78 protein-coding genes and 5 pseudogenes (1 of these 83 running past the window's edge) are annotated in these 115,343 nt (G+C 45.6%); 63 read left to right on the top strand and 20 right to left on the bottom strand.

Annotation, left to right across the window (positions count from 1 at the left end):
• Both HQN90_RS12345 and HQN90_RS12340 read right to left on the bottom strand, forming a co-directional pair.
• Positions 1–1,431 carry the 5' portion of a response regulator transcription factor gene (locus HQN90_RS12345; protein ID WP_173218600.1) on the bottom strand. Its footprint begins 165 nt before the window's first position, so the window shows 1,431 of its 1,596 coding nt (coding positions 1–1,431); it begins with the start codon at positions 1,429–1,431; the stop codon falls past the left edge of the window.
• Positions 1,409–3,148: a sensor histidine kinase gene (locus HQN90_RS12340; RefSeq protein ID WP_173218599.1), complete on the bottom strand. Its 1,740-nt coding sequence runs from the start codon at positions 3,146–3,148 to the stop codon at positions 1,409–1,411. The genes HQN90_RS12345 and HQN90_RS12340 overlap by 23 nt, the downstream gene beginning before the upstream one ends.
• 156 nt (positions 3,149–3,304) lie before the next feature.
• Between HQN90_RS12340 and HQN90_RS12335 the strand changes: the two genes are divergently transcribed.
• The 6 genes from HQN90_RS12335 to HQN90_RS12310 all read left to right on the top strand — a co-directional run bounded on the left by HQN90_RS12335 (position 3,305) and on the right by HQN90_RS12310 (position 9,741).
• Complete coding sequence (locus HQN90_RS12335) at positions 3,305–4,903, top strand: extracellular solute-binding protein (protein WP_173218597.1); 1,599 nt, start codon at positions 3,305–3,307, stop codon at positions 4,901–4,903.
• Positions 4,904–5,511: 608 nt separating this feature from the next.
• Complete coding sequence (gene araD, locus HQN90_RS12330) at positions 5,512–6,222, top strand: L-ribulose-5-phosphate 4-epimerase (protein ID WP_246362244.1); 711 nt, start codon at positions 5,512–5,514, stop codon at positions 6,220–6,222.
• 31 nt (positions 6,223–6,253) lie between these two features.
• On the top strand, positions 6,254–7,744 hold the full coding sequence (gene araA / locus HQN90_RS12325) for an L-arabinose isomerase (protein WP_173218593.1): 1,491 nt from the start codon (positions 6,254–6,256) through the stop codon (positions 7,742–7,744).
• 15 nt (positions 7,745–7,759) lie between these two features.
• Positions 7,760–9,355, top strand: a complete 1,596-nt coding sequence (locus HQN90_RS12320) for a xylulokinase (RefSeq protein WP_173218592.1) — start codon at positions 7,760–7,762, stop codon at positions 9,353–9,355.
• A gap of 2 nt (positions 9,356–9,357) precedes the next feature.
• Complete coding sequence (locus HQN90_RS38685; protein WP_246362305.1) at positions 9,358–9,528, top strand: hypothetical protein; 171 nt, start codon at positions 9,358–9,360, stop codon at positions 9,526–9,528.
• Between the two features lie 63 nt (positions 9,529–9,591).
• Positions 9,592–9,741, top strand: a complete 150-nt coding sequence (locus HQN90_RS12310) for a hypothetical protein (RefSeq protein ID WP_173218590.1) — start codon at positions 9,592–9,594, stop codon at positions 9,739–9,741.
• 126 nt (positions 9,742–9,867) lie between these two features.
• Here HQN90_RS12310 and HQN90_RS38680 read toward each other — a convergent pair whose 3' ends face one another.
• Together HQN90_RS38680 and HQN90_RS12300 are read right to left on the bottom strand one after the other, a co-directional pair.
• Positions 9,868–10,191, bottom strand: coding sequence for a hypothetical protein (locus HQN90_RS38680; RefSeq protein WP_246362243.1), 324 nt, complete (start codon positions 10,189–10,191; stop codon positions 9,868–9,870).
• A complete protein-coding gene (locus HQN90_RS12300) occupies positions 10,188–10,679 on the bottom strand; it encodes a CBO0543 family protein (protein ID WP_246362242.1) in 492 nt (163 codons plus the stop codon). The genes HQN90_RS38680 and HQN90_RS12300 overlap by 4 nt, the downstream gene beginning before the upstream one ends.
• A gap of 231 nt (positions 10,680–10,910) precedes the next feature.
• On the opposite strand from HQN90_RS12300, the gene HQN90_RS12295 reads away from it, so the two are divergent.
• From HQN90_RS12295 to HQN90_RS12285, 3 genes are all read left to right on the top strand, one after another.
• Positions 10,911–11,999: an L-dopachrome tautomerase-related protein gene (locus HQN90_RS12295; RefSeq protein ID WP_216855298.1), complete on the top strand. Its 1,089-nt coding sequence runs from the start codon at positions 10,911–10,913 to the stop codon at positions 11,997–11,999.
• 380 nt (positions 12,000–12,379) lie between these two features.
• Positions 12,380–12,826 carry a GNAT family N-acetyltransferase gene (locus HQN90_RS12290; RefSeq protein WP_173218586.1) on the top strand — a complete coding sequence of 149 codons (447 nt, stop codon included), beginning with the start codon at positions 12,380–12,382 and terminating at the stop codon, positions 12,824–12,826.
• 338 nt (positions 12,827–13,164) lie between these two features.
• Positions 13,165–13,539: a winged helix-turn-helix transcriptional regulator gene (locus tag HQN90_RS12285; RefSeq protein ID WP_173218584.1), complete on the top strand. Its 375-nt coding sequence runs from the start codon at positions 13,165–13,167 to the stop codon at positions 13,537–13,539.
• A gap of 111 nt (positions 13,540–13,650) precedes the next feature.
• Here the strand turns inward: HQN90_RS12285 and HQN90_RS38675 are convergent.
• Positions 13,651–13,811: pseudogene (locus HQN90_RS38675) on the bottom strand (NAD(P)H-dependent oxidoreductase); the annotation flags it as partial.
• A gap of 18 nt (positions 13,812–13,829) precedes the next feature.
• A complete protein-coding gene (locus tag HQN90_RS12280) occupies positions 13,830–14,372 on the bottom strand; it encodes an NAD(P)H-dependent oxidoreductase (protein ID WP_173218582.1) in 543 nt (180 codons plus the stop codon).
• A 607-nt stretch (positions 14,373–14,979) separates the two neighbouring features.
• On the opposite strand from HQN90_RS12280, the gene HQN90_RS12275 reads away from it, so the two are divergent.
• From HQN90_RS12275 to HQN90_RS12240, 8 genes and pseudogenes are all read left to right on the top strand, one after another.
• Positions 14,980–15,609 carry an undecaprenyl-diphosphatase gene (locus HQN90_RS12275; RefSeq protein ID WP_275942570.1) on the top strand — a complete coding sequence of 210 codons (630 nt, stop codon included), beginning with the start codon at positions 14,980–14,982 and terminating at the stop codon, positions 15,607–15,609.
• Between the two features lie 359 nt (positions 15,610–15,968).
• Positions 15,969–16,547: pseudogene (locus tag HQN90_RS12270) on the top strand (sigma-70 family RNA polymerase sigma factor); the annotation flags it as partial.
• A gap of 7 nt (positions 16,548–16,554) precedes the next feature.
• Positions 16,555–17,121 carry a helix-turn-helix domain-containing protein gene (locus HQN90_RS12265; protein ID WP_173218578.1) on the top strand — a complete coding sequence of 189 codons (567 nt, stop codon included), beginning with the start codon at positions 16,555–16,557 and terminating at the stop codon, positions 17,119–17,121.
• 223 nt (positions 17,122–17,344) lie between these two features.
• The gene (locus HQN90_RS12260) at positions 17,345–18,547 is read left to right on the top strand and encodes a CynX/NimT family MFS transporter (protein WP_173218576.1); all 1,203 of its coding nucleotides are present in this window, start codon (positions 17,345–17,347) and stop codon (positions 18,545–18,547) included.
• Between the two features lie 186 nt (positions 18,548–18,733).
• Entirely contained in the window at positions 18,734–19,366 is a 633-nt protein-coding gene (locus HQN90_RS12255; protein WP_173218574.1) for a GntR family transcriptional regulator, read from the top strand.
• 216 nt (positions 19,367–19,582) lie between these two features.
• Positions 19,583–20,713, top strand: coding sequence for a betaine/proline/choline family ABC transporter ATP-binding protein (locus HQN90_RS12250; RefSeq protein ID WP_173218572.1), 1,131 nt, complete (start codon positions 19,583–19,585; stop codon positions 20,711–20,713).
• Positions 20,710–21,363: an ABC transporter permease gene (locus HQN90_RS12245; protein WP_173218570.1), complete on the top strand. Its 654-nt coding sequence runs from the start codon at positions 20,710–20,712 to the stop codon at positions 21,361–21,363. The genes HQN90_RS12250 and HQN90_RS12245 overlap by 4 nt, the downstream gene beginning before the upstream one ends.
• A 25-nt stretch (positions 21,364–21,388) precedes the next feature.
• Positions 21,389–22,279, top strand: coding sequence for a glycine betaine ABC transporter substrate-binding protein (locus HQN90_RS12240; RefSeq protein WP_173218568.1), 891 nt, complete (start codon positions 21,389–21,391; stop codon positions 22,277–22,279).
• Between the two features lie 112 nt (positions 22,280–22,391).
• Here HQN90_RS12240 and HQN90_RS12235 read toward each other — a convergent pair whose 3' ends face one another.
• Genes HQN90_RS12235 through HQN90_RS12225 form a run of 3 tightly spaced genes read right to left on the bottom strand, consistent with a single transcriptional unit; the run spans position 22,392 to position 25,339 of the window.
• Complete coding sequence (locus HQN90_RS12235; protein WP_173218567.1) at positions 22,392–23,714, bottom strand: sensor histidine kinase; 1,323 nt, start codon at positions 23,712–23,714, stop codon at positions 22,392–22,394.
• Positions 23,689–24,390, bottom strand: coding sequence for a response regulator transcription factor (locus tag HQN90_RS12230; protein WP_173218565.1), 702 nt, complete (start codon positions 24,388–24,390; stop codon positions 23,689–23,691). The genes HQN90_RS12235 and HQN90_RS12230 overlap by 26 nt, the downstream gene beginning before the upstream one ends.
• Positions 24,383–25,339, bottom strand: a complete 957-nt coding sequence (locus tag HQN90_RS12225; protein ID WP_173218563.1) for a phosphatidylinositol-specific phospholipase C/glycerophosphodiester phosphodiesterase family protein — start codon at positions 25,337–25,339, stop codon at positions 24,383–24,385. The genes HQN90_RS12230 and HQN90_RS12225 overlap by 8 nt, the downstream gene beginning before the upstream one ends.
• A gap of 425 nt (positions 25,340–25,764) precedes the next feature.
• On the opposite strand from HQN90_RS12225, the gene HQN90_RS12220 reads away from it, so the two are divergent.
• Both HQN90_RS12220 and HQN90_RS39930 read left to right on the top strand, forming a co-directional pair.
• Entirely contained in the window at positions 25,765–26,334 is a 570-nt protein-coding gene (locus HQN90_RS12220; protein WP_173218562.1) for a class I SAM-dependent methyltransferase, read from the top strand.
• Complete coding sequence (locus HQN90_RS39930) at positions 26,270–26,524, top strand: DedA family protein (RefSeq protein ID WP_420851046.1); 255 nt, start codon at positions 26,270–26,272, stop codon at positions 26,522–26,524. The genes HQN90_RS12220 and HQN90_RS39930 overlap by 65 nt, the downstream gene beginning before the upstream one ends.
• A 126-nt stretch (positions 26,525–26,650) precedes the next feature.
• Here HQN90_RS39930 and HQN90_RS12210 read toward each other — a convergent pair whose 3' ends face one another.
• Complete coding sequence (locus HQN90_RS12210) at positions 26,651–27,445, bottom strand: CPBP family intramembrane glutamic endopeptidase (RefSeq protein ID WP_173218561.1); 795 nt, start codon at positions 27,443–27,445, stop codon at positions 26,651–26,653.
• A gap of 657 nt (positions 27,446–28,102) precedes the next feature.
• On the opposite strand from HQN90_RS12210, the pseudogene HQN90_RS12205 reads away from it, so the two are divergent.
• Positions 28,103–28,356, top strand: a pseudogene (locus HQN90_RS12205) (DDE-type integrase/transposase/recombinase); the annotation flags it as partial.
• A 30-nt stretch (positions 28,357–28,386) separates the two neighbouring features.
• Here the strand turns inward: HQN90_RS12205 and pdxR are convergent.
• A complete protein-coding gene (gene pdxR / locus HQN90_RS12200; RefSeq protein WP_173218560.1) occupies positions 28,387–29,823 on the bottom strand; it encodes a MocR-like pyridoxine biosynthesis transcription factor PdxR in 1,437 nt (478 codons plus the stop codon).
• Between the two features lie 953 nt (positions 29,824–30,776).
• Here pdxR and HQN90_RS38265 point away from each other — a divergent pair.
• From HQN90_RS38265 to HQN90_RS38670, 6 genes and pseudogenes are all read left to right on the top strand, one after another.
• Entirely contained in the window at positions 30,777–37,163 is a 6,387-nt protein-coding gene (locus tag HQN90_RS38265; protein ID WP_216855297.1) for an S-layer homology domain-containing protein, read from the top strand.
• Positions 37,164–37,212: 49 nt separating this feature from the next.
• Positions 37,213–37,488 (top strand): inositol monophosphatase family protein, encoded by a 276-nt coding sequence (locus HQN90_RS12165; protein WP_338042306.1) that lies wholly within the window; start codon positions 37,213–37,215, stop codon positions 37,486–37,488.
• Positions 37,489–37,520: 32 nt separating this feature from the next.
• On the top strand, positions 37,521–39,296 hold the full coding sequence (locus tag HQN90_RS12160) for a protein kinase domain-containing protein (RefSeq protein WP_173218559.1): 1,776 nt from the start codon (positions 37,521–37,523) through the stop codon (positions 39,294–39,296).
• A 187-nt stretch (positions 39,297–39,483) separates the two neighbouring features.
• Entirely contained in the window at positions 39,484–43,719 is a 4,236-nt protein-coding gene (locus tag HQN90_RS12155; RefSeq protein ID WP_173218558.1) for an S-layer homology domain-containing protein, read from the top strand.
• Between the two features lie 17 nt (positions 43,720–43,736).
• A pseudogene (locus HQN90_RS12150) lies at positions 43,737–43,877 on the top strand (RNA polymerase subunit sigma-70); the annotation flags it as partial.
• Between the two features lie 84 nt (positions 43,878–43,961).
• A pseudogene (locus tag HQN90_RS38670) lies at positions 43,962–44,057 on the top strand (macrolide ABC transporter ATP-binding protein); the annotation flags it as partial.
• A gap of 279 nt (positions 44,058–44,336) precedes the next feature.
• On the opposite strand, the gene HQN90_RS12145 reads toward HQN90_RS38670, so the two are convergent.
• Entirely contained in the window at positions 44,337–45,434 is a 1,098-nt protein-coding gene (locus HQN90_RS12145) for an SGNH/GDSL hydrolase family protein (protein ID WP_173218557.1), read from the bottom strand.
• Between the two features lie 123 nt (positions 45,435–45,557).
• A complete protein-coding gene (locus HQN90_RS12140) occupies positions 45,558–46,346 on the bottom strand; it encodes an AraC family transcriptional regulator (protein ID WP_173218556.1) in 789 nt (262 codons plus the stop codon).
• A gap of 188 nt (positions 46,347–46,534) precedes the next feature.
• Here HQN90_RS12140 and HQN90_RS39575 point away from each other — a divergent pair, with 188 nt between their 5' ends.
• The 9 genes from HQN90_RS39575 (at position 46,535) to HQN90_RS12095 (ending at position 62,594) form a co-directional block, all read left to right on the top strand.
• Positions 46,535–48,355 carry a histidine kinase gene (locus HQN90_RS39575; RefSeq protein ID WP_173218554.1) on the top strand — a complete coding sequence of 607 codons (1,821 nt, stop codon included), beginning with the start codon at positions 46,535–46,537 and terminating at the stop codon, positions 48,353–48,355.
• Positions 48,348–50,015: a response regulator transcription factor gene (locus HQN90_RS12130; protein WP_173218552.1), complete on the top strand. Its 1,668-nt coding sequence runs from the start codon at positions 48,348–48,350 to the stop codon at positions 50,013–50,015. The genes HQN90_RS39575 and HQN90_RS12130 overlap by 8 nt, the downstream gene beginning before the upstream one ends.
• Positions 50,016–50,194: 179 nt before the next feature.
• Positions 50,195–51,892, top strand: a complete 1,698-nt coding sequence (locus HQN90_RS12125; protein WP_173218550.1) for a type 2 periplasmic-binding domain-containing protein — start codon at positions 50,195–50,197, stop codon at positions 51,890–51,892.
• 71 nt (positions 51,893–51,963) lie between these two features.
• Positions 51,964–52,863 (top strand): ABC transporter permease, encoded by a 900-nt coding sequence (locus HQN90_RS12120; RefSeq protein WP_173218548.1) that lies wholly within the window; start codon positions 51,964–51,966, stop codon positions 52,861–52,863.
• A gap of 14 nt (positions 52,864–52,877) precedes the next feature.
• Positions 52,878–53,762: a carbohydrate ABC transporter permease gene (locus tag HQN90_RS12115; protein WP_173218546.1), complete on the top strand. Its 885-nt coding sequence runs from the start codon at positions 52,878–52,880 to the stop codon at positions 53,760–53,762.
• A 38-nt stretch (positions 53,763–53,800) separates the two neighbouring features.
• Positions 53,801–58,012: an OmpL47-type beta-barrel domain-containing protein gene (locus HQN90_RS12110; protein WP_173218544.1), complete on the top strand. Its 4,212-nt coding sequence runs from the start codon at positions 53,801–53,803 to the stop codon at positions 58,010–58,012.
• 162 nt (positions 58,013–58,174) lie between these two features.
• On the top strand, positions 58,175–59,617 hold the full coding sequence (locus tag HQN90_RS12105) for an L-fucose/L-arabinose isomerase family protein (RefSeq protein WP_173218542.1): 1,443 nt from the start codon (positions 58,175–58,177) through the stop codon (positions 59,615–59,617).
• A 16-nt stretch (positions 59,618–59,633) separates the two neighbouring features.
• On the top strand, positions 59,634–62,117 hold the full coding sequence (locus tag HQN90_RS12100) for a hypothetical protein (RefSeq protein ID WP_173218540.1): 2,484 nt from the start codon (positions 59,634–59,636) through the stop codon (positions 62,115–62,117).
• A gap of 123 nt (positions 62,118–62,240) precedes the next feature.
• Entirely contained in the window at positions 62,241–62,594 is a 354-nt protein-coding gene (locus HQN90_RS12095) for a hypothetical protein (RefSeq protein ID WP_173218538.1), read from the top strand.
• A 116-nt stretch (positions 62,595–62,710) separates the two neighbouring features.
• Here the strand turns inward: HQN90_RS12095 and HQN90_RS12090 are convergent, their stop codons facing one another.
• From HQN90_RS12090 to HQN90_RS12075, 4 genes are all read right to left on the bottom strand, one after another.
• Positions 62,711–63,175 carry a hypothetical protein gene (locus HQN90_RS12090; RefSeq protein WP_173218536.1) on the bottom strand — a complete coding sequence of 155 codons (465 nt, stop codon included), beginning with the start codon at positions 63,173–63,175 and terminating at the stop codon, positions 62,711–62,713.
• Between the two features lie 95 nt (positions 63,176–63,270).
• Positions 63,271–65,058 carry an ABC transporter substrate-binding protein gene (locus tag HQN90_RS12085; RefSeq protein ID WP_173218856.1) on the bottom strand — a complete coding sequence of 596 codons (1,788 nt, stop codon included), beginning with the start codon at positions 65,056–65,058 and terminating at the stop codon, positions 63,271–63,273.
• 169 nt (positions 65,059–65,227) lie between these two features.
• On the bottom strand, positions 65,228–66,739 hold the full coding sequence (locus tag HQN90_RS12080; protein ID WP_173218534.1) for an ABC transporter permease subunit: 1,512 nt from the start codon (positions 66,737–66,739) through the stop codon (positions 65,228–65,230).
• Positions 66,740–66,751: 12 nt separating this feature from the next.
• The gene (locus HQN90_RS12075) at positions 66,752–68,173 is read right to left on the bottom strand and encodes an ABC transporter permease (protein ID WP_173218854.1); all 1,422 of its coding nucleotides are present in this window, start codon (positions 68,171–68,173) and stop codon (positions 66,752–66,754) included.
• Between the two features lie 220 nt (positions 68,174–68,393).
• On the opposite strand from HQN90_RS12075, the gene HQN90_RS12070 reads away from it, so the two are divergent.
• On the top strand, positions 68,394–70,130 hold the full coding sequence (locus HQN90_RS12070; RefSeq protein ID WP_173218533.1) for a dipeptide ABC transporter ATP-binding protein: 1,737 nt from the start codon (positions 68,394–68,396) through the stop codon (positions 70,128–70,130).
• Positions 70,131–70,340: 210 nt separating this feature from the next.
• On the top strand, positions 70,341–71,291 hold the full coding sequence (locus HQN90_RS12065) for a serine/threonine protein kinase (protein WP_173218532.1): 951 nt from the start codon (positions 70,341–70,343) through the stop codon (positions 71,289–71,291).
• Here the strand turns inward: HQN90_RS12065 and HQN90_RS12060 are convergent.
• Positions 71,286–73,319 (bottom strand): VWA domain-containing protein, encoded by a 2,034-nt coding sequence (locus tag HQN90_RS12060; RefSeq protein WP_246362240.1) that lies wholly within the window; start codon positions 73,317–73,319, stop codon positions 71,286–71,288. The two genes, HQN90_RS12065 and HQN90_RS12060, sit on opposite strands and share 6 nt — an antisense overlap.
• Positions 73,320–73,705: 386 nt before the next feature.
• Here HQN90_RS12060 and HQN90_RS12055 point away from each other — a divergent pair, with 386 nt between their 5' ends.
• The 19 genes from HQN90_RS12055 (at position 73,706) to HQN90_RS11960 (ending at position 94,209) form a co-directional block, all read left to right on the top strand.
• Entirely contained in the window at positions 73,706–75,874 is a 2,169-nt protein-coding gene (locus tag HQN90_RS12055) for a transcriptional regulator (RefSeq protein ID WP_173218531.1), read from the top strand.
• 96 nt (positions 75,875–75,970) lie between these two features.
• Positions 75,971–76,396, top strand: a complete 426-nt coding sequence (locus tag HQN90_RS12050) for a membrane-associated protease 1 (RefSeq protein WP_173218530.1) — start codon at positions 75,971–75,973, stop codon at positions 76,394–76,396.
• A 99-nt stretch (positions 76,397–76,495) separates the two neighbouring features.
• Complete coding sequence (locus HQN90_RS12045; protein WP_173218529.1) at positions 76,496–76,837, top strand: J domain-containing protein; 342 nt, start codon at positions 76,496–76,498, stop codon at positions 76,835–76,837.
• Between the two features lie 34 nt (positions 76,838–76,871).
• Positions 76,872–77,462, top strand: a complete 591-nt coding sequence (locus HQN90_RS12040) for an FHA domain-containing protein (RefSeq protein WP_216855296.1) — start codon at positions 76,872–76,874, stop codon at positions 77,460–77,462.
• 41 nt (positions 77,463–77,503) lie between these two features.
• Entirely contained in the window at positions 77,504–78,034 is a 531-nt protein-coding gene (locus HQN90_RS12035) for an FHA domain-containing protein (protein ID WP_173218528.1), read from the top strand.
• The gene (locus tag HQN90_RS12030; RefSeq protein WP_173218527.1) at positions 78,031–78,885 is read left to right on the top strand and encodes a PP2C family protein-serine/threonine phosphatase; all 855 of its coding nucleotides are present in this window, start codon (positions 78,031–78,033) and stop codon (positions 78,883–78,885) included. Before HQN90_RS12035 ends, HQN90_RS12030 begins: the two co-directional genes overlap by 4 nt.
• 16 nt (positions 78,886–78,901) lie before the next feature.
• Positions 78,902–80,569, top strand: a complete 1,668-nt coding sequence (locus tag HQN90_RS12025) for a PP2C family protein-serine/threonine phosphatase (RefSeq protein ID WP_173218526.1) — start codon at positions 78,902–78,904, stop codon at positions 80,567–80,569.
• A 5-nt stretch (positions 80,570–80,574) separates the two neighbouring features.
• Positions 80,575–81,852, top strand: coding sequence for a normocyte-binding protein (locus tag HQN90_RS12020; protein ID WP_173218525.1), 1,278 nt, complete (start codon positions 80,575–80,577; stop codon positions 81,850–81,852).
• Positions 81,843–82,538 (top strand): iron-dependent peroxidase, encoded by a 696-nt coding sequence (locus HQN90_RS12015; protein ID WP_173218524.1) that lies wholly within the window; start codon positions 81,843–81,845, stop codon positions 82,536–82,538. Before HQN90_RS12020 ends, HQN90_RS12015 begins: the two co-directional genes overlap by 10 nt.
• Before the next feature lie 28 nt (positions 82,539–82,566).
• Entirely contained in the window at positions 82,567–85,221 is a 2,655-nt protein-coding gene (locus tag HQN90_RS12010; RefSeq protein ID WP_173218523.1) for an acetate and sugar kinases/Hsc70/actin family protein, read from the top strand.
• 42 nt (positions 85,222–85,263) lie between these two features.
• Positions 85,264–86,040, top strand: coding sequence for a DNA and RNA helicase (locus HQN90_RS12005; protein WP_173218522.1), 777 nt, complete (start codon positions 85,264–85,266; stop codon positions 86,038–86,040).
• A gap of 39 nt (positions 86,041–86,079) precedes the next feature.
• The gene (locus HQN90_RS12000; RefSeq protein ID WP_173218521.1) at positions 86,080–86,679 is read left to right on the top strand and encodes a hypothetical protein; all 600 of its coding nucleotides are present in this window, start codon (positions 86,080–86,082) and stop codon (positions 86,677–86,679) included.
• Positions 86,676–88,082: a type VI secretion system Vgr family protein gene (locus HQN90_RS11995; RefSeq protein ID WP_173218520.1), complete on the top strand. Its 1,407-nt coding sequence runs from the start codon at positions 86,676–86,678 to the stop codon at positions 88,080–88,082. Before HQN90_RS12000 ends, HQN90_RS11995 begins: the two co-directional genes overlap by 4 nt.
• A gap of 17 nt (positions 88,083–88,099) precedes the next feature.
• On the top strand, positions 88,100–88,723 hold the full coding sequence (locus HQN90_RS11990; RefSeq protein ID WP_173218518.1) for a hypothetical protein: 624 nt from the start codon (positions 88,100–88,102) through the stop codon (positions 88,721–88,723).
• Positions 88,720–89,247 carry a hypothetical protein gene (locus tag HQN90_RS11985; protein WP_173218516.1) on the top strand — a complete coding sequence of 176 codons (528 nt, stop codon included), beginning with the start codon at positions 88,720–88,722 and terminating at the stop codon, positions 89,245–89,247. Before HQN90_RS11990 ends, HQN90_RS11985 begins: the two co-directional genes overlap by 4 nt.
• Before the next feature lie 25 nt (positions 89,248–89,272).
• A complete protein-coding gene (locus HQN90_RS11980; RefSeq protein WP_173218514.1) occupies positions 89,273–89,710 on the top strand; it encodes a DUF4280 domain-containing protein in 438 nt (145 codons plus the stop codon).
• 18 nt (positions 89,711–89,728) lie between these two features.
• Positions 89,729–92,749 (top strand): contractile injection system protein, VgrG/Pvc8 family, encoded by a 3,021-nt coding sequence (locus tag HQN90_RS11975; protein ID WP_246362239.1) that lies wholly within the window; start codon positions 89,729–89,731, stop codon positions 92,747–92,749.
• Positions 92,750–92,765: 16 nt separating this feature from the next.
• Positions 92,766–93,761: a hypothetical protein gene (locus HQN90_RS11965; RefSeq protein ID WP_173218512.1), complete on the top strand. Its 996-nt coding sequence runs from the start codon at positions 92,766–92,768 to the stop codon at positions 93,759–93,761.
• Complete coding sequence (locus tag HQN90_RS11960; RefSeq protein WP_173218510.1) at positions 93,754–94,209, top strand: DUF6630 family protein; 456 nt, start codon at positions 93,754–93,756, stop codon at positions 94,207–94,209. The genes HQN90_RS11965 and HQN90_RS11960 overlap by 8 nt, the downstream gene beginning before the upstream one ends.
• Before the next feature lie 760 nt (positions 94,210–94,969).
• Here HQN90_RS11960 and HQN90_RS11950 read toward each other — a convergent pair.
• On the bottom strand, positions 94,970–96,472 hold the full coding sequence (locus tag HQN90_RS11950) for an alpha/beta hydrolase family protein (protein WP_173218508.1): 1,503 nt from the start codon (positions 96,470–96,472) through the stop codon (positions 94,970–94,972).
• Between the two features lie 439 nt (positions 96,473–96,911).
• Between HQN90_RS11950 and HQN90_RS11945 the strand changes: the two genes are divergently transcribed.
• The 6 genes from HQN90_RS11945 to HQN90_RS11920 all read left to right on the top strand — a co-directional run bounded on the left by HQN90_RS11945 (position 96,912) and on the right by HQN90_RS11920 (position 112,124).
• Positions 96,912–97,997: a putative 2-aminoethylphosphonate ABC transporter substrate-binding protein gene (locus HQN90_RS11945; protein WP_173218506.1), complete on the top strand. Its 1,086-nt coding sequence runs from the start codon at positions 96,912–96,914 to the stop codon at positions 97,995–97,997.
• A gap of 31 nt (positions 97,998–98,028) precedes the next feature.
• Positions 98,029–99,075 (top strand): ATP-binding cassette domain-containing protein, encoded by a 1,047-nt coding sequence (locus tag HQN90_RS11940; RefSeq protein WP_173218846.1) that lies wholly within the window; start codon positions 98,029–98,031, stop codon positions 99,073–99,075.
• A 14-nt stretch (positions 99,076–99,089) separates the two neighbouring features.
• Entirely contained in the window at positions 99,090–100,796 is a 1,707-nt protein-coding gene (locus HQN90_RS11935) for a putative 2-aminoethylphosphonate ABC transporter permease subunit (protein ID WP_173218504.1), read from the top strand.
• Positions 100,797–100,830: 34 nt separating this feature from the next.
• Positions 100,831–105,957, top strand: a complete 5,127-nt coding sequence (locus HQN90_RS11930) for a LamG-like jellyroll fold domain-containing protein (protein ID WP_173218502.1) — start codon at positions 100,831–100,833, stop codon at positions 105,955–105,957.
• A 52-nt stretch (positions 105,958–106,009) separates the two neighbouring features.
• Positions 106,010–111,247 carry a DUF2341 domain-containing protein gene (locus HQN90_RS11925; RefSeq protein WP_246362275.1) on the top strand — a complete coding sequence of 1,746 codons (5,238 nt, stop codon included), beginning with the start codon at positions 106,010–106,012 and terminating at the stop codon, positions 111,245–111,247.
• Positions 111,248–111,326: 79 nt separating this feature from the next.
• The gene (locus HQN90_RS11920) at positions 111,327–112,124 is read left to right on the top strand and encodes a DeoR/GlpR family DNA-binding transcription regulator (RefSeq protein WP_338042316.1); all 798 of its coding nucleotides are present in this window, start codon (positions 111,327–111,329) and stop codon (positions 112,122–112,124) included.
• Positions 112,125–112,255: 131 nt separating this feature from the next.
• Here HQN90_RS11920 and HQN90_RS11915 read toward each other — a convergent pair whose 3' ends face one another.
• On the bottom strand, positions 112,256–113,233 hold the full coding sequence (locus HQN90_RS11915; RefSeq protein ID WP_173218496.1) for a DMT family transporter: 978 nt from the start codon (positions 113,231–113,233) through the stop codon (positions 112,256–112,258).
• Between the two features lie 115 nt (positions 113,234–113,348).
• Here HQN90_RS11915 and HQN90_RS11910 point away from each other — a divergent pair, with 115 nt between their 5' ends.
• Complete coding sequence (locus HQN90_RS11910) at positions 113,349–114,749, top strand: aminotransferase-like domain-containing protein (RefSeq protein WP_173218494.1); 1,401 nt, start codon at positions 113,349–113,351, stop codon at positions 114,747–114,749.
• Positions 114,750–115,343: the final 594 nt, after the last annotated feature.

Genomic DNA, 115,343 nt, shown 5'->3' with positions numbered 1-115,343 from the left:
AAAATAATCGCTTATGCTTTTTCCGGTTTCTGATTTGTAAATTTTAGAGAGATATACGGGATGTAGCTGTACATGATCTGCAATGGATTGAAGGGAGACATAACCGATATTACTATCCACAAAGTCATGCACATCGTTAATAAGAATTGAACGCTGGTCTTGATGCCCCAAGTGAAAATATGCCCTTAATTGCACTATGAGTTCCATTGCCCAGTCCTTCAGCATCTCGGGAGAGTGGAACTTTCTGCTTTGATTCATCGAGGGGGCAAGGATATCTCTGAGCAACTTATTGTTTTTATGGGCAAAATAATAAAATGCTGTCTTCAGATAATTTCTGGTCACCTCAATATGCTCCTGAGAGTGTTCTCCACTGCCTTTTAATTCATGAAAAACGGCATGAAGTTTTTCTTCAATGGCATCCCAGCGGTTCGCTTCGAACAAATGAAGAAAGGTCGGAGGTTCATAAAGCGATTGCATGATTTGGATGTCCTGATTCCCGATCTGTTGATCTGCGGTCAAGAAGAGACCAGTTTCTTGTCCAATTCTCTGCCTGATCAAGGCAACCGCAGATTGATATAGCTCACGCACTTTGTATGGGAATATTCCCCATGACGTAGTTGCGACTGAAACATCTCCTTTGAGGTACATGCTAACGTTTTTTTGCAGTTCATAGGCAGTTTGAGTTAAAGAATAAGAGCGGACGTCCGGTGATTTTGGCTTGAGAAGAAAGACTAAATATTCATGTACATCTTTGCATGACCAAATATCGAACTGTTCATGAAACAACTCATTTGCAATATTGACAATAGCGTATTCGAACAGATGTATACTGTTCATGTCTTGCCTCTGAAAGTAATCTTCAAGCCGCACGATCATAATCGCTACATGCTCGTCAATCATCGGGGAGAGTTGGTATTTATGCATATGTACTGAAAGTTGCTCTTTAGTGAATCGTCGTCCTTGAAGAGTTTCATTAAGAAGCCGGTCTCGCAGCAATGGCAAATGCTCACGAAACGTCTGCATCGTATTCTGGAAGGAAGATAATGTCTCCCATTCACGCTGAATCTCAAGATGCAGTTGCTGAAGCACTTCGATCAATTGCTCATCCCCGATTGGCTTTAGCAAATAAGCGCTTGCTTGGTTCTCGATAGCTTTCTTGGCATATTCAAATTCTGCATAACCGGTAAGCAGCACACATTTGATATGCTTCCACCCGCTTCGAATTTCCTCGATCAGCTGCAGGCCGGACATTTCAGGCATGCTGATATCCGTTATGACGATATCAATAGGATTGCGCATAAGGATTTCTAACGCTTCTTGTCCTGAGTAGGCTTTATGGACTTGTTCAAACTGTAAATCCACCCAAGGGATTGTGATAGACAAGTCATCTACAACATAAGGTTCGTCGTCAACGAGTAGTATTTGTAACATGATTCATTCCTTTCTTTTGGATGCGAAGTGTAACTTTGACCCCTCCAAGCTCAGAAGGTTCAATGAGTAAACCGGACAAGCCGCCATAATGGTGTTTCAAACGCTGCTGAACATTCCAAAGCCCGCATCCGCCATCCTCGCGGATTGGCCCGTCTAATACGGCGTAGAGCTCATCCATTTGGCGGGGATCCATTCCTGCCCCATTGTCTTCGACAGAAATGATCATCATGTCAACTTTAGTTTCTCCATAGATCATGATCCGGCCGCCACCCAATTTCTTTTCGATTCCATGGATAATGCTGTTCTCAACGATGGGCTGAATTAACAATTTAGGAATGGGTTCTGTAAGTAAAGCGTCCGTGATGTTTATGGAATAATCGATACGTTGTTTACGCAGATTTTGAATCGATAAATAGTTTTCCACTAACTTTATTTCTTGTCCGATCGTTGTTAATGAATGGTCCATTCGTGTTATGTAGCGATAATACTCGCCAAGGTTAAGTGCCATTGCTTCAACAGAGGCTGTATCGCCTACTCTTGCCTTGCTTTTCATAAAATTAAGGCAATTATAAAGAAAATGCGGATTAATCTGCGCTTGCAATTGCTTCAGATAAGCATCCTTGGCGCGTAGTTGTTCGAGATAGACACATTCGATCAATTCCTGAACCTTCTGAGCCATTTCGTTAAACCCTTGATTTAAAATGGAGAATTCGTTATTTGCTTTCGTCCGAATTCGTGTGGACCAGTAACCTTCTTTCATCTTGTTTACCGCTCTGAGTAAAATACCGATTGGGCGCTGTACTTGACGGAACATGATTAGAGAAAACAAAGTACTGAGAGCAAGCAATACAAAAGAAGCGGTGATAAATGAAACCCTGCTGGTTCTAATTGGATGCAAAATTTGTTCAAGCGGTGAATAATGAATCATGTACCATCCTAACGATGTCGAACGAATCATACTGACCAAGTATTGCTTGCCTTGAAGATAGACTGTGGTTGAAAACTGCTGTTCAGCTTGAATGTTCTGTAAGTTGTTCATAATCCCGATTGCTAGATTTGTATCCAAATTCTGATTTTTTATAAGACCGAGTTTTGGATGATAAAGGAATGTATCACCGTAATACTGATATTCCCCGATCATTTTTTGCAAATTGGATACTGGAAAACGGACTTCAATGATCATATTCGACAATTCTGGCGTCTCTGCAAAGTCGACAGGATCGGCGAGCAGCAAGCGAAAACCGTTATCGGAACTGTTCATTTTCATCGATGGATCATAATTCCAGCCTTTTGCCAGAGGTTTTTTCAGCAGGGACTCTTCGAAAACAACCGAAGCATCTGAAGACAGTGCCTCCCGTTTTTGTATATTATAAATGTTAATCTGATTTTCCCATGTACTTGAACTGGTTTGCAGAGCCAACTTTTCCAGAACAGTCAGTGTGGTTTTGTTGGGATCAATAAGATGTTGGAGATCTTGGATATGCTCATATTCTCGGATCGTCGGGTCACGTTGTAAGGTATAAGCTAAACCGGCTAACTGATTCACGTTATTGTCCATTTGTTTTGTGAAAAAATCTAAATGATTCAAATCGGAGGTTTTAATTTGTTCTGTGATGACTCCGACATCTTTTCTGTAGGATAATCCATATAGCAACAAGGTGATAGATATGATCGTGAACAGTAATACGGTTATTTTGAGGAATAGATTAGCACGCAATCGCAATGGACCATCCTTTACTGTAAACCTATTTTGTTAATGAAATTATACCATATCAATTATACCATACAGACGATTGTTCTGTTATGATAGGACGACCTTAAAATTTATAATAAGATGAATATACTATGAGACTGTTTGGAAGGGGGTCTTCAGGTGGGAAAGATATGGTCACGTTTACTGATCGTATTAGTGATGATCATTTGTTCTGGGTGCAATGAAACAAACAATGGAAAAATCACCAACAACACTACGGCCCAAATGCAAGATTCGATACATTATGACGCGAAACTAGGAAAGTATGTCCCCCCAGTTACCATGTACACAGTTGGCTCCATAAACCCTGATATGAAATTTAAAAATGGTGAAAATTTGGAGAATAATATACATACCAAATGGGCTGAGGAACGATTGGGCATCCAAATCCGGTATCTTTGGACGATTCACGATTCCAATGGCGCCTATGCCAACAAGCTTCGTATTGAACTTGCTAAGGGGAATATGCCTGACATTGTTACCACCAGGGAACGAGATGTAATGCAAGAATTAATAGACTCGGGGCAATTCAGGGAAGTCGGTGATTTATTTGAAAAATATGCTTCTCCTGTCTGGAAAAGTGCCATGAAGGAAGACCCGGCCGTATGGGATTCTTTTGTGCGTGACGGCCAAAAATATGCAATTCCGATTCTTGACTATCAATATTCTACCGATCCTGTTCTTTGGATTCGTCAGGATTGGTTAGATAAGTTAAAGCTTCCTGTCCCAAGAACGATAGAAGATCTTGAAGCGGTGATGGAAGCATTCACGAATAAGGATCCCGACGGTAATGGCAAGAATGATACATTCGGACTAACGATCGGATTAAGAAACGGCCCCAGCACATGGATGGCTGATTCCAGTTGGATTTTTGGCGCATTTGGGACAATACCTAAACAGTGGAATCTAGCTGAAGACGGCAAATTAAAGTACGGATCGGTTCAGCCCGGTGCAAAGGATGCGCTACAGGTGCTGAAAAAGTGGATACAGAAAGGTTATGTTTCAAAAGAAAGTGAATGGTACAATGAGACAAAAGCAGCTGATTTGTTCATTGCTGGAAAGGCAGGCATTATTGCGGGACCATATTGGATGTCTGGATGGCCGTTATCTGATCTGCTGAAAAAAGACCCTAAAGTTGTAATTAAAGCGATCCCCATACCCAATGGTCCGAGCGGCTTCGTCGGGAGAAGAGGTACGTTGCCCGTTAACGGCGCCATTCTTATCAATAAAAAAATGAAGCATCCCGAAATCTTCTTTAAGTACCAAAACTACTTGTTTGATTATTATGCCACTTCAACAGGAGAATTTGCACAGGGGCTTGCTAGGGACTACGATTGGACGGTAGTCAATGGAGTTCCTTCTTCTGATGCTGCTTTAATTCCGGGGGGAGCCGTTCGAGTGTCATCCTATACGTTGACTTTTGACGGAGCGCGAATTCCATCGAACGTAGTCGATGCAATTCCTAAGGATATTACGCCCGAGTTGTTCTCTCTAGAAGGAGTTTCCATGAAAGAAGCATTTACAGGGCCGCCTACTACAACCATGAAATCAAAATGGGAACTTCTTCAGAAACTTGAACAGCAGACTTTTCAAGAGTTCGTGTTCAATAGTGCCCCTGAAAGCGACTTCGATTCATTTGTAAACAAATGGTTTGCATATGGGGGAGATAAGATTACTCAAGAAGTTAATGATTGGTATCGGGATCAAAGGTCGAAATAAAATGAGTAAAAATAATGCGAATAAAGAGTCCGTTTCATTTTCATAACGGTCTCTTTATTTTTTTTAGTAGATATGGAAGACAAGAACTTGGACGACATTGGCCGCTGGACTGTGCGCCTGGCAATCCGACAGACACGATGAGGTAGCAATGACGACATCTATTATGCGGATGGCTAGCAGGTAGCAGAGCCGGATAGAAAAGCGAGAGAGAATGACTTGAAGCGTTGGTTTCCAGAGATGAAGCTGTGCGACGAAGCCGCTTCTAAATTGAATCCGTTATTGTATAGCCGGAGGTAAAAAGAACGCTCTCCCACTTTGTCATGTGAGGAGAGCGTTCTTTTGCATATGCGGGTGCAGTCCCTTAATGTCGCAATGAACCACTTGGAAGCGGATGCGCTTAGCTGCGTGATTTGTTTGCCGTCCATTTCGTAGGCGGGGCTTTCAGCTCCACAGCAATACAAATGTACGTACAAATATAAAGTAATATCAGGTAAAATAAAAATAATTGTCAAACATGTACGTACAAGTTATAATCAAATTATGTTTAGTATTCCGAAGATTCTGAGAAAGATGACGAAATGTATGTCAGACAAAAGGAGCGTGCAATATTGCTAGAATCTTTAAAGGAAGCCGTTCTTGAGGCTAATCTTGCTTTACCCAAATACGGACTCGTTACTTTTACTTGGGGAAATGTTAGCGGTATTGATCGTCCTTCTGGACTTGTCGTCATTAAGCCAAGTGGCGTACCTTACGAAAAGCTAAAACGGGATGACATGGTAGTAGTTGATTTAGAGGGCAATATTGTTGAAGGTAAATTGAGACCTTCTTCTGATACGCCAACACACTTAGTGCTGTATCAATCATTTGAAACAATAGGTGGAATTGTTCATACGCATTCTCCATGGGCGACTAGCTGGGCGCAGGCTGGGCGCGCAATTCCGGCGCTAGGTACGACACATGCTGATTATTTTTATGGATCAATTCCGTGCACTCGAGATATGAGCGAGCAAGAAATTAAAAGAGCTTATGAACTGGAAACCGGGAATGTGATTGTAGAAACGTTTCGAGACTATGATCCTACAATGGTGCCAGGCGTGCTGGTCAAAAATCATGCTCCTTTCAATTGGGGCAAGGATCCACACGATGCTGTTCATAATGCGGTTGTACTAGAGGAAGTGGCGAAGATTGCTTTAAATACCCAACAGTTAAATCCAAATAGCACTTCCATGGATCAAACCTTACTTGATCGACATTTTCTTCGTAAGCATGGCAAAAATGCTTATTACGGCCAAACAAGCAATAACAATAATTCAGTGTAAGATTAAATCATTTTCTTCTGGAGGGGTTTCAATGTTCGATTTGAAAAAACATGAATTCTGGTTTGTCACTGGTAGTCAACATCTGTATGGTCCTGAAACGATTGAAGAAGTCGCTATTCACTCAAAAGAAATTGTCGCGGGGCTGAATGCAAGCGGGAATCTGCCTTGTTCTATCGTTTTTAAGTCTGTTTTAACAACACCTGATGAGATTCGTCGACTAAGTATTGAGGCGAACACTGATGATACATGTGCCGGCCTTATTACTTGGATGCATACATTCTCCCCAGCTAAAATGTGGATTGCAGGTTTAAGTGAGCTCCGTAAGCCTTTACTGCACCTGCATACCCAATACAATCGTGATATCCCTTGGGAAAAGATTGATATGGACTTCATGAATACGAATCAGGCTGCGCATGGAGACCGCGAGTATGGATTTATTGGTGCTCGAATGGGAATTTCACGTAAAATCGTTGCTGGATACTGGGCTCACAGTGATGTTCAAGAACGTGTAGGAAGTTGGATGCGTACAGCAGTTGCTATTCAAGAAGGTAAACGACTGAAAGTCGCACGTTTCGGTGATAACATGCGTCAGGTCGCGGTAACAGAAGGCGACAAAGTCGAAGCGCAAATTAAATTCGGTTGGTCAGTCAACGGTTATGGTGTTGGTGATCTCGTTCAACGTGTTCATGCCGTTACGGAAGCTGAAGTGAATGCCTTGATGGACGAATATGAGGCTCAATATGTGTTTACACCAGAAGGTCGAAAAGACGGCGCGGTGCGTCAAGCAATTCGCTATCAAGCACGTGTTGAGTTGGCGTTAAAAGCGTTCCTGACAGAAGGTGGCTTCGGTGCATTCACAACAACATTCGAGGATTTGCATGGATTAGATCAACTCCCTGGACTTGCTGTTCAACGACTTATGGCAGCGGGCTATGGTTTCGGAGGAGAGGGTGACTGGAAGACGGCCGCTCTTACAAGAATTATGAAACTGATTGCCGGTGGGGAAGGCACGTCCTTTATGGAGGATTATACTTACCACTTTGAGCCAGGTCGAGAGTTAGTGTTGGGTGCACATATGTTGGAGATTTGTCCCACAATTGCGGCCAATAAGCCAGAAATTATCGTTCAACCACTAGGCATTGGCGGAAAAGCAGATCCTGCGCGGCTTGTATTTGATGGTCAAGCAGGACCTGCATTGAACGCAACAGTCATCGACATGGGCAATCGATTCCGCCTACTCGTAAACACTGTTGATGCGGTAAAAGCTCCACAAGCAATGCCCAAGTTACCAGTAGCACGTGTACTTTGGGAGCCACATCCTTCGTTGCCAAAGTCCGCGGAAGCATGGATTCTGGCCGGTGGCGCACACCATACCGTTTTTTCATATAAAGTTACTCCTGAACAACTTCTTGATTGGGCAAGCATGACTGGTATCGAATGTGTACTTATCGATCGTGATACGAATTTGCTTCAACTCCAGCGTGAGCTGCAGTGGAATGATATGCTCTGGAAGTTGAAATGAGCGGAGGTATAGTCAATGGGTTATGACATCAGACATGCAATTCTAAACGGAAAGACATCACTGGGGATTGAGTTTGGTTCGACGAGAATTAAGGCTGTTCTAATCGGAGAAGACTACTCTCCAATCGCATCCGGCAGTTTTGAATGGGAAAATAGCTATGTTGACCACATTTGGACTTACAGTTTAAAGGATATTTGGAGTGGCTTACAAGACTGTTATCAGAAGATGGCTTCAGAAGTGAAGTCTCGCTACGGAGTTCCTTTACAAACCATTGGAGCAATTGGCTTTAGCGGCATGATGCATGGATATATGGTGTTTAATGAGGTTGGTGATCAATTAGTTCCGTTCCGCACTTGGCGAAACAATATAACGGAGCAAGCGTCGAGCATTCTAACAGATTTATTCAACTATCATATTCCGCAACGCTGGAGTATTGCTCATCTCTATCAAGCCATTCTTAATCAGGAAGAGCACATTAACCAAATTAATTTCCAAACCACATTGGCTGGGTACATTCATTGGAAGCTCACTGGGCAAAAAGTACTAGGCATAGGCGAAGCTTCTGGTGTATTTCCAATTGACTTAATTACAAAAAAATTTAGTGCCAATATGATTGAAAAATTCAATCAGTTAATTAAGGATAGAGAACTATCGTGGAAACTTGAGAACATTTTGCCCGAAGTGTTAGTGGCAGGAGAAAATGGAGGTGTTCTCTCAGAGGAAGGAGCAAGACTTCTAGATATCAGCGGAGAGTTAAAGGCAGGGATTCCGATCTGTCCACCTGAGGGAGATGCAGGGACGGGGATGGTTGCAACAAATAGTATTGCTGAGCGAACAGGAAATGTATCTGCCGGCACTTCAGTTTTTGCCATGGTTGTATTGGAAAAGGAACTCTCTAAAGTGTACGCAGAGATCGATCTTGTTACCACACCAACTGGCAGTCTGGTTGCTATGGCACATTCTAATAACTGTACATCTGATCTCAATGCATGGGTAGGCTTATTTGATGAATTTGCAAAAGCATTAGGACAAAATATAGATAAAAATCAATTATACAACACGCTATATAATTTAGCGCTGCAAGGCGATCCAGACGGTGGTGGCTTGTTAGCTTACGGCTATCTTTCTGGCGAGCATATCACGCATTTTGAAGAAGGACGTCCATTATTTGTGCGTTCATCGAATAGTAACTTCAACTTAGCGAACTTTATGCGAACCCATCTGTTTACCTCACTGGGAGCACTTAAAATTGGAATGGACATCCTATTACAACAAGAAAATGCGAAGTTGGAGAAAATACTGGGTCATGGCGGTTTCTTCAAGACGGAAGGAGTCGGGCAGAAAATAATGGCAGCTGCCTTAAATGTTCCGGTCTCCGTAATGGAATCAGCAGGTGAAGGAGGGGCTTGGGGCATTGCGCTGCTTGCTTCTTACATGATTGAAAAAGAGGAGAACGAGACTTTAGAAGATTATTTGACTACAAAGATATTTGCAGAGAAAGTCGGTAAGACCATATTACCTGAGCAAAAGGATGTTAATGGTTTTGATGTATTTATGCAAAGGTACAAACAAGGGTTGGCAATAGAAAGGTCCGCTGTGGAGTATTTATAAGTATGATTCTAGGGTTATTGATTTCGTATTACTCACGAGGCTCGCTAATTGCGGGCTTTTTTACGTTGCTTCGTGTACACAACCTCAAAAAATTTGATAACACAGGGGAAGATTTGGAGGATTTGATCTCTATTGGAACGATTTATCATGAGTTTTATAAGGCGAAGCGGTAAGGTCGACGAGTTGATGAATAGCAAACTTCATTTATTTGGGATCAGATAATGGGGGCGGAGATAATGACAGCCTTAATCCAAAATGAGCATGTTAGTAAATTTTATCACATGGGCGGAGAAACGATTCGGACGCTGGATGATATATCGCTAGATATTGTGCATGGGAATTTGTCGCTATTATGGGACCATCAGGCTCCAGAAAATCCACGCTGATGAACTTCATCGGCTGCTTGGACGTTTAGGATGGATGGAAGCAAATTTACGCATTGAAAGACACACAACTGGCTGAGATTCGGAATACGAGATATGGATTTATTTTTCATAAATTCAATTTATTTCCTAGATTAAACATTTATAACAATGTGGAGTTACCACTGATATATCGCGGATTATCGAGAAAACAGCGTGAGCCGCTGGTTTTACAAGCGCTGGAATCTGTCGATCTGTTGGATCGAAGAAAGCACGAACGTCGGCAAGCTCCCTTACGGGATAGGCGAGTAGTTTGAGTTCGACCACGGCATGACCGAAAATACACGTAATATACTGTTTGAACAAAAAAGCGACCATCGCCAATCGACGTTTCTGCCGCGGAATGAGGAGAATCAATAACAATGAAAGGATCCACACTGAAACGATAATGCCGTATTGCAGCAGCAAACTCATCGCTCGTTCGCTTCCTTCCTGAAAACTTTTCGATCTCTAAAGAACCAACTCGCTAGGCCACGGACGGACAGAAATATAATTGAGTACACAATCGCCATCAGACTCCAGTGAAAATGAACATAATCCACCAATTTGGTTTTTGCGGCTAGCATCCCGTCGATTAAGGTGAGCAGTGAAATCCAGACAGCAAAGTAAAAACACTTTGTCAACTTATTCACACGAGGTCTATAGATGTAATACAGACCGCTCGCAACAGGCGTCCACACCACTTTGAACGTGATATTCAAATCCGAAGCTTTGGGGAATTCACGTAACGGGTAGGCCACCAAATCAAATTGAACGAGCAGCACTTCTACTATCCATCCAACAGCCTGACACACAAGAAAGCACAACACAAATTCATGAGCTTTTGCTCTTGGAACAAGAAAATAGATGGTGGCTATAGACACAAACCAGACTAGCAGCAATAAATTTCGTTCCATGTCCATGGCCATAGCTTGTACAAGGAAGGAGGCTCCTATGTATAGTGTACTTCTTTTTATTCATACTCTGTGGGTGGTGATAGTTAGGCAAAAACACAATACCGTTTACTCGTTGTCCGTCATAGACACGAACTTGCGGGGTTCCCTAAAAAATATTTTATTATCCAGGCACTTGAACCACATTCAGTCATATATAGGTGATAGCAGTTCGAACCTGTTGAGGAGGTTTTTATACAAATGATGTTACCGAGTGAAAAGTATTTCGGTAAGTTTGAAGCGGTTTTTTTATTTTACGGGGCCATGCCTACAGGCGTTACTGTTTCTGAAACTGGACGCATTTTTATTTGCTTTCCAAGATGGGGAGACGATGTTAAATTTACGGTGGCTGAAATCGTTCGCGGTACATTACAGCCTTATCCTAGTTTAGACGTTAATATGGTAAGCCAATCGAATATCACAGCGTCCTTCATTAGTGTCCAAAGTGTCGTTGCTGATGGAAAGGGAACGCTTTGGGTACTGGATACGGGGGCTCCTAATTTCTCAGAACCCATCAAAGGGGGGGCGAAGTTAGTCGCAGTAGATTTAAATACAAATACCATAAGAAGCGTATTTACATTTACAGAGGATGTTGTCCTGCCAACCACTTATCTGAATGATGTCCGATTTGATTTTCGTGTTGGTAAAGCAGGTTATGCTTATATAACGGATTCGTCTTTCCGAGGACCGGGTGCCATTATTGTCGTTGATTTAGAAACGGGTTATGCCTGGAGACGGTTAAACGGGGCAAATTCAACTTCGCCCGATCTCTTTCTTTTACCGAAAGTCGAAGGTGAAATCCTGATGAATCGAAACAAAGATGGATCTACTTCACCCTTTAGATTGGCTTCTGATGGTATAGCGATTTCCCCGGACGGCAAGATTTTGTATTTTTGTCCTCTCTCCAGTCGACATCTGTACTCGATTTCAACGGAAGTCCTAAGAGACCGAACGATACCGGATATGAATTTACAGGATCACGTGAAGTATTGGGGAGAAAAAGGTGCTTCAGATGGAATGATTACCGGTGCAAAAGGAACCCTTTATGCTGGAGATTACGAAAACAACAGTATTCGAAAGATATTGCCGAATGGCATCATGGAAACGATCGCACATGATCCGAGATTTTTATGGCCGGATACTTTTTCGATTGGTCCAGATCAATACTTATATTTCATCGTGAACCAATTACATCGGCAGGCAAGATTTCATTTTGGAAATGACCTGCGGCAGAAGCCTTATAGTTTACTCCGTATGAAAATAGACGAACCACCTGCTCCTACCTTTTAATAAATATTTCACTTTACAAAATTGACTCTAATTGCATAGAAAGAAATATTTTATTTTATGCCACCAGTGCTAATAATTGGGCTATTTATAATGCTTTCTTCAGCAATTGAAACATTGGATGCAGCGCTTGTATGCCCCGGTGAACGAAGGTTGTTACAGTTTGATCATTCCTGCTGTGTATGAAGAGGGCGCCACTTCCGATTCAAACTGCATTTTAGATCTTTGATATAGAAGAATTGAATATTTGTATGGTATTAGGCTTGCAAGATGGTCAACACGAACTTGCAAGCTTTTCTATGTTTACGTTAGTCGGTGACTTCCACTTAGAAATATGCTACACTCCGTACAGCAATATATACATTTTTTTAGGCGGTGAGTAGATGTACTATCGTAAAGCAAATATGAATGATATTAATCAATTGGTTCATCTAAGAAAAAAGCAATTAGTTGATGAAGGGATCGAACCGAATCAAGATATTGATAGCGAACTCAATTCTTTTTTTCACAATAAGATGAGTGATGGTTCGTTAATCGAGTGGATCGTTGAAGACAATGAAGAAACGATTGCTACGGGTGCAATTATCTTCTATGATTTCCCGCCTTCATTCACAAATAAGAGTGGTAAAATGGGCTATATCACAAATATGTATACGAAAGAAAATTACCGTGGACAAAGGATCGCTACGACTTTGTTAACTAAATTAGTTGATGAAGCTAGAATCGCAGGTGTATCAAAAATTTGGCTCGGGGCTTCAACATTAGGTAGACCAGTATATAAAAAGTTTGGTTTTATTGAAGCAGATTATTGGATGGAGTTAAATCTTTAGGCAATTACAAATACTCTAATGCCGCGAAAATCGTGGCTTGCTATTGGGTAGTTTAGTGCAGTAATGCTTTCGTGCAGTTCCAAAAAATTTCCCGCAAAATTGCCTCCATAATGAGTTTATTCACTACGACCCGTAGTGAATTGTCAAGGGTTGGGGTTGGGTGATGGCGGATCATGACTTTTTTGAGCTCACCGTTCCAAAATGGTATAGTGAGTTTATTACGAGCGGAGCAAGATAACTCGATAGGGGCCTATCCACTACAGAGACGGCGTGGCCTGAGCACGGGAGCGTCGCCGTCAACTTTTCCGTCGGATATTTCAAAAGGAGGCAACGGATTCATGAGCGATTGGATTTATGAACTGACCGGCATTCATCAGAAGGATACGAGCTTCGGCTACACCTTGTCTGTAATAAGCGGCAAATTCAAGATGAGCATACTGTACTGGCTCTCCGAAAAAAAAGTGATGCGGTTTAATGAGCTGCAGCGGGGTATGGGCACCATATCTTTTAAAACGTTAAGCTTGATGTTAAAAGAGCTGGAGGCGGACGGACTTATCAGCCGGGAGGAGTTTCCGCAGATTCCTCCAAAAGTTGAGTATACCCTGACTGAACGGGGCCGTTCGATTATTCCCGTGCTGGATATGATGTGCAAATGGGGAGAGGAAAACATCGTATCCGATATTAAGTTGGAGACAGAGCCGCTTCAAATTTAACATGGAAAAAAGCAGCATCTCCGTTAATGGAAATGCTGCTTTTTTTTGTTGCATTAAAGCTTAGTAGTTTTAAATGGAGACAAAATTCGCTCAAGATCGCTGCCGACTTTCCAGTTTTTGTTCCTTTTCCACGTCGATTTTTTCATCGGGATAGGCTTTGTAAAGCTCGTGCACCGTATATTTTTTCAGGTATTTGCGGAGCTCCTCTACCAGCGTTTATTAACGATGGTTGTGTCCATGTGTGGATGCGTGACAACGACAAGTGTTTTCATTGATATATCTTTCTTTACTTATAGCTTGTCCAGAAATTCAACATAATCTTCAGCATTGCGGTCTAATTTGCTTAACAATTCACTGCTTCCTGCTATATAGTGCTCAGCTCCATAGAAGGCAAAAAATGAGCGGTAATCAGCGTTGCAAAATTGAAAAGTCGTTTCAAAGGGAAGCAGGTACCGATCAAGTCTGTTGCCTAAGCTTCCTTCCTCACTAAAATCATGCTCTGTTCCGCCGGCAGTTACGGCCAGGGCAGTTTTTTTGTTTTTTAACGCTTGAGCCTTCGACCCGTACGCCCATCCGTGGGTGAACACTTCGTCGGTCCATTTTTTAAGCAACGGCGGGGAACTCCACCAGTAGATGGGAAACTGCAAGACCAGATTGCCATGGGCTTCAATGAGCTGTTGTTCCTTTTCCACGTCGATCTTTCCATCCGGATAGGCTTTGTAAAGCTCGTGGACCGTATATTTTTCCGGGTATTTGCGGAGCTCTTCTACCCAGCGTTTATTAACGATGGAAGTTTCCATGTTTGGATGAGTGACAACAACAAGTGTTTTCATATGGTTTGCCCTCCTTGAGCGGTATCTGTTTCTGAAACCTAGTTTAACCCGCATCAAGGAATTGCGTAAGTACGCACATTTAGTTCATGTAATTACCTAAAGGTGAGTAATCCCTGAACTGGACTTAAACGAATCAGCAATTCCAAAAAGGATTTAGCCGCCAATGAAGGTGTAGAAGACTTGCGAATCGCGACTATGTTTCTTACTTTACATGTTGTTTCCTTTTTATGTACCGATAGGTAAGGAATTGGTGCTGGATCCGGCTCTTTCAACTATAAGTTGACGACTGTTCAATGAAAAAAGAGACAGATCCATCCCCGCGGTTTATTTCGGAAACGAAAAAAAAGCTCTGAAATTCAGAGGGCGCTGAAAAAGTTAATCGATGGAGCAAGCTCTCATTTTTGAGGAGACATTACACAGAATAAAGAACTGCAGCTCTTCCAGATAATCAGTGAAGTTGTAGGGAATATAATATCCCTTATCATCCATATCAGCAGTGGTTAAATGACACCGATGTTACAAAAATGTAACATCAATCTAAATAATGTTATTTGATTCGATGGTAGAGCATCTAATTTTCTTTTACTATGTTTTAAAAAGAGATTGGATGGTGCTGAGTTTGGATATTTTAGAAATTAATTTATCATTGTTTAGGTTGGTTAATGACTTAGGAAAAGAATATCCCTTTTTGAATCCCACCTTTATTTTTATTGCTGAATATATGGTTTTTTTACTTGCACTAAGTGTTCTTATTATTTGGTTTACAAGAGATGTGGACAATAGAATTATGATTCTTTGTGCATCAATCGCTTTCATTTGTGCCTTTACGGTAGGAAAGGTTTCAGGGGTATTTCACTCGAATTATCAACCTTTTGTTGAATTAAATGACGTTAATAAACTGATACATAAAGAAAAAGACAATTCTTTTCCAAGTGACCATACAATTTTATTCTTCTCATATTGTTTTTCATTCTGGCTCTTTAAGAGAGGTTGGTCAATTTTATGGGTATTGTTAGCTGTTCTAGTGGGAGTCTCCCGTATATGGGTTGGGGTTCATTATCCTTTAGATATTTTAATAGGAATATTAATTAGCCTAACTGCTGCAACTTCTATATATTTAATATTCCCTAAACTTAATGTTACTCAGGCCACCATAAAAATTTATGAAAAATATGAAAACAAGCTTCTTCTTCTTCTGTTCAAAAGAACAATGAGAAACAAGTCAAAAAACTTTTAGATTTATTCAAAAATCAAGTGTTTCGTTTAGTAGTCGGGGTAGGAGGTTCGGGCTCGCGCCACATATACCTTTTTGGCGATGTCTGCCCCAACGACCAGTGATTTTTCGGTAATTCGTGGGACTATGCGAATAATGCTAACAATGAGATTGTGCAGCTGAGTAATGATTTAGTGAAATTTTTAAGTCAAAATGATATCAATCGTAAATACATATTCAATAATTTTTTATTAAAATATTGTGGCAATTTTAATTTTTTCTCATTAAATTCTTCAAGGGCAGACTAAACTAACTAGGGCCGATAGTTGAATACCACAGGGGCTGCTATGAAGCAGCTCTTTGTCTTTTCATAATTAAATTGGGTCGAAAAATTCGACAACACCGGTGAAGATTTGGAGGATTTGATTTCGATTGGGACGATCGGATTGATCAAAGTCATCGAGTCGCTCTCCCCTAATAAAGGCACGAAGCTCGCGACTTTCGCCGCTCGTTGCATCGAGAATGAAATTCTAATGCATCTGCGTTCGCTGAAGAAAACAAGAAAAGATGTGTCTCTGCATGATCCCATCGGAACAGACAAAGAGGGGAATGAAATTACGCTCATCGACATCCTCGGCAGCGAGGCTGACGATGTGATAGACGCTGTACAGCTCAAAATAGAGAAATCAAAGATATATAAGAATTTGGAGATATTGGATGAGCGGGAGAAGGAAGTTATGGTTCGGCGGTTTGGGCTTGAGTTAGGCGGTGAAAAGCGGGCGCAGCGGGAGATTGCGGGATCCAAGATCATTCTGGCAGATGAGCCGATAGGAGCGCTGGATTCGAGAACGGGCGTTGAGATTTTTGAGATATTGAAGCGATTGAATAAGCGGGGTAGGACTATTGTGGAAAAAAGTCCAAATAAACAATATACTAGCTATAACTGTTTTTTGCTGAGGTGAATATCAAATGAGTGAAATCGATGAATCAAAACAAATTGTATTACAAGTCGGCGGTGCCTTAAAAAAGTACAGAAAAGAAAAAAACATGAGCTTAGACGACTTAGCGGAATTAACGGGTGTAAGCAAACTTACGCTGGGGAATATCGAACGTGGTGAGACAAATCCAACTTTGGCGATTATATGGAAAATTTCAAAAGGCTTATCTTTACCGCTATTGGCTTTGTTCAAATCAGAAGACCCTGTTAGTTTGTATCGAGCAGGCGAAGGACTGCGGTTTTCTAATGATCAAAAAAATTGGATCATTGAACCAGTCTTTAAAAACGCAAGCAGCGATATTGAAATGTGTCGGGCTTATTTACAGCCAAATAGCTCGTATCACCCTGAAGGACATCATGTGAATACAACTGAAATTGCGACAGTAATGACTGGTTCCATTGAAATTCAAGTCAATGAAGAGATTTACACATTGAATCAATATGATACGATCAGTTTTCGTGCAGATTGTCCTCACTCTTATACCAATCATACGAATAGCGAAACAGTGCTCCATATATCCTTAAAGTATGGTTTCTAAAAAGTCGAAAAAATTCCACTTCTTACATACAACTCCGAATTCCATGACGGGAATTCAGAGTTGTATTTTTGTTTTTAGATGAATTTTGGTATTACATGAAATACTTATTGATAAAAATAGTATATTATAATATACTTTTATTGTTCGCGCGAATGTTATACTATAGTTTTTCAATCAGCAAGAAATAAATAATACGTATGAATTCAGGAAGGAGAAATGAAGAATGCCGAACAAACCAAATAAAAAAGCCATACCATCCTCTATCGGGCTGATCATTCTCGGCATTATTGTTATTGCAGCTAATTTACGTGCTCCCTTAACCTCAGTTGGTCCTTTAACGAGTCTCATAAGGGATGACGTTCGTATTTCAAATACATTAGCAGGCCTGATAACAACGGTACCTTTGCTGGCCTTTGCTTTATTATCGCCACTAGTACCAAAATTAGGACGAAGGTATGGGGTTGAACGTATCATTTTGATTGCCCTAATTTTTCTAACTGTTGGCATTGTAATACGTTCTTTATCAGGCGCAGCTAATCTGTATATTGGGACAGCAATTCTTGGATTCGCAATTGCCGTATGTAATGTATTATTGCCAAGTTTAATCAAAAGGGATTTCCCCAAAAAAATTGGCTCCATGACAGGTGTTTACTCCATTTCAATGAGTTTATTTGGAGCAATCGCATCGGGAATCAGTGTACCGCTAGCCGTGAACGCAGGTCTAAAATGGCAGGGAGCATTGGGAATATGGGGGATTCTAAGCTTTGTATCGATTCTCTGTTGGTTACCCCAATTAAGAAATCGAACGAAGCAAACAACCACGACGAGTCAACAAATGGCCAGCAACGATGTGAATGTTTGGCGATCTCCTCTTGCCTGGCAAGTAACCTTGTTTATGGGTATACAGTCCCTGGTTTTCTATGTGTTGATCGCATGGTTGCCTGAAATACTAAAGCAGCAAGGAATTGACTCAAACCAATCAGGGTGGTACCTCTCGATCATGCAGTTGGCTCTGCTTCCATTTACCTTTATTGTCCCCGTTATTGCCGGGCGCATGTCTAGCCAACGTTTGTTAGTGGTCATCACCATCATATTGCTTATGACGGGAACGCTCGGACTTCTATACGGAAGCTCCAATATTATTCTGTTGTGGATTATAATACTCGGAATTGGTGGAGGCTGCGCCTTTAGTTTGTCCATGATGTTTTTCGGTTTACGTACTGAAAATGCGCATCAAGCAGCGGAATTGTCTGGTATGGCGCAATCGATCGGATATCTTCTTGCCGCAATCGGTCCTGCCCTTATAGGATTTCTGCATGATGCGACAAATAGTTGGAACCTGCCACTTTTCATTCTGCTTGGCGCTTCGGTCTTACTCTTTTTAGTCGGTATGGGAGCAGCAAGAAACCGTTTTGTAGGCAGTTGAGCCGTTCATAATGAACGGCTTTTTTATGTGCGGCGTGCATGGCAATTCAAGGTGGAATCTGAAGGAAGGTGGAGACAAAGCTCCGACCCAAGGAATTTGCATACTTGTGTGATAAATTTGATATAATGTAAGTGTTTGCAAGTGGGGTGTAGTTGCTATATTTCAAAGAGAGCAGGAGAAGAAAACATGCAAGAAGTTTCTGGCTATAAGTCTATAGCGCTAGATATTGCTCAAAGGATTGTAAGTGGTGAGTTCTCCATACAAAGAAAAATTTCAGGACGCTCGCTATTGGCTAGCCAATATCATGTTTCACCTGAAACAATTCGAAAAGCTATTGGTCTATTAAAGGATGAAAACATTGTTTCAGTCTCACAGGGCAAAGAAATCATTGTTTTATCTGATCAAAGGGCATATGACTATATAACAAAAAATAACTACATGAAGTCGGTTTATTCGCTCAAACAAGAGTTAGAATTATTATTAGTTGAAAAGAAGAAAATGGATCATAAATTTGACACGATTCTTACTGAAATTATTAATTATTCAGACCGTCTTCAAAATCTGAAGATCTACAATCCAGTAGAAATAAACGTGAATGAATCATCCCATGTAGTGGGGAAAACCATTTCCGATCTTCAATTTTGGCAAAATACCGGTGCGACGATTGTTGCACTACGTCGAGGCGTAGAGGTAGCTATCTCTCCCGGACCTCATGTTATTCTAAGAGAACATGACATTCTTGTTGTAGTTGGTGATAGTTATACGTACCAGCGAACAAATCTTTTTATTAATAACAATGGTGTAGAAAACAAAGAATAGTAAAATAAGCCCTTATTAGGATCATTTCAGTCTGTTGATATTTTTCAACAGGCTTTTTTGTGCTGCATTATTTTAAGTAAGCACTTTGTTTAAATATGGATTGACCACTGAATGATACAATAGGTAACATACAACTTTAAAAATTGTATAGGGTTGTCAGTTGCGAGCGTCTTTGTTATAGTAGTGAACTATAAAACAATTCAGTAGGAGGTTAATATGATTAAATTTGAACATGTCGGTAAAACGTATCCGAACGGATATCAAGCGGTTAAATCCATGGATTTTGAAATAGCGAAGGGAGAATTCATTGTTCTCATTGGTCCAAGCGGCTGTGGTAAAACGACAACGATGAAAATGATTAATCGATTAATGCCGCATACTGAAGGCACGATTACGATTAACGGGCAAGACATCACGAAAGCGAATCCTGTAGAGCTTCGCCGAAATATCGGTTATGTGATTCAGCAAGCAGGACTTTTTCCGCATTATACGATCGAAGAGAATATTGCTCTGATCCCGCATTTGAAAGGCTGGAAGGCAGCGAAGAAAAAGGAGCGCGTGCATGAGTTGCTGCATATGATCGGTCTAGATCCGGCTCTTTTTGCAGGACGATTCCCCCGGGAGCTATCTGGCGGACAACAACAAAGGGTTGGTGTTGCCCGGGCTTTGGCTGCCGATCCGGAAATCGTGCTCATGGATGAACCGTTTGGAGCATTGGATCCGTTGACCAGAGAGCAGCTTCAGGATGAATTGATTAGACTTCAAAAAACGGTAAACAAAACCATCGTATTTGTTACCCATGATATGGATGAAGCTTTGAAGTTAGGAGATCGAATTGCTGTACTGAAAGACGGTTCCTTATTGCAACTGGACACAGCGGATAAGCTGCTCAAAGAGCCTGCACATGGTTTTGTAGAAACATTCATTGGAAAGAATCGTATTTATCAAAATCCTGATTTTATTTCCGTTAAAGATATTATGAGAGAGAACCCAGCGACTGCGCTTCCATCGCTTTCACCAGCTAGAGCACTAACCTTTATGCGGCAGCGCCGGACGGATACTTTGATTATAGGCGACGATAAAGGTATGTTGATCGGCATTGTCTCGGCTTACGATTTGCAAATGAAAATGGAAGACATTCGATCCATTCAGGAAATAAGTCAGCCAGCTGTCCCCTATTTAGAGGAAACAGCAACAGCCAAAGATGCACTAATCGCCATCACAGATGCTAAATTCGGTGTCATTCCGGTCGTGGGACAAAGTAATAAAATTATTGGTGTCGTAACAAGGTCAAGTTTACTAACCGCATTCGCTGATCATTGGGCAGGAAGAAAGGAGAGTTTATGAAACAAACGTTGTGGGAACAATTGATCACTCAATTTACTATGCGGTGGGAAGACTTGGGCGTCGCCGCGTTTCAGCATATGGAGCTGGTGCTCATTTCGATGTTACTTGCTATAGTCGTAGGTGTCCCATTGGGAATTACCGTAACGCGCTTCCCCTTCTTGAAGAGTTGGGTTTTGGGAGGGACGGGGATCCTACAAACAATTCCCGGTTTGGCCCTGCTAGGTTTTATGATTCCCTTGTTTGGGATTGGGATTAAAACGGCGATAGCCGCGTTGTTTTTATATTCTTTGTTACCGATTGTCAGGAATACGTATACGGGCATTCAGGATGTGGATAAAGTTCTGATCGAAGCCGCCAAAGGAATGGGCATGAAGAATGTGCAGATATTGTGTAAAATCGAGCTTCCTTTGGCGCTAAGTGTCATCATGGCTGGCATTCGGACGGCGACGGTAATCAATGTGGGTACAGCAACCTTGGCAGCTTTTATTGGTGCAGGAGGACTGGGGGATTTCATTTTTATCGGTATTCAAAGAAATATTGATGCTTTAATTCTTATTGGTGCTCTTCCTGCAGCTCTTCTGGCCATCGTGCTCGATTATTTGTTGGGAGGGTTGGAGAAGTTGACGACACCGAGAGGTTTAAAAATATAATTTCAAATCAATGGAGGGGAAAAAAATGAAAATCAAAAACTTGTTAATTGTAAGTATCGTAGGTATTTTAGTTATTGTAATGAACGGATGTAGTTCAAAGAGCAAGCAAGAAACGATAACGATAGGTTCGAAAAACTTTACTGAAAATATTATTTTGGCTCATATGATGGCAGATGTAATTGAGGATCAAACCGATCTTAAAGTTGAACGGAAATTTAATCTAGGTGGCTCTAACGTGGCATGGAAGGCTCTCCTGAACAACGATATCCAGATGTATCCGGAATATACAGGGACAATCGTTTCGAATTACTATCAGGAAATGACAGGAACCGCGGAAGAAACCCTTCAAAAAGCAAAGGATCTGTTGAAAAACGATAAACTCGTTTTCGACAATCCATTTGGCTTCAATAATACGTATACCTTAGCGGTGAAAAAAGAAACGGTAGATAAGTACCAGCTAAAATCGTTTACTGATCTTGCTAAAGTATCGAATCAACTTATACTTGGCAGCGAATTCGAATTCAAGGATCGTCCAGATGGATATCCAGGATTAGAAAAGTTATACAAAATGGCTTTTAAAAATGTAAAGGGCATGGATCATGGCATTATGTACCGGTCTTTGAATGACAATAGTGTTGATGTGATTGATGCTTTCTCAACGGACGGTCAGATCAAGCTGAACAATTTAATCATATTGGAAGATGACCAATCTTTTTTTCCACCCTATAATGCAGGGCCGCTGGTTCGTCAGGACATCCTGACCAAATACCCCCAACTTGCCGAAGCGTTGAACAAACTCCGAGATAAAATTGATGAGAGAAATATGCAAGAACTAAACGCAAAAGTAGATTCGGAAGGTTTAAAAGAGCAAAAAGTAGCGCATGATTTTTTAAGAGATAAAGGGATAATAAAATAGGAGGCCATGCATATTCAATAGGCCCCATTGGAAGTTTAGTTCATGAAGAAAAGTTTATGAAAAAAGTTAACCCCCATACATCCTGAAAAAAAGCATGAGGGTTAACCTAGTTTTATGACTTATAAAATAAACGCTGCTTGGGTAAATGCAAAATAACGTTAAATTGGTCGCCGTGAATCTCTACTCGGATCTCCCCGCCGTGCAGCTCAATGATGCTTTTCACAATTGCCAGTCCTAGTCCGGAACCCTCTGTCTGACGGGATTCATCTGCTCTTTTGAAGCGTTCGAACAGCTCTTCCGCAGCAAAATCAATCTCATAAGCAGAGGTGTTTTGAATTTTGAATAATACCAGATCATCAGATTCGTCCAAATAAATATAGATTCTAGTTCCTGGAAGCGAATATTTCTGCGCGTTGCCAATTAAATTTTCGAATACACGCCAAATTTTATTGCCGTCCAAATGCGCATGGATCGGGAATTTCGCGATTCTCTCCCGAATCACGTGCGACGATTGTCCCATATTGGTGTTGGACTCGGCAATTGCCTGTGTCAACAAGGTTGCGACATCGACGTACTCAATATCCAGCTCTACTGTGCCGCTGGCCATCTTTGAAATTTCGAACAGGTCTTCAATCAACAGCTTCAGCCGGAGTGCCTTGCGGTCCAGGGTTTCAATATAGGCTCGGGCTGTCTCCGTAGAAAGATTTTCTTTTTTTAATAAATCGACATAGTTGATAATGGAAGTAAGTGGGGTCTTCAAATCATGCGATACGTTGGTAATCAGCTCTGTTTTTAACCGATCGCTCTTCATTTGATTCTCCAGCGCGCTTTGATACCCAGCTTTCATATTGTTAATATAGCCAGCAAGTTGGGATAGAGCGTCCTTGCCGGTATCCTGAATCGCATTCTGAATATTCCCTTCGGAAATTTCTTTGCTTCCGTTGAGGATGGCGCTGAAGCGTCTGAGTTTGGCAAGTATATAGGGAACCAAGAACAGCACATACAGCAATTCATAAAGTATGAACCAGCCCAGTTCGTACCTATAGGTGGCTGCTTGCCAAGCAAAAATGCCGGCTATCGCAGTTAGCAGGAGTATGATGATGAGGACAACCGTTATTCTCCAGTTTTGCAGACCGGTTCTAATACCGGTACTCCAAAAACGAAAGTAATCCATCAGCACACTGCCGTGCCATAAGGAACGCTCATTAAGGGGCCGATGAAAATAAAGAAACAGTCTGCCTGCCAGCAAGCCAAGGATAATAGCGGCAAGCAGTTTCTGGATGAAGCTTGAAGTTGAATAATCCAGATTGATACCAGGCACGTATGAATACTTGTCTATCAGTACAACGCTCCATAAGATAACGGCGACAATCAAGACAAGAGGGTCGATTAGGACAATCCGATCTGCTTTACCTTTTCTCAATTTTATATCCAATTCCCCATACCACCTTTAAATATTTTGGGTCTTTGGGATTGATTTCAATTTTTTCACGAATATTTCTCACATGTACGGCAACTGTATTATCGGAAGCGGCGAAGATCGGTTCATTCCACACGAGCTCATAAATCTCTTCAATTGAGAAAACTCTGCCCTTGTTCTCCAGCAGTAGCTCCAAAATTTTGTATTCCTTCGGGGTCAGTCTGACGTCCTCTCCATCTACCTCAACAGTCTTCATACTTTTGTTGAGCATGAGTCCTCTTACTTGAATGATCTCTTCCCCGTTTGAATGGAAGGAACCTAAATTCGTAAACCGGCGCAACTGAGATCGGACTCTAGCGACCAACTCCAGAGGATTGAACGGCTTCGTTATATAATCATCGGCTCCAACGTTGAGACCCAGAATCTTGTCGCCATCTTCCGATTTGGCGGAAAGCATAATGATTGGTATATTTTTGCTTTCACGAATTTTGAATGTCGTCTTGATTCCATCAAGTTGCGGCATCATGATGTCCATGAGAATGAGATGTATTGTTTCCTTTTCAAGGATTTCCAGTGCCTCGAGGCCGTTAGAGGCTGTAAATACATCCACATCATCGCTTTTTAAGTAAATAACGAGTGCTTCTCGAATTTCCGGTTCATCGTCTACAACAAGAATATTATTTTTAGCCATTATTTCTCACTTTCATCACGATATTACTTATACTTGCCAATCCGGAACTGATGTATCCCGGAAAGTCAAAATGGCCGGGGGGAGCGCTTGCAAGCATCAACTCCTCCGGTGATTCTTCCTGATCCGTGTAAAATCCATACACCCCGAAGCTACGCAGCAACTGCATAACTGGTTTGCTGTTGACGGTGTGAACATAGCTTTTTACCCCGAGCTTATTTAGTGCTGGAACTAGATTGGGGTTGACAAACACGCGATATTCAGGCATAGCGACGGCTGTCAAATGTTTGTCTCTTACAAATTCTACAATTCTTTCGGCGGAGGCACCAGTTTTGTAAAGTGAATATATCTTGTTAGGAAAGGGGTAGATTCCCATTACCGTGTCATACATATCCGGGCTGAAAATTTCTGGTATAATCCGATTGAGCAGTGCAGGATCAGTACGGCGCGCCTCATTGACTAGATGCGTAAACTGCTGCTGAATCTGCTCTTTGCTGCCTGCCTTCGTATCCACGATTAAGTCAAAATCACGATATTGCTGCATCAGCTGAAGTATATCGGGCAATATAAGAGGGTGGAATCTGCCCATTATAAGGGAGTTTGCAAACTGAAGCTTTGTTACGTTTCGTCCGCGATAAGCGGCCAAATCCGGCTGCAGCCTTTGCGACCAATCATGTCTGGCTACCAGCTCCCCGTCCATCGTTTGCACAAGATCAACCTCGAACAAACGGTAGCCTCTATTGTAATTGGTTATAAATGCCTCATAAGAATTTGTGTAGCTAGCGCCTTTGACCCCACCAAGTGCATGTGCAATAAGTCTATTTTCCTCCCAGCTGCTGGTGCCAACTGTAGAGGCCGGCTGATTCTGGCCCGACCAAACAAGCCCCCAGCTGCGCCAGATCATCCCAGCCATAATGACGATAAATAAGCTTAACATAATCGTTTTCTTCATTCGTTTTCCTCCTTCGTTTTCCTGATGTAAGTCATATTACAGGACCCAAATGAAGAAGGGCTGGTAAAAAAACGAATGAATTTATGAAGTTTGTATACATTGCTGAAAGAGAATATCAAACCTGAAAATTCTCATAAGCGACGTCCCGACGCGTGCAAGGCTCAGCCAGTAATGACCGATAGATATAAGAAAATGGGCCCTAGAATCCATTTTCTCTTTTTCATTAAGCGTCCTATTGAATAGGACGTTTTTGTTTTGAGTTTTTTCTTTAGAAATTCCTTAGTTTTATCCCTGTAGGTTCTTTAAAATTGTAACTTAATATAATCTTATCGACATTAACAGAGGATTTTAAAAAATGATCAGTGACACAATCATACCTCTTGTCAATCACAATTGAAAAAATAAGGAGAAGGGTGGGGAGTTTCATGGCTTCTGATCAATATTTAATGTTTTTACAAAAATTCATTCAAAACCCTAAGCAAATCGGCAGTGTAGTGCCAAGTTCTCGATTTTTGGCTAATAAAATGGTTCAGTCTGCTCCGTGGAGCGAAGTTGGTTCTGTTGCTGAACTTGGATCCGGCACTGGTGCAGTCACTCGGTTTATCAAATCGAGTGTATCGGACTCAACTAAAGTATTTTTATTCGAAAATGACGAAAGCATGAAGGCTAATTTACAGAAGCAGTACCCTAATTATGTATGTCACACAAACGCATGTTACTTAACAAATGTAATAAATCTCCACGGCATCCATCAGTTAGACTGCATTATTAGCGGACTACCATTTTTCAATTTTCCAAGAGAACTTCGAGAAACGTTAATTGATCAAATTGTTAAAGCCTTAAAACCGGGAGGCTACTTTGTTGCCTTTCAGTATTCTCTTCAGATGAAAAAGCATTTAGTACATGCATTCGATATCGAAAGGATAAATTATGTTCTGCTTAATTTCCCGCCAGCATTTGTGTATGTATGCCGTAAAAAGGGGGGGATTGCTTGAATTACGACACACTCCTACAATCTATTTCACAATTTGGATATGCCGCGTTGTAACAGCAGAAAATATGTTAAACAAATACGGAAATTTTGCTTTAAGCTTTAGTTACTTCATTCCGGTTGTCAGACATATTATTCCCTATTTAGTTGGGATGAATAAAATGCCGTATCGTACATTTGTGCTTTATTCTTGAGCAGAACATAAAACCCGCAAAAAGCCTTGATTTTTCAAGGCTTTTTGCGGGTTTTATGTTCACTTTTTGGCTTATCTTATGCTATCTTCCGCATAGCATGTGCGACTCGAAATCGAGTATGCATGTTCAAGAAATTACCGCTAAGCTATCGCGTCGCTTTTCACGGCGGAGGATGATCGGAACCGTGATCGCTGCAGCGATCACCAACAACGGAGCTAGTAAACCAGCGATGGGTAACGCCGATGCGCCATTCGCTGAGAAGACGCTAAAGTCCCAGAGCCCGTGCAGGAACATGGAGGCCACGAGCGATCCGGTAGATCGCCGGGCGAGATAGAAGATTGAACCGAGGCCGAAAGCGATCATTACCTGGAACAGGGCACCAGCCCCGATGCCCCAGAACATGTTCGGCAGATGGAAGACTGCGAACATCGCTGTTGAGAGCAGCCAGACCCCGGTTTCGCCGAATCGGCTGCGCAGAGCAACAATCAACTGACCTCGGTTGATCATCTCCTCATTGAAGCCGACCATGATACTGCCGAAGATGAGATACAGCCACATGAGGGGCGTGACACGGGTGAAATCGCCGGTCAGCAAGTTCACGATCGCGATGACTATCATGATGATCGGGAGAGTCATTGTCCATCGAGAAAGACGCCGCCTTTCAACCAGGCTGGGGCGCCACCATCCGTAGATCGTGACCATTATGATGGTCAGCAAGGCACCGCCGGACAGCGGTGCGATGTACCAGATAAGAAGAGTCCGCTCACTCTCACCCACTCGCGTGTAGTCGATGCCGTTGAGCACGAAGATCGCGTAGAAGACTGCGCTGTAGAGGAAATATGCGAGAACACCCCATCCTACGCGGGGACGAACCGGAAGGGCAGGATCCAAAGATTCTTGCCGCCTATTGATTGACATCATAAACACTCCCACTATAAATTAATATTTTCTTTCATTTGCTCTTGTTTTCTTAAGCTTTCAACACCTTGCATATCCACACCATTCCTTGGGCGGTTTACCCTTCCATGTCACGCGGGGCCTTAGCCCTTACATTCCTTCGTTCTACCTCTCAAGGGGGGACGTCGCTTCTTGTTCCTTTACTCGGTCATTGCCCTATCGGTGATGTTTCTGCGACCTTCACGAGCGCTGTTGTTACGATCATGCGTTCTCCTCCTTTTATCAACCACTAAGCGCAACAACAGTCTCATTGAACTGGCAAACGCGCAAAGAAAGTAACACTTCATGAGCAGAGAATGATACAGGAATCCAACGGAAGCTGCGGTGACAAAGGACATATTTGAATCGCTTCCTCATTTACAAGTATAGTAGCCCAATTTAAACAGAAGCTAAACAAATGGATGAAAATCAGCTGAATTTTTGCTGCTGCCGTTTAGGTTCTGTTTAAGCAACTATGCTACGATGACCAGGGTGAAGATTTAGAAAAGAAACCGGCGGCATGAATGGGATACTAATTAAAATATACTTACTATAAAAAGGAGGGTGTTCCATTAGTCATAGAAATGACTGGGGACACCCTCTTTGAAAACGGAACTAGATTTGTTTAAATGGAAGCAGTATGAGTTTGGACCGGAGTTAGACAAGCGAATTCGTTCCTAATTTAAAGCCAACAAATGATTCCTATAGGACGGATGAGACCTATACAATGGAAATATCTTTATAGAGCAGTGGATTCAACGGGTAATACGATTGATTTCATGTTGTTTGAAAACCGAGATACTCCCGCAGCCAAACGATTTTTCGAGAAAGCATTGACTTCACCGCATAATCAATCGCCGCGCGTGATCACCGTTGATAAAAACACAGCTTACCCTACCAGCGGCTTTCGCGTTTTGCAAAAGTCTTTATTCAATCAACTCACGTATTGCCCTAGCAAATCTGGCTATCCCCAGTTCAATATCCTCAGGCTTGGTTCTGGCGAATGTAAGCCGCACGTAACCCGAATCAGAACCATACACACTCCCTGGTACAAATATAATTCCTTTCTTAATTGATTCTTCCAACAATTTAGCGTCCGGAATATTCGGGATCAATTTGCACCAAAAATGCAATCCCCCTTCTGGTGCGACGTATTCAATCAGACCTGAAAGCTCTTTCTCCAAGGATTCGATGAGTAAATCCCGTTTAAATTGAAGTTGGATACGCAATCGCTCCAAATGGGGATCTAAATAAGATGACTGTAAAAATTGTCCCGCTACCAGCTGAGGAATGATGCTTAATCCAAAATCCATCTGTTGTCTAGCATCGGCTAGTCGTTCCACAATGGAACGAGGCGCTACCATCCATCCTATCCGTAAGCCGGAGGCTGCGATCTTGGAGAATGAGCCAATATATAGAATTGAACCCATAGTATCCATTGATTTGAGTGGTAAAGGAGGAACGCCATCATAAGAAGTTAAGCTATATGGATCATCTTCCACAACAGGAAGTCCTAATTCACTAATGATATCAAGAAGACGTTTGCGTCTTTCATTACTTAGCACTGTTCCCGTCGGGTTCTGGTAGTTCGGATTCAAGAAGACCATCTTAATTCGATGTTTTTTGTATAAAGTGCGAATATCTTCTGGCTGTATGCCATGATTGTCAACCGGCAGGCGGAACAAACGAAGACCGGCTGATTGAAACATAGGCAGCGAATAGCAGTAGGAAGGATCTTCAATAGCAACGGCATCACCAGGTGACAGCAGACATTGCGTGATTAAATATAACGATTGCTGGGATCCCGATGTGATAAGAATGGAGGATTCCGTTGTCCGAATGCTTCGATAATTGTTCAGAAATTCTACTAAAGCCTCTCTTAATAGAGTCGAACCTTGAGGGTTATCGTAACCCATATACGACGTATATGCGTTTCTACTCATTAATGTAGCGATTTCATCTGTGGGTGCTAAATCAGCCGATAGTTCAGGGCTCGCAAAATCAATCAGCGATGGATTTTGAGCTAACGCTTCGCGGATCCTTCGCAAAAAGGGCAGGTTCGGAAGAAAGTTTCCTCCCTCGGCAAAGCGACTCCAGTTTGGAGTATGCTTCGGAGTGGCCCCCCATTTGGATGTACTTACCCGAGTCCCGCTACCAGCACGGCTTTCGATAATCCCAAGGGATCGGAGTTCGGCGAATGCAGAAATGACGGTGCTGCGGTTCACATCAAATTGTTCAGCAAGTTTCCGCTCAGAGGGCAGCAAACTACCCGGAGGAAACTCCCCATATGAAATTCTTTGCTCGAGATGATCGGCAATTTGTTCGTAAATAGCTTTTTTATTATTGCGTTCAGGTTTCCACATCTTAAAATCCCCTCGAGTAATCAATCAAACCAAACAAATTTTAATTTTATAATACCACTTATCTACGAGAAATAATCGATGTTTTCGTCATTATCATTTAGCATTCTGTGAACATGAATGGATTGCTGAACTAATCTCATGGTTCACCTCGGCTTATTGTTAGTGGATGGCATAAAAAACTGATTGATTGGTTGGTTACATTCGTCCGCTGCAATTCTATGATATTAATTAGTATTACGGTTGATGTCATATACTGTGGAAAGGAGATGGACCAGTTGGCAGCTTTGATATCTTTTATTTTGCTTTGCTGTGCACTTGTAGCAAGTCCTTTGATTATCGCTATAGGGGGAGCTGTTCTCATCCGTAAAGATGAGCTTGATATGAGCAAATAGTAAAGATTAATAATTCCTCTTAAAAGGATTAACCACCATGAAATATAGAGTCTAGAAATGAAGGAGAGAATGAAAATGAATAATTCACATAGAGACAATTACGAACAAAAATTGGATGGACTTCTCCCATTAACAATTATTTTCTTTCTTTTAGTTTTTTCAGGTGTTTTTTATTTTCTAATTAACGAAATTTTATTGAAGTAAAGCTATTTCTTAGTACAACATAACAGTTTAGTAAAGAAAAAGCAGTGCTTATCATTTTTACTTAATGATTAGCATCTGCTTTTTTATTTTATATCGTTTCTGGGGAAGATCTGGAGGATTGATTCGAAGACAGGTGTGGAGATTTTGAACATTTTAAAGAGATTAAATGCGCAAGGTCGAAGGGTTCAAGTCCCGTATGGCGAAGGCAGTAGTAACCATTAGCATGGCGTAATTAATCCATGATTTCAGACCAAGATTGGATTAACAATATCTTTACAACGGCTTTATATACTATTTGATACAATGACTTTGTTGCAACGGGCACAAATTTAAATATCAATAGGAGTTGTCGAAACATTGTTGATTAAAAAAATTAGCAAGCTATTTACTATTGTTTCACTAGTTATTGTATTACTCAGTCAGAGTATTCCTCTCCCCACTGCTTTTGCAGACGCGGGCGACAAGGTTTTTGACATTGTTCAGATTCCAGATTTTCATGGAACGTTGGTTAACGGAGAGAACCGGCCTGTTGCAGCGGTATTGGCTCGTAATATTGAAGAAATAAGAAGTCAGAACCCGGATCGCACGCTAGTTCTTGGAGGCGGAGATAATTATCAGGATAAGAATCTCTACGATTTGATACATGGATTGACTGTTATGAAGGTTTTCAATGCCATGGGCATGGAAGCATCGACGGTGGGCAATCATGAGTTTGACTGGGGGCTTGATGCGGTCACCAAAGATGTTAGCAGTAGCAACAATTTCCCTTTACTTGCTGCTAACCTATTCTATAAAAATAACAATCAACGTGTGCTTGATGCTTATAAAATATTCGAAAAAGACGGTGTCAAAATAGCTGTCATTGGGGCTGTAACACGAGATACACAATACGCCCTGCCTGGGACCGTGGATGCTTACAATTTTGAGGATATTGCAGTTGTGGTAAACAAAGCGGCAGTTGCAGCGAGAGCTCAGGGCGCTCAAATTGTTGTGGCAAATATTCACGAAGAGAATGATGATGACACAAAAGGCCCGATATTTGACATTACAAAGCAGCTGGAAGGTGTAGATGCTGTATTAGGGGCTCATGGTCACAGAGATCTAAAAACGGTAGTTAACGGTATTCCATTGATTATCGGCAGAGCACGTGGCGAGGATTTCGTACATATGAAGATTTCTTTGTCATCAGATAATAAGCTTTCTTTTGATTATAATCAAATTCCAATAGATACGGACAGTGTGGTTTTCCCATTTGGTTTTAGGGCGGATCATCCCGTTGTGAACCAGGCCGTACAGGATATAGTTGCGGACTCAATCGTGCAATATCCGGTATTGAAAGATAAAAGCTTGCTTAATCTTGGGAATATTGAGACGAACGAAGTAACAGGAAATCTGGTACTTCCAGTTACAGGAGCAAATGGGACTACGATCAGCTGGGAATCTAGCAATCCAGCAGTTATTGTAACGAACGGTACCGTACATCGTCCTGCGGCCGGCTTAGGGAATGCCGTAGTTACGTTGACAGCCACCATTACAAAGGATGGTATAAAGGATACTAAACAATTTGCGGTTACTGTATTAGACTATTCTACTCCGAGGAAAGTGAATGTGGCTAAGAAAGCAATCGTGACCGCATCTTCTGAATACAACTCGGATTATCCAGTTAAAAACGTGAAAGATGGCAAGCCCATTGTTATGGATCAATATGAATGGGCATCCAAAGGCGAAACGAAACCATGGATAAAATTAGAATGGCCGGAAGCGGTTAAGATCACTAAAATTAATATGTATGATAGACCCAACATAGATGATAATGCGAATGGCGGTTTAATTACGTTCAGCGACGGCAGTACGATGGAAGTGTCTAATATCGATCCAGGAGGCAAGCCAACGGCGGTTACCTTTCCCGCGAAAACGATAACCTCCCTGAAGTTTGAAATTAGTGGTGGTGCAGGTAGTAACGTGGGGCTCGCCGAATTGGAGGTTTTCGGCAACGAGGCAGCTGTTAGCGGCAAACCGCAAACGGATGATGCAAGATGGGTGAGTGGAGAATTTCATGCGCACACCTACTTATCGGATGATGCACAGGAAAGTGTCGCAAGTGTATTGGAAAATGCTTTTGATATCTACGATCTAGATTGGCTAGCAACTGCCGATCACATGAGATCATCTCATCGAGATGATGAGGGGAGAGAATTAAATAAAACGATCCCGCGTTCACAGTCCATCACGGATTATGCAATTCCAAAGATGGATCAATCCAAAGAGTTGTACAAGGATAAGATCATGTTCCCAGGATTTGAATGGGACATTCCCAACCACGAGCACGGATCTGTGGGGATTGTAACAGAAGACAAAGATGCTGCAGCCAAATTTGAACAAATGTTTGGTGATCAGGTCGTTGAAAAGTATAAAGATTTGGCCAAAACAAACCAAACGCATGAGGATGCAATAAACGGGATCAAATGGCTTAAAAATAACTATCCTGACACCAGTTATTTTCTCGTTAATCATCCTTCAAGAAAGCTGAAATATACCATAAAGGATTTCCGTGATTTTAACAATGCGGCTCCAGAAGTTAGTTTTGGTTTTGAAGGCATGTTGGGGAACCAGATGGAGGGCACCCGAGGTGGTTATGATCATAATGGAGATGTTCAAGGTAGATCCTATGGCGGCGTAGACTACAAGCTAGCGAAGGTTGGCGGATTTTGGGATGCTATGTTAGGAGAAGGCAGGAAATTCTGGGTTTTTGGGAATTCTGATTTCCATTTTCCTAATGGTAGTGGATACTGGCCTGGCGAATACGCTAAGAACCACACATGGGTACAAGGTCGCGATATGAAGGACATCGTGAATGGCATGCGTTCAGGAAAATCATTTTCTGTGTTTGGAGACTTGATGAACGAGCTCGACTTTACTATTACAAACGGTGCTAGTAAGGAAGAAATGGGTGGAGAACTTCTTGTGAAAAACGGGGATAGCCCTAAGCTCACCATTCGTTTCAAAAGTCCTGACAAGAACAACAATGGAGATCCTGTAAAGGTTGATCATATTGACCTTATAGCGGGCGGTGTCACCGGCAAGCTTGTACCGGGGACAGCGGACTACGAAAATAAAGATACGAATGATACAACAAAAGTGATTCATACTTTCACGAGCAAAGACTGGAAGGTCGAAGACGGATGGAACGTAATGACCTATGATCTTGGTCAGGTAAATACAAACCAATATTTCAGGTTGCGGGCGACGAATCTTGCTCCGAACGTGGAGAATGAAACAGATAAAGACGGAAATCCGCTATTTGATATTGCTCTTGCAGAAGATACTCCAGCTGCAAAAAGTGCACGGAATTATAAAGATTTATGGATGTATTCGAATCCGATCTTTGTAAGTGTTGCGAAGGATATACCTAGATGGATGGTAGGAGAGTTCCACAACCATTCGTCACTATCGGATGATGCAGATAATTCGCTCACAGATTTAATACATAATGCGTTCGATAAGTATAACCTTGATTGGGTTGCAACTGCTGATCATATGAGACTATCTCATCGAGATGATGAGGGGAAAGAAATAGGAAAACAAATTCCGCGTTCCCAGTCAATCAACGATTACGCTATACCTAAATTAAATAAATTAAGCACACAGTATAAAGATAAAATCATGTTTCCGGGATTCGAGTGGGATGTCCCATCACACGAGCATGCATCGGTGGGAATTATTACAGACGATAAAGAAGCCGTAAGCAAATTCGAACACATGTTTACCCTGCAAGACATTGAGAAGTGGACGAATGCAGGTCTGCCTAAGGTAAATAAAACACATGAGGATGCAGTAAAAGGGATCGAATGGCTTAAGGAAAATTATGCGGATACAAGTTATTTTCTGATCAATCACCCCTCAAGGAAGCTGAAGTATTCCATATCAGATTTCCGCGATTTTAACAATGCGGCGCCGAATATAAGCTTTGGATTTGAAGGCATGCTGGGTAACCAGATGGAGGGCGGCAGAGGTGGTTATAGTTCTACAGCGGATCCTCAAGCTAGATCCTATGGTGGTGTAGATTATAAACTTGCGCAGGTTGGCGGATTTTGGGATGCTTTGTTAGGAGAGGGTAGGAAATTTTGGGTTTTCGGAAACTCTGATTATCATGCTCCTGATTACTGGCCAGGCGAATACTTAAAGAACTATACATGGGTAAAGGGTACCGATATGAAAGCCGTCTTGGATGGCATGCGGTCAGGTAAATCGTTTTCCGTATTTGGAGATCTAATGAACGAGCTCGACTTTCATATAACAAATGGGAATAACACGAAAGAAATGGGTGAAGAGCTTCAGGTTAAACAAGGGGACAATGCTAAAATCACAATTCGCTTCAAAAGCCCTGAAAAGAATAATAATGGAGATGTTGTAAAGGTCCATCATATTGATCTTATCGCCGGAGAAGTGACCGGTAAGGTTGAATCTGGAACAGCAGATTATAATAAAGACACCAATGATACAACAAAAGTAATCCACACCTTCAATAGTAATGACTGGAAAGTCGAAGATGGATGGAACGTCATGACCTATGATCTTGGTAAGGTAAGTAAAAACCAATATTTCAGGCTGCGGGCGACTAATCTTGCTCCGAGCGTGGAGAATGAAACAGATGAATACGGAAATCCACTCTTTGACGTTGCTCTTGCAGATAATTCATATGAATCTAAGAGTGCGCGGAATTATAAAGATTTATGGATGTATTCGAATCCGATATTTGTAAATGTAGCGAAGGATGTTAATGTCACGGGCGTTACGCTCGATCAGAATAAAGTAACAATGAGTGTCTCAGGTTCCGTGTACGCTCTGGTTGCAACCGTTAATCCGGACAATGCTACGAATAAGGCAGTAATATGGAATTCGAGTAATCCAGCAGTAGCGACAGTGGACAGCCATGGTGTAGTGACACCTGTAGGAGCAGGAACGGCCATGATTACCGTGATTACAGCGGAAGGTGGCTTTAAGGCAACATGCGAAGTGACTGTGAATACATTGAATGTTGCAGTAACCGGCGTTAAGCTGAATGTCAATCAACTGACGATGAGTGTCTCGGGTTCCGTGTATGGTCTAGTAGCAACTGTTAATCCTACTGATGCAACGAACAAAACGGTAACATGGCGTTCGAGCGATACAGCAGTTGCAAAAGTGGACAGCAATGGCGTTGTGACACCAGTAGGTGCAGGAACGGCCACGATTACCGTGATTACAGCGGAAGGTGGTTTTACGGCAATAAGCGAAGTGAATGTGCTTGCAACGAATATTGCTGTAACCGGCGTTAAGCTAAATGATAATCAACTGACGATGAGTGTCTCGGGTTCCGTGTATGGTCTAGTAGCAACCGTTAACCCTACGAATGCGACAAACCAAACGGTAAAATGGAGTTCGAGTAATACAGCAGTTGCAAAAGTGGACAGCAATGGCGTTGTGACACCAGTAGGAGCAGGAACGGCCACGATTACCGTGAAAACAACAGATGGCGGCTTTACGGCAATTTGTACAGTAACAGTGAATAGTAGTAGTAACCCTGATGATAGCCCAAGCACGGTTCCAAATGACAACACACCTAAAAAAGAAGTCAACCCAATAAGCGAAAAACCTGGAGTGCTAGTTGTAAAAGCGAGCGATATTTCGGGACATATCGGGAATGGGGTCGCTACAGTCACCGTTAGCGGTGATGTCAAGGAAATTGAGCTTCCTTCTAACACAGCGGAACTGCTTGCACAAAATCAGCTTAAGCTTGAGATGGGCAAAGTTACATTAGATATACCGTCTGATTTAATTCAGCAGTTGACAAGTAAGGTATCTGCTGATGAATTGAAGGAAAGTAAAATTGTACTGAAGAAAGAGGCGTTATCCAAATTAGAAGAGCGCGAAATTATCGCAAAAGGTTTGGCACCCAATCAAGATCAGATTAGAGTATCGGGTGAAATCTACGAACTTAGTTTGCATATTGTTACAAAGGAAGGGAAAATTTTTAAATTGTCGAAGTTTGACAAAGCCATTACGATTCATTTGAAATCCGATCCTTCTATGAACCAGTCATTATCCGCAATCTACTATATTGCCGATGACGGAAAGCTTGAATTTATCGGTGGAAAAAATAGTAATGGGGAAATGGTTGCAGAGGTATATCACTTCAGTAAATATGCAATCCTCGAACTCAAAAGAACGTTTACTGACGTTCTATCAACTCATTGGGCTGCGGACACGATTCAAATATTAACGTCCCAGCACATTGTTGAGGGGATTAGCGAAATGAATTTCGAGCCTGAACGGTCCGTTACTCGTGCTGAATTCGTAGCGATGCTTGTCAGATCCCTTAACCTCAAAACGAAGGGTGAACAAAAGTTTTCAGATGTTGCTTCTAATGCATGGTATGCAGATTCGGTTGCTTTGGCTGTAAAATCGGGAATTGTCTCAGGAAAGAGCGACACGATTTTCGAACCGAACGCCCGCATCACACGTCAAGAGATGGTAGCAATGATGATGCGCGCTTATACAAGCATCAATGGAACGAAACCAGTAGGAAATACTAGCTCTTCATTTAATGACGAATCTACAGTAGCTCCTTGGGCACTGGAATTTGTCAGAGCGGCGGCGAAACTTGGTTTAATCCAAGGACGCGCATCGGGTCAATTTATTCCTGACGGAATGACGACTCGAGCAGAAGCAGCCCAAGTCATTCGCAATTTGTTGCAAAAATAAAAGTATATCGCCGCTCATGTGAATTAGATCGTTCACACGAGCGGCTTTTGTGTGTTTACTTATTCTGGGAAATGGCTTTCTCGAGCAATGCCGAACCATTCGATCTCTTGGTTCTGCTGCTAGACATTTAGCTTACGTTGCATCGGGAAGATTGCACGCATTTTGGGAAAATGGCTTGAACGCTTGGGATATTGCAGCTGGGGTGCTTCTCATTCAAGAAGCAGGGGGCAAGATGACTGACACGAAAGGGAACGCCTATAGTTTGCTTACAACAGACGTTGTTGGAAGCAATGGCCCCGCGCACCTCTCTCATTTCCTGCTATAATAAAGATATCAACGGAACAAGGAGCAAGTGTAATGATTACTGTGACTGGATATCATTTTGTCCACCTGGTATATGAAGATGATAATATCTGGATTTGCCACGCTTATTCCGAGCATGTATCACGTATCATACTGTGGAAAATGGTCAAGGACGGCCCAAGAACCATGATCGAGAACTCGAAGCTTATTCATGAATACGAGACGCTGGCATTACTAGAGATGGAGGGGATCCTCAAACCTCACACACTGCTTCGGCAGGGAGGGTCGATGGTGTTGATTTTCGATATCATCAACGGTATTGTTCTACGTCAATATATGTACGCCGGTAGAACGGAAACGCTGCATTTTCTGAAGATTGCGATCAAAATCTGTGATATCCTCGTTGAACTGCATCGTCATGAACTGCTGCATTTAAATATTAGGCCTGATACCATTATCTTAGTTGAGGACAAAATGCAGGTCTGCTTGACCGGTTTCAGCGACTCCGTACCGTTCAGACAATCGCTGAATGCAACACAGTTGGAAGGAAGCCCTCCTTACATGGCCCCAGAGCGAACAGCAGGTTCGCGTCGATTACTCGATGGACGTACCGATCTATACTCGCTGGGCGTGACGTTCTACGAGATGCTGGCTGGAGAGTTACCCTTCCAGGAGAAGGAGCCTCTTGAATGGGCTCACGCACACATTGCCAAGCAGCCTCCGTCGTTAGTGGATAAGGCTGGAGTGACTAAGATGCTCGCTGCCATTGTATCGAAGCTGCTGGCTAAGATGCCGGAGTCTCGTTATAACAATGTGAAAGGGCTGCGTGCTGATCTGCTGATATGTCTTGAACAGTGGGAGGAGCACGGAGAGCTCAGGGACTTCGAACTGGGCTTGGAGGATGAATTGCCTTGGAACGAAGGGGTGGCGATTGAGCGTAGAAGCATCGATCTTCAGGTTGTGAAGAATCCCTCAGTTCCACAGCAAATGTTGGATCAGGTGGCAGCCTCTAGCTCCATGCCGATCCGTCAAAACGGAACAACTCCTTTCTCGGACAGCGGTTACGCCCATATGCTTGACCTGACTGCGGTATTCAAGGCGTCACATATATTTGCTTCTGAGACTGATGGACACGAGCGGGTGCGAAAGCTGTTGCTGATTATGCTGGAGCAAGCCGGCGCTTCGCGAGGATGCTGGGTCACAATTAAGGATCGGAACTTTACCGTGGCACATACAGCGGAGTCAGCGACGGGCCAAGGCTGGACCTTTGAGAACAAGACTATTTCGCTGGACCATTACTGTGGTGCCAGTTCGGAAATTATTCAATCTGCCGCTGCCAGAAAACAGTTGGTCTGCTTGAATGATGCCACTCAAGATGGGCCTTATGTGGATACGGATTATGTGAAAAAATGGCGACCGAAGGCAGTTTTGTGTTTGCCGATATTGATCGAGCAACAACTGTCCGGCTTGTTATATGTAGAGAATCATTTATCTTCGGGCGCTTTCTCCCTTGAACGGCTCGGTGTACTTCGAATGTTGGCGATGCAGGTGTTCTATGCGAAACGATTAATTGCTGAGTCGGATCCTCACCCAGTTTTATTTGGACTTAGACTGGATACACCCGCTTCTGCTTCGGGAATCCTCTCGATACGTGAAATCGAAGTGCTGCAATGTATGGCTTCGGGTCTGTCTAATAGGGAGATCGCTGAACGGTTGAACATAGCAAGAGAAACGGTGAAGGTTCATGCTCGTAATATTTACGACAAGTTAGCGGTGAGTGGGCGGATGAAGGCGGTGGATGCGGGGCGTAGTTTAGGCCTGATTCGTTAACCTAAGTAACATCGAAAATACCCCGTTTGGGGTATGGTGAACTTCTTATTATGGCTGTACATTGTGTATAGGTGAAGAGGTTCTTTATTCGATAACAGCTAGGAGTACGAGAAAGGTTGAGGATGATTTGAGCAAAAAAATAAGCTGTGCAATGATCTTCTGTCTTTTATTTCAGATGGTTTTTTTGTTGTTAGCTCCTATCCAGCAAGCAAAGGCGGACGTTTCTCTTCCCTTTACAGAGGGAAATGGAACGGCAGTAAATCCGTATATTATTAAAACTGCGGAAGAATTAAATCAAATGCGTAACATGCTGGACAAGCAATATAAATTGGGTGCTGACATTGATTTAGCGGGCTTCGACTCGGGCGATGGAAACGGTTGGATGCCGATTGGGGACAATAGCAATCCTTTTACAGGAACCTTCGACGGCAATGGACATGTCATTCGGAACCTGACGATCAATCGGTCTGATCTGGATTTCGTGGGGCTATTTGGTTATGTGTTTTGGCAAGGAACATTAACGAATATAGGATTGCTGTATGTCAATGTTACTGGTCACGATTATGTAGGGGGGCTGGTGGGAAAAACCCAAGATGCCATTAATAATTCCTATGTAACTGGTAACGTATCTGGCGGGACATATGTAGGCGGTCTGGCTGGAGAGAGTGACACCATCAACTATTGTTATTCGACCGCCAACGTATCGGGTAATACGTCCGCAGGCGGTCTGGCTGGCTCATTAACCGGTATGTTAATCAGCTATTCCTATGCGACAGGGGATGTATCAGGTGTTAATTTTGCAGGCGGTTTAGCTGGAGAACACAGCTCGGGGGTACTCTGGTTTAATATCAGAAACGCCTATGCCACAGGCAAAGTAACTGGGCAATATGCAGGGGGTATCCTTGGCTATCAAGATGACCCTATAAATTCCAATAGTGTTTCATATTGGAATAAAGATAATGTTTCAAACGCTATAGGAAGTAATAGACACTCAAACCTACCTACTATAAAGGGAATGACCGCAGCACAATTGAAATCTTCCAGTACGTATAGTCAATGGAATTTTATGAATACGTGGGGGATTCGGGAAGGCCAGAGCTACCCGTATTTACTTATTTTCTCTCCTGCTTTATCGGTGAATCCCTTGCCTTCGAATTTCTATAATCTCACTCCCGGGCAGGATCGACTTACTTTTACCGGGATGTTGCAGGATGGAAGCATTGGGGAGTCGATTACGCTGAGTTATAGAATCCAGGACCAAAATAACCTGACTGTTGCAAGTGTTTCGGATATGGTATACGCGACAGGAAGCGATCAAGCGATTAACCGAAGTTTCCCGATTACCGGTTTCTCGGAAGGAACTTATACACTCAGTGTTTCCGCTGAAGATAGTCATAATCCACTAGTAACAAAATCCATTACTTTCATTGTGGACACCACTGCTCCCGAGATCAGCTTTTCAATCAACGGTAACGATTCTTATGGGAGTACCGTTTCCACTGCCGTGTATGCTACCGATGCCCTTAGCGGGGGCGCTTCACTCCAATATGCCTGGACCCAAGATATTGCGGTCCCGACTTCCGGGTGGACGAGCTTCGCCAATGGTGAAACACTAGCGAAAACAAACGTGTGCGGCGATTGGTACCTGCATATACGCGCTAAGGATGCGGCGGGGAATCAGGCGGATATCGTCTCGAACGCGTTTCAACGGGCCTGTATAGTGAACTATGACGGCAACGGCAGCACGGGGGGAACCGTCCCTGTGGATGCCAACGCGTACGAGCAAAACGCCACGGTGACGGTCTACGGTAATACGGGAAGCTTAGTCAAGAGCGGCTACAGCTTCGCGGGCTGGAATACGAGGGTGGACGGCAGCGGAGTGAGCTATACCGTTGGCAGCACCTTCATCATGGGCGCGGCGAATATGACGCTGTACGCACAGTGGACGAGGGCAACGGTGGTACCGTCGATCACGACGCAGCCAAGCAATCAGACGGTGATGGCGGGACAAACTGCAACCTTCACTGTTGCAGCCAGCGGCGATACACCGCTCAGCTACCAGTGGAAGAAAGACGGTGCAGCGCTGACTGACGGCGGGAACATCAGTGGCTCGAGGTCGGCAACGTTGAGCATCGCCGGTGCGCAGACCGGCGATGCGGGCAGCTATACCGTCTTAGTCACCAATACAGCTGGTAACGTGACGAGCAGCGCGGTAACCCTCACGGTTGATACGGCAGTACCTTCAACACCATCCGCGCCTACAGGAATTACAGCGATGGCAGGGGACGGACAAGTGACGTTAATGTGGACGGGTGTACAAGGAGCCGTCACCTACAGCGTTTATCAGGGAACGGCTTCCGGATCCTATGGATTAACCTCCATAGCGACGGTAAGTGGGGCGACCTACAGCTACACGGCAACGAGGTTGACTAACGGAATGACCTATTACTTCGCAGTAAAAGCGAGCAATGCAGGAGGAAACAGCCGTTACTCCAACGAAGTCAGCACAACACCGAAAGCCGCAATACCGGGCGCATCTAATAATGCAAATTTGAGCAGTTTGGCAATATCAGGCGTAGCGTTGAGCCCGTCGTTTGATCCCATTACAATTTTCTACACAGCGAGCGTGGTGAACGGCGTAACATCGGTGACAGTGACGCCAACGGTATCAGACGGCAACGCGACCATGAAGGTGAACGGAACGGTAGTGTCGAGCGGACAAACGTCGGGGGCGATTAGCCTGAACGTAGGCAGCAATCCGATCACCGTGGCAGTGACGGCTCAAGACGGAAAAACCACGCAGACGTACACCGTGATCGTGACTAGAGCCAAAGTGATAACAGCCAGTTCCAATGCACTGATTCAGGTAACGATTGAACCAGTGTCCATTATCGTCCCTTCGGGCGTAACGAATGCCAAGATTGTGGTCACACCGGTAACGGCAGGATCGAACAAAGAAGCGACGCTTCCGTTAGTGGACGTGCAAGCAGCTACTTCGCTGGGCAATGTGAGTGTAGTGATTGCGACCGGAACGAAAATTACGGCTCCCGGCTCCTGGGATGGTACGATCAAGCTACCGCAAGCGTTAAATAACAACAGCGTAACGGACAGCAGGGGCAACGTGAGCGCCATCGTAGAAGTTGGATCGACGGACGTATCGTTAACGTTCGATCAGGCGGTGTGTTTGCGCTTCCCGAATCAAGGAGGCAAAAGGGTCGCCGCCGTACGAAATGGCGTATTTACCGAGATCACGAGCACGGTAACCGCGGATACCCAGACAGCGGCAAATAATGAAATTGCCGCAGGCGGAGACGCCAAAATTACGGTTGGCAATGATCTCGTGGTGTGGACGAAACATTTTACCCAATTTGTCATCTATTCGCCGGATATCCCTGCGAGTACGGACAACGACGTAACCAGTGACAGCGCGGGAGGCGGCGGTGCCGCGACCAACTCTGCAACGATTGTGGCCGCCACCGGAGGAACGGTCACGCTGAGCGGAGCAACAATTGAGGTTCCAGCTGGAGCGATGGCTAGCAACATTCAGGTTACGGTGGATAAAGTGAGCGACACCTCAAATCTGCCCGTAGATAGCGCCTTGCAATTGGTGAGCGAGGTGTACGAGATCAAGAAAGACAAGGATGGGGGCTTTAACAAGGGCTTTAACAAGCCTGTCGTTATTAAGCTGCCTTTCGACAAGACCAAGGTAGACTTTTCCAAGTCGACGGCAGGCGTGTATTGGCTGAACGAACAAACCCGTAAGTGGATGCCATTGGATGATTTGAAAGTCGATGAAGCGGGCGGGACGGCATCTGGATCGGTGAATTTTTTTGCGAAATTTGCCGTTCTGGCGTCGGACAAGGCGAAGGCTGCACAGCCTCAGCTGCAAACGAACGAAGTGAATTTTGCCGATATCAAAGGGCATTGGTCTGAAGAGAACATTCTGGAATTGGTGAAGCTCGGCGCGATTAATGGTTATGCGGACAACACGTTTATGCCGAATGCGAACATAACAAGAGCCGAATTCGTAACTGTCATCGTGAAAGCTTTCCTTCTTGGAGCGCAAGACGGCAAAACTTTCGCGGATTCGGAAACCCATTGGGCCAGGAGAGCGATTGCGACTACTGCGGCAGCAGGTATTGTTGCTGGGTATAGTGACAACCGTTTCGGGCCGGACGACCTCATTACCCGCGAGCAAATGGCAGCGATCGTCGTTCGCGCCGCCAAGCTTAGTCTGACGGACAAGGATGTCAGCTTCGCGGATAGCTCCGATATATCCGTCTGGGCACGAACGGCTCTTGCAACGGCGACAGCCAAAGGCTTGATCAACGGTTATGCAGACGATACGGTACTGCCGCAAGCGAATGCTACCCGCGCCGAGGCGATTACAGTCATTCTCAGAGCTCTGCAAGTGAAACCGTAAGACTCTGGAATTATCATCGGCCTGTCCTTTCCTTGCATGACCCAATTGGAACGGAAAAAGAGGAGAACGACATTACGCTCATCGGCATCCTAGGCAGCGAAGCGGACGATGTGGTGGATGTGGTACAGGTGAAGATCGAGAAAATGAAGCTTTATCGTGAGTTTTATAAGTCGAAGCTGTAAAGATCAGTCAGTCGGAGGAGGCGCATACTTCATTGATTTGGTATCACGGGCTGCAATTGCTTGGCCGATGAGCCAACTGGGGCATTGGATTCCAAAACTGGTGTGGAGATCATGTATATCTTTAGGCGGTTGAATGAGCAGGGCCGGACGATTATTGCGACATTAAGATTAATATGATTTTCAGCTAAGTTTTTTCAGGCATTCACCTTCTTGGGTGAGTGCCTTTTTGTTCTGGTGGCAGTGTCCATTGGCAGCGATGCCGCGGCGCCTATTGTAAACTCAGAGTACTTTATTCGGAATGCTCAATCCTTCTCCATGGGCAATTTTTTTGCTGCAATCCTAATTTATAAGCACTCGGGTTAACTCCGGGATTTGTGGCCTATCATTTTGGCACAACTTCTTCAAACGCCAACTGGGCAGGTATATGGTTACATCCTATATTTGCAAAAGCTGCATAAAAACGGGCCTAAGTCTTTCGGCCATATGTTTATAGCCCAAATCCGAAGGATGGATCCCGTCGGCCGTGCATTCTTGATAGTCCGGACCTAACAGCTCCGAACCGTCACAGAAGTAAATATAGGCATCTCCCTCTTGATTCAGGCGCTCTACGATGCCACGTTGAAGTGCTTTTCGTGCTTCCCGGCGCTGACGCAGCTCTTCGTCGAAGGCTTCCTTGGCAAAACGGATTTGGGAGATCACGAGAATGGGGGTGTTCGGATGAACATCGCGATAGATTCGAATGAAGGTCGGCAAGGATTGTGCCAGATGGTCTGTGCTAGGCGTATTTCCTTCATAGTCGAGTACGAGCAAGGCCGGATCGTTGATTTGACTGATAAGATGAGCCAACTCGGGCTCCCCCTGTGCGTTTCCTGAGAAACCGAGACTTACAAACTCATGTGAAAACATTCGGCTTAATTGATTCGGATACGCCATGCCTGGACGGGATGCACAAGCGCCGTGGGTGATGGAAGTACCGTAAAGAAGTACCTTCTTATCGGAGGAGAATCCTTGAAATTCAGCCACCGAGGCATGAGGCTCAGTTCCGACCCATAGCTCCTTGACTCCTTGATAGAGGGGGAGGTTCAGCGTAATTTCCCGCATCTCATTGGAAAAGGATTCGAAGAGAACGCTCTCATATTCCGCTTGCGCAAGCTCGAAGCGTGTGGTGTTCACATACAGCTGCTCACCGGGCGAGCCGATATAACAATCTACGCCGCATTGCGCCGTAGCGGGCATCTGATACATCGTAGCTTTGTCCGCCAGTACGATTCTAACTGCAAGTTTCGGGGAGTCCGTTTGAAAGCGAACTTGAACGCCGGTTGTGAAATTGGCAAGACGATCCACTTCGGATCGTATAGGGTGGCTAGGATGCAGCGGTAATCTTCGATAAAGTCCATCCTGTTCAAGCCATGGCAGCCCGGTTATGCGGAAAGGGGCGGCAAGCGGCGAATGCCATTCCCACCGGTCAGAGCGGGGGGCATCGGGCTGCAGGTTCGCGTCAAGCTTTTGATTAGAATTAGCGGTTGTTTCCATCTGGTGATTCCTCCAGTTAATGGGAAGGTTGTCGATCTGAATACTTCTCATTGTAGGAAAAAAACGCAGTGGAAACAATGAACACTGGGATGTTTTTTAGAGTAATTCTACAATTTTTGAAAATTACTGCCACACCTTCAAACGCTCTTTTACGTAGGCGGAGGGCATCGTACCCGTGACTTTTTTGAATACTTTATTAAAGTAGGACTGCTCACAAAAACCGAGGAAATCGGAGATTTCTCCGATGCTCATCTGAGAGCCGGTCAAGAGATCGCATGCGGCTGCGATTCGAATTTGTTGGATATATTCCGTGATCGTTTGACCAGTTGTTTCGCGGAAGACGGTGCTGATATAGTTCGGCGTTCGACCAATGTAATTGGCCATTTCTTTCATGTCGATCTGTTCGCGGTAATGATGCAAAATGTAGTCCTTCAGCTGCATGGTAATCCCATGAGCCTTCGGGTGCGTTATCGCTCCTGTATGGGCTTCTTCGTTTATAATCGCAATGATTTCCAGAAGTACGCTGTGGCAAAGGGTTTGCGTGTATGTCGATTTTTGAAGCCAGTACTGGGTAAGCGAAGAGAAACGCTGCTTGATGTAATCGAAGTTGTGCGGTCTTGTGAGCCTACAAGCGGGCTCGGCAAGCAGCGGCAAGCCGTCCCCGGTTCCCGCATAGCGGAAATGCGCGACATACATGTCGTGGACTCGCTTGGAATGGTTGAGTGCGCTTCGAATGTGTCCTTCCGGTACGAACAGAAGATCACCTTTTTTCAAGGTAAACGATTGGTCGCCAACGGAATACGTAATCTCACCGCCAGTCATCAAAATTAATATATGATTATTGGCAGCCGCGCGAGGGACGTGCCAATCCGGTTCACAATGCTCGAAGTAAATAGCGATCGGATGAATCATCGTGCAATCCTCCTTACATTCATTGGAAGTCTAGCTGATTATAACAAAATCGTAGCCTGCCTCCAATAATCATTGTCATTTTCCTAGCCAGATCCAAGTGGATATCATTATGCTGAAAGGAATCCAATAGTATTCGGTAGTCCTAGTCTCCTATATAATAAAAAGAAAAGAAAGATGCAGGTGAATCTGTGCGAAACGGATGGGGGAATAGAAGGTTTTCGATTCTGAGTAAATTAATTGTGACGTTCTTGATCGTCATCTCGCCTATGTATGTCGTAGGTACGCGGATTAACGATTGGGGATCCACACTCGTACGCCAAGAAATTTTCAAATCGCTCCAGTTCCAGCTTCTCTTCTATCGAACATCGCTAGAAAATGAAGTCGATCGATTGCTGCGCCTGCAGCGCGAGTATGTGAACGACGAAGATCTAGAGTCGCTCAGTATTACGAGCGAAAGTTTAACGGACTACCAAAAACTGACCGCGATCAAACGGTTTCAGGCCAGGTTAAATATGATGAAACAGTCGAGCCTTTACGTGGCTAGGGCAAGCGCCTATATACCGCCAATCGGCAGGACCATTTCGACGGACGAACTGTCCGGCAATTTGCTTGCGGATAAGTTGTCGCAGTTGAAGAAAGACGCTGCGGCTCCGCACCGTGGACTCTTTTATCATGAGGGGGAAAAGGTGCTGCTGCGGGAGTATTACCCTACAACGCAAGTAGCAGAGGGACGCGACCCGATGTTCGTATTGGAGCTGGAGCTGTCTATTCCGAAGATCAAACAATATTTGTCCCAAATGTCAGATAGTAAACTTGGAGGAGCTGCGGTTATCCACCCGGATTGGGCGATCGTGAGTACGAGCAACGAAGAAGCGTATGCCTCCATCAGCAGTCCGCTGCGCGAGCAAGCCTTACAATTGGAGAAAGCCGGGACGACAGATGCTCCAGCTGAAATGAGGACTGTTTCCATCGAGAAGCAGCGATTCTTAACGGTTTCGGCTTATTCACCTGCGCTCGGAGTAACGCTGCTTGCTTTTGTTCCTGAAAACGCTGTTATGGGAGCGCTTGACAGATATCGGTTATACATGTGGCTGATTACGCTCGTCGGAATCGTGGTTGTTGTGCTCTTTTCACTCTATATGTATCGGTTGATCCACAGACCGCTCCAAAAGCTTATTCGCGCTTTCCGAAAGGTGGAATCCGGTGATCTGCAGGTCGCACTGGCTTATAAAAGCAGCGATGAATTCCATGATTTATATGAACAATTCAACTATATGGTGACCCATCTCAATAAGCTTGTATTTGAAGTCTATGAACAAAAAATCCGCGTACAGCAATCGGAGCTAAAGCAGCTCCAATCGCAGATTAATCCGCATTTTTTATATAACAGTTTCTACTTGCTTTACCGGATGACGAAGGCGCACGACTTTGATAATTCAACCCGGTTCTCCAAATATTTGGGCGATTATTTCCAATATGTCACGCGAAACGGAGTGGAAGAGGTACCGCTGGAGCTGGAACTGCAGCATGTTCGTGCGCTTTGCGAAATTCAAACGATTCGGTTCTCCGGGCATATTACATTCTCGATCGATCAAGTGGAGGAAGCGTTTAAGACCTTCATGGTTCCTCGCCTCATTCTACAGCCAATTGTCGAGAATGCCTACCAACATGGCTTTGAATTCGAACATGAGAATCGGCATGTGAAAATTCGGTTCACGACCGTCACTCATGATAGCGGCAGCGTACTATTATTCGTTAGCGTCGAGGATAACGGAAAAGGGATGACGGCAGATGAGCTCGAACATTGGCAAGGTTGGCTGAATGGCAAAGACCAACCAACTGAAATCACAGGTGTGCTGAATGTTCACCGAAGGCTCCGGCTAAAATACGGTGACCTAGCGGGTGTTCGCATTGCATCGAGACCAAGTGGAGGGCTTAGTGTGTCGATTGTGCTTCCGCTTCCCGCATCAACTCAAGAAGAAAGGGAGGGAGGGTTAACCAATGATTAGGCTAATGATTGTAGATGATGAACCTTTTGCCGTCAAATATTTGGCGGATGCCCTGATGGAGCTGGATTGGCTGGAAGCCGAGATGATAAAGGCATATTCCGGGAGGGAAGCTCTTCATAAGTTTGAGGAGGGAAAAATCGACTTACTGCTGACAGATATTCGAATGCCCGGCATGAGTGGGATGGAGCTGGCGGACCTTGCACGTGGAAGATGGCCTCGCTGTCGCGTCATCTTCTTAACCGGATATGACGATTTCGGTTATGCCCAGTCGGCTATCCGCAAGGGAGGCATCGACTATGTCCTCAAGACGGAGGGGGACGAAGCGATCATAAGTGCGATTCGTAAGGCACTTGACGATATCGCAAGGGAGATTGACAGTGAAGACATCTTAAAGAGATCTCGCGAACAACTGCATATAGCTGTACCGTCCCTACAGCGTGATTATTTGCTGCAGCTCGCACAAGGGGAAGTGGATTCGCTCGATGCAAGGATACGGAGGTTCGCGGAGCTTGAGATTGGGCTGGACGCAAGGCGACCGGTGCAGATCGCCTTGGGGCGTATCGACGAGTGGGGCTCCTTCGTCCTGCCGGGCGATAAAGCGCTGCTATACTATTCCATTCAAAATATAGCGGAAGAATATTTGAAGGAGACGTTGAACTTTGCGGCTTTCCCCTATGACCGTGGCAGGTTCGTATGGCTCGTTCAGTGCCGTGAAGCTGAAGAACGGACGCTTGCTGATGATCAGGCATACAAACTGCTTGCGGGTAACGCCGAGCTTATTCAAAATGCCACAAAAAGCTTACTTAAGGTCCCCATTTCACTCATACTTGCTTCTACACCATACATGTGGGAAGACTTGTCCCCCCGCGTTGATATGCTCAAAATTCAGCTGGCTGGCGGAGCTTATCATGATTCGGAAGTTTTGATGAGGGAACTTTCCGATGCCGCAGGGGAAGAGCAAAGGTCAAGCCGAGACTTCTTCGCAGAGAATGATATGCGGGCGTATCTTCGTAATCTGGACTTGCTCGAAACCTATCTCGACAATGGCGAGAGGGAAGCTTGTCGCAACTTGTTTGCCGAACTCGCGGTAAAAGCGTCTGTTCTGCCGGATGGTCAAGAAGGCGAATTGCTTAAACTGGAGCTAATCGCCACGATGTCGGCGTTTTTTATTACTTACATAAATAAGCGGCGTTTAGCTTCGCTAATTGGCGCGGCGTTTAGTCTAGAAGCGTTGATCCAGCTGCCTGTGCAAGCCGATCTAAGTTTGACGGTACGCCATCTTGCTGCTATAGCTGACTCACTGGCGGAATATAACGGACGGAAGCAGGCTGAGCGGACGACTGACTTAATTGGACGTATAAGGCAATATGTCAACGAATTCCTGAATGAGGAACTGTCATTGACGAAGATTTCCGAGCTAGTCCATCTGAGTTCTCCTTATTTGTCGCGCATGTATAAGCAGACAACGGGGCAAGGATTACTTGAATATGTGACCGAAGTTAGGATGAACAGAAGCAAACAGCTGCTTAGAACAAGCGATCATAAAATTCAAGATATTGCTGCACTTGTCGGACTAGATTCGGCGGCTTATTTTACAAGACTCTTCAAGAAGGAGACGGGGGTAACTCCACAGGAATACCGCGAATCCGCAGCTAAATAGTCGGTTACTGGCGACCATATTCTTGGCCGCCTTTTTTCATGATATCTCTGAGAAGCTTCAAGAAACTAGTTAAAAAAAGTCAATTGCCGCAAAATTGTCCCGTTTCGAACAAAGCTCATTTGATTTTATAATAAAGTTGTACCGAATAGAAACGATTTTCCAAATAGGGGGAAACGGCAATGAACATCGGAAATAAAAAGGTTGGAGCTGCTTCACTGGGGGCGTTCCTCGCCTTATCGCTCGTCGCAAGCGCCTGCAGCAAATCAGAAGATCAGCCTGCTGTACCCGGCAGTGCATCGACAAGTCCGTCGTCTTCGCAGGCGACAAGCGCCCAGCCGCTAAGCAAATACAGTCCGCCAATCGAGGTATCCACAGTTCGCTCTGTCGACGCAACGTTTAAATACGCTCAAGGTGATTCGATTGACAGCAACATTTGGACGAAGATTTTTGAAAACGAATACGGAATAAAAGTGAAAAACGTATGGTCAGTCGATGCTTCGCAATATCATCAGAAGCTGAACGTCTCGGTTGCATCTGGGGATATCCCTGACTTCCTGGAAGTAAATAAAGAAGAGATGAAGCGGCTCGCTGATGCTGACATGCTGGAGGATCTCACGAAAGTATGGGAACAAGCGGCATCGCCGTATTTAAAGAACGTGTTAAATCAGGATGCCGGCGTAGGGTTCAAAGCTGCAACGATCGGCGGTAAACTTCTCGGCATTCCCAAAACATATGCCAACGGTGGTATCAGTACAGCGCCGATGCTCTATGTACGAACCGATTGGTTGCAAAAGCTGAACTTGCCAGAGCCGAAAACAATGGATGATCTGTTCAAAACAGCAACGGCATTTGCTAAACAGGATCCAGATGGCAACGGCAAGGCAGACACAATTGGTCTTGCGCTGAACAAGGACTTCATGGATGGAGGTCACGGCTCACTAAATGGATTCTTTAACGGATATCATGCCTACGTAGATATTTTCGTCAAGGACTCGGCAGGTAAGCTCGTCTACAGCAGCGTTCAGAAAGAGATGAAGGAGCCGCTTAAAAAGCTGCAGGAGCTTTATAAGGACGGCGTGCTTGACAAGGAGTTCGGGGTAAAACCAACGACGAAAATTCAAGAGGATGTGGCAGCCGGACGTGTAGGGCTTGCATTTGGAACGGTCGCTGACGGAGGATTTATTCAAAAAGAAAACCATACGAAGGATCCGAAGGCGCAGTGGAAAGTGTATCCACTCTTCTCCATTGATGCGAAGCCCGCCAATCCTCAGCTTTGGGATACGGCCAACACGTTCTATGTGGTGAAGAAAGGCTCGAAGCATCCGGAGGCCGTCATTCAGTTGGCTAATATTTATACAAATCGCTTTTACGAAACGTCCTATGCCCCTAATCCGAATCCGTTCATTTCAGACAGCAAAACGGGGATATTCCCAGGGAAGTACGCACCAGTCGTGATCGATCCGCTTAATACGAATCTCGATGCGTTCCGCAAAGTACAGGAAGCCCTCAAGAAAGGCGACGGAAGCAAGCTCGATTTTCCAGCGAACATTCACTACGATCGCATGTCAAAGTTTAAAGCTGGCGACGATACCATGTGGTTTTCCAATATGGTCATGGGTGCCGATGGTACCTACAGCGTGATTGATAAGTACGACCAGGCTAAAATTGGTCAATATAATCTGTTCATTGGTTCCGCTACCCCTGCGATGTCGGAGAAGCTGCCTACACTGAAGAAAAAGGTATACGAGACGTATACGAAAATCATTATGGGCGACGCGCCCATCGATGATTTTGACAAATTCGCAGACGAGTTTAAGAAGCTGGGCGGCGAAACGATCGAGAAAGAAGTGAACGATTGGTACAACAAGAACAAATAGGAAACAACAGGGGGCGGAGCTCAAGCTCTGTCCCTTTACGTTTCTATGACGAAATACGGAGGGATGACAGAATGAAGAGCAGAACGTGGAGAATCCAGATCCCCCTGCATGCCATGTTGATTCCAGGTTTGGCAGCGATCTTAATATTTAGTTATTATCCGATGGCAGGAGCGGCCATTGCGTTTCAAAAGTTTATTCCGACGAAAGGTTTATTTCATTCGAAATGGATCGGATTGGACAATTTCCGCTATGTCATGGAGCTTCCGGATTTTTATCAGGTGCTTTGGAATACAGTCTATATCGCCATCATGAAGATTCTCGCTGGACTCATCATACCGATCGTCGTAGCGCTCCTACTGAATGAAATTCGCAAAGAAGCGATGAAACGCTTCATGCAAACGCTCATTTATTTGCCGCATTTCTTATCATGGGTCATCCTGAGCGGCATTCTACTTGATGTGCTCTCACCGAAAACGGGGATCGTGAACGCGGGGCTTCAGGGTCTCGGAATTGACCCCATTTTTTTCCTTGGCGACAACCGTTGGTTTCCGTTCACGCTGGTCATCTCCAATGAGTGGAAAGAATTTGGTTTCTCCACGATTGTCTATTTAGCTGCTATCCTCGGGATTAATCCTGCTTTGTACGAAGCGGCAAGGGTAGATGGGGCAGGCCGCTGGAAGCAAACGCTTCACATTACACTGCCCGGCATGGCGCCGATCATCGTGTTGTTAGCTACGCTCAGCATTGGCAACGTACTTAATGCCGGCTTCGAACAAGTATTTAATCTATACAGCCCTATCGTTTACCAGAGTGGGGATATCATCGACACCTTTGTATATCGAATCGGGATGATTGATGCGCAGTACGGCGTCGCAACGGCTGTGGGGCTCTTCAAGTCACTCGTCTCGTTAATCCTCATCTCTAGTTCGTATTTCTTAGCCTACCGATTTGCAAACTACCGTATCTTTTAAAAGGAGGACTCGTGATGCTCGATTCTACATCCTGGCCGCGAAAAGTGTTCGTTATCTCGAACTACACGGTTCTTTTGGGCTTATCCATCTTATGTATCTTGCCGCTGATCCATCTGCTTTCGTTGTCGCTCAGTTCGAACAACGCTGTGGCAGCAGGCGATGTGAGATTTTGGCCGGTTGATTTCACCTGGAAATCGTACGATTTTATTTTGAGTAAACCGGAATTTCTGAAATCATTAATCGTCACCCTCCAGAGGGTTGCACTCGGCGTGACGCTGAATATGGTATTGACGATCATGGTCGCCTATCCGCTCTCCAAAGAAGGGGCTGCGCTGAAAGGACGAACGGTTTACGTCTGGCTATTCGTTTTTACCATGCTGTTCAGCGGTGGCATTATTCCGCTCTATATGACGATACGCTCGCTTGGGCTGATTGACTCTGTCTGGGCACTCGTACTACATAACGCTGTTCCGGTATTCAACGTTGTGATTCTGCTCAATTTCTTCCGCAGTTTGCCCAAGGAATTGGAGGAAGCCGCTTTGATGGACGGCGCCGGACATTGGCGCATTCTGTGGCGTATTTATGTGCCGCTGTCGACGCCTTCTTTGGCGACGCTTACGCTGTTTGCCATTGTCTCGCATTGGAATGCTTGGTTTGACGGCATCCTTTTCATGAATTCGCCGACCAATTATCCTCTTCAAAGCTATTTATACACGGTGGTAGTCGGCCTCGATACCTTGGTTAAGAGTAATATCGATCTGGAGGTGATCGCGCTCGTTTCTGACCGAACGGCCCGCGCAGCGCAAATCTTTCTTGGGGCGCTGCCAATCTTGATCGTCTATCCATTTCTTCAGCGGTATTTCACGAAAGGGATTGTGTTGGGTAGTGTGAAGGAGTAGCTATTTTGTAATGCAGTTTATATAGGAGGGATTAATGAATGAAGAAAACGGTGATCTGGCTGATGATTTACACCTTGATGATTACGTTTATTCCCACCGTGTCAAGGCATGCGCAAGCAGCTACCATGATCAACATACTCAATCCTGGATTTGAAGAAACCACGACAAGTCAATCCAAGCTAATGCCAGTGAATTGGACGTCAGCCCTATGGTCGAGAACGGTTGCTGTCGACAGTAGTGTCACGACGGATGTCTACAGCAGCGGGACCAAATCTCTTTATATCCGTGCAGCGGATTCTGGTGCTGCCGGTTGGGTCTCTAAATCCATTGCAATTGACAGCAGCATGCCTACCATCAAGAGTACAGTAAAGGTAAGAAAGACGAGTGATTATACCGGAAATAGCCCTTGGGTATTCATCAGTTATGGAAATAATGGGGCTTTTCTTGGTAGTACAAGTGCGCCGGCTGTCAGCGTAAGCAGCAGTGCATGGACTGAAATAACCTTGACGATTAATAGCAACCAGTTTCCGGTGGGAACGAATATGATCTGGTTGAATCTTGCTACGTTAGCAGGTGGTTCACCTTACCAAGGAAAAATCTATTATGATGATGTAACGATGGAAGTGCTACCAGATACGCAAGCACCTACTACGCCAATAAATCTCCATGCTGCAGGTCAAACCCCTGAAAGCGTTGATTTGGCTTGGAATGCTTCTACCGACAATATTGGTGTGGCCGGTTACCATATTTACAAAGGAACGACGTTAGTGGGCACTGTGACAGGGCTTACCTTTACCGCGAGTGGACTGAATGCCAAAAGCAGTGATATTTTTACTGTGAAAGCATTTGATGCCTCAGGGAACGAATCTACCGCGAGCAATGCCTTCGTCACCAATGATACGGAAGCGCCTACAATACCAGCTAATCTAACCGGCTCAGCCATTAAGATGAAAAGTGTCACGCTATCATGGGGGGCATCGACAGACAATGGCGGTGTGACAGGCTATGATATTTTCCAAGATGGGATGCAAGTCGCGACGGTTACCGGGGTCACGTACACGGTGAACGGTCTTGAGTCCTACAGCGGATATAGCTTTACAGTCAAAGCTAGAGATGGATCGGGGAATCTATCGGCTCCAAGTAATGAAGTTAGCGTGCTAACTTCTAGGTATTACGATTTAGCGAATCCCGGATTTGAAGAAACGAAGCTGAGCAATTCGAAGCTGGTGCCCCTCGACTGGAGTTCCTCTTTGTGGAGTGGAGCTCAGAACGTGGATATGGGGATAACGACTGCAACCAAGTTCAGCGGTACAAACGCGCTTTATATTAACGCTACAGGTACGGGGGGAGCGGGTTGGTCTTCCAAAATGATCCCGATTGACAGCGGGATGCAAACGATTAAAACGTCGGTAAAGGCGAAAAAATCGGTCGATTACGCTGGCAATGGGCCGTGGGTATTCATTAGTTATTTTAAAGATGGGGCATTCCTGGGAACGGCTGCGGCTAACCCTCCTAATTTGAGCAGCAATGATTGGACTGACATTGCGTTTACGATTAATAATAGTCAGTTTCCGGCAGGCACGAATCAAATTCAGTTGAATTTGGCTACCGTTAAACTAAACGGTGTCAGTAATCAAGGAACGATTTACTATGACGACGCCGCAATGGAAGCTGTTGAATCCTTTCCGCTTCAGGCGAATACGTTCGCTAACTGGTGGAAGATTGGCCAGAACGTTGTGTTTAAGGGAGTTGAAGGACAACTGCCATCTGCCGTACAAACAGTAATCGGTACGGTATACGATACGGATAATCAGGCTGTTACGCAAATAACGGTGGATCGTCAAACGTTACTTACGGCTGGCTGGGCTTGGACACCGGATCGCGAAGGCTATTATGAAGTCGCTTTCGACTACACCAAAAAAGGGGTTCCCGGCTCATTACCGCTTCAGCAATCTTATCGTATCTTATCTAACCCCAAAAGAACGCCGGCCGAATTTGTTCGCGATCGATACGCGGTAGCAGTCGTTGAAAGCCAGTCCAAAAGCAAAGCGGATCGAAATCCATTGTTTGGCTTTAGTTATGGTCTCGATGGAGAAAAATCCATGCAACTCGCGGATATGGTAGGTTTTGATTTTGCGAGAATTCACACTGTTCCATGGGGGACGCAATTTGGTGATGCCAATTTAGCGCTGGAGCCGAGTCGCGGTACATTCAACTGGACGGCATTTGATGAGCATATTAATAAATTGCAAAGCTATGGATTGGAAATGATAGGCAACATTGTATTCACGCCGCAATGGGCTTCTCCCCATCCGGAAGATACAACGATCTATATTGCTGTTCCAGGGTATGCCTCTTACGCTCCCGTGGATATGAACGATTTTGTTGTTTTTCTGCAGGCACTCGTGACACGCTATGGCGATCGGATTAAGAAATGGGAAATATGGAATGAACCCCATCTCAAAGGGGGAAGCATTTTCTGGAATGATACGCCGGAGAAATTCGTGGAGCTGTTAAAGACGGGTTATGAGACGATAAAAAGTATCCAGCCCGACTCGGAAATTTGGATTGGCGGGATGGGCGGCTTCCGCTACTTGCCATTTTACAACGAACTGCTGCGTCTCGGTGGAGACCGATATTTCGATAAGCTATCGCTGCATGGCAAGTTTCCAGATCCAAGAGATTATGCAAAGTATGATCAAATGTATGGCGTACCGTCGAAACCATGGGTAACTTCGGAAAGCCATGCAGGGCTCTTAAATGCTTCCGACTTAAAGGTTCTTCCTTCTGATCCTGAGATTTCAAGAACGATGCTGTTTGATTACATGTTCCAAATGAAGCATGGCGTTCAGCAGATTGCCTACTTCGATATGCTGAATTTAACAGAACGTGAGGCCATTCCTTTCGCTCATGCAGAGGGCTGGTTCACGCAGGCGGCCGGATTGTTCAGAAAAACACCGCAAATCGAGCCAAGGCTCGAATCCGTCGTCATGCATCGATTTATAGAGACGTTAGGGAAAAGTGTTGTGTACAAAGGCGAATACTCGTTCAGCGGAAATCAGAAAGCCGTGTATTTTGAAAGTGACGGGGCGCCTCTTCTCATTGTATGGTCTGAGGATGCGAACGCTGCTCCGATTGCTTCTGCTCTTTCAGGAGCTTTCACGAATGGAACCGTTGTACGCGATTGGACGGGGGGAACAGAGTCTTCCTTGTCCAACATGCAGTTAAAACCTCAGAAAATGTACTTTATCAGCCATGTAAACGCGACCTATCTTGCTGGTTTGACACCTACCATGGATGTGCTGTTGTCGGATTACGAGAAAGCCAGGCAAAATGTGACAGCCGCTGATTCAGGAAAAGTAGGAATGTTGTTCAACCGTACGACCGGTGCATTGAGCAGGGATATTCATTGGATCGATCAAGATTGGAATATCGTTAGTATTAATTCTTCGCAACCTTCCGGGTTTGCTGCTCGAGCTGCGGTTGGCGCTGCGGATGATGGACTCGATCTGGTCATTGACGTGTCAGATCCTACGTTTGTGCAAAATGAGTCGGTTGGGAACTATTGGATGGGTGACAGTGTCCAATTTGCCTTGGATACGTCAGGTATAGGTTTAGCTGGAGCTCAAGTGGAGTTTCAGGCAGCACTCACCGCAGGCGGTCCTAAGTTGTATAAGGGGTCTTCTCAGTATATTGGCGGGGATTTGCCGTCCAACTGGACACCGGCAGGTCAACTCGTACAGAACGGCAGCTTACTTGTCGATAGCACACAAAGCGGGAAGAAGATCTATAAGATTCATGTCGCATGGTCTGAACTATATCCCTATATGGCGGATGTGACAAAACCAATGTATATCTCGCTCCTCGTGAATGATAATGATGGCGCTGGACGACTCGGCTGGCTGGAGTGGGCAAGCGGGATTGGCAATGCGAAGGATACAAGTCTCTTCGGCAAAATTGAATGGGATCAGCAAGCACCGGAGACAACGGCATCCTTATCGCCGGATCAGCCGGACGGATCGAATGGGTCGTATGTCAGTCCAGTTACCGTCACCCTGACTGCTACGGATGTCAAGACGGGTGTAGCTGCGACAGCGTATAGTCTGGATAACGGGGCGACCTGGCAGCCTTATATGGCACCGATCACGTTTACATATCCTGGCCAGTATGTGGTTAGCTACCGGTCAAAGGATGGGGTCGGAAATGTAGAAGTAACCAAGATGCTCAGTTTTCAAATTGACGCGGGGTAAAAGGGGAACACAAAACAACCAGCCTAAGAGTTAGGCTGGTTGTTTTATTGTATGTAGAGATTCGTAGAATTTTACTAATTATTATTGTACCGCTCATTGTTTGAAAACCTCATATTTATTAATCTAATAATGTAATCTTTATCAATCGGAGGGGAACTTAAAATGAGTGTATCATTCAAACGTGCGTCAGCGCGAGTAGGCGTAATAACGGTAGGGCATGAGCCCTATTGGGAGCAATTTCCCGGGCTTCGGGAAGAACTGATCGGGTACGGTAAGGAATTCGAAGTGATGTTGGCGGCGAATGAGGTCGAGGTCGTTTCTGCTGGCTTTGTAGACAATGTCGACAAATCATTCTCAGCGGCTTCATATCTGAAACGTCAAGATATCGATTTTCTGTTCTGTTTTTTGAGCACATATGTAACCTCATCATCGGCAGCTACCGCGATTCTGAACGTTGGCGTGCCAACTGTTCTAGTTGCGCTTCAGCCAAGAAAACGGCTTGACTACCGCAACACGACAACGTACATGCAGCTTGCCAATGATAATATCTGTTCGCTTCCGGAAATCGGTGGGGTGTTGATCCGTGCGGGAAAACCTGCCGCTGGCATGATCGTTGGTACGCTGCATGACGATCCGCGGGCTGCGAACGAGCTGAGGTCATGGTGTCAGGTCGCGAATGCGCGTCGTGCTTTCAAGCATGCACGAATTGGCTACTTGGGTCACACTTACGAAGGAATGTACGACATGAATTCAGACCCGACGGCATTCACAGCCGCATTCGGCTCCCATGTGCAGATGCTGGAAATGTGCGATTTGGCTAAACTGGTGAACGGTGTAAGCGCTGCTGAAACAGCGGACAAAATCGACGAGATCAAGAGTGTATTTACGATCGCAGATCCGTTTATTGATCCTGTGACGAGACCCATAAAGCCAGAAGACTTGGATTGGTCGGCAAAGGTTGCTGTAGGGCTCGACAAACTCGTGGCGGAGAATGGTTTAACTGGACTTGCTTATTATTACCGAGGTGTGGATGGTAATGAATACGAGCGGATCGGTTCAAATTTGGTGCTTGGCAATTCACTACTTACAGGCAAAGGGATACCGCTTGCGGGCGAAGCGGATCTCAAGACATGCGCAGCGATGCTGATTATGGACAGGCTCGACGCAGGAGGCTCGTTCGCGGAGCTTCATCCATGCGACTTCGTAGACGACATCGTGCTGGTCGGCCATGATGGGCCGCATAACATTAAAATCAGCGATGGCCGACCAATTATTCGTGGGCTGGATTTGTTCCACGGCAAGCGCGGCTCCGGCATCGGTGTTGAGTTCAGCATCAAGTCAGGTCCGGTCACCTTGCTAGGGGTTTCACAAACGGCAGACGGCAAATTCAAGATGATCGCTACAGAAGGCGAGTCGATCAAGGGTGAAATTCCCCAAACCGGCAACACGAACACGCGCTGCAGCTTCGGCTGCTCGGTTGCCGAGTTCGTTGAAAAATGGTGCTCGGCAGGACCGACCCACCATTTCGCCCTGGGCGTTGGGCATGTCGCCCCGAAAATCCGCAACGTTGCCAAAGTGCTGGGCATCGAACTGCAAATCGTTTAAGGGAGAGTGAACTCGCGTGAATAAGGTGACGCAAAAGGCAAGTATCAGTAGCAAGCAGTTGAAACGGGCTACGCTGGAAATGAGTCTTAAGCCGTTCAAGAGTCTCGAACAGTCTGCGATTGAGGAAGTCTGCATGGAGGCACTGCGGCAATGGCAGCCGCTCATCGGCATGGCGGAATCGGCTTCGCTTCTGTTGTGGGTTTCGGACGGCAGTGAGATTTTGACCTGGAACGGTCAGCATGAAGACGAATTCGAGTGGGCTCGGTATATCGGTTTTGCAAACGAAGAGATGTTCAGTCATGTTCAGGACAAGAGCGATCCTCATATTGCCCGACTGTATACAGACAATCCAGTTCGATTCACATACGGTGATTTGCGCCGAGTTGTCGATTCCTTCAAACGGATTGTGGCAGACCAGTTCGGCGTTCACCTTGAGGTAGGCATTCCTTTCGATGCGGGCCCGGAGTTTGCTTACTCTGATTTCAAGTATAAGGATCATCCGGAAATCAATCGCGCGGAGCTTGGCGGTACATACGTATCTCTGAAGGCCGATTATACCGTCGTCTGCTCCTGGTCCAAGTTGAATGCGGATAGTTCGGCTTATGCGGCTTATCCCGGCGGTATTCCAGAAGGCACTCCGTTCGGGGAGTTCCTTGGGCGCCAATGCGCAAGTTTTCTTCCCGCGATCGGCTTCGATTATATCTGGTTCTCGAATGGCTTCGCCTTGTCCTATTTCCCATGGACTTACTTAGGTGCTAATTATAATGGGACAGATCTGCCATTAGCCGACTATAGCGAGCTTTCCTCCAAAATGATGTCGTTCTGGGACCTGTTCAAGCGGGAATGTCCGGGTGTAAGGACAGAGGTGCGAGGAACCAATTACGGAACCGGTATGGACCTTGCCAAAGATTACATTCCATTGCTTGAGCTATATGAGAAGAAGTACCTCGACTTCCCGCCGCCGAACTCCCCTTGGGGAGCGCTTAACTACGATTTTGGGCTGGAGCTGACAGGATACATGTCCAGAATTGCCGAGTTGCCAGGGGAAACGTATCCTTATCGTTTTTATGTGAATGATCCCTGGTTTTGGCAAAATCCGTGGTGGGACTACTATGATCGTGAGCCGCACGACATTTACGGTCCGCTGTCGGTGGCGCGCATTAATGTGAGCGGAGCGCCCCAGATGCCTGGTATCGTAGAAATTCTGACGATTGATACGGAGAAGGGTGAGTTGTGGGGAGACGGACCTGCAGAGGTGATTCCCCATATCCAAAAAGCGTTCCGCGAAGCACCCGATGAACCGGGGCTCGTCACTTGGCTGTATCCGTTCCGTGAGCTTCATGAGACGGTGCAAGGAGACAACGAAGCTTCAGGCCGCGTGTTTTTCCATGATTGGTTCGTGCGCTGCGCAATCAATCACGGCTTCCCCGTCAACACGGTAATCGGCACAGACACGTTCCGCGCGATGTCAGCTGATGCTCGGCGTAAGCTCAACGATACGATACTGTTCGTATCGTCAATGTGGCTGGACGACGCACGGATTACCGAGCTGGCAGACATCGTCCAAGGTGGCGGCAAGGTGCTGCTGTACGGCGATGTGCGGCAGCCTGGGTTGCTGGAGCTGTTGAATTTGCAAGCTGCCGAAGGAGGCGGACTAGAGGGGGATTTGGCCCTCGAGCTTTCATTCGAGGAAGATCAGGTTTACGGAGATAGAGGTGAGCGCAAGCTGCGGCATCGCGCCGACATCGGTGACGGCACGCTGGGTGTTACGCTGCGCCATAAAGAAGATGCCGGAACACGGGTCGGTGCAGTTGCTGCACAGGATGGTGAAGAACGGATCTTCGCGCTTTCTCGTTCGCTGCCTGAATGGAAAGGCGGGCGCATTGGCTGGGTACGCGGTTCGCTGCCTTTCATTAAGGCAGGCGTCACCCATCTGCCAGTTCGGGAGGATATTGAATGGATGGATACGTCCATTTTACTGCGGTATATGCTGCAGGACTTCGGCCTTTCGCTGCAGCAAGTGAAGCAAGATCCGGAATCGCAATCTGCCCTTCTATTCGTTTCACGGCATCAGAACGGTTTCATCATGACCGGCTGCAAGCAGGATTCGTCGGTGCAGCTTAAGTTGCGGTTCCCTGATGGCGTACCGCTGTTCCCAGGCCAAACGGTTATTCTTGGCGACGGTGAAGCGGGACTGTATTCGCTAGACCGAACATTTCGAGAGGAGTGCCGCGTTTTCGTGAACCAGCGGGAACGCAGCCGGGTATCGTGCCGGGAGAACCAGCCAACTCCTTCGAAGATGAAGCGAATGGTCCGCACGTTCAGTATCAGTAATTTGCTGGACGCAGAAGTGACCATTTATCCGCCTTTAGAGATGCTAGAATCGGGAGCCGTTGAAATCAAGCGAGGAGATAGTAGCATTTTGAATTGGAGCGGTTTGCAGGAAGACAATCGGCTGCGACTTGTCGGCATCACGGGAACGATTCATGTTTCGTGGTAAGAAAGTTTGGGGATTTGGAGATAAAGAAGAGGGCTTCGTCCAATCAGATAAACCCTTGCATGAATAAGATATTACAGTGACATGACATTTTCGTAATATCTTATTTATGAAAGGGGAATATGTATGATTCGTAAATATACGACGGGACCTCTGAATAACCTAACGGAGAAAGACAAGACTGTATCCAAAGATATTGTTGTGAACTCGCTAAACCAGCATCAACATAAGAATGTCAAAGTAAGAATCAAAGTGTATGCATTAAACGGAAAGAAGAAATTGATTCATCATGTTGCGTTTATAGTGAAACCAAATGCATCCACATACAATAGCTTTTTTGTGGGAAATGCGAAGCAGTATGAAGTCCAATTTATGACCAATCAATTGAAGGTGCAATTTGCATCGTTTGGGATTAGTCCGAAAGATCGTTATGTTGCCGCACATCGGGTAATTAACAGTGAATTAACAAGAATCGTATGAGTATGACTTCTCGTAATTTCTCATTTGGACTCATGCTGCACTGCGTACCAATTCCAAGCTATTTTTGATTTCATACATGCATATCCGCGTCGAGATTTCCATCAAGTTGAGCTCCATTATTTTTTATGTACGGAATATAGAGTCTCAATGACGTATGTCGATCTCGTTTCAGGAGAAGCTGCATGCTCCCCACTCACGACCCATCCATAGGAGAGCACCGCAGTCAGACTGTTATACTCCTCCGCATTTAGATAGGCAATGACTGACTCGTTACCTGGCTCTAGATGCAGCTTGGCTTCCTGTCCGAAGGCGAGAAGAAGCCAACTGGCGATGCCGCGAAGCGTATTGTATTTGATCTGGTAGCCGTGACGTGCCGCATGTTCGAACATCATCGGATCGTTTGCCGAGAGCTCGGTTAAACGAGCATAGTCGAATTGAAACTTGCTGTTATCTACGGGAAGATTGCCAGCTTGAACTCGCTGAAGCAGCTCTTCTGTAGACCAACCTTGGGTTTTTAGAGATTCAAGGATGAGCGCATCCCATTGGGAGAGTTTTACGAAGGTTGATTCGGAAGTAGGCATTGTTCAAGGCTCCTATCTGTGCATATGTAGTTGTATGAAAGAAACTGCCCAATCATCTACTCGATGATAAGGCAGTCTTTAGCATGTTCAGTAAATTACTTAGTGGCTTTATATTTGTTCAAGAAATCTTTCGCTTTTGCAGGATCTGCTTTGACTTCCAATCCCGTTTTGACAAGCGGGCTTAGCGTCGATACGGCCTTAAACTTATTGTTTTTGTAATAAGCGAGGAACTCGTCTTGATTGATGGAGTACAGAACGGCTCTTCTCAAATCAGCACTCTTGGCAACTTCGCGGTTTTTGGTGTTAAAGAGCAGGTAGGACACAGCATTGCTAGGGATCGTTTGCAGCGAAAGCTTGTTATCGGCCTTGATAACATCGAATTTAATTTCAGACACGCCGTAGAGCAGGTGTATCTCACCACTTCTGAGCGCGGATAGGGAACTTTCTGCGTCTTTGATGAAACGGACTTTGATCGTGTCCACTTTCGGCTCGTATTTGGTACCCTTCATATACCCTGGGTTTTTGTTGAAGACGGCCTCGTAATCATTCTTGTAAGACAGGATATAAGGACCACTTGTATACAGGGAGTTATTGTATTTGGCACCTTCGGTAACCGTTGATTGGTCTCCGTAAGCGATGTCTTTATTAACGTCGTATTTGGCAACATCGTACGTATTGATCGTCTCGACTTGTTTCTTGGAGACGATGCCTGCCGATTGATGAGCAAGATAGTTCAATACTTGCGGGAACGGCTGCGTGGTCGTCAGCTTGACTACCTGATACTTGCCTTCCTTATTACTTGCTTTGTTCTTGTCGGATACTAAAGACGAGATTTTGGAGTCGAGCCCCTTTTCCAAAGCCGCTTTGATCGTTTCGGAGCTGCCTGATAGCTTAGCGGATTCGAGTACTGCCGGGTCCGTCACGAGCTCAAGCTTCTGAATATGCTCATGCAGCGTGAACGTGCGATGATTCGGAACCGAATTTTTGTCCTTGGCACGATTCAGTGAGAAAATGACATCTTCTGCGCCTACGCGTTCGCCAGAATCGACCGCGAGCTTATCTTTGATCTGCGCGAATCGGATGTCGTCACGCAAGATAAAGTAGTAGTCTGAATTTCCTTCGGCAATCGCGAAGTTATGCGAAAGGGAGCCGTCAGGAGTCAGCTTATCGTCGTCCGTGAGATTGAGCAGACGAACGTACATGTTCGTGTTAATAATATTGATGGAGCCGTCATTGCCCTTAATCGGGTCGAGTGACGTCAGAGAAGGAAGCGATGATTGCAGAATGATCGGGTCCTTGGCACGTTTAGAGGCATCCTTAAAGTCGAGTTCTTCCCAAGGAAGGGAGCGTGACTTCGAGAGACGTACAGACTCTTTCTTCAGAATGTCTTGATTAAACGCTTGTGCTTTGAGCGAGTTGTAGAGCGGTGCGATATAGGCCTTGTCTAGAACAAGCTGCTGCTCGAATTTTTTGTACGTCTCTGTGTATTGCTCTGGTGTCTGGGCCGAGGCTTGTTCGATCAGTTTGTCGATATCAGGATCTGTCATAATGCTGTAGTCGCCGCCTGTCTTAAAGAGGGAACGTACAGCATAGTCCGGGTTGCCGGTAACAGTGGTCCAACTGGACAAAGCAACGTCGAAGTTGCCTGCGTCCTGCTGGGATTTGAACGTGCCGTAATCCGGCTGGATATTCAGCTTAACGTTGAAGCCGTTTTTAGACAACTGGTCTCGAACGATGTTGAGGTCTGTCTCATTGGCGCTCGTGCCCAGCAGTTCGATATCGACGGGGGTATTGTTGACGGCCGCTGTCCCAGGTGTTGCTGCTCCAGGTGTCGGCGAAGCTGCAGCCTGATCCTTGGTAGTGAAATTGCATCCGCTCAGCATCAGAGAGATGCCGAGGACGACGGGAATGACGATCTTGCTTTTAGTATTCAAAATATTTGACCTCCTATAATGCTAAATATATGAACGCACATTCATCCCAGATCCTGCATGTTTCGTAACGAAGAGGTTATGGAGGAAGAATGAAAATTCCAAAATGATTGAAGAATGGTTAGTCAAGCTTGGGATCAAGCGCGTCGCGCAATCCGTCGCCAAGGAAATTGAAGGATAGCACCAGCGCGATGATGGCCAAGCCCGGATAGATTGCTGTATAAGCATTTGTTTCGAGGTAGGTGCTCCCTACCTTCAGAATATTGCCCCACTCAGGGATATGCGGTTCAACGCCGAGTCCCAGAAAGCTCAAACTACTCGTCGAGATGATGGCTCCACCGACAGTTAGCGTGGATTTGACAATCATCGGAGCTAAGGAGTTCGGAACAATATGCCTGAGCAGTATTTTTAGATCTCCTGCCCCGAATGCGCGCGCTGCCTGCACGTATTCAAGCGACGAGACGAGTAGTACGTTAGCTCGCATTGTTCGAGCGTACGTAGGGATGGCCCCAATGCTCAGCGCTAAAATAAGATTAACTGTATTGGCACCGAATGCAGCAATGATGGCAATGGCCAGCAGGATGCCCGGAATCGCGTACAGAATATCGAGAGCTCGCATAATTAGATTATCTGTATGGCGTCCGTAGTAGCCAGATATTGCTCCCAGTGAGCCCCCGATGATTACAGGGATTAACGTTGACAGGATGCCGACGAACAACGAAATGCGAGCCCCGAATACGATCCGAGAGAATAGGCAGCGCCCGAAGTTGTCTGTGCCAAGTGGATAAGTCAGGCTGGGTGGTTGCAGAATGGTCCCGTAATTATTGTCGATCGCCATTCCATAGTCGAACGTCAAGTAGCTGCACAAGGAGATCGTTACTAAAAAGCCAATGAACCACAAGCCCAGCATCGAGGTGGAGCTGCGGGACAGCCGGTCGATGACCTGATTCAGTTTTGCCCCAGAGGAATCGTTTCTATTCCGGAGTCTCGCTATCAACAGGATGCCGAGTGCTAGCGCAAAAAGATTGCCCGTTACCGTTGTCGCAATCAGCAGGATTGCGGCTATCCACATCCATTTGGGCAGAAGTGTGTCATCTGAATACCTAGCGATGAGAAGCAAAGCAAGTAATTGAACGGCACCTCCAACTAACAGGAGTAACATGCCAGGCACGAATAAGTTGGATACATAAGGCTTAAAGACATTCAATGCCGAAATGGCGAATACGAATACGGTCGTCAAAAGGGTGTAGACCGAGAGTGTGTAAGCTGCACTCTTCTTGCGTTTGATAAGTTGAAAAGCAGCCGTTACGACAAAGATATTAGCGGTCAGCAAGCTGATCAATAGCACATAGCCCAGTCGGCGAGTGGTGCGGCGCAGCTCGCCATGAAGCAGTAGGTCTCGGCGAATTAATGCCATTGTTCCCAGTTGAAGTAGGGCGAAGGCCAAATAGGAAGCAAAGGCAGTGAAGATATACGGCTTCACTCCGGATGATCCGGCTCCCTGAAAGCTGTTAATGAGCAGCACGAAAGCTAAGACCAGCGAGGCGATTCCGGCAAAGCTGGCCTGCCCGTATTCGGTACAGGTGCGTAGTCTGAAATTGATTTCTTGTTTTGTTAAAATTGGTTTAGTCACGTTGGCCACCTGCTAGTATTGTTTCATTCTGGAACGGATTCTTGGATCGAAAAAAGCGTACAAAATGTCGATGATGACATTCACGATAGAGATCGTAATGGCCGTATAGATGACACCCCCCATAATGCTAGGAATATCAGGGATGAACTGCTTATCCACGATATAGTTTCCAATCCCGCTAATATTAAAAACTTTCTCTGTTACAGCCGCTCCTCCGAGCATGGCTCCGAATTGAAGTCCAATGATGGTGATAATTGGGATCAGGGCGTTGCCTACGGCATGCTTCCACAGCACTTGCCCTCGGGACAGTCCTTTTGCCCGGGCTGTCGTAATATAATCCTCATGAATGACCTCCAGTGTAGAAGAACGCGTCATCCGAGCGACAGCTGCCGTAAGACCTGTCCCTAATACGACAATAGGCATGATCATCGTCAACGCGTTATGCGGATTATACGTAGCAGGCAGCCACTGCAGCTTGATTGAGAAATTCAAGATGAGGATCAGTCCTTGCCAGAAATTCGGGATCGACAATCCGATCAGAGCGAGCAGCATAAAGGTATAGTCAAAGAAAGAATTAGGCCGAGTGGCAGACACCAGCCCAATTGGCAGGGCGATCAATACGGCTATGACCGTGGAGACAGCGGTAAGTGTCAACGTCACGGGGAACTTCGAAGCAATGGATGTGGCTACGTCTTCGCTGCCAGCGAAGGATTTGCCCAGATCAAATGTCAGAATACCTTGGAACGTATGCCAGAGCTGAGCCAAGTAAGGCTGATCCAAACCGTAAAGTTTGTTAAACGCAGCAATCTGCTCAGCGGTAGCCGTTTCCCCGATGATGTTGGCCGCAGGATTCATGGGCGACAAATATAAAATGGTGAAGACGAGAAAGGCAACTCCAAAGATAACAAAGACGGTCATCACGAGCCGTTCAATTATATATTTTAGATAGGCGTTGCCATAAATGAGCATCAGCGCGTACATAAGAAAACCGGGGACAAAAGATGCAGCCAGAAACGCTGGGTGTCGGATTAACCCGGTGAACGTATCCGCATAGGTGACCTGGGACTGTCCGATTCCACTCTGTTGAGCCTTAAGTTGACTCAGCAACGCCTCCTTGAATTTAGCCCCTGCAATCCGATTAGCTTCACGATTCAGCTTCTCCGAAATGAGGGGTTGACCAAAAAATCGGTGCTTCCGTTCCAGTTGTTCCTTCGTCTCTGCCAGCAAATTGTTTCTGTAGCCAGAGGACGTCCATTCCGCTTCTAACTCATCTAACCTAGTTGTATGCAAACTCTGATTCTTCCGACGCAGAAAGACGAAATAAACGACTAGATGTATGGGCGCTCCGGCCAACAGTAACAAAAAGCGGTAAGTAGGATGCAATAGCATTTTGGAAAAGATGTTCCCGAGTCGGTCGACTAGAGGATAATCCATTTTGAGAGTGTGCCCGGTCAAGTTTGTGTGCTCCTTTTGTCGGTCAGTTTTAACTTGCATTATTCCGATCGATATAGTAGATTTTAAAAGGAGCAGCGAAAAATGTCAATAATAATCGAAATAATATTTCTTAATGTCGGGTTTTTATGAATTTTTATTTTATGTGTAATACAAATGATAGAGGTCTTTTTTTCATTCATCCAAACATAAAGGTGATTATATGAAGTCAATCTTAGAAGTAAATCAGTTGTCTGTTTCGTTCTACGCTAGAGAGAAGGAAGTTGAGGCGGTTCGCAATGTAAGCTTTTCCGTTCGCGAAGGCGAGACGCTGGGAATCGTAGGGGAATCCGGCAGTGGAAAAAGCGTGACGGCTCGTACGATCATGCGGTTATTGCCATCTCCGCCTTCGATGGTAAAAGGCGGGCAGGTGCTCTTCAACGGACAAAATCTAGCCGATAAGTCGGACATGGAGATGGAGGAGATTCGCGGACGCGATATCGGCATGATCTTCCAAGATCCGATGTCTTCCTTAAACCCGACGATGCGCATAGGACGGCAGATTGAGGAAAGTCTGATCAAGCATAGGGGGCTTAATAAGGAGCAAGCTCGACTTGAAGCAGTAGAGATGTTGAAATTGGTGGGAATCACAAACCCCGAAGACCGTTATTACCAGTATCCCCATGAATTTTCCGGCGGCATGCGCCAACGGGTAATGATAGCGATCGCGCTTGCGTGTCGGCCGGCGCTGCTTATCGCCGATGAGCCAACCACTTCGCTCGACGTAACGATTCAGTCACAAATCTTGCACCAAATGAAGGATATTCAGCAAAAGCTGGGGACGTCTATCATCCTGATTACCCATGATCTGGGTGTCGTAGCAGGGATGTGCGACCGTGTTGTCGTCATGAAGGATGGCGAGGTGGTCGAAACGGGTACAACGGAGGAGATTTTCACTGCACCGAAGCATCCCTATACGGTACGTTTGTTGAATGCACTGCCTCGACTTGATGAGAAGAAGAAGCCCAAGCTTGTCTCTGCTGTCAGCCATTCAGCCGACGATCGCCCCTTGCTGGAAGTTAGGTCGCTAAGACAGCATTTCAATCTGGGAAAAGGCCAAATTATCAAGGCGGTTAACGATATCAGCTTCGATATCTATGCGGGTGAAACACTTGGTGTTGTCGGTGAATCAGGCTGCGGCAAATCCACCACAGGTCGGACTATATTGCGTTTGCATGAGGCGACGGGGGGAGAGGTGCTGTACAAGGGCATTCCGCTTAATCGTTTATCGCGCAGTGAGATGAAGACGATGCGCCGTTACATGCAGATGATTTTCCAGGACCCTTACGCTTCTCTGAATCCACGTATGCGTATTGCCGACATCATTGGAGAGGCTCTGGACCTCCATCGAATGACGAGAGGCAAGCTGGATCGGCAGAAAAGGATTGAGGAGCTGCTTGAGATGGTCGGTCTCAGCGCATCGCACGCTATGCGTTACCCGCATGAGTTCTCAGGCGGGCAGCGGCAGAGGATCGGAATCGCCCGGACATTGGCAGTCGAGCCGGAGTTTATCGTCTGCGATGAGCCGCTTTCGGCCCTGGATGTCTCCATCCAAGCACAGATCGTCAAGTTGCTTGAGGAGCTTCAGCAAAGGCTGGGGCTTACGTATTTATTTATCGCTCACGACCTATCGATGGTTAAGCATATTAGTGATCGTGTGGCGGTTATGTACAAGGGCAGGATCGTGGAGCTGGCAGAGAGCGAGGAACTGTACGCGAATCCCCTGCATGCATATACCAAATCACTACTTGCAGCGATTCCTGTACCCGATCCGGCTGTGCAGTCTCGCAAGACGTTCGTGCCGCTCATCGACCCGACCCTACAAGATCCCTACGGGTTGGAACAGTCACGGTTCGTTGAAGTGCAGCCTGGACATTGGCTGGCGATAGCTGAATCATAAATGCATGAAGAGAAAGCGCGCAATTATATGACTTCGTACGTTCTGTTCATACTCGGCGTAATCATTATGCTGCCTGTCAAGCCTTCCGAATATTCGGGAGGCTTTATTTCTGGTTGCTATCATATGCTTCATGACAGTATTCGTCTTTTACAAAGTATGTGGTAACGCGTTATATTGGTAGTAATAACCATATGGATGGGAGTCATCTTCATGAATCAAAATAACGAGTATGGCAGCTATTTAGAGCTTGATAGTATGCTAAACGATACATATAAATTAACCGGCTACTTAGCGTCAAGCGAGCTGTCCATCGTTTATCTCGGTTATAGCGTTGAAAGCGGAGAGAGCGTTGTCATCAAGGAGTATTACCCCAAAGCCCTTGTTATGAGGGATATGGACAACAAAACCGTTATTTCGCGCAAGCCATCGGCGCAAGCTCATATTGATAGGCTGCGAGAAGCTTTCCTCCGGGAGGCTGCGATTCTGAAAGGGCTTCAGCATAAGAATATCGTAGGATTTATGAACGATTTTGAGCAAAATGAAACCAGCTACCTGGTCACGGCATATTGCAGGGGGCAAACGTTAGAGAGCTATATCCACAAAAATCATCCGATGGCAAGGGCTGACTGGGTAAGAAAGACGCTAATCCCTTTACTCGAAGGGATTCAATACATGCATGACCAGGGAATTATCCATCGTGATCTCAAACCGGGGAATGTGATGGTAGGTGAGGACGGCAGTCCGCAAGTCATTGATTTCGGTTCCGCGATTCACCTGAATACGGCTTCCAGCTATCCGATTATGACATCAGCGGGGTTTTCACCGCTGGAATTGTATTCAGATAAATCGAAGCAAGGAACATACTCGGACATGTTTAGCTTGGCGGCAATCATTTATTATGTTCTGACAGGTCAAGTGCCTATGGATATTTCTCAAAGGTTGATTCAAGATAACCTCCCATCGGTTAGGAAACTTAATAACAAAGTAGGTGTCGTATTGTCGTGCATCATCATGTGGGGAATGGCTGTGAAATTCGCCAAAAGATGCCCTTCCCTTCGGGTTATGAAGGCTACGCTGCATATGGAGTACTACCGTTTGAAAGGCCTGGACTTATCGATTGGCAAGCTCAAAAAAACAGAAAAACCCACACCCCGTCTATGATGACAGGGTGCTGGGTTTTATTTCTTTATAGCGCAGTTCAATTTCTGTGATGTGGTCCTCAAAGGTAATGTAGATTTTATCGTTGTAATGAATCATTTCTTTTTTGTTCTTTGGAATGGGGGTTTTTCCTTTTTCAATGGAGCATCTGGTATTGTGTTTGATCACCAGAGTTCCCTGTTTTCCTGCTTGGAACGTTATACGTTCTGTTTCCGGCAGCGGTTCATTAATGGCTAGACTGGCAAATAAATCGCTTAGCCGGATTGTCTGTTGCTTGCCAAAGGAAGGGAGCGGCCAATATTTAACGGGGATATCGTTCCCGCTAGCTGTATTCAAGAAGTAGCCTTCAAGCCGTCCGACAAATTTGGGCTTAGGGCGAAGCACGAGCCAGATAACCAGCGCCACAAGGAATAGGCCTAGCACAAAGCTTCCGATCATGATGTACCGAGTCCAAATGGAGCGAACGGTAAGGTTGAGGTTTGAAGTTATGGAGCCTCCCTCAGAATCCTTCACGGTGAATTTGATTACGGACTCTCCGGTGCGATGCGGAGAGATGAGCATAACCCCGTTGTTCTCGAGGGAATAGTCCGCCAATTTGTCATTGCTGATAGTATCCATTGTATAGCTAAGCTTGTCATGGTTCACATCGCGAAAATGCGTCGAAAGATCGATGGAAGCTGTCCCATCCTCCTTGCTTAACAAGATGTTCCCATCGCTGATGGCCTCCGGCGAGGCATTGGTTATCTCTAGCTCCTGACCGGTTGCTTCCCGATAGAAGTCGGGGCCTTGGAGCAAGAGGCTGGTCTGATATTTGCCGGAATGCGCAAAGGTTGTTTCGACCGACAAGCGATTGCCGGCAAGGGTCATCGGCAGCTTCTGCTCTTGCTTCGTGCTTACATCTGTGATGGTCAGCTCAGCTTTTAAGGTTTGGTAAATATCAGGATTCGTCAGCTTTTTTCCGTCGGTTTCGTTAAGGAGAAAGGCAGATATGGTGGCCGGAACGCCTTTAACGACCTGAGGCAGTTCAAAACCCGCGCGTATATTATAGTTGTGCAAGGCATTAATTTTCACGAGATCGCCGGGACTTCCCTTGAACTTCAGGAGATAGCTTCCTTTTTGCGGTTGCGGCATCTTCATCAATGAGTACTTTTGGGATTTATAAAATTGCACATGATTGGCGTTGCTGTACAGATGTGTCTCTGTGATTGGATGAGGAGACAATAAAATAATGTTGGCTTCATCGATGTTCTCATTAGGTATCGTAACAGTTACTTCTTGCAAGTCTCCAGTTGCCGTAATCGTGGCTACAGGCACGAGGACGGAACGGATTTGTTTAGCAAATATGCGATTGAAAATGTCGGGTAAATCCGCAGCACTTTCCGTGATGAATGAAACGCCTCCGGTTTGAGCGGCAATTTTTTCGAGCTGGGCGGCGTTGACGGAGCCATCATGATTCAATCCGACCGTAAAGATCGGGTAACCCTCTTTTTGGGCCTCGCTAATCATACGTTCGACATCCTTGTTAGAATCCTCGACTTCTCTGCCTGTAGAAATAGGTCCAAAATCGGTTCCTCCATCAGACAAAAGAATCATCATCGGGCGGGAGGTGCTATTTTTCCCGCTATGAAGGAGATCAGCTCCCTTACTTAACCCCAAACCAAGATCCGTATACCCGGAAAATTTCAAATTCTCAATTTTTGCCTTCAGCTTGTTCTTTTGTTCTTCTGTAGCTAGCGAAGTTAATTCTTGGGATTCAACAATTTTATGGTTATAGGCAACAAAGCCAATTCGGGTATGAGCCGCTTGGCTCATATCCATAAACATTTTAATGACCTCTGCAGCTACTCGATTCGGGTCGGTAGCGTTCATTGAAAAGCTGTTATCTATTACAAAAACGGCATCGATGCCTGACTCTGCTTGCTCTTTGGCGGGAGTGATCTCTGCCAGTAAGTAAAAGAAGATGCCGAAGAAGACAGCAAAAGATGCGAAAATAGGTGCTATCTGTATAAAATGGTTTTTGTTGCGTTTCAAAGTAAATAATCTCCTTTTATTCTCAAATTTTGTTAAAGTGTGTGAAAACACACAGAAATAATTATAGAAATAATTTATTATGATCAAACATACAAAATAATACAATTTAATACAAATGTTTCTTTTTTTGAGGAAAGGAAGGGAGGATTGGCCTCGTATTCAGGTTGCTTCATACCATGTTTTTACAAAATATAACATAAAAATGCAAAGTAAAAATAGGTATAAAGTACCTTTTTAGTTATAATATTTTATATTTGCCAAAACAGACCAATATAAACTATGATTTATCAATCGTTTACTTTACATCTACACACATTTTGGAAGGGAGTAGGCTGTAGGACTCATAAGATAATCTAGTCTAGTCTTACTAGCTGATAGGTGAAACTATGGACATTATAAATCAGACTAATCGAACGATTCTCTTTGAGGAAATGAATCCAGAAAAGCTGGATATTATGACAATCGTAGGGGATGTCAGAGGCATTGACAGCCTAAGCGATGACAAGATCAAGGAAATCAATCAGCATTTGCTTGTAAAAAGTTTTGATGAGTTTTTAGATAAATTTTCCCCAAGCGTATACTCGTTTTTTAATGCGGCCAATCAAAAGGTCATGTATACACTTAAAAAGCCAGAGGGAATATCTGATGATAGCGTATCGGAAATTAAGATTGACCAGAGTAACGACTTTTTGAAGATGCTGTTTACACTGATTGACACGAAGCGCAGCCAGGGCATTACGAATGTGGATTTTAAATTTGAAAATTTGCTTGATATGATCTCACCGAAGAAAGTCATGGATGATATTCGTCAAGTGCGTAAAGAGATACATTATCTGTATGCTCAACACGACAAATTGGATGATGGCGACCCGAAGAAGCTGGATCTCGGCGATAAGCTGAACTTCATGTTCGAGGACGCTAGTAAAAACTACAACAATGTGATGGCGATGCTTCCGTTGGCCATTGAGGATATCAAAACTAGACTTCTCCTGGGGAGTTCGCAAGAAGAAAGTCACTCCGAGGCCATTCAAATCGGTCAACTGACCATTGGTGAGACAGGTGAGTTGAAAATTATCGAAGCTCCCAAAAGCGACAGCACACAGCTTTTAGTCATGGATGATAGTATCGGAAACGGGTTGATCAGTGTATTTGAGGACGATTATGATTCTGTATCCGATACGCCTTCATCCTACGTAAAAGATCTAGTCGTTCGGACGTTCTGCCCACTGCCTGCGCTGCAAAGCAACATTAATACTGAAGTAGAGGTTCAAAACTATAACACTTATCTTGAATTTTACAAAAACGCCAAGGATGAATTTGTTAAAACAGTTAAGCCCTTGGTGGAAAAAATATTAGGCGTGAAGATGTATTTTGACCAATATGCCACGAAAAACAAAGGTATGCAGCCGTCGCTTATCGTTACGAATGCCAAGCTGGATATGATGGTAAAAAGCAGCAATATTCCAAGATTGGAAACATTCTTGAATACGGTTAATGCCAAAAATGATTTCTCGGATACGATTTGGTTCGGGATCGTGCCTTCCGTACAGCTGGAATCTTCCGGTTCGTCTACGGTTAGCCGTGAACGCTTCAGAGGAAATGAGAAGGTAGCCAAGCAGGACGGCAACACGATGGAATCGCTTTCCATGCTGCTGCAAGTCGTTAAGGATTATAAACTGCAAATTTTCTTTAGTTTTGAAACCGGAGAGGAAACTACTTTTAACAGCATGGCGACCTCAGGTATCGATAAATATATGGACAAATGCGGTGTATTGGTTAGAAAAGAGTACAGCGAATATGCAGTGCCTTGCATTCCTAATTTTACGGTCATTCCGAAGGATAAATCCGGTGTGGTTATTGATACCAAAATGCTTCAAACCGAAGACGGAGTTACGCTTTCCAAAGAGAAGGAAGATATTCTCAAGCTGTGGATTGAGGGTGTTTACATTGGCGCTGCTTATGTGGCTGCCGGCATCGTTGCTGCCTACCAATGCGGCGAATATTTAAAGGAATCGTTCAAGAGTGTAAGTAGAGAGTTTCCGGGCGTTCGCTTCGATATCGAAGCCGGCGATAACGGGCTTCGCGCGGTTACAACGATGGCGAAGGAAATCTCCGGATTCACGAACAATATTAAAGATGCGATTAATCGTAAAAACTTCGGTTTTGTGTTCTCTTCGGAGAATGCACAACTGCAGGGTAAAGATATTAAGCGAATTACGGTGTACAAAGCAAGAAGCTTGGCTTCGGCAGACGAAGGTTTTGATCCCTTGTATAAAACACTGGTCAGCACCTACATCGAACGTATTTTGCGCTTCCAAACGGGAGATTTCAAGCATGATAACATTGTGAAGTTTTTCAGTAACAATCCGAATAGCCAGAAGAGCAAGTGGCTAAGCACACGTGGATTTACGAACTCCATCATTCAAGATGGGGATGATATGAGCTTCATGATTGATGATAAGAGCAATTTGTGTCAAATCGACTTGGTGTTCAATGGCAACGTGAAAAATCTAGAAGTCATGATCACCAAAGGAACAACGCCTGTCAAAGCATAATATTCCATAGTTACACCCATTCAGGTGTCAATGGTGGGCTTCTTAGCCTCATCCTTTCACATAAAATTTATTTAATTTACTTAGGAGGATTTAACAATGGGATTCAGACTTAAAGTAGAAGGCGCAGAAACAATTGAACTGGGCATGGACAACATTCAAACCGTGGTTTATGAAACAGATACGCCCGACGATTCCAACGCAAGATCGACTGACGTAGGAGCTTTTATGAAACTTACTGGGAAGATCATCACAGCTACAGATGGCGAGAGTGCCGACGATACGATGAAGCTGGCTTTATGGTCCTTGGTACCGGCTGAAAAAGCGGATTGCTACAGAAAAGTAACATTGGAAGTTATCGCTGCTGATCAAGTGATTAGAAAAATCCATTTCCCTAACGCATTTGTTGTTGATTATGGCGAGCGTTTCGGAGATACAGAAGGTGTTGGTTCTTTCACGCTTTTCATTAAGCAAAAGAAAGACAAAACCGAATTCACAACAATCGAAGGCGGTTACGCCGTTTAGGATGTGCCTTGCAGCCTAGAATGAAAAAGGGAAAAGTAGGTTAAGGGGCATTAGCCCCTTACCTATTTTTTGTAATTATGCTTAGTAAGGGAGGTTGGCATGAAAACGTATTATGAATTGTTGGAGATTGAGCCTCAGGCGACTGTGGATGAAATTAAAATGGCCTACAAACGATTGGCTAAGCGGCATCACCCCGATGCGAATGCAGGCAGCAAGCAATCAGAGATGATGTTCAAGCTGGTGAATGAAGCTTACCAGACGCTCTCCAATGCTGCGGCGAGAGCTTCTTATGATACGGGGATGAAGGCTAAACGGGAAGAGCAAGTTCGATCCCAACCAGCTTCTGTTTCTCCGATGGGCGGCGTAATGTCGAGGCAGCCACAAACGAACAGGGATGCGGCGAAGGTTTTTGAAGCTTATTTTGGCATAAAGAGAAAGTGAGGGGACGTAATTTGAGGAAATGGGGGAATTGGATATGCAGGACGCAGCCGAATCCTTGATTGCGAAAGACAAGAAGAATGCTTGGATAAGAGGCATTGACGTTGCGATTGTTATTCTGACAGTTTCAGTCCTGATGTACACGTTTATATGGAATCCCTTTTACCTGTTGAAATGTATTGTAGGGATAACGGCATTGTTCTGCTTCTATATGTACGCCTTGAAAAAGAGCGAGACGCCTCCGAATGGTCCGCAAGCGCAGGTTCTGAGTGTGCAAGCAGCGTCTTCCAGCATTTCAAAGCTGGCTATGCTCAGTGAGGATGGGGAGAAAATGAAGGAATGGTACATTCAGGGGGAAACCGCCTTGTTAATTGGGAAAAGCTCGACGGACAACGAGGTGGAAGTGGATTTGGCAGATGCGGAGTATGCGTCATTGATCAGTAAGCAGCATGCGGTGCTGAATTATGCCTCGGGTATTTGGTACTTGGAGGATCTCGATTCCCGCAACGGCGTTGGGATTAAGAGGAAAGGTGCAAGCACTAAGCAGGTGTTGGAGAACGAAGCACCCTACAAGATTGATAGCGGAGACATGATTTATATAGCGAATACGAGATTACTCGTACAGTAATCAAGTGAATTGGCGAAGACAAATACGGGGGAATGACGACAATGAGTTTGACACGGTGTGCCAACGGACACATGTTCAGTATGAGAAAGCATGGCAGCGTATGTCCCTACTGCAGCTTGGTGGTGGAGCAGGCGTCTCAATCAGACAACTCCAAAGCAGCAAGAGCTCCTGAGAATGATAAAACGATGCCGTATTTAGGAGAATCTCAAGGGATCGAGGCGGTTACCGGTTGGTTGGTTTGCATCGAAGGCGCGCAGCTCGGGCAAGATTACCGCATTATGGCGGAAAAAAACTTTATCGGCCGTTCCGAGGACATGCATATACGAATCATTGGGGATAATACCATTTCCCGCCGTAATCATGCTGTGATTGTTTATGATCCGAAGAAAAGAAACTTCTATCTGCTCCCTGGCGATGCTTCCGGACTCGCCTATCACAACAATGAAGCGGTATATACGCCTGTAGAGATGACAGCCTATGACGTGATCCAGCTGGGCAAGAGCAAGTTTTTATTTATTCCGCTGTGTGGCGTTCACTTTGAGTGGGATAACGAAGCGAGTGAAAAAGCATGAGTATATTTACGCAGCAAGGGTTGACGCCTTACAAAATTGTATTGGGTTTAACATTTGTTATCTTCGTTTTATTGATTATACGGGCTTGCCTGAAGGGCACACAGTCAAGGATGAAACCTAGTGTGGAAATTGGCAATGGGCAAACGATTGGTCAACGTGTGGAACAAGATGATTATTTTGCGACCATCATGAATTCGCATGGCACAATTTCTGTACTTGCCGATGGCATCAGCGGATTATCCGGTGGTCGAGTCGCGAGCACGCAAGCCGTAACCACGTTTGTCAAAGAGTTTTTGAAGCTGGAGAATTTGACAGATATCTCAGGCTATTTTACCAAAGCGGCAAGTGTTAGTAATACGGAAATTATACGAAGCCTCAAAGGCGTTCAAGGCGGTACGACATTGGTTGCTGTCATTATTAGCGAAGGGCTGCTGTACTGGGGTGCTGTGGGGGATAGCCTAATCAAGATTTTCCGCAACGGAGAGTTTATCGACGTTAACCATAAGCACATCCTGGAAGCCGTGCTAGAGGAGCGCTACGTGTCGAGAGAAATTACGAAGGATGAGGCTTTGGACAGTCCGATGAAGAACCAGCTCGTTAATTATTTGGGCTATGAAGCTTTCAAAAATATAGAAATTTGCGAGAAACCCATTCACTTACAGAAGCTGGATCGCGTGCTGCTGTGCAGTGATGGTGTAACGAATACGCTCACAGAAGTGGAGTTGGAGCAGCTGCTGTCACTCCCACTTAACGCTTACGATGCTGCCCAGGCCATCATAGAAGCTATTGAACAAAAAGAAATCAAGCATCAAGACAATGCGACTATTATTATCCTGGAAAAAGGCTGGTAAAAGCAGGGAGGCAGCGATGAGAAAGGATAACAGCAAATTTAAGACCAGCTTTATATCGGAAGAGGGGACGTTCGTTCGGAACAAGGAGTATTTTGCTTTCACGGAGCATGACGATTTGGCTTGTTGGGTTATCGCTCAAGGGCTGGACTCCGATACGGAGATGGAAAGCGCAGAAATGGCTGTCAAAGCAGTTATTGGAAAATTTATGCACAAGCCAAGACTCTCTGCAAGGGCGATGAAAAGCTATTTGCGGGAGGCCCACGATTTGTTGCAAGTGGAAAGCAGGAGAGTTCGGCGCAAGGCAAGCCTGACCATGATCGTGACGAATTATACAACGATGATTGGGGCAGTTGCTGGAAATACGCGACTGTATCATTTTCGAAATGGAAGAATATTGGAAAAAAGCAAGGATCAGAGCTTAACGCAAACGATGATTAATGCAGAGAAACTTCCGCAGGATGCGCTGGACCGGCACGAGGAAAGAACGAATTTACTATGGTACTTGGGCAAACGTGGGGAGTTTAATCCCAGTTTATCCCGTAAGGTGAAGTTATCCGATGGAGATGTGCTTCTGCTGTGTACCCGAGGAATATGGGAGCGTGTGAACGGAGCAGAGATGCTGGATGCGCTGGAAGAAGCCAAAGAGCCGTCCGATCTCGTCGATACGATTGAGGATGTTTTGCTGAGCAAGCAGACGAAGGTGATTCCGAATTATACGGTCGCGGCAATTTATGCGGATAAAGTCTATCAAGAGCCTCCGAAGAACAGATGGAAGCTTGTAAAAACGATTGCAATGGTGCTCATTCCCTTGATATTGCTTGGGGGAGGAGCCCTCTATTATAAAGCGCGCGCGGTTAAGGCTAAGGCTGAGGCGGTGGCTGCTATTTTTGCACATGAGAAGGACGGGGACGTCGCTGTGCAGGATGGCAACTATCCGAATGCGCTCAAGGAGTACAGTGAAGCGCGGAATGCTTCCATTAAAGTGAATGATAAGCTGCACATGCAATTGCTGACGAAAAAGCAAAGAACGGCGCAGCTTGTCGTGGACGGGGATGCCGCTTTCAAAGAGGGCGATTATACGAAGGCTCTTGCCAGTTATGAGAAGGCGAAGAAGGAAGCGCGTTCACAGGAAGATTACAATATGAAGGATTTGGAAGCGCAAATTAGCAAAACGACATCATTTCTGGAAGTTGCGAATTTAATCAAGCAAGGTGACCAGAAGTTTCAGGGTCAAGATTACGAAGGAGCGAAAGACTTGTATGTGAAGGCGAAAAAGAAAGCCGCAGAGGCCGCTTTTAGCAATGGGGAAAAAGAACTTGCAGGGAAGATCGATAACGTAGATGCCAAGATGGCTGGCGTGCAAAAGGAAAAGAGGCAGCTGGACGCTGACAAGTTGGAGAAGAAAGGTGATCAGAGCTATGCCGCTCAAGACTTTCAGCAATCTGTTGATGCCTATGCCATGGCCCAAGAGGTGTACCAGGAAATCGGCATGTTGGAAAAAGTGCTCGGCGTCGAACGGAAAATAACGAAATCTCAAGAGAAATTAAACCCGCCGACACCTGCGCTCCCTGCTTCGAGTGCCGCCGCCGAGGGGACCGCAGCAGCGCCCAAATTACCGAATGCAGCGGCGAGTCAAGAAGCTTCGCCTGACAAGGGCGACAACCAGGAGGCAGGAAGGAAGTAGTTCTCATGAAAGACATTATTCTGGATCGATTAAGCCGAATGGATGATCTGGAGCAGCGCAAGCTGCTAAAGAACATCATGACGGGCGTATTTTTAAACTTGGTGGACTATCAGGAAGAATTAAACCGCAAGCTGGAAGAGCGGGTATTCAAGGAAGTGGAAGCGAGCGAAGAAGGACAGGACATATATGTCACCATCTGCCCAAGGGAAGAGATTGACCCTATCCATGAGTTTCTGTATCCGATGGTAGAGGGAGATCAAGAGAAGCCTGTCTTTGATATGAAGCATGTGCTCGCTCAGAAGCGCTCGGAAGGAGAAGCGCTGCTGATGACGGCGTTTTTTCAATGCGAATACCGCAAAATTCAGGAGCTGCTGCGAGGAAGCAGAGTGTTTCACGGAGAGCTTGTTACTTCTCGTGGAAAGCATGCGATACAAGTTCGCTTACAGCAGAATTTGACCTATATGGGTGAACTGGAAAAGCTTTATCATGTATTCCAAAAAAATAATATACCGTGGAAAACGATGAATCACCCCTATGCCAATAAGTTTTTCGATCTGGTGTGGACAGGGGATACAGGGATGATTAGCGCAGATGAAGAGCTTCTCGAAATCCGTGTTCATTTGGAGGAGTTTGACGCTTTTAAAAAATTGGATATGGTGCCTCTATGGAACATAGAAAGGCTGGCGCTCAAAAATGTCGGCTTTCCCATTCCTGCGACAGATCGGGTGAATTTTGAACATGTGTTGTCTTTACGGAAAACGGGAGCGGAGCACGGCTATCTCGTTGACGGGGATGCGGAGCTGATCCGATATATTAAGCGCATGCCAGAGGAACTGACTGTGGTCTCTCCGCAGGAGAAGTCTGGGATATGGCAGGTGTTCAAAATTACAAGGCCGATCGCAACTAAGATCGGCAGACTGCCTTATGGACTCGTTTCCAATAAGCGAAAAGATAGCTTTACGGGCGGATTTGCCCGCAAACAAGCACTGACCGTGCGGGCTACAGGGGAGATTAACCGAATCGTTAATTCCTTTGAGGCTAGTGAGCTGCTGGATTTGGAGCAGGTAGACATTCTAGACAGAGCGGATGGAAAACAAGCGACTTATGAAATGAATTCATTCATCAGCGATCACGTTCGTGTAGAGAGCGATAAGAAGATCATGCGGTTACGTTTTCGCAATCGCGGGAGTGAGACCTTTATCATCGATGATTTGATGAGTTTTCTTGTGTCTGAGGTTCAAATCTATTTCCCCGAATATAAATGCGAAGGAGAATGGGCGTGAATTATATTTGGGATCTGGTTATTAAGGCTCGAAAAAATAACCTGGCCAAGAGCGATCTGTATTTTTCCCCGGCACAGGTCTACTCGCCCTACATGGAACTCAGCCATGAAACTCTGAACGCGACAACGGTAGAGGCTGAGGTGGAAGTGAATCCGTACTACCGTTTCTATGATATTTTTCGAGATTTATTTGACATTAACAATAAGGAAGAAACGGAGCTTCGGCATACGTTATTCGATATTTTCATTCATTTCTTGACGGATATGGATTTACAGATGGGCATGAATAAGCGTGAGTTTTATATTAAATTTGTGCTGCGGGATTTGGAGTCAGGGATATTCGGAAGCAGCGTCTGGGAGAAGATGAAGCTGCTGAGCCAAGAAGAGCAGGAGGTCGTGGCGGGCAATATCCTCAGTCTGTATGAGACAGGTGAAGCCGTCTATCTGCTCAAAGATACGATGCGGAAGCTGTTCAAGCATTCCACGATTTACGCCAATTGTGAAGAAAGGGACGAACTCTTGTTCTATGTTGGTCAGGAGAAGACGGCCACGTCACTCGCTAAGCTGGAGTTGATTAAAACGATTTTCCTGCCCGTTCGTTTCCATACACTAACCTATTGGGAGCATCATTTTGGCATTATCGATGTCGAAGAAACGATGCGGGTTGATCGCATAGCGATACATTGAACGGGGAGTCAGAGAGGATGAAAGGGACATGAAGGGGTATACCTATAAGCTGAATTCGTCGCGTCCCATGGAACGGGAAGTGCGCAACCAGACCACCTACAAACGAGAAGAGTTATCGGAGATGACGACTTTGCAATTGCGAAGTATTTGTCATAAGGAGAAGCTGGTGGAAGGGCTATCGGGCTCGCTGGACAGAGAAGCGCTCATACGAACGGTACTGAAATATCGCAACGCGGAGCAAAGCTTGCTGATCCAAAGCTTCAAAAGCGGCGGACATGAGCGGGTGGAAGCTGTGTTAAAGCGCTACCTGAATACGCCGCTGAGGGACGATGGCAGCCTCAAGGTGCCTGCGAAGCTAACGCTTTATGCGGGCCTTCAGGTAGACAGCAGGGACAGGTACCGGATTGAAGTTCCCAGCACATTCACCGAGTCGAATGTCCTGATCGTGAATGATCATCAAGAGTTGTGCGGAATTGTCTATCTCAATAAGGATGGAGCGGAGCCTGGTGTTTACTTTCTGGGGGCGTCCCAAGAGATTCCTTTCCGTAAAACGGCGAATCAAAATTATAGCTTCCTCTTTTTTCGCAAGCAGGATTCGGAATATATTTACAAGTCGTATCAGCAGGACAAGCCGCTCCCTCCGGTTAATCTTCACTACTGCCGCATGCCAATAGCCGATCTGGAGATTAGGGACTTAGAAGAAACGGAGGTTGTGCTGGCCATCGATTTTGGTACTTCGAATACGACAGCCGGTGCTTTTCTAGATCGTTCGTATATTTCTGCACCCTCTGCTCAAGATCAGTTAAACGGCACAACCCAGTTGGGCCGCATTAATTATGTGTCCTTTCCCCGCGCGACTCGTCAGGCAGAGGAATGGATTGAGGCGCTGCCGACGGTGATCAGCGTGGCGGATTGTTCGAATGCATCCAGGATTCGCTACCATTTCGGCTATGAAGCGTTGAACGCGATGAAGAAAAATGGCTACACAGGCCATGCCACTGTGTTTCACAGCATTAAGCGCTGGGTCAACAACTATAAGCAGACCGAAGAGCTGATGGACCCGCAAGGCAATGTGGCAACTGTCCCAAGGAGCGATATTCTGCGGGCTTATCTGACCCATGTGGTGGAGATGGCGGAGCATCAGTTCAAATGTCGTTTCAAAAATTTACATATCTCCAGTCCGGTGAAGCTGAAAATGCAGTTCAGTGACATGTTTGCCGACATTTTGCCGGAATATGGATTGGAGACGGAGCATGGATTAGATGAAGGCATGGCTGTGCTTTACAACACGATCGCTGATCAGATAGAAAAACGCAGCTTTATGGATGGAGAGCTGTATCAGGCGCTTGTCATCGATTGCGGCGGGGGCACAACGGACCTATCCTCTTGCAGATTTCGGATCGAAGACGGACACCTTTCGTATAAGCTCACGATTCACACCGCCTATGAGAACGGCGATACCAACTATGGCGGCAATAATATTACTTACCGCATTATGCAATTCATGAAAATTGTGTTCGCTGATTATTACAGTACTCGCAGGCGCATGACGGATATTGATCAATTAATTGATATTCCAGGAACGGATTTGTATCGGCATGTGGATGAATACGGCGTAAGCTCGGTGTACGAGGGTTTCGAAGCCGCTTATCGAGAGGCCGAAAAGCTGATCCCGACTCGGTTCAAAGCGTATGAAAATCGGACCCGAGAAGAGTATTTGCGCGTGCGCAGCAATTTCTATTTCCTCTGGGAAATCGCGGACAATATGAAAAAGGAATTTTTTCGTAAAACGGGCATTGTCCGTAATCGGTTTGATTCAGCCAGCGGAGGTCTGCACGAAAATGATCTGAAAATTACGGCTGTAGATCGCTGGTGCTTGTCGCTTACGGATCATGAGGTCATGAAGGATGTTTATGATTTTCCGAATGTGGTGTTCAACATCAAAGAAATCAATCAACTGATTAAAGCGGATATTTATGACATTGTGCGTAAATTTTTGGAAGATTATTACCAGGAAGGGAAGCTCCAGGATTATGACATTATTAAGCTGACGGGGCAATCCTGTACAATCGATGTTTTTCGGGAGGCTTTAAAGGAGTTCGTAGCCGGACGCAGCATTGAATTTCGCCAAAAGACGGAGCATGCGGGACAAGTCCCTGACTTAAAGCTTGCTTGCCTGCGAGGCGCCATCCGTTATTTGAACGACCGCAAGGCAGGCGTCATTGAAACGAGTATGACGAATGAGGCGCCGATGGTGCCGTACTCGGTTGTTGCTTTTACGCACAACCGACACGAAAAGCTGTTGATCCGTATGCAGGAGAGGCTGAGTGACGTACAAGGCTCTGTATCCCGTCCGCTCAGCGCCGTCGAGGTGGAACTTTATTTGAAGGGAAGCGACGGAGAAATTAGGCACACCTATGTATACACCAGCGATGCCAGCAGTTACGAGCCGATCCGCTATGAGGAGATTAAGAAAGCGTATGGTACGAAAATTCCGCAAGATGACACGGACGCAATTATCAACGACGAAGTGAAGCTATTCGTGTTCGCCGAGTCGAACGCCTGGGGCTTCCATGTGCTGCCGATTGCGAGGCGGGAAGAGCAGCTCTATTGGGGGGCGAAGCAATTTTTTGCCTTTGAGGGTGATTTGTCGGAGCTGGATTTCTTCGATGGTTGGAAATAGAGCTGGCAATGGGGCCGGTGTGCAGAGAGGAGGAGGAGCGGATTGTTCACGAACGTTTATCCGAATTTTACGAAAGGCCGTATTCTCAAGGGGGATATGCTGGAAAGCTTGCGGGATGTTCCGAGGCGCTTCACCGAGCTGTCTACCGAGGCTTACTCGGAGGGGATCGTAGCTGGTGCGCAGGTGCGGATTACAGCGGAGCAGCTTGTTGTGTCCCGCGGTCTTGTCAAGTTCGGGTGCAGAATTTATGCGTTGGAGCAGGACTACTCGCTCCCGTATCAGGCGAACGGTAGGGAGACCGTGCTGAAACTCCGCTTCGGGGAAGCGGTGGAACAGTCTGATTTCACCCTGTACAAGGCAGATATTGTGCTTGATCACGAAGTCTCCCTTCGAGGCAACGAGCTGGAGCTCGGAAGATTCAAGCTGAAGGAAGGGGCCAAACTGCGCTCGGACTACCAGAGCTTTGCGGATTTCGCCACGGAGTATAACACGTGGAATATGCTTCACATTCCCTATTCAGCGGTTGGTCAAAGCAGTTTGAGCCCTCAGCTGACGCGATATTACGGCGCTGAATTGTTAAGCGCTGGCAGTGCGAATGCGTATGACATTGCATTTGCGATGCAGTGTCTGAATCAGGATACCGTGAATCGGGAATTGATTCTTCGTTATATCGGGAGTCGGTTGGGGATGGAATATAAGGCGTATGACAACGTGCAGATTCACAAATATTTAATCCGTATTCTGGAGGAGGCGCAGTTGGGCACGCGGACGAGGCCTGATCTGAGATCGGGAGGACCACGTCGGATGCTTGTGGATTGAGGCATTAACATTCATGTTCTTAAGGGAGGCTTGAAAACGATGGAGTATGCGGATGAGAGGATACTTGCTTTTATAAATGAAGTGGAGAAAAGCCAACAGCATAGTGACATATGTACAGGGCCTGTGCGTGTGGGCAAGCGCTATTATGAGTTTACGCAGCAGGCTTTTTTTGATGAAAAGTTAAAGGTGCTTATGCCTAGCGACTTCGTAGATATGCCGGAGGAGCAAAGCAAGCTGAAATACCCGTATGAACAGCGTCCACAAATTATTAAGAGCGATGAAACAGGCGGGATCAATTTTACGCTAAGTCAAATCGATCAGGAGCTGGATGATGAATCGGTCCAGGAACTGACGGAGGGTATGAAGGCTTTGATTAAAAGAATGAACCCCACGCATGTTTTTTATACGGAAGGGCTGGAAGAAGCGAGCGGCAAGCCGATTGGCTATTTTGATTTCAAAGGGGCTGCGCTGGACGGATTTATTTATTACATTATGTTCTTTTTTGAATTTGAGGGGAAGACGGTGATGGGTACTTTTTGCTGTCCGTATGGGGATTATGAGGATTGGCAAGAAGCCGCCCGTCAAGTCATTCGCACGATAAGGATCATACATGAGGAGGAAGGTGAGGTACCCGCATGAGCGAAAAGAGGCATACCTACACGGACATGGTCGTCTTCCCGTATGAGTTTGAAAGTCTGCTGGATTTCAAGCTTGTTCAGCAAGCAGGAGAACATTCGCACCTGACGCTCAGTGGAATCGTTCCCGAAGAGAAGCTGGATCAGTATGTGGAGCGAGCCGACGATGAAGAACGGATTCAGGTGTCGGTGCAGGATAAGGATCGTACGATTATTCTCTTTCAAGGGATGGTTACCCGTCTGACGGTGCAAGCCGTTAATGGGGTAAGAAAGCTCATGGTGGAGGCGTATAGCGAAACGATGCGGATGGACATGAAGAAGAAAACGCGCTCGTTTCAAAACACGCGGCTGTCGTATTCCGCCTTGTTTAACCAGCTCATCGCCGATTATCCGCAGGCTGATGTAACGGATGGAGCTTCAAACGGCAAAAGGACAGGCGGTTTGCTGGTACAGTACAAGGAAACAGACTGGCAATTTGCCCGAAGAGTGGCCTCACAGTTTCACGCCCCCTTGGTGCCGATTTGTACGCAAAGCGGCGTGAAAGTATCGGTAGGCTTGCCGGATCAAGGGGAACCCCAGAAGCTAGACGCCTATAACTATGCCATAAAGAAAGATCTGAAGGGCTATAAGCAGAAGTCCGAAAATGGCATGAGCGGCTTGAATGAACAGAATAGCATCAGCTATGAAGTAAGCAGCAGCAAAATTCTGACCTTGTGCAGCCCTGTACAGTTCCAGCGGCGGACGTTGTACGTATATCGAGCCGAGACAAGAATAGACAAAGGTGTCTTGATTCATGATTACGTGTTGAAGGATCAAGAGGGGCTTGGTGTTCCGACGGAATATGCCTATGCGCTGGCTGGAGTCTCGCTTTTTGGCAAAATTGCCGGCGTATCCAAGGATCAGGTAAAAGTGAATCTGCATATTGATGGGGGACATTCTGGAGGATTGTGGTTCGCTTATTCCACCGTATATTCCTCACCGGATGGGAGCGGTTGGTATTGTATGCCCGAAGAGGGCGATGAGGTGCGCCTTTATTTTCCGGATGAGCAGGAGAAGCATGCCTTTGCAGCCAGTTCCGTGAATACGGCGTCGTCTGATCCCCAGAAGCGAAGTGATCCATCGGTGAAGAGTATCAGTACCAAATATGGTAAACAAATTGTATTCAAGCCAGGCTCGGTTGAGATTATTGGCAGCGGCAAGCTGCTTATGAAGCTAACCGACGATGGAGGGATTGAAATCAATAGCGACAAGAAAATTATGCTGTCTGCCGAAGACGATATTGAAATTACCGGCGGGGCGAAGGTTGTTATTCAAGGCGAGCAAGGCGTGGATTTGAAGCAAGCGGACGCAAGTCTGGAAATAACGGATCAGGTGACGATCAGCGGAGGCAAGGTCAATATCGTTTAAGCAGAGGGGGAGACAGCTTGAATAAGCAAGAAGCGCTGGATGATTTCCTGGAGAGCTTTGTCTTCGATCAATGGCTGAAGGACCTGCTGCCGATTGACCAAGCGCTGGAGGCGCAGCGTTCGAGCATCGAACAAAGCTTTAGCGATGCTTTTGAATCCGTATGGACACAGGTGTCGGAGCTTCAGGAGCAAGGTTTAAAGGGGGATATTCGGTATGTGTATATCTCTCTGATGCGGACTAGCATTATGGAGAATAGGCCTGATTATCGCATTGATGCGTATGATCACAACTGGTTTATGGATGCCGCAGCGTGTGTGGGGGGATGGCGAGCTGACTTTATCTTTGATCCGTTGTTTCAAAGGATGGAGGAGCTGGAGAAGCAAAAGTCCGCGTATGCGCGCAAAGTCACCTCGATGGATATAGCGAGAATTAAGCAGATCGAAGCCGTGAAGTATCACCTGCTGGCTATCGAATTTATGAAAACAAGAATTTCAGCACTGCTTACCAGTAACGGATATCTACGTATGGGAAAAACGCCTGATATCCACTGGATGGTAGGGGAATTCCGCGATCAGAGCGAGCTGCTTGTGTCCGGGAACACACCGGTAGATGACGGAAACGATGGAGCGAAAGCGCAATGAAGGACTACTTTGTGTTAAAGCAGGATGAACGGCTCACTGACGCACCTGAGCTGCTGGATGCAAGGAAACAGGTGAATTCGAGAGATATTCACCTCACCAGTGCTCATAAACTGGCGGATACGATGTTCTTCAAAGTGAAGGCGGAGAAGGAAAGCAACTTTCCTGATGTGATGGATCGTCAGTTGTATCTCATCTCGGAACGATTAAAACGTTTGGTCGAACTGTATGCGCCGGACACGATATTCAAGTTGACCCCATTAATCGATATGGCTCATCGCCGCCAGCATAATTATTATTTGCCAATCTTTGAGGAGGTGAGCGCGCTGAGTCCGAATAGTGAGCTAGCGGGAGACGGGCGTGTGATCCGGAAGTTGGTTCTGCAAGGAGATCAGCTCACGGGCAAGAGGATCTTCAAGATCAAAGAAAGCGAAAAACCGCTGATCGTGGTGAGACTGGACGTTGCTGAAAGTATACTGCGCAGGGATTTCGAGGGTGTTCAACTGGTACGCGTACAGGTAGAATAGCAGGTTGCATAAGGAGGGAGCTTCGATGTCTGAGAACGAGTTCTACATTGTGAGAGGGGCTCAAATGGTTTGCAGCTGCGGGTCCCATAAGCGACGGATTAATTTGCCGCAGAGTCATGGGTCGTATGTAAATGATAAGCCGATGATGAATGAAGGGGATTACCTGTTTCATGTGAACGTGCCGCATTTTGGCATTTGTACAAGTCCGTTGAATCCAAGCGGCGAAACGATTTACTTGATTGCTGAGAATGGCCAGACCATTTCCGGCAAACCCTGTTGTCCGCTCCAGATGGGCAAATGGATGCAGGCCAAGGAGAACGCCATCGTGGATGGCAAGCCAGCCTTAACGACCGTATCGCGGTTGGTCTGCGGCTATCAGAATAACAAAGGGGAACAGGGGAGCGGGGAGCAGCAAGACAAGGAGGGCATTACCTTTATTACGAATGGACAGCAAGATACGTAAGGAAGCGGAGGTGGAAGAATGGGCGAGGTAGCGGTAGAGAAGCATTTGCGTGTGCAAACGATCTATCCGATTCATCAACTTGAGGATGTACAGATCACTTGGCAACCGAATGAGCATGGACGGCTTCTGGTGCGTGGCATCGTAGATGAGGCTGTCAACGTCAGTGCAGCACTGCAAGCCTTGGCTAGCGATGAGATCCGTGTCTATGAAAGCGACGGCCAGCAGGAAACGACGCTGTTCCGAGGGTGGATAAGCGCAGCGCATACGACGCATACCCAAGGGGTTTATCATATCGAGCTTGAGGGCCTATCGGGTAGTGCGATGCTGGATGGAAAAAGACATCGTCGTACGTTTCAGAATACGTCGATGTCGTACGCCGAGGTGATGGACGAGCTTGTGAACGCGTACCCGGGGCATGATGTCCTTTATCGCGTAGGGGAAGGCGTCCCGATTGGCGAACCTGTCATCCAGTATGACGAGACCGACTGGGAACTGCTGAAGCGCTTGGCGAGTCATTTCCAGAGCGTAGTCGTCTGTGATATATTGGAAGCAAGACCGAAGCTTTTCGTAGGTATACCGCCAGGAAAAAGTCTGAGTTTGTCGGCAGATACTTCCTATCTTGCGGGCAAGGACTTGCTGGCTTTTCAGCGTGCAGGTGGTTATGAGGCCGGTTTGCATGATACGGATTTCTTTTATTATGACATAGAGAGTACCGCGCGCATGTCGCTTGGAGATGAAGTGGCCTTTCGAGGCAAATCGCTCATCGTCAGCGAAGTGAAGGGCCGGATGAAGCAGGGAGATTTCGTCTACACGTATCGTCTGTCAAGGGCGGAGGGGATACGCCGAGAGCGTGTGAACAATGCCAAGCTGACAGGTATTTCGCTGTCCGGAGAAGTGCTGGAGGTCAAGGGCGAGCAGGTGAAGCTGCACCTGAGCGTGGACAGCAAGCAGGCGAAGGAAGGCGCGCACTGGTATCCTTTCTCGCCAGCGACAGGAAGTGCCATGTACTGCATGCCCAAGGTGGGCACGCAAGCGAGCTTGTATGTGCCCGATGCATCAGGAGCAGGCGCCTTGGTTGTCGGGTCTGTGCGAAGCAATGGGGCGAGCTGCGCCAAGATGGGCGATCCGAGCCAGCGGTATTTTGGAACGGAGCATGGAAGTGAACTCGCCCTGCTGCCTAGTGCGATTCATCTGACAGGCGGGAGCAAGGAGCCGCTCAAACTGAGCTTCGATGACGAGACGGGCATTACGATGACGAGCCATAAGAAGCTGACGCTGAACGCGAAGATGGACATTTCCCTCTACACGCCGAAGCGTGTGGTGATTCGTGCCCAAAGTCAACTGATGGCGAAGAAATTAGCGGCACAAAGCGGTTTTACCATTGAAGGTGATTACCACTTTCTGGGAACAAACGTGAAGGCGGCAGGCACAGACCGGACCTCCTTTGCGCCCTACGACGATGAGCCGAAGCAAGGTGTCAAGCCTGAAACGCCGTCTGAAACTGAAACGACGAAGAAAAAGAAGAAGTTTAGCTGGGGCAAACTGGCAGCCAATGTGCTCGGCGCATTGGCGGTCGTTGCAGTTGTAGCTGTTGTAGCGGCAGTGACCGTGGCGACTTTAGGAGCAGGCGCGGTTGTGATTGGCGCGGTCGTCGCGGGAGCAGTGGCAGCCGGTGGTATAGCGGTAGGAGCGAAGGCGGTATCGGATATCCGGCGAGGAGAGGTAAGCGACTTCGGGGATTATGCCGCGGACGCCTTCCGAGAATCGATGATCGGGGCGGCCTCTGGGGCGATATTCGGGCCATTTGGCAGTGGTGCAAGTCTGTTAGGGAGAATGGCTGTAAACGGTATATCCGGAGCGGCAGAAAGTATTGTAAGCCAGCTTACGGATAACGAAGAAGGCTTTAGCTGGAAGCAAGTAGCCTTCAGCGCGGGAATTAGCGCTGCCACGGTCGGATTGCTGGATGCGAAGATCGCAGGGAAAACGGTAGGCGCATACATCGGGCAGGGAGCTAATAAGGTAGCGCCATGGTTGGTTAACGGGATGGGCGCCGTAGCAGAGAAGTTTGGTAAGTTTGTAGGGAAAATTAGTGAATGGGGTAACATAGGTAAAAGTTACTTGAAAGAAAAAGGAACATTGGTAATTAAGGGCTTAAAGCAGGAATTGAAAGAAATAGGGGATTCAGTTCAGGCTTTGAAGAAAACAATTGGGGAATTAGAAATTCCTAGTTCACAATCTAAAGAAGCGCTTGTTTACGGCTATATGTCGCCGAATAAGACGGTTGCTGAGGCATGGCAGGATACGAAAGATGCTGTGTCGAAGTTCTTGAAGAAGCCGGATAAGCCACCAGAAAAACCGCCTGAAATTGAAAAACCAGATCCTGGGGGGACGGGTAAAGGTGGCTCTGGCAATAACAATCCAGACGATATTACAAAAGAAATTAAAAAGTTAGATGATGAAATAGAAAGATTGAAAAAAGAAGGAAACGACAAAGAATTCAAAATATTAACACGAGAAAGAAATAAATTAGCCAACAAATTGGATACGAAAGATGGTATTAGTGCTCAGTATGACTTGGGGGCTGCAAAGGAGTATGAAAGAAAAATCGATAATTCTAAATATTTCTCTCATGATAAAGGTAACTTTGGGGAAGAAGTAACGAAAATCGTCGCAAGAGACAGTAATTTAGGTCAAGATGTATCCGATCTGTTCCAAGTGGGGAGAAATGGTATAGATGCAGCATTCCTATCGAAAGGGCCTCCGCCAAAGTTAACGATTATTGAATCAAAGGCATCAGATTCCGCAAGGTTTAGTTACTCGGATAAACAGAAAAAGGGTGGAGATAAGTACTTCCAAGACATGATTAACAGTGATGATCCTAGGTACGCCGGTTTTAGGGATAATTTAGAAGAGCTGATGGAAGAGAATCCTGGTCTAAAATTAGATTTTATTAGAGTTGAAACAGATATTAAGATCACTGATACCGGATTCGGCGTTGATGAGTTAAAGGTAAAGGACTGGAATAAGGAAATAGATTAATACTTAGGAGGATGCAATGATAAACCCAAAAAAATTAGAAATGGCCTATAAAAGATATAGCAACAATTTTGTGGATGGGATCAAATTTGAAGATGTTAAAGATAAATATAATGTCAGCAGAAGCAAAATTGAGAAAATCGCTGAGCAAAATGACACAGAGAAAGATCACATACTATTAATAAATCTAAACAAAATTTTCTCATATTACTTGTCACTATGGAAAAATGATGTATTAATTAGCGGTGGGAACAATGCAGAAGGATTAAAGAACATGCAGAAGATCGTATTTTACCAGTGCATGTGTCAGGATCTCTATACAATCAGGTATCCTGAGATGATCTTGGGATATTCATTTAGAGAAGTCGTCATCACATTAGTTCATTTTGCGATGTATGGATGGGATAGGGAAGAAAATATATTATTTGATTTTATTATTCAGCACTTCGGCGGTCACTTAATGGATGCTAATGAAGAGAACAGACATATTTGGTTTTTACTAGAGCTGTACTTGCAGTATAGAAATAAAACCATCATGGGAACGAATAAAAAATTGCATTTAGCCGTGAAGAATAAGTTTAAGGAAGCTGAACTACGATGCGGCTCAATCCCTGAAGACCTGAACATTTACGATGAAGTGATAGAACGTTGGTCAACTGGTGATTTAGAAGAAATCGAACATCTAATTTCGAAAATGTCTCAGTATCATTCTGCATTAGCTTCTGAAATCGGACAACCTGGTGAATTTGGTGATTTCAGATACGGATTTTATCCTTTTGAAATCTTATTTTTGATCCATGTACGGAGAAAACTAGGATTGCCAGTACCAACTCACCTTAACGATTTGCTGATGAATACCCCAGAAGCGAAAATGGTGTTTGGAGACCCTGAGCCATTCCCTGAACGGGACCCCGCGCTTCAGATGATCGATCAATTTTATCGTAAGAACTATCCCGATTATATTCCTAACCAGCATGGGGAGTTGTTTCAATATAGGGGGGACAAGTATGCATGATCAAGAAATAGCACAGCTCATATTCCCTGATAACAAGGATCTGGAACAGTTTTTGAAGGATGAAGCAAGTTATGACATACATGAAGACCTATTAAAATTTGGACTGAGGACGAAACAGTTGTTATACATTGACTATAAAGGTGAGCAGTATCAAGAGATCGTCAATTTTATTCTGGACTATGAATTTGCCCATCACATTGAATTAGCAGCAAAAGAAGAACTTGAGCAATTAGAAGCGTATGACTATGAATTTTTACCTGATAAGATCAGAGAGGCAAACAAAATACTGTCACTAAAGGGGTATGGACTATTTTCATATCCAAATTCGGGCGACTTTTACGCACTATTCATTGCAAAATTAGAGAATATAACAAAATTACTGCAAGAAGAATTGCTGCTCGATGATAGAATCCCTTTCCAAGAAAGGTGTATCAAGTATTACGGCTAGCGTATATACCGATTTAATAGCTCAAATCAGCCTTGACTCAGTTAAGACAGTCTATCGTAAAGTGAAATACCCGGAAAAATCGTCATACCTTACTCAAAAAAACGTGTAAAAAGACGGTTATTATATGTTTTTATTGGTAGTGTGCCTACGAGTAATAGGTGGTACTTTTGATTGGACTAGAGGGGCTACCACACTTAATTCGAGTAATACGCTACAAGAATTTCTTCATTTCCTTTGTACGCACATCAATGCTTTAATTTTATAACCTAAGTAACGCTTCTCCGTTACATTGAACAGGTCGATTATGGTCAGATACCACCATGATTAACCTGTTTTTTGTTATGTTCGCCAAGGAAGGGATTGCAGATGAAAACGAAGTACAACGACTTCTGGTTGACCCAAAATGAGCAAAGCCACTAATGCGTACTTGGACGAAGTTGCCAAGGAGAGCAACTTTACAGGGCATCACAAGGGATATACCATCCTGCCGCATAAATCCATCGGTGTTACGGCTTAAGTCCGTATGAGAAGCTAATTTTCGTCGATATTGTCGCTTATATGAGCGACCAGAGCCAGCAGAGAAAAAGCTGATTCTGGTCAGCCAGAGCCAAAACACTACCTACCACCTGCCGAACTATCTTCACGTTCATCATGAGAGACGCTTTCCATATGAGAAGTTTGCTGAGAAAGAAATCTTGGACAGCTATACTCAGTTCTGCATGAAGGGGAGCATATCAAAATCGGCAGCCTGTTCCGTAATTTATAATAGCGAGGTTACGAACTTCACCTCCGGAAAGCGGCTATCCGGTCCTTTCATTAAGATTCCGCCTTGATTTTTCAGATACATATCGAAGAAATCCTGCATATAAGCATTGATAACGGAGTTCGCTCTTTCGGGCGCAATCTTTCCTGTAATGCCCAGCATTTTGAAAATCGGAGAAATGAACTGTACGTCGGCAAAATTCAAATGCTCGGTATTTTCGATATAGAGGACTTGTCCCCCTTCGTCGACCGTTTCGCGCATTCGTTCAAGCTCCAACTTTTTATCTTCCGTTACTTGATCCTCCCACTCTCTTGTTGAGCGCATACGGTTAAGCTCTGCATCCGTGTAGACCCGGTTATCCATCACCATTTTTAATTTGTCTAAATTGCTTTCCGAGTTGATGAACAAAAACGGCTTTCGCAGACCCTCTCTGTCACGCAGTCGATAAAGCCCTCCATCTAAGTCTATTCCAACCGCGATTCGCGGATCGTAAGAAGCGTCATAGGCCGTCGCTCCGCCGATGGAATGGCCGAACACCCCGATATGACCGAGATCCATCCTCCCTTTTAGATGACTTGGAATCTGCCCCGATTGGATGAACTCGAATTGGTCCAGTGCAAACGCCACATCGTCGGTTAAAACTTTTCCCAACTTGTCGCGATTTCCGCTTTCTGTCCGGTAATCATGGTCAGGCGAGAATAAGTCGTCCGTTGTGCTGGTCGTGATTCGACCGTCGGGAAACTCGGTTGCGAATGTATTGTAGGTGTGGTCGATCACTGCCACGATATATCCGTGACTCGCGAGATTTTCAGCTTGCGACGTGTGGAGAAACCTGGAAGAGCCGTTGCCGGGATTCGCAAGGATCAGCGGGTATAACATCTGTGCCGAAGAGACCTCGGCCCCGGAATAAGCATGACTGGATACGTACTTCAGGTGCCCAAAAGTAAACCCGGGAAGGCCATAGCTCGCGGCCATATAACGTAAAATCTGGGTATCGGGAATAAAGGGAGCGTACTTGCCGGCGCCAGCTTGAGCCGGATACCAGACCTGAACCATCAATTCTCTCTTCCCATCTCTGGCTTTGTCGAAAATCTCTTCCCTGTTTGTATCCACGAAATGAAAAGTTTGCGTTCCTACCTTAAATTCGCCTGTCGGTTCAGGTAGTTTACATACAGGAAAAACATACATGAGACCCGCTGTTACGACCAGCATTATCGCTATAGCGGTATAAGCTGAACCCAGCATGAATCGTGGGATTTTTTTTGGGCCGGCTTTTTTAAAATAGCTATAACCTGAAAGGGCTAAAAAAATGATTGTTATGCAATATGGGAAAAATAGCTGGACTCTGTATCCTTCCACCGTCCAATGAATGACCAGTAAAAGTGTGGCGATCCCGCTTGCAGCGAATACTGGAATTCTACGCCGTCCTTTTTTTAATAGGACTGTTAATGCAAACAAGCCGATGTTTGACAAAAAAAGCAACAGTTCAAATAGCCTCATCTCGATTCTCCTTTTAAAAATTTTCTATTTTCGTTCCAATCTTATCCTGCCAGGCTGGCCTAAGCTATCGATTTACCTTACATCTACCTTACAATTTTACAATTCGATCTTGCGGTTTGGAGGATTCAGAAACACAGTAAGTTTCAATCGATCTTCGGCGTGTGAGGGTGGAAAGGTGCTTTGCGGTAGGCCACCTTTGAAATCGTGTTTATACCACATAAGTATGGGTTTACCCACAAAAGAACCCACACACTGTGGAACTTTTTTCAAAGTGTTCTGTGTTCTAGAGGGTTAAATCCAACAATTAACAACATTTAAAAAGAAGAAACAACAAAATTAATCAATTGTTTACACAGAAATGACGATCCGTTAACAAAACTAAGGTACATTTAAAACTGAAAAGAAATTGACATTTAGTAAAAAAAGGGAGAGATAGTAAATGAAAAAAGTACTTAAGCTTTCTGTTGCAGTAACACTGTTGGCATCACTTCTTGTGGGATGTGGCACGAACAAAACCACAACATCGGGCAAACCGGGAGGGGCAGACGCCGGACAAGCTGAAGTCAATAATAAAGAACTGACGATCTATACGGCGCTTGAGGATGACCAGATCAAATCGTACTTGGAAACGTTCAAAAAAGCTCACTCTGATCTCAAAATCAATATCGTTCGCGATTCCACCGGAGTTATAACGGCTAAATTATTGGCTGAGAAAAATAATCCACAGGCTGATGTCGTCTGGGGTACGGCTACTACGAGTTTGCTTGTGCTGAATCAAAACAGCATGTTGGAGCCTTATGCGCCAAAAGGCGTGGAACGTGTCGTTCCAGAGTTTAAAGATACAGCCAATCCGCCGACTTGGGTTGGGATTGATGCTTGGGAGACTGCTTTCGTTGTGAATACCAAGGAGATGGAAAAACGCAATTTGTCGATCCCACAATCGTATGAGGATTTGGTGAAGCCAGAATATAAAGGTTTAATTACGATGCCAAATCCGGCTGCCTCAGGTACTGGCTTCCTGACAGTCAGTGCGCTAGTGCAATTAATGGGTAAAGATAAAGCCTGGACGTTCATGGACAAACTGCACGACAATATCGGCATGTATACGCAATCCGGTTCTAAGCCTTCCAAAATGGCAGGTACCGGTGAATATCCGATAGGAATTTCTTTCGGCTATCGTGGTATTACCGAGAAAAAAGGCGGAGCACCCGTTCAAGTCGTATTCCCTAAAGAAGGATCTGGCTGGGATGTTGAGGCCAACGGACTCATTAAGAAAAAAGCGCTCAAGCCTATCGCCAAAGAATTCCTGGATTGGGCGATAAGCGAAGATGCAATGAAGGAATACAACAAAAATTATGCGATTATCAGCGTGAAAAATGAAGGCAATAAAATTCCAGAAGGCTATGAAAAAGATCCTGTGAAACAGTTGATTAAAAACGACTTGAATACGATGGCCAAAGAACGTGATGGCATTCTTACCGAGTGGCAAAAACGTTTCGATTCTAAAAGCGAAGCTAAGAAGTAATCTGGTTTTCTTAAATGAGGGGTAGGACATGATGAAAGACTACTTGATGATCAATAATATAAGTAAATCGTTCGGTAAGTTTCATGCTTTGAAACAAATCCAGGTTGGCATCCAAAAAGGTGAATTCGTATGCCTGTTGGGACCAAGTGGCTGCGGTAAGACGACGCTGCTTCGCATACTTGCTGGGCTAGAATTGTCTGATTCCGGTTCAGTCGTTATGAATGGAACGGATATGACATACGTCCCTCCTGCAAACCGCAATTTTGGCATTGTATTTCAATCGTACGCTTTGTTTCCCAATCTGTCGGCGTTTGAGAATATTGCTTACGGTTTAAAGGGAAGAGGCATGACCAAGCAGGAGATTCACAGAAAAGTGGAAGAAATGCTGGAGATGGTCGGACTAAGCCAAGCGCGAGATCGTTATCCCGCACAGCTTTCCGGCGGACAGCAGCAGCGTGTTGCCTTGGCGAGGGCGATCGCGTTATCGCCCGATGTTCTACTATTGGATGAACCTTTGTCGGCCCTCGATGCAAAAGTTCGCCATAGGCTGCGGCAGGAAATATGTGACCTGCAGAAAAGGCTTGGCATTACGACGGTCATGGTGACACATGACCAAGAAGAAGCTCTGACAATGGCGGACCGCATCATTGTGATGAATCATGCGGAAGTCATTCAAATCGGAACGCCGAAGGACATCTATGATCGGCCAAAGACACCATTCGTTGCTGATTTTATCGGAACAATGAATTTTATGCGAAAGGATAATTATTTGTTATCTGTTCGTCCTGAGCATATCCGGATCGTATCGCGTCCTATGGAAGGAGGAATTCACGTTATTCTAAGATTGATTGAATTTCGTGGTTCCTTTTACCGGCTTACTGTGCAGACTTTGCTGAAAGGCCAGCGAATCGACGCAGGACAAACTTTAAACATCGATGTATCGGCTGAAGAGTTTCACCATTTGAAGTTGGATAAAGGCAACAAATGTACTGTCGTTATTCCTGAAGAGAGAATGATTGTTTTCAAAGATCAATATGAATTGGCCGAGGAACCGCTTGAAATGGCGGTAAGTAAATGAGGAGTACGCGAAATATGTTATTTAAAGCGAAGACAAGGCAAAAAGCAGGAGTAGAAGGATGGCTTATTCGTTTGTTGTTGATCTGTATGCTGGCCGTAATGACGATATCCATCCTGCTGCCTCTGGGCGATTTGTTTGTTAAAGCATTCCACAATCAACAGGAGGAGTGGGTAGGTCTTGCCCATTTCTCCAAATATTTGTCAACTCCTGCATTGTCAAGATCGGCAGGGCATTCGATTTATGTTTCTCTCATTACTACATTGATTTCCGTTGGGGGCGCGTTTTTTTATGCTTACGGATTGATGCGTGCGAGAATACCAGGCGTTAGATGGTTCCGTTACATCGCGCTGCTGCCTTTGTTTGCTCCGACGATGATGCATGGGATCGCTTTGACCTATTTATTCGGTAACCAAGGTTTAGTGACAACAGGATTGTTCGGATTGCTTCCAGGATGGAATATTCAGTTGTATGGAAGCACGGGAATTATTATATCTGAGGTTATCTATACGTTTCCGCAGGCATTTTTAATTCTCATGGTATCGTTCTCCATTGCGGATTATCGCTTATATGAAGCTGCGGAAACGCTTGGAGCTGGGAAATGGAAACAATTCCTTACTATAACACTTCCTCAAATGAAATATGGTTTGATCGGTTCGCTTTTCGTTTGTTTTACACTCAGCTTTACCGACTTCGGTGCTCCCAAGGTAGTAGGAGGCCAATACAACGTGCTGCCGACGGACATCTATAAACAGGTCATAGGACAGCAAAACATGTCTATGGGTGCGGTGATCGGCATATTACTGACGATTCCCGCTATAGCGGCATTTTTCATTGACAGGTTTGTGGAACGCAAGCAGAAGACAATGGTATCCGTGAAATCGACGCCATATCAAATCAAGCCTAATCGGTTGCGTGATTTAGCGTATACGGCCTATTGTACGATTATCGTTTCAGGCATCGTGGTATTGCTGCTTACCATACTCTTCGCATCACTCGTTAAGGTGTGGCCATATGATCTGAGCGTTACTTTGAAGCATTATGATTTCTCCAACGTATCTGCCGGCGGGTTGACTCCATTCTGGAACAGTCTGCTTGTTGCGCTGCTAACAGCCATCTTCGGTACGGTCATTGCGTTTGTACATTCATATCTGATTGAGAAGCTTAGGATCTGGAAAGCCGTTCGGCAAATTGGTTATTTTATCTCTTTACTTCCGTTAGCCTTGCCTGGGCTGGTGATCGGACTTGGATATATTTTTTTCTTCAACCGTCCGGATAACCCTTTGCATGGGCTATACGGAACGATCTGGATTGTTGTGCTGGCGAATATCATTCATTTCTATTCGGTGTCGTTCGTTACCGCAACAACATCGCTGAAGCAGTTGGATAAAGAATACGAAATCGTTTCGGAATCGATGGGTGCACCGGTGTATCGGCTGTTTTTCCGTGTTGCGGTACCGATATCGCTTCCGGCTTTATTGGAAATAGCCGTGTATTATTTTGTCAACGCGATGGTAACCATTTCGGCTGTCGTATTTCTGTATTCGCCGGATTTCAAGCTTGCTTCCGTTTCCATAGTCAATATGGACGATGCGGGTGACGTGGCGGCTGCGGCTGCAATGTCCAGCCTGATCATGCTGGCGAATATCATTGTCAGATTAGGCTACGAAAACTTGTCCCGGCGTTTGTTGAAAAGGACGGATGCTTGGCAGAGAAGAGCGTAGCAACTACCACATCATATAAGGAGGCCTTACCTTAATGCCACGTATCAGAATGACGCTATTGGCATCCATTTTTTGCTTCGTCGCTATGTTCCTGTTGTTTATGTATGATGACCGGGCACCTCAGGCATACGCTGTTTCAAGCGATACGGATTTATTCGATAAGCAAATCTTATATTTGCCATTTGAGAGCAATACGCTTGATGCCTCAGGCAATGGGAATAACGGTACGGTTAAAAACACATTGACGTATACAGCCGGTACAGTCGGAGACCAGGCGATCGATACGACGCAGGGCGGATATGTGAACATTGCTGATTACAACAATAGCAACAGTAAATTCAGGTTCGGTGCCGCTCAAGATTTCACAGTCTCCTTCTGGATGAAAGCCAACAGTTCGGTCATCGGGACCGCAGACTCTACGATAGTCTCCAACAAAGATTGGTCGGGCGGTGCCAATCAAGGTTGGGAAATAGGGGTATACAATCACTATTTGACGTGGAATTACAAGGGGGCCAGCTTGGCACGGATGGATTTGCACAAGTCCAGCCTGAACAACAGCAGTCCCGTTCAGCTTATCGTGGACGATAACCAATGGCATCATATCGTCGTCGCGCATAATCGTACCGGTAATGCTGCATTTTACATGGACAATGTCCTGAAAAAAACGATCAGCATCATTGGTGCAGGCACGATCGATCCGGCAGCGTTATTAAACCTGAACATCGGTGTAGACGGTACGCAGAAGATTCCATTCAAAGGACAGCTTGACGATTTCCGCATCTTCACTAAAGCACTAAATAACGATGAAGTTCAGTTATTGTACAACATCAAGTCGACCCGGAATACCGACGATGCTCCCATCTGGCCAGCGAACAGCACACTGACGGGAACCCCTGTCGATCCTAACGGTTACCAGTTGACATGGCCGTCGGCAACTGCCAATGCTGCAGTAGACAGCGTAGGCGTAACACAATACATGATATATAAAAACAATAATTTACTGGCTTCAGTAAATAGTTCAACGAATACGTATACCACCTATGGTTTCGTGACAGGCGAGTCGGCCACTTTTAAGGTGGAGGCTATGGATCGGCTGGGCAACTTGACGGCGAGTGGACCCTCGATCAGCTACAGAGTACCGGGCATCGGATTAAACTTCGAACAAGCAAATCTGACCATTGGAGAAACGGCTGTACTTGAGGCTTCAGTCGATTCGCCAACTACTTTATTGCACTGGGCTATTGACAATGCAAGCATCGGGCGGATAGAAGCTACCGGAAACAAAGCCGTCATTACTGGATTAGCGGTTGGTACTGCGAATGTAACGGTGACGGGAGGCGGAGTTACCGCCACATCTAAAATCACAGTAACGGCACCTTCCATACCGGATATAAACGGCAAGATCTATGCTTACACAACGGACGATACGTTTGTACAAGGCAGTCCGGGAACCGGCAATTATGGCAGCCAATCCATTATTAACATCAAAAACAGCACGACAGTCGACAACTATCTGCGCTACGGTCTTTTTAAATACAATTTAAGCGGCATCAAAAGGGAAGATATTGACGATATTGAATCGGTGAAGCTTAAGTTGTACGGAGCTATCAGCGATTCGCGAGCCTCGGATGCTACGCTTCAGGATATAGCTGCCTTGGGGATTTCCGACGATAGTTGGAATGAAGGCACAATCACCTATAACAACATGCCCGTTATGGGCAATAGTATTCAGACGATCTCATTCAATAATAAGCTGGAATGGCGAGAATACGACATCACATCGTATGCTAAAGCTCGTCTGTCCGTCAATAAGCAGGTCAGTGTGGCACTGAAGGAAATAGCTAGTGATTATACGGTGAACGTGTACAGTAAGGAGAATTTGGCAGGCGCCTATGCATCTTATTTGGAAGTAACAACCAAATTGAAAAGACCGATTGACGCACTATGGCCAGATGGGGATCAAATCAACGTCCAAAGTAAGGCTGATGGCGGAGTACTGCTTTCGTGGCCAGAGGCGGTTGACGTTCTGGGCGTAGATAAATACCGGATTTCCATGGACGGTAAAGTCATAGCGACCGTTTCGGCAACAGACCGGCAATTCAGTCTGAAAGCATTGCGCCCGGGCAGTACCTATACGCTGAATATCGAAGCGGGTGTAACGACAGGACGTTGGGCGGCACCGATTCTTTCCAAAACATACCTTGTGCCTGGGAATATAATGGCTGGCGCGGATGAAAAGGCGGATTTGCTGGACTACCGCTTTGAACAATCGGCTACGGAAGACAGCAGCTCCGCGCATCATGATGGATATTCAATCGGTTCGGCCGCAGTAGGTTACGATCCAAGCTTTGGCAAGAACGTTTTGTCGCTGGACGGCAGCGGTTCTTATGTCCGAGTTCCGCATCAATCGACACTAAGTCCGGAATATATGTCCATTGTCACTTCTTTTTCATTGGAAGACTTGTACAGTGCACAGACGATTGTTGCTAAGAACAGTCAGTGCGATTATGTTTTGCAATATAATCCGATTACGAGGAAACTGGAAGCCTGGTTTTATGTTTGGGATATGCTCGGCAAAGCAGGAGCGTATGTCATCGTCGAAAGTGCTCCGACGCTTGCGGCTAACAAAATCTATCATGCAGCAGCAACCTACGATGGATTGACGGCAAAGCTATATCTTAACGGAGTGGAAGTGGGCAGCCAGTCTAGAATCGGTGCAATTGGCGGTTCGACCAAGACGGATTTGGGTATCGGAGCTTCCGTTGATGAAGCGGGAAGAGCGTCCGGTTTTTTGAAAGGCAAAATCGGATTTATTCAACTGTACAGCAAAGTATTTGCGGCAGCTGATGTTCTAACCCTGTACAACACGTATTTGGCGGGCAGCAATCCCGAAGATGTTTCAGCGATACGGTGGGACATTCCAGCCGAATGGACCATCGGTCAGACTGGACAAGCCATCGTTAAGAAGAGAAATGCCACTGGCGTAGAAAGCGAGCTTCAACAAGGTGTCATCTATAAAAGCTTGAATCCTGCAGTGGCTTCGATTTCTAGCTCCGGTCTAATTACACCACGGAGTAAAGGAACGGCAAATTTAACAGCGCAATACGGCATGTATAAGGCGGACGTTACAATTACGGTCAAAGCGCCTGTACCGCAATATATCGAACTTGCTGGACCTGTTGAAATGAAAGCAGGGACAACGGGTGTTCTGCTGACCAAAGTCTTTTATAAAGAGGGAACGAATGAAATACTAACTTCTGGCGTCGCATACACGTCAGATCAATCTAATGTGGCAGCCGTCGACAATCAAGGCGTTGTACATGCTCTAGAGCCGGGTGAGGCTAATCTGCATGCGGCGTGGAATGGTCTGCAGGCCGATTGGTTCGTCAAGATCGTGCGGGACAAGCCGGTTGTTGATCCGGGTCAGCCTCAGATGGAATCATTACTATTTAAAGGACCGTCCGAATTGTTAATTGGTGAAACGGCGAATACGGTTGTCCGAGCGGTTTATAGCGATCAATCGTCCATCGTTTTGAATCGGGATGTCCTATACGCCAGCGACAACACCGACATAGCGTTAATCGATTCAGTAACAGGAGCCATTTATGGGGCAAAGTCGGGACTTGTTACATTCAAGGTATCCTATCAAGGCTTTAACGCTCAGTTCTCCACGGTTGTGAAAAGTCAGAAGGACCCGGTGACTCCGACGGAACCGGATAAGCAGCTGCAATCGCTTCGTTTCATAGGACCGAAGAGTGTGAAGGTAGGAGAGCAGGCGGTATATGCTTTGGTAGCGATATATGATGACGCCACCACGGTGTCCGTTACAGATTCGGCGCAATGGATTGTAGCCGATCTTTCATTGCTGCGTCTGGATGGGCCAGGTAAACTGACCGGCTTGAAGCAAGGCGATTCCGTGCTAACGGCCACTTATGAGAATAGGAAGGTACAAACCTTAATTACAGTGCGATTGGAGCAAGGAGCCGGCAATGGCAACAGCGGTGGTTCAGGCGGCTATGGAGGTGGTAGCGGTAGTGACTCAAGCGTTACCGGTGCAAACGTGAGCAACGGCGTGATGGATATGAGTGAAACGGATGTCAAACAGGCGGTAGGGAATGCTGCCGTAACATTCGGAACGGATGTATCCAAAGTGACGTTGCCGATTAACGCCGGAGAGCTTCTGGGTAACCACTTGCTCCGCTTTGAACAAAAGGGTCTGGTGCTGCAAGTTCCGGGCAAACTGCTGCAAACTGCGCTGGTCGACGTTGTAGACGATAAGAATCAAATGCGAATTGCGATATCGTTGCCGGTCATTTCGGGTTCTTTGAAAGATGCTCTGATTGGCAATGCCGAAGCATTCTCCAATACAAAACTCAATCCAGTATCACCGATTTACGATTTCAAGATCGCTGTCCAATCGACTAATGGGCAGGACAGACTGATTGCTAATTGGACTGAGCCGGTGCAGGTCATATTTCCAGTGCCTGCAAATGCAGATAAACAACTGCTTGGCGTTTACCAATTGTTCGCTGACGGCAGTATGAAGTACATCAGAGGACAATGGACCGATGCAGGCATTCAGGCTGAACTGCATGGAAGCGGTAAATATGCGGTGTTGGAGTATCGGAAAGTGTATAACGATGTTCCGTCTGCTCACTGGGCATTTCGTGCGATTCAGATGATGAGTGCCATGCATAACGCCGAAGGAGCTAACAACTACTTTTACCCGAATCAGGCAGTAACTCGAGCCGAATTCGTCGCATTGTTGATGCGATCATTGAATCTCCAGCTGGAAGGGAGCCGACAATTCCATGATGTGCCGACAGATGCTTGGTATTCGCCGTATATTGGCGGAGCCGCAGCATTAAGGCTAGTCGAAGGAAAAGAGGGCAATCGCTTTGATCCGGAAGCGACAATCAATCGAGAGGAAATGGCTGTATTGCTGGCTCGCGCTTATAAACACACAGCCGGCAAACAAGAGTCGGGCCGGGAATTCAAATTCGCTGACTCTGATCGATTGGCTCCATGGTCTCAAGCATCCGTGAATCGTTCCGCACAGTTGGGATTGATGGAAGGAAGAGAAGATGGAATGTTCTACCCGAACGATCCCGCTACGCGTGCGGAAGCGGTACAAGTCCTGTTGAGATTGCTGAACAAATAGGCCCAAGAGTACAATAAACATCTCGAAGTAGGAGGAGAATTTCTTGCGAACAATGCTGCGTATAAAAAAGTGGTGTGCGGTTATCGTAGCCTTCATGATCTTATGTCAGATATCATGGTCATTTTCTCCATCCAGTGCTTATGCGAGCACGGCACCTGATCCTGCTCCATGGAAGGATTCGGACCGGAATAACCGAGTCATGCTGACGATTGACAATTCCGACGGTTCGGAGGATTTAAGCGATTTTCCTGTTCCTATTAAATTGAACAAAACAACGATCGACTACGCCGTAACCTCGGAGAGCGATCTGAAATTTTACAATGATGATCAAACGAAAGAACTGAGCTATGAGGTGGAAAAATGGGATCCAAACGATGAAAGCATCGTTTGGGTCAAAGTTCCGCTGATCCATGGCCTTTCCAGATCAGACCGCATTTGGTTGTATTATGGCGGCAGCACATTAAGTGCCCCCCAGCAAAAAGCGGTGTGGGACCCGAACTTTTTGCTCGTCTACCATTTCGGTGAACGAATTCAAGATTATTTCGAACAGCCTACTGCCGTCAAACAATATCAGGACTCGACAGCTAATAACAATATGGGCTTGCGGCAGGAGGTAGGAGCAAAATACAGTGGACCTTCGTACACGTTATACGCAAAAGACGATCCAAGATATAACATGGTAGGCCGTTATTATGAGAGCCATCGAGGTTATGTAAGAGCGAAAAACGGGCTTGTCGGAGATGGAGAACAACAGCTTACTGTTTCCTTATGGGCACGTGCGAACGATTACGAATTAACCAAACTTTCGTATTACCTTATCGCTAGACAGCGGAGCGCAGATAGCTTGAATCAGGCTTATTTTATGAAGCTTTCCGGAGGGAAATGGAGTGCGAATTTGTTCACTAACGATGTCGATCCTCTCAAAAACGGAAGCAGCGCAGCCCTGCTTAACGGCGGAAACGTAACGGAAGATTGGACATATTTCACACTAACTTATGACAAAAACGCAGCGGGAAATAACCTCAAGCTTTACCGGGACGGAGTACTGGTAGATTCAGCAGCCCGCACAGGTTCATTGATCACGACAAGCGGCACCTCAACCGCGCCATTGACGATCAGTAAATCTTCCGATGCTGGTGCGGCCGGTGGCGGTTATCGCGGTGGCGTCGATGAGGTTCGTGTTTCCAAAGTAGCTCGCAGCGAGGCGTGGGTGAAGGCTGAGTATAAAAGTATGAGAAAAAACAGCAATTTTATCCTATTTGGCCAACCAGAAAAGAAAAATGCGCTGCAACTGACGCTGCTTCAACCAAAGCAAGGGGAAACCTACTATACTCCGGACTTAAGCTTAAGCGGACTGGCCAGCGAAAAGGCCAATATTCGTTATAAGCTTGACGCCAATGATTATGTGGCATTGAACGCCAATCAGGACGACAAAACCTTTCAATCGATCTTGAAAGAGCTCAAAAGCGGTGCTCATACGCTATATGTCGAGGCGGCTTCCAATGCCAACCCTTCGGTCATCGAGAGCAAAACGGTCACTTTTACAATTGATGGCCGAAAATTGAATCCATCCGTTGTTCCTGAAAGTGCTAGCGGGGAGCAAGCTCGGCAAACCGGTGATGTAACGCTTCGGGTAAAGGCGAAGTCGCCTACAGGTGAGCCAATGGATGTTAGCTTTTATGAGAAAAATGTGCAGGTTGTGAAAGACTTTGGCAGCAAATTGACGACGGATGTTGCCTATGAGCGAACGGATTCGATGGATCCGCCGAGCAGTGCGTCAATTACTTCAGAAACAGCGCTGCCTGTTGAGGCGTATGATCGAATCAAAGCTTCAGACGGGAACTATTACAGCAGCAAGTCGCTGTCTAATTATCCGTATCAACGTTTTGATCTAACCATTAATAACGATCTATCCAGCGTCAAAGATTTGGAAGTGTCATGGGAAGGACACTCCAAAGAGAAAGTCATGTTATACGCTTGGAACTATTCGACTAGTAAATGGGAGCTCATCGCATCCCGTAACGGAAATAGCGACAATAGCGATTTCAAGCTGATCGGTACGTTGAATAAGACTACGATGGTGAACAGCACAACCAAAGTAGCCAAGCTGTACGTAGCTGCAACGCAAAAAGACACCATGCTTCCGGGACAAAAGCCGGATCCGAGCCAGTATGATTTTTCCTTCGTATGGATGACGGATACCCAGCTTGAGGCCGAGTCATTTCCGGGCGCATACGATGCCAGTACGCAATGGATTGCCGACAATAAGGATGCACAAAAAATCCAGTATGTGATTCATACCGGGGATATTGTAAACAGTGCGAACCAGGAATCTCAATGGCAAAATGCTGATCACAGCATGAAAATTTTGGACAATGCCGGTATCCCTTATGGTGTGATTCAAGGAAATCACGATATGAACAACGCCTTGTACGGGAAATATTTCGGTGCATTCCGATTTGCCGGAAAGCTGTTTCAAGGAAAGCCTTACTATAACGAGTATAACAGCTGGAATCAGAACCATTATGATCTCATTTCCGCCGGCGGCGTGGATTTCATCATCATGTATATCGGGTGGGGGGGCTTTAATCAATCTTCGATTAATTGGGCCAACCAAGTCTTGCAGCAATACAAGGATCGCAAAGCCATTTTAGCCGTGCACGAATATTTACTGTATTCCGGCACATATGGTACAGATGATTACGGCGGCAAAAAAATTATGGAGCAGATTGTACAGCCTAACAGTAACATTTTTATGGTATTGTGCGGTCACAACCAATCGGCCTATTACAATGTAAAGCGAATTGGCGGTAAAGTCGTCTATGAGCTGCTGCACGACTATCAAGATGCTGCATTGGGTGGAGCTGGGTACATTCGTATGATGTATTTCGATTTGAAGAAGCAGACGATCTCTATGGTGCCTTATTCTCCTATTACGAAGGATAACTACGGTTTTTTCCAGGAGAAGCACGAATTTTACACCATGCCGTTAAATGTGAACAACGAGCCTATCGAACTGGCTACAGGCTATATCGGAATAAAAGGAAGCTCGCCTAGCCTGCTCCAGACTACACCGGCTGCTTCGGATACGGGAGTGGCTGAATACTCATGGAAGCAGCGGGCTTATAACCAGCCTTACACTTGGTATGCAGTGGCCAAGGATTCATACGGCAATCAAACAAAGTCAGAGGAACGTACGTTCTCCATTGCGAAACCTGTTATTGAATCGATCCGCTTGCAGGGACTAGCGCCCATGAAGGTGGGAGAACGACGCAATTCAGTCGTAGAAGCGACTTATACGGATGGCAGAAAGGAAATCGTGAACGGATTCCTAGTAAGCAGCAGCAAGCTTGAAGTTGCCTCCGTAGACGCAAATGGGAATATCACAGCGCATGGAGAAGGCGAAACGATTATTACAGCGTCTCTAGGTTCTCTGATTACGTCCTACAAGTTATTGGTTCAAACGGTTCCGGTGACTTCCCCAGTCCTTCAGTCTATTCAGTTGGAGGGATTAAAACCTTCTATTGTGGATGATGAACGGCAGACGGTTGTAAGAGCGACTTATAGTGATAGCAGTTCTACCATACTTTTAGACGGTGGAAGAATAATAGCTAAAGGGCTCCAGCTTTCCAATTCCAATCCGGAAGTGGCGTCGTTGGATGTAACTACTGGAAAAGTGAAGGCACTTAAAGCAGGAGAAACGGTCATTTCTGCAACCTATCAAGCTCTTCACAGCAGCTATACGCTATTGGTTCAAGCCAAGCAAGAAGAAGTCGATGTTACTCCTAAGCTTAAATCTCTCACAATAGATGGGCTGCATCAGTTAATCGTCGGTGAGAAAGGCCAGGCCAACGTTTTCGGGCTGTATAGCCCTGATAACAAATTAGTTCCCATACAAGACGGTCTAAAATTTTATAGCAGCTATGAGCAGGTAGCAACAATTGATAACGATGGCATCGTGACAGCGCTGAGCCCTGGTCATGCTACAATTACGGTAACCTATAACGGCATGGAAGCGAGTACGGAACTTGTTGTCATTGCTGATAACCATAACGGTAATAATGGCGGTAACGGAAATGCTGGAAGCAGCAATGGCGGGGGAGGCTATGTACCTCCAACCGTACCAGGAGGAGCCGATCAAGCATTTATCTTGAAACTGAGTGCCGAGCAATTGATGCCAACAAACGGTCAAGAGTCCGCTATTATTAAAGTGGAGGAAGGGAAGGCTCAAGTGGATGTCCCTTACGCTGCGGTTAAATCGATGACCGTGCCGAAAATTTCACTCCAATTTGACTGGGGCACTATTGTGGTTCCGTATAAGTCTCTCCAAACAACGGCTTCGACTATGACGGAGGAGCAGAGAAGCCAAGCTGCACTTTCTTTATCTTACCGAATCTGGGATGACGAGCTGCTGGATGTGCTGACGGAGCTGCACAACCGTCAAGCTGTGCAAATTACTCCTGCAGCAAAGATGATTCATATGGATTGGAACTCGAATACGTCCACTGCGGGTATCGGGGCGAGTACGAGCAGCCAAATGGCTGAAGTTCATTTACCATTGCCGCCAAAGGCTAATGGTAAGCGTCTCGGATTGTACCATTTAAATGAAGACGGACAATTGAGATTTCACTCGCCAAACCGTTCTTCGGATTCCACCGAAGCTGAGTTTACCATGTCGGGTGGCGGAGACTTCGTCATTCTTGAATACAACGTGAATTATTTTGATGTGAAGGAGCATTGGGCGGCTCAAGTTATCGGCGACCTCGCAGCGAGAGATCTGTTTCAATCCATGGTGGTCGAGCCGATGATTACTTCTTCTCTAGGTTCACAAGGCTTCTATCCAGATAAACAAATTACACGAGCAGAGTTTGCTGCACTTCTTGCACGCATGTTAGAGCTTCCTTTGAACGGTACGAGCCAATATGTAGACATTCCGAATACGGCTTGGTATACGAACGAAGTCAATGCTGCTGCAAAAGCGGGAATCGTTGAAGGAGTCAGCGATCTTGAGTTTATTCCGGATGCGGCTATCACCCGTGAACAAATGGCCACGATGCTGATGCGGGCTTGGCATGTAAAATTCGGAAACAAAGAGGTAGCCTCCACTGATGTTGCGTTCTCCGATCAAGGGCAGATTAGCGAGTGGGCCCAACCATCTGTCTTGTCTGCAGCGGGTCTGCATTTACTGAATGGACGGGCGGATGGCATTTTTGTACCTGGAGGAACGACAACAAGGGCAGAGGCAGCACAAGTGATTCATCATGTTTTGTTTGGCAATCCGCTAAAATAGAGCCTACCTCAATGTGTCTTTGAATTCGATTTTAAATCGGCTATACTTAAACTAATTTAGTATCTATTTCAGTTTGGCGGTGGTGTGTAAGTTGTCGCTTTTGGCTCAGGAAAGAAAAGATCTTATCTTACAAACATTGTATCGTGAAGGCAAGGTGAAGGTACTCCCGATGGCTGAACAATTGGGAGTTTCCTCAGAAACGATACGCCGGGACCTGGATGTGTTGGAGGTTGAGGGCAAGCTTCATAGAGTATATGGAGGTGCTGTACGTTCTGGTTACGAGCATGGGGAACCTTCTTTTCAGCAGCGTACCGAATTGTATGCTGACGCCAAACAGAGAATTGGTATACGAGCGGCTGAGCTGATCGAGGACGGCGATACCATCGCATTGGATGTAGGTACTACCATGATGGAACTGGCCAGATCGATCCAGGGCAAAAAAAATATTACCATTCTTACCAACTCGCTGCCGATCGCCTCCTATTTATCCGAAGCATTAAATAACAATCGCTTTACAGGCAAAGTATTTATGCTCGGAGGGCAATTGAATCCGGAACAGCAGTCCATAACAGGGCCGCTTTGCGAGCAGATGATGGGACAGTTTTATCTGAACAAGGCGTATTTATCCATCGGTGGTCTTTCCCTGACGAGCGGCGTGACGGACTATGATCTGAACGAAACGTTTATTTCCAAGCTGTTTGCCAAATCGGCACGTGAAGTGATTGTTCTTGCAGACCAATCCAAGATTGGGGTACAAGCGTTTACTCAGATCATCCCTCTGGAAGATGTTGATATTGTCGTGTCGGATCAGGAGCATCCGAGGGATTGGAAAGATTTGCTGGAGAGAAAAGGCGTATATTGGATTGCTTGCGAGTAATCGGACGAACGCCGTATTAACGAAGTATGTTGGATCCATAATGACAGACCAATAAAGCAGGCGCCGCGGCGACCTGCTTTATTCTTGTTGCAACCATGCTGGTGGAGGCAGCGTTGCAGATAAGCTGATTCCTATCCATTCTTATTTATCATTCGATTAGATAACTTGGGAGGAAGCGCCGCTTTCCTCCTTCTCCATGTCCCCGCATTCGCGCCCAGCACTCCCGCGATGATGACAGCTGCGCCGATTATGTGGTAATACGCTAGCTGCTCATGCAAGAAAACGAAGCCCCCAACAATGGAAACTAATGTGGCAAGATGGTTGAACACGCTCACCTTCGATGCCTCGAGCTTCGATAAGGCGTAATTGCTGAGCAAGCTGGAAATGAGCGAGGAGAGTACGCCCAAATAGAGTATTGCCAGCAGGAACACCGGGCTTGCAAACGGCTGAAAATAAAGGGATAGCGTTCCTTCTGCCAAATGTTGGCCTACCGCCATCAGGTTGAAGACAAGGAAGCCAATCACCGTCATCACATAGGTCATGGCAATCACCTTTATGCGCACAGTAAGCTTTTTTGCAAGTACGCTATATCCCGCTAATGAGAGGGCTGACAAGAGAATGAGCAGCGTGCCTTTCATATTCGTTAGATCAATCGTCGTACCTTTCATGACAAAAATAAATACGACGCCTGCTACGGAGAGAAGCGTCGAAAGCTGCTGCAGCCTCGTCGTACGCTCCTTCAGGAAATAAGCGGCCGCAACCATCGTGAAGATCGGCACCGTCGCGTGGATAATGCCCGCCTCGGCGGAGGTCGTGAATTGCAAGCCAAACGCTTGAAAAGCAAAGAACATCGACGGATATAGGATGGCAAGCGGAAGAATAGCCAGCACATCTCGCGGTTTAATCTGAAGCTTCATCCATCCGAATAGAACAGGAATAGTCGCCGCGATAAGGGAGACGGTAAAGCGGTGAGCAAGGCTATCTAGCGGCGTTGCAACCGTTAAAGCTAATTTTCCGAAAAGAAAAGAGAGTCCTACAATGGTGGAGTAAATAACGATGGCTGAGTATGCGAAGCGCTTTGTTTTGGAGTCCAATTGTGCTGCTGTCATAACGTTCCTCCTGGTAACTGTTTTTGTTAGGTATATCGTAACTCCGAGCCATGCATGCTACAATAGAGAAAATCGCTATCTGTACCGTTACAGATCATAAGCTAGGAGCTTGCCGATGTACATGTATTTAAAGCTCATGAATGAGCTGGAGGAACTGATATTGAAGGAGCCATATAAGGATGGACAGAAGCTTCCTTCGATCCGCATGCTTTCGGAGCAGTACGGCTGCAGCAAGAGTACGATCATTAAGGCACTGGATGAGCTGGAGAAACGCCATCTCATTTATGCGATGCCAAAGAGCGGCTATTACGTTGTCAAAGGGACAAATTCTTCCCAAGGCCAAGCATCACCTATTTTGAACTTTTCGGATGCCGCCCCTGATCCAAATGTGTTTCCTTATTTGGATTTTCAGCATTGCATCAATAAAGCGATCGACACGTACCAGAAGGATTTATTTGTTTACGGCACTGCCAAAGGAATGGCATCCCTGATCGATATCGTACGCAAGCAATTAATGGGATATCAGGTGTTTACCGAGGAGCGGAATATTTTTGTTGTATCCGGGGTTCAGCAGGCGTTGTCGCTGCTTGCAGCAATGCCCTTCCCAAATGGCAAGCAGAAGGTGCTGATTGAACAGCCTGGCTATCATCTGTTAATTGAATATTTGGAGACGCGTCGCATGCCGGTCATCGGCATCGAGCGCCGCTTTGCGGGCATTGATTTTGATAAGCTGGAGAACATCTTTCGTACGGAGGACATAAAGTTTTTTTATACGATGCCGCGATTCCACAATCCGCTGGGCTGCTCCTATACGAGCAAAGAAAAGAAGCGGCTTGCTAGACTTGCTGCCAAATACGATGTTTATATCGTTGAGGATGATTACCTCGCCGATTTCGAGCAGGACAGCAAGGCCGATCCGTTATTTGCTCATGATAATTCGTCGCATGTCATTTATTTAAAAAGCTATTCCAAAATTATTTTCCCCGGCCTGCGCATCGGCATTGCGGTCATCCCTGATCCACTTGTTGAGACGTTTCGGCTGTACAAGAAGCAAAACGATATCGACAGCTCCATGCTGTCGCAGGCCGCTCTTGAAATCTATTTGCGCAGCGGCATGTTCGACCGCCATCTTGCCAAAATCCGCAGCAGATACGCGGCTAGGGCGAAGCTGCTCGACGCTGCGCTTGCGAAGGAGGCTGCCCGCAACGGCGGTGCCTTCACCTATGAGCGCTCGAAACATCCGTTCATTCATACGCATATTTTGCTGGATAGGAGGGTTTCCGCTGCGCAGCTTATCGCAAAATTAAAGAAAGAATCGATTTTACTGGAGTCTTTGGACCGGAATTATTTGAACAATTTCGAGAGGGATAACCTAGTGAAGCTAAACGCAACCAACGTAAACGAGGATGACATTGCGAGAGGAATAGAACGGATAGGCGCCATTGTTGCGTTATTGACAAAGCATAGGCATGTGACTAAGATGAAATCTAGTCCGACTAGTGGAGAGAAGAATTAAGGGAGTGAATGTAGTTGATAGGGTATACCAAAAAACTCTTTTTCAATGGTTCATTGTTTAGAACCATATGGCTATTCTCAACAAGCTCTCCCGCCACCTGCTTGATGAATAGAGGCCTCTTATAGGAACTGAATCACTCTACAAGGCATACACTAGCATCAGACCATAATATAAGTTGGGTGGACTGCTGAATGCATGAAGGAAATAATGGGAAAGAAATGAATTATTGGCGACCAGAGGCAGTTGGGAATGTTGGAACGGTATGGCCACCTGGGATAACTGGTCTCAAAATAAACCATCAAACTCCTTATCAAGGAATGCAAGTATTTGGCCCTATTACCAACTATTCTTATATACCCTACCATATGATTACTCCCATGTATCTCGGCATTCCGTACAGCAATGTCTATGGATATCCCATAATTCAGTTCTGAACAGGTTTCATAGCATAAAAAAGTCACCCTTAATCAGAATGATCTGGACCCTTTGTCAAGGACACTTGAAAAAACTCAGTTTAAATCTAGACAGCTAACAATAGATGATTCCTGTATTGCACAGGGGTCATCTTTTTTAATCCCCATTGATATCGATTGT

The organism is Paenibacillus alba, assembly GCF_013204855.1.
Lineage (GTDB): Bacteria > Bacillota > Bacilli > Paenibacillales > NBRC-103111 > Paenibacillus_E > Paenibacillus_E alba.
This window is presented reverse-complemented; position numbering and strand designations above follow the sequence as displayed.

Excerpts from the sequence above, each read along its gene's own strand:
- araA (WP_173218593.1), top strand. The coding sequence starts at position 6,254 with ATGTTCGATTTGAAAAAACATGAATTCTGGTTTGTCACTGGTAGTCAA.
- HQN90_RS12320 (WP_173218592.1), top strand. The coding sequence starts at position 7,760 with ATGGGTTATGACATCAGACATGCAATTCTAAACGGAAAGACATCACTG.
- HQN90_RS38685 (WP_246362305.1), top strand. The coding sequence starts at position 9,358 with ATGATTCTAGGGTTATTGATTTCGTATTACTCACGAGGCTCGCTAATT.
- HQN90_RS12310 (WP_173218590.1), top strand. The coding sequence starts at position 9,592 with ATGACAGCCTTAATCCAAAATGAGCATGTTAGTAAATTTTATCACATG.
- HQN90_RS38680 (WP_246362243.1), bottom strand. The coding sequence starts at position 10,191 with ATGAGTTTGCTGCTGCAATACGGCATTATCGTTTCAGTGTGGATCCTT.
- HQN90_RS12300 (WP_246362242.1), bottom strand. The coding sequence starts at position 10,679 with ATGGACATGGAACGAAATTTATTGCTGCTAGTCTGGTTTGTGTCTATA.
- HQN90_RS12295 (WP_216855298.1), top strand. The coding sequence starts at position 10,911 with ATGATGTTACCGAGTGAAAAGTATTTCGGTAAGTTTGAAGCGGTTTTT.
- HQN90_RS12290 (WP_173218586.1), top strand. The coding sequence starts at position 12,380 with ATGTACTATCGTAAAGCAAATATGAATGATATTAATCAATTGGTTCAT.
- HQN90_RS12285 (WP_173218584.1), top strand. The coding sequence starts at position 13,165 with ATGAGCGATTGGATTTATGAACTGACCGGCATTCATCAGAAGGATACG.
- HQN90_RS12280 (WP_173218582.1), bottom strand. The coding sequence starts at position 14,372 with ATGAAAACACTTGTTGTTGTCACTCATCCAAACATGGAAACTTCCATC.
- HQN90_RS12275 (WP_275942570.1), top strand. The coding sequence starts at position 14,980 with ATGGTGCTGAGTTTGGATATTTTAGAAATTAATTTATCATTGTTTAGG.
- HQN90_RS12265 (WP_173218578.1), top strand. The coding sequence starts at position 16,555 with ATGAGTGAAATCGATGAATCAAAACAAATTGTATTACAAGTCGGCGGT.
- HQN90_RS12260 (WP_173218576.1), top strand. The coding sequence starts at position 17,345 with ATGCCGAACAAACCAAATAAAAAAGCCATACCATCCTCTATCGGGCTG.
- HQN90_RS12255 (WP_173218574.1), top strand. The coding sequence starts at position 18,734 with ATGCAAGAAGTTTCTGGCTATAAGTCTATAGCGCTAGATATTGCTCAA.
- HQN90_RS12250 (WP_173218572.1), top strand. The coding sequence starts at position 19,583 with ATGATTAAATTTGAACATGTCGGTAAAACGTATCCGAACGGATATCAA.
- HQN90_RS12245 (WP_173218570.1), top strand. The coding sequence starts at position 20,710 with ATGAAACAAACGTTGTGGGAACAATTGATCACTCAATTTACTATGCGG.
- HQN90_RS12240 (WP_173218568.1), top strand. The coding sequence starts at position 21,389 with ATGAAAATCAAAAACTTGTTAATTGTAAGTATCGTAGGTATTTTAGTT.
- HQN90_RS12230 (WP_173218565.1), bottom strand. The coding sequence starts at position 24,390 with ATGGCTAAAAATAATATTCTTGTTGTAGACGATGAACCGGAAATTCGA.
- HQN90_RS12225 (WP_173218563.1), bottom strand. The coding sequence starts at position 25,339 with ATGAAGAAAACGATTATGTTAAGCTTATTTATCGTCATTATGGCTGGG.
- HQN90_RS12220 (WP_173218562.1), top strand. The coding sequence starts at position 25,765 with ATGGCTTCTGATCAATATTTAATGTTTTTACAAAAATTCATTCAAAAC.
- HQN90_RS39930 (WP_420851046.1), top strand. The coding sequence starts at position 26,270 with ATGTTCTGCTTAATTTCCCGCCAGCATTTGTGTATGTATGCCGTAAAA.
- HQN90_RS12210 (WP_173218561.1), bottom strand. The coding sequence starts at position 27,445 with ATGATGTCAATCAATAGGCGGCAAGAATCTTTGGATCCTGCCCTTCCG.
- pdxR (WP_173218560.1), bottom strand. The coding sequence starts at position 29,823 with ATGTGGAAACCTGAACGCAATAATAAAAAAGCTATTTACGAACAAATT.
- HQN90_RS12160 (WP_173218559.1), top strand. The coding sequence starts at position 37,521 with ATGATTACTGTGACTGGATATCATTTTGTCCACCTGGTATATGAAGAT.
- HQN90_RS12145 (WP_173218557.1), bottom strand. The coding sequence starts at position 45,434 with ATGGAAACAACCGCTAATTCTAATCAAAAGCTTGACGCGAACCTGCAG.
- HQN90_RS12140 (WP_173218556.1), bottom strand. The coding sequence starts at position 46,346 with ATGATTCATCCGATCGCTATTTACTTCGAGCATTGTGAACCGGATTGG.
- HQN90_RS12130 (WP_173218552.1), top strand. The coding sequence starts at position 48,348 with ATGATTAGGCTAATGATTGTAGATGATGAACCTTTTGCCGTCAAATAT.
- HQN90_RS12125 (WP_173218550.1), top strand. The coding sequence starts at position 50,195 with ATGAACATCGGAAATAAAAAGGTTGGAGCTGCTTCACTGGGGGCGTTC.
- HQN90_RS12120 (WP_173218548.1), top strand. The coding sequence starts at position 51,964 with ATGAAGAGCAGAACGTGGAGAATCCAGATCCCCCTGCATGCCATGTTG.
- HQN90_RS12115 (WP_173218546.1), top strand. The coding sequence starts at position 52,878 with ATGCTCGATTCTACATCCTGGCCGCGAAAAGTGTTCGTTATCTCGAAC.
- HQN90_RS12110 (WP_173218544.1), top strand. The coding sequence starts at position 53,801 with ATGAAGAAAACGGTGATCTGGCTGATGATTTACACCTTGATGATTACG.
- HQN90_RS12105 (WP_173218542.1), top strand. The coding sequence starts at position 58,175 with ATGAGTGTATCATTCAAACGTGCGTCAGCGCGAGTAGGCGTAATAACG.
- HQN90_RS12095 (WP_173218538.1), top strand. The coding sequence starts at position 62,241 with ATGATTCGTAAATATACGACGGGACCTCTGAATAACCTAACGGAGAAA.
- HQN90_RS12090 (WP_173218536.1), bottom strand. The coding sequence starts at position 63,175 with ATGCCTACTTCCGAATCAACCTTCGTAAAACTCTCCCAATGGGATGCG.
- HQN90_RS12085 (WP_173218856.1), bottom strand. The coding sequence starts at position 65,058 with ATGCTGAGCGGATGCAATTTCACTACCAAGGATCAGGCTGCAGCTTCG.
- HQN90_RS12075 (WP_173218854.1), bottom strand. The coding sequence starts at position 68,173 with ATGGATTATCCTCTAGTCGACCGACTCGGGAACATCTTTTCCAAAATG.
- HQN90_RS12070 (WP_173218533.1), top strand. The coding sequence starts at position 68,394 with ATGAAGTCAATCTTAGAAGTAAATCAGTTGTCTGTTTCGTTCTACGCT.
- HQN90_RS12065 (WP_173218532.1), top strand. The coding sequence starts at position 70,341 with ATGAATCAAAATAACGAGTATGGCAGCTATTTAGAGCTTGATAGTATG.
- HQN90_RS12055 (WP_173218531.1), top strand. The coding sequence starts at position 73,706 with ATGGACATTATAAATCAGACTAATCGAACGATTCTCTTTGAGGAAATG.
- HQN90_RS12050 (WP_173218530.1), top strand. The coding sequence starts at position 75,971 with ATGGGATTCAGACTTAAAGTAGAAGGCGCAGAAACAATTGAACTGGGC.
- HQN90_RS12045 (WP_173218529.1), top strand. The coding sequence starts at position 76,496 with ATGAAAACGTATTATGAATTGTTGGAGATTGAGCCTCAGGCGACTGTG.
- HQN90_RS12040 (WP_216855296.1), top strand. The coding sequence starts at position 76,872 with ATGCAGGACGCAGCCGAATCCTTGATTGCGAAAGACAAGAAGAATGCT.
- HQN90_RS12035 (WP_173218528.1), top strand. The coding sequence starts at position 77,504 with ATGAGTTTGACACGGTGTGCCAACGGACACATGTTCAGTATGAGAAAG.
- HQN90_RS12030 (WP_173218527.1), top strand. The coding sequence starts at position 78,031 with ATGAGTATATTTACGCAGCAAGGGTTGACGCCTTACAAAATTGTATTG.
- HQN90_RS12025 (WP_173218526.1), top strand. The coding sequence starts at position 78,902 with ATGAGAAAGGATAACAGCAAATTTAAGACCAGCTTTATATCGGAAGAG.
- HQN90_RS12020 (WP_173218525.1), top strand. The coding sequence starts at position 80,575 with ATGAAAGACATTATTCTGGATCGATTAAGCCGAATGGATGATCTGGAG.
- HQN90_RS12015 (WP_173218524.1), top strand. The coding sequence starts at position 81,843 with ATGGGCGTGAATTATATTTGGGATCTGGTTATTAAGGCTCGAAAAAAT.
- HQN90_RS12010 (WP_173218523.1), top strand. The coding sequence starts at position 82,567 with ATGAAGGGGTATACCTATAAGCTGAATTCGTCGCGTCCCATGGAACGG.
- HQN90_RS12000 (WP_173218521.1), top strand. The coding sequence starts at position 86,080 with ATGGAGTATGCGGATGAGAGGATACTTGCTTTTATAAATGAAGTGGAG.
- HQN90_RS11995 (WP_173218520.1), top strand. The coding sequence starts at position 86,676 with ATGAGCGAAAAGAGGCATACCTACACGGACATGGTCGTCTTCCCGTAT.
- HQN90_RS11985 (WP_173218516.1), top strand. The coding sequence starts at position 88,720 with ATGAAGGACTACTTTGTGTTAAAGCAGGATGAACGGCTCACTGACGCA.
- HQN90_RS11980 (WP_173218514.1), top strand. The coding sequence starts at position 89,273 with ATGTCTGAGAACGAGTTCTACATTGTGAGAGGGGCTCAAATGGTTTGC.
- HQN90_RS11975 (WP_246362239.1), top strand. The coding sequence starts at position 89,729 with ATGGGCGAGGTAGCGGTAGAGAAGCATTTGCGTGTGCAAACGATCTAT.
- HQN90_RS11965 (WP_173218512.1), top strand. The coding sequence starts at position 92,766 with ATGATAAACCCAAAAAAATTAGAAATGGCCTATAAAAGATATAGCAAC.
- HQN90_RS11960 (WP_173218510.1), top strand. The coding sequence starts at position 93,754 with ATGCATGATCAAGAAATAGCACAGCTCATATTCCCTGATAACAAGGAT.
- HQN90_RS11950 (WP_173218508.1), bottom strand. The coding sequence starts at position 96,472 with ATGAGGCTATTTGAACTGTTGCTTTTTTTGTCAAACATCGGCTTGTTT.
- HQN90_RS11945 (WP_173218506.1), top strand. The coding sequence starts at position 96,912 with ATGAAAAAAGTACTTAAGCTTTCTGTTGCAGTAACACTGTTGGCATCA.
- HQN90_RS11940 (WP_173218846.1), top strand. The coding sequence starts at position 98,029 with ATGAAAGACTACTTGATGATCAATAATATAAGTAAATCGTTCGGTAAG.
- HQN90_RS11935 (WP_173218504.1), top strand. The coding sequence starts at position 99,090 with ATGTTATTTAAAGCGAAGACAAGGCAAAAAGCAGGAGTAGAAGGATGG.
- HQN90_RS11930 (WP_173218502.1), top strand. The coding sequence starts at position 100,831 with ATGCCACGTATCAGAATGACGCTATTGGCATCCATTTTTTGCTTCGTC.
- HQN90_RS11925 (WP_246362275.1), top strand. The coding sequence starts at position 106,010 with ATGCTGCGTATAAAAAAGTGGTGTGCGGTTATCGTAGCCTTCATGATC.
- HQN90_RS11915 (WP_173218496.1), bottom strand. The coding sequence starts at position 113,233 with ATGACAGCAGCACAATTGGACTCCAAAACAAAGCGCTTCGCATACTCA.
- HQN90_RS11910 (WP_173218494.1), top strand. The coding sequence starts at position 113,349 with ATGTACATGTATTTAAAGCTCATGAATGAGCTGGAGGAACTGATATTG.